Source organism: Streptomyces malaysiensis subsp. samsunensis, assembly GCF_024519315.1.
In the GTDB taxonomy this organism is placed as follows: domain Bacteria; phylum Actinomycetota; class Actinomycetes; order Streptomycetales; family Streptomycetaceae; genus Streptomyces; species Streptomyces malaysiensis.
Window position 1 is genome coordinate 1 of sequence record NZ_JANIIC010000042.1, and the last position, 99853, is coordinate 99853.

At 72.9% G+C, this 99853-nt stretch carries 49 protein-coding genes; 30 read left to right on the forward strand and 19 right to left on the reverse strand.

The window, feature by feature from the left end:
* The 8 genes from NQU54_RS50230 to NQU54_RS30555 all read left to right on the forward strand — a co-directional run.
* On the forward strand, positions 1–2098 hold a 2098-nt coding region (locus NQU54_RS50230), incomplete at its 5' end, for an SDR family NAD(P)-dependent oxidoreductase (protein ID WP_257633859.1).
* A gap of 2 nt (positions 2099–2100) precedes the next feature.
* Positions 2101–6726 carry a beta-ketoacyl synthase N-terminal-like domain-containing protein gene (locus NQU54_RS30525; protein WP_372506089.1) on the forward strand — a complete coding sequence of 1542 codons (4626 nt, stop codon included), beginning with the start codon at positions 2101–2103 and terminating at the stop codon, positions 6724–6726.
* Positions 6723–7061, forward strand: coding sequence for an acyl carrier protein (locus tag NQU54_RS30530; RefSeq protein ID WP_257633861.1), 339 nt, complete (start codon positions 6723–6725; stop codon positions 7059–7061). Before NQU54_RS30525 ends, NQU54_RS30530 begins: the two co-directional genes overlap by 4 nt.
* A gap of 3 nt (positions 7062–7064) precedes the next feature.
* Positions 7065–7997: an alpha/beta fold hydrolase gene (locus NQU54_RS30535; protein ID WP_257633862.1), complete on the forward strand. Its 933-nt coding sequence runs from the start codon at positions 7065–7067 to the stop codon at positions 7995–7997.
* Positions 7994–9334 (forward strand): glycosyltransferase, encoded by a 1341-nt coding sequence (locus NQU54_RS30540; RefSeq protein WP_257633863.1) that lies wholly within the window; start codon positions 7994–7996, stop codon positions 9332–9334. The genes NQU54_RS30535 and NQU54_RS30540 overlap by 4 nt, the downstream gene beginning before the upstream one ends.
* Positions 9331–10452 carry a class I SAM-dependent methyltransferase gene (locus NQU54_RS30545; RefSeq protein ID WP_257633864.1) on the forward strand — a complete coding sequence of 374 codons (1122 nt, stop codon included), beginning with the start codon at positions 9331–9333 and terminating at the stop codon, positions 10450–10452. Before NQU54_RS30540 ends, NQU54_RS30545 begins: the two co-directional genes overlap by 4 nt.
* A gap of 41 nt (positions 10453–10493) precedes the next feature.
* Complete coding sequence (locus NQU54_RS30550; RefSeq protein ID WP_069873900.1) at positions 10494–11510, forward strand: permease; 1017 nt, start codon at positions 10494–10496, stop codon at positions 11508–11510.
* Complete coding sequence (locus NQU54_RS30555; RefSeq protein ID WP_069873903.1) at positions 11507–12280, forward strand: TIGR03943 family putative permease subunit; 774 nt, start codon at positions 11507–11509, stop codon at positions 12278–12280. The genes NQU54_RS30550 and NQU54_RS30555 overlap by 4 nt, the downstream gene beginning before the upstream one ends.
* 65 nt (positions 12281–12345) lie before the next feature.
* Here the strand turns inward: NQU54_RS30555 and NQU54_RS30560 are convergent, their stop codons facing one another.
* From NQU54_RS30560 to NQU54_RS30575, 4 genes are all read right to left on the reverse strand, one after another.
* On the reverse strand, positions 12346–13140 hold the full coding sequence (locus tag NQU54_RS30560) for an SDR family NAD(P)-dependent oxidoreductase (protein ID WP_257633865.1): 795 nt from the start codon (positions 13138–13140) through the stop codon (positions 12346–12348).
* Positions 13141–13255: 115 nt separating this feature from the next.
* Positions 13256–15760: a beta-glucosidase gene (locus tag NQU54_RS30565; RefSeq protein WP_257633866.1), complete on the reverse strand. Its 2505-nt coding sequence runs from the start codon at positions 15758–15760 to the stop codon at positions 13256–13258.
* A gap of 339 nt (positions 15761–16099) precedes the next feature.
* Entirely contained in the window at positions 16100–17236 is a 1137-nt protein-coding gene (locus NQU54_RS30570; RefSeq protein ID WP_257633867.1) for an amidase domain-containing protein, read from the reverse strand.
* A gap of 130 nt (positions 17237–17366) precedes the next feature.
* Positions 17367–18590, reverse strand: a complete 1224-nt coding sequence (locus tag NQU54_RS30575; RefSeq protein ID WP_257633868.1) for a cytochrome P450 — start codon at positions 18588–18590, stop codon at positions 17367–17369.
* A gap of 172 nt (positions 18591–18762) precedes the next feature.
* Here NQU54_RS30575 and NQU54_RS30580 point away from each other — a divergent pair, with 172 nt between their 5' ends.
* From NQU54_RS30580 to NQU54_RS30610, 7 genes are all read left to right on the forward strand, one after another.
* Positions 18763–19371 (forward strand): TetR/AcrR family transcriptional regulator, encoded by a 609-nt coding sequence (locus NQU54_RS30580; protein WP_257633869.1) that lies wholly within the window; start codon positions 18763–18765, stop codon positions 19369–19371.
* 298 nt (positions 19372–19669) lie between these two features.
* Positions 19670–21280: a helix-turn-helix domain-containing protein gene (locus tag NQU54_RS30585; RefSeq protein ID WP_257633870.1), complete on the forward strand. Its 1611-nt coding sequence runs from the start codon at positions 19670–19672 to the stop codon at positions 21278–21280.
* Between the two features lie 396 nt (positions 21281–21676).
* Positions 21677–22696: a glutathione S-transferase family protein gene (locus NQU54_RS30590; protein ID WP_257633871.1), complete on the forward strand. Its 1020-nt coding sequence runs from the start codon at positions 21677–21679 to the stop codon at positions 22694–22696.
* Positions 22697–23159: 463 nt separating this feature from the next.
* Positions 23160–23378 carry a hypothetical protein gene (locus tag NQU54_RS30595; RefSeq protein WP_069873919.1) on the forward strand — a complete coding sequence of 73 codons (219 nt, stop codon included), beginning with the start codon at positions 23160–23162 and terminating at the stop codon, positions 23376–23378.
* 104 nt (positions 23379–23482) lie between these two features.
* Positions 23483–24289: an HlyD family efflux transporter periplasmic adaptor subunit gene (locus NQU54_RS30600; RefSeq protein ID WP_257633872.1), complete on the forward strand. Its 807-nt coding sequence runs from the start codon at positions 23483–23485 to the stop codon at positions 24287–24289.
* Between the two features lie 149 nt (positions 24290–24438).
* A complete protein-coding gene (locus NQU54_RS30605; protein WP_257633873.1) occupies positions 24439–26568 on the forward strand; it encodes an NHLP family bacteriocin export ABC transporter peptidase/permease/ATPase subunit in 2130 nt (709 codons plus the stop codon).
* A gap of 1 nt (position 26569) precedes the next feature.
* Positions 26570–29434: an NHLP bacteriocin export ABC transporter permease/ATPase subunit gene (locus NQU54_RS30610; RefSeq protein WP_257633874.1), complete on the forward strand. Its 2865-nt coding sequence runs from the start codon at positions 26570–26572 to the stop codon at positions 29432–29434.
* Positions 29435–29452: 18 nt separating this feature from the next.
* On the opposite strand, the gene NQU54_RS30615 is transcribed toward NQU54_RS30610, so the two are convergent.
* A complete protein-coding gene (locus NQU54_RS30615) occupies positions 29453–31018 on the reverse strand; it encodes an MDR family MFS transporter (protein ID WP_257633875.1) in 1566 nt (521 codons plus the stop codon).
* 334 nt (positions 31019–31352) lie between these two features.
* On the opposite strand from NQU54_RS30615, the gene NQU54_RS30620 reads away from it, so the two are divergent.
* Both NQU54_RS30620 and NQU54_RS30625 read left to right on the forward strand, forming a co-directional pair.
* A complete protein-coding gene (locus NQU54_RS30620; RefSeq protein WP_372506087.1) occupies positions 31353–33044 on the forward strand; it encodes a phospholipid carrier-dependent glycosyltransferase in 1692 nt (563 codons plus the stop codon).
* Between the two features lie 347 nt (positions 33045–33391).
* Positions 33392–33973, forward strand: a complete 582-nt coding sequence (locus NQU54_RS30625; protein ID WP_257633876.1) for a CAP domain-containing protein — start codon at positions 33392–33394, stop codon at positions 33971–33973.
* Between the two features lies 1 nt (position 33974).
* Here the strand turns inward: NQU54_RS30625 and NQU54_RS30630 are convergent, their stop codons facing one another.
* Positions 33975–34658: a TetR/AcrR family transcriptional regulator gene (locus NQU54_RS30630; RefSeq protein WP_257633877.1), complete on the reverse strand. Its 684-nt coding sequence runs from the start codon at positions 34656–34658 to the stop codon at positions 33975–33977.
* 91 nt (positions 34659–34749) lie between these two features.
* Here NQU54_RS30630 and NQU54_RS30635 point away from each other — a divergent pair, with 91 nt between their 5' ends.
* Together NQU54_RS30635 and NQU54_RS30640 are read left to right on the forward strand one after the other, a co-directional pair.
* Positions 34750–35709: an NAD(P)-dependent alcohol dehydrogenase gene (locus NQU54_RS30635; protein ID WP_257633878.1), complete on the forward strand. Its 960-nt coding sequence runs from the start codon at positions 34750–34752 to the stop codon at positions 35707–35709.
* A 136-nt stretch (positions 35710–35845) separates the two neighbouring features.
* Positions 35846–38179 carry a HelD family protein gene (locus tag NQU54_RS30640; protein WP_257633879.1) on the forward strand — a complete coding sequence of 778 codons (2334 nt, stop codon included), beginning with the start codon at positions 35846–35848 and terminating at the stop codon, positions 38177–38179.
* Here NQU54_RS30640 and NQU54_RS30645 read toward each other — a convergent pair.
* The 3 genes from NQU54_RS30645 to NQU54_RS30655 form a co-directional block, all read right to left on the reverse strand.
* Positions 38110–38448 carry a 3-keto-alpha-glucoside-1,2-lyase-like domain-containing protein gene (locus NQU54_RS30645; RefSeq protein ID WP_257633880.1) on the reverse strand — a complete coding sequence of 113 codons (339 nt, stop codon included), beginning with the start codon at positions 38446–38448 and terminating at the stop codon, positions 38110–38112. The genes NQU54_RS30640 and NQU54_RS30645 overlap by 70 nt on opposite strands.
* A gap of 357 nt (positions 38449–38805) precedes the next feature.
* On the reverse strand, positions 38806–40026 hold the full coding sequence (gene wecB, locus NQU54_RS30650; RefSeq protein WP_257633881.1) for a non-hydrolyzing UDP-N-acetylglucosamine 2-epimerase: 1221 nt from the start codon (positions 40024–40026) through the stop codon (positions 38806–38808).
* Between the two features lie 121 nt (positions 40027–40147).
* A complete protein-coding gene (locus NQU54_RS30655) occupies positions 40148–40462 on the reverse strand; it encodes a hypothetical protein (protein WP_257633882.1) in 315 nt (104 codons plus the stop codon).
* Between the two features lie 140 nt (positions 40463–40602).
* Between NQU54_RS30655 and NQU54_RS30660 the strand changes: the two genes are divergently transcribed.
* From NQU54_RS30660 to NQU54_RS30685, 6 genes are all read left to right on the forward strand, one after another.
* Positions 40603–42060: a DUF2334 domain-containing protein gene (locus NQU54_RS30660; RefSeq protein ID WP_257633883.1), complete on the forward strand. Its 1458-nt coding sequence runs from the start codon at positions 40603–40605 to the stop codon at positions 42058–42060.
* Positions 42061–42171: 111 nt separating this feature from the next.
* On the forward strand, positions 42172–43194 hold the full coding sequence (locus NQU54_RS30665) for a glycoside hydrolase family 113 (protein WP_257633884.1): 1023 nt from the start codon (positions 42172–42174) through the stop codon (positions 43192–43194).
* A 172-nt stretch (positions 43195–43366) separates the two neighbouring features.
* Positions 43367–43801, forward strand: coding sequence for an SRPBCC family protein (locus NQU54_RS30670; protein WP_069873951.1), 435 nt, complete (start codon positions 43367–43369; stop codon positions 43799–43801).
* 229 nt (positions 43802–44030) lie between these two features.
* Complete coding sequence (locus NQU54_RS30675; protein ID WP_257633885.1) at positions 44031–45998, forward strand: glycoside hydrolase family 84 protein; 1968 nt, start codon at positions 44031–44033, stop codon at positions 45996–45998.
* A 134-nt stretch (positions 45999–46132) separates the two neighbouring features.
* Complete coding sequence (locus NQU54_RS30680; RefSeq protein ID WP_257633886.1) at positions 46133–47452, forward strand: NAD(P)/FAD-dependent oxidoreductase; 1320 nt, start codon at positions 46133–46135, stop codon at positions 47450–47452.
* A 134-nt stretch (positions 47453–47586) separates the two neighbouring features.
* Positions 47587–50271, forward strand: coding sequence for an SMI1/KNR4 family protein (locus NQU54_RS30685; RefSeq protein WP_257633887.1), 2685 nt, complete (start codon positions 47587–47589; stop codon positions 50269–50271).
* Positions 50272–50343: 72 nt separating this feature from the next.
* Here NQU54_RS30685 and NQU54_RS30690 read toward each other — a convergent pair whose 3' ends face one another.
* Positions 50344–50925: a TetR/AcrR family transcriptional regulator gene (locus NQU54_RS30690; RefSeq protein WP_441005758.1), complete on the reverse strand. Its 582-nt coding sequence runs from the start codon at positions 50923–50925 to the stop codon at positions 50344–50346.
* 144 nt (positions 50926–51069) lie between these two features.
* Here NQU54_RS30690 and NQU54_RS30695 point away from each other — a divergent pair, with 144 nt between their 5' ends.
* The gene (locus NQU54_RS30695; protein ID WP_257633889.1) at positions 51070–52260 is read left to right on the forward strand and encodes a cytochrome P450; all 1191 of its coding nucleotides are present in this window, start codon (positions 51070–51072) and stop codon (positions 52258–52260) included.
* A gap of 5 nt (positions 52261–52265) precedes the next feature.
* The gene (locus NQU54_RS30700; RefSeq protein WP_069872123.1) at positions 52266–52481 is read left to right on the forward strand and encodes a ferredoxin; all 216 of its coding nucleotides are present in this window, start codon (positions 52266–52268) and stop codon (positions 52479–52481) included.
* Positions 52482–52503: 22 nt separating this feature from the next.
* On the opposite strand, the gene NQU54_RS30705 is transcribed toward NQU54_RS30700, so the two are convergent.
* From NQU54_RS30705 to NQU54_RS30740, 8 genes are all read right to left on the reverse strand, one after another.
* Positions 52504–53367 carry an SAM-dependent methyltransferase gene (locus NQU54_RS30705; RefSeq protein ID WP_069872125.1) on the reverse strand — a complete coding sequence of 288 codons (864 nt, stop codon included), beginning with the start codon at positions 53365–53367 and terminating at the stop codon, positions 52504–52506.
* Positions 53368–53518: 151 nt separating this feature from the next.
* A complete protein-coding gene (locus NQU54_RS30710) occupies positions 53519–53722 on the reverse strand; it encodes an MbtH family protein (RefSeq protein ID WP_137976358.1) in 204 nt (67 codons plus the stop codon).
* Between the two features lie 79 nt (positions 53723–53801).
* The gene (locus tag NQU54_RS30715; protein ID WP_257633890.1) at positions 53802–55058 is read right to left on the reverse strand and encodes an MFS transporter; all 1257 of its coding nucleotides are present in this window, start codon (positions 55056–55058) and stop codon (positions 53802–53804) included.
* Positions 55055–75091 carry a non-ribosomal peptide synthase/polyketide synthase gene (locus NQU54_RS30720; protein ID WP_257633891.1) on the reverse strand — a complete coding sequence of 6679 codons (20037 nt, stop codon included), beginning with the start codon at positions 75089–75091 and terminating at the stop codon, positions 55055–55057. Before NQU54_RS30720 ends, NQU54_RS30715 begins: the two co-directional genes overlap by 4 nt.
* Positions 75092–75102: 11 nt before the next feature.
* Positions 75103–93768 (reverse strand): non-ribosomal peptide synthetase, encoded by an 18666-nt coding sequence (locus NQU54_RS30725; RefSeq protein WP_257633892.1) that lies wholly within the window; start codon positions 93766–93768, stop codon positions 75103–75105.
* A 142-nt stretch (positions 93769–93910) separates the two neighbouring features.
* The gene (locus tag NQU54_RS30730; RefSeq protein WP_257633893.1) at positions 93911–95272 is read right to left on the reverse strand and encodes a serine hydrolase domain-containing protein; all 1362 of its coding nucleotides are present in this window, start codon (positions 95270–95272) and stop codon (positions 93911–93913) included.
* Between the two features lie 44 nt (positions 95273–95316).
* Complete coding sequence (locus NQU54_RS30735; RefSeq protein WP_257633894.1) at positions 95317–96516, reverse strand: copper amine oxidase; 1200 nt, start codon at positions 96514–96516, stop codon at positions 95317–95319.
* Between the two features lie 14 nt (positions 96517–96530).
* Positions 96531–97376 (reverse strand): hypothetical protein, encoded by an 846-nt coding sequence (locus NQU54_RS30740; RefSeq protein ID WP_257633895.1) that lies wholly within the window; start codon positions 97374–97376, stop codon positions 96531–96533.
* Positions 97377–97666: 290 nt separating this feature from the next.
* On the opposite strand from NQU54_RS30740, the gene NQU54_RS30745 reads away from it, so the two are divergent.
* Both NQU54_RS30745 and NQU54_RS30750 read left to right on the forward strand, forming a co-directional pair.
* Positions 97667–98080, forward strand: a complete 414-nt coding sequence (locus NQU54_RS30745; RefSeq protein ID WP_257633896.1) for a helix-hairpin-helix domain-containing protein — start codon at positions 97667–97669, stop codon at positions 98078–98080.
* The gene (locus NQU54_RS30750) at positions 98077–98391 is read left to right on the forward strand and encodes a hypothetical protein (protein ID WP_069872138.1); all 315 of its coding nucleotides are present in this window, start codon (positions 98077–98079) and stop codon (positions 98389–98391) included. Before NQU54_RS30745 ends, NQU54_RS30750 begins: the two co-directional genes overlap by 4 nt.
* Before the next feature lie 16 nt (positions 98392–98407).
* On the opposite strand, the gene NQU54_RS30755 is transcribed toward NQU54_RS30750, so the two are convergent.
* Positions 98408–99145, reverse strand: a complete 738-nt coding sequence (locus tag NQU54_RS30755) for an SDR family oxidoreductase (protein ID WP_069872141.1) — start codon at positions 99143–99145, stop codon at positions 98408–98410.
* 130 nt (positions 99146–99275) lie between these two features.
* Between NQU54_RS30755 and NQU54_RS30760 the strand changes: the two genes are divergently transcribed.
* On the forward strand, positions 99276–99853 hold a 578-nt coding region (locus NQU54_RS30760; RefSeq protein WP_102933531.1), incomplete at its 3' end, for a TetR/AcrR family transcriptional regulator.

Consider the following 99853-nt stretch of genomic DNA (forward strand, 5'->3'; position numbering starts at 1 on the left):
AGATCCAACCACGGCCCCCAAAAGCGGAGCCGAGACCGGGGGGGGGTGGGCGCGACGCGTGGGGGGGGGGGGGGGGACCACCGCCACTCTGGGCGATGAAGAGCTGGAGGAGTTGGCCAGGGCCCGTACGACCGCCGCCGTCACCGACTGGCTCACCGCTCGTCTCGCACCCGCCACCGCGACCATCGCACCGCCGCCCGATGAACCGGAGCCGGTGACCCAGCCCAAGGCCGAGCCGGTGGCCGCGGCCGAGCCGGTGGCCGTGGCCGGTGTGGCGCCCAAGCGGCTGCGGCTGATGCCCGTGCCCCTCGTGCCCGTGCCCCTCGGCGCACCGGACGTGGGCGGATCCGCGCCACCCGATCTGACCGGTCGGCGCTTCGCCCTGCTCGGCGGGGACGGTGACGGGGTGGCCGCGGCGGTGGCTACCCGCCTGGGCGAGCGCGGTGCCGAGACCGTCGTCCTCGCCGCCGACCATCAGCTCGCGGAGGACGACGGCCGGGTGGACGGTGTGCTGCTGCTCGACCCGCTGGCCGCCTCCGGCGCGCCGGTGCTGCCGGAGGCGTTCACCCCACTCCAGTCGGCACTGCGGCGCGCCCCGCATTGGCTGCTGGCGATCCGCCGCACCGACCCGCTCGACGCGCGCACGGCCGGACTGCGCGGGGTCTTCCGCACGGTGGCCAGGGAGTATCCGGACACGATCACCAGGCTGGTGGAGTTCCCCGCCGATGCGGTCGACTCCGCCGACGCAGCCGGGTCCGTCCCTGTGGCCGGGCCCACCGACGTGGCCGGGTCGGCTGACGCAGCCGGGTCCATCGACGTGGTCAGTCCCACCAACGCAGCCGGGCCCGTTACCGTGGCCGGGCCCAGCGACGTGGTAGGGCCCACCGGCGTCGCTGAGTCCCTCGATGCTGCCGGACCCGTCCCCGTGGCCGGGCCCGCCGACTCGGTCGCGTCCATCGCCGTGGCCGGGCCGGCCGACGTGCCCGGGTTCGCTGACGTGGCCGTGTCCACCGCCGCAGCCGTGTCCGGCGACACGCCCAAGCCCACCACCGTGGCCGTGTCCATCGACGCCATTGCCGACGGCCTGCTCGACGAACTGCTTGCCCCGGACCGTACGCTGCCCGTCGTGCTGCGCACCGTCGAAGGGCGGCGGCACAGCCTGGATCTCGTGGAGACCCCGCTGGGTACGCTGGCCGGTTCGGGTGCGGGGCCCGCCGGGGACGGCGCGGCGGAGGCCACCGCGCTCGGTCTGGACCGTGACGCGGTGGTGGTCCTGGTCGGCGGGGCGCGGGGCATCACCGCGCGGTTCGCCGCCACCCTCGCCTCCGCCGCCCGCTGCCGGATCGAGCTGCTCGGCCGTACGCCGGAGCCCGTCGGTCCCGAGGACCCGGCCATCGCCGGGGCCCGCGACGAGACGGCCCTGCGCGCGGCGCTCGCGGCCCGGGGCGGGCTGGGGCCCGCCGAGATCCAGCGGGAGGCCGCCCGGATTCTGGCGCGGCGCGAAGTGACCGCCACCGTGGAGGAGTTGAACGCGCTCGGCGCCCGGGTCCGCTATCGCTCGGTGGACTTCCGCGACGCCGAAGCGGTGCTCCAGGCGGTGAAGCAGATCCACGCCGACCACGGACGGCTGGACGGTGTGGTCTACGGGGCCGGGGTGATCGAGGACCGGCTGATCACGGAGAAGTCCGCCGAGTCCTTCCAGCGTGTGTACGGCACCAAGGTGGAGGGGGCCCGGACACTGTTGGACGCGCTCGCGGAGCTGCCCGAACCCCCGGCGTTCGCCGTGTTGTTCGGCAGCATCGCCGCCGTCCTGGGCAACCGTGGCCAGGTGGACTACGCGGCGGCCAACGACGCGCTGGAGACCCTCGGCGCACGCTGGCGGGACCGCACCGGCCGCCGGGCGCTGACCGTGCACTGGGGCCCCTGGGCACCGGCCGGAGTCCACGGCGGGATGGTCACACCGGAGCTCGGCCGTGAGTACGCCCGGCGCGGCATCTCGCTCATCGACCCCGAGGAGGGCACGCTGGCGCTGCTGCGCGAGCTGGCCTGGGGCGAGGGGTCCACGGGGTCCGTCGTCTACACCGCCTCCGGCTGGTGAGCGTGACGGAGGGGCATTCGCAGCCGCCGGTGGCCATCGTCGGGATGTCCGTGCTGCTGCCCGGCTCGCCGGACCTGGACACGTACTGGCGCAACCTGGTCGGCGGCGTGGACGCGATCAGCGACGTACCGGCCGAGCGCTGGGACGCCGGTTTCTACGCCCCGGACGGCGGTGGCGACACACCGGCCGCGCCCGACCGGGTGTACTGCCGACGGGGCGGATTCGTCGACGAGTTCGCCCGGGTCGAGGCCGCCCGGTTCGGCATCATGCCGAACTCGGTGTCCGGCACCGAACCCGACCAGCTGATCGCCCTGGGTGTCGCGGCGGCGGCCATCACCGACGCGGGCGGTGAGGACCGGCTGTCCGACCGGCAGCGGGTGGGCGTGGTGCTGGGCCGGGGCGGCTATCTCACCCCCGGGCTGGTCCGGCTGGACCAGCGGGTGCGCACCGCCCATCAGCTCGTACGGACCCTCGGCGAGCTGCTGCCCGACCTCGACCCCGGCCAACTCGACCTCGTACGCGCCGCGTTCACCGAGCGGCTCGGCCCGGACCGGCCCGAGGCGGCCATCGGTCTGGTGCCCAACCTCGCCGCCTCGCGCATCGCCAACCGGCTCGATCTGCGCGGCCCCGCGTACACCGTGGACGCCGCCTGCGCCTCCTCGCTCGTGGCCGTGGACCAGGCGGTGGGGGAGCTGGCCTCGGGCCGGTGCGATGTGATGCTCGCGGGCGGAGTGCACCACTGCCACGACATCACCCTGTGGAGCGTCTTCTCCCAGCTGCGCGCGCTGTCGCCGAGCCAGCGGATCCGGCCCTTCCACCGTGCGGCCGACGGTCTGCTGATCGGCGAGGGCACCGGTGTGGTCGTCCTCAAACGGCTCGCCGACGCCCTCCGCGACGGCGACCGCGTCTACGCCGTGATCCGTGGCACCGGAGTGGCCTCCGACGGCCGCGCCACCGGTTTGGTCAACCCGGACCCGGGCGGCCAGACCCGGGCCGTACGGCAGGCGTGGCGGGCCGCGGGGCTCGATCCGCGCGAGCCGGGCGCCATCGGGCTGCTGGAGGCGCACGGCACCGCGACGCCCGCCGGGGACACGGCCGAACTGGCCACGCTGGCCGAGGTGTTCGGCCCTCGCGACACACCGGCTGAGACGGCCGTCATCGGCTCGGTGAAGTCGATGATCGGCCACACCATGCCCGCCGCCGGTGTCGCGGGGCTGGTGAAGGCCGCCCTCGCGGTCCACCACGGCAAGCTGCTGCCCACCCTGCACTGCGACGACCCCCATCCGGCGCTGGCGGCCACCCGCTTCTCGGTGTTCGGCGCGGCCGAGCCCTGGGAGGCGCCCGTACGGCGCGCCGCCGTCAACGCCTTCGGATTCGGCGGGATCAACGCCCATGTGGTGCTGGAACAGGCGCCGCCGGTGCCGGTGGCGCGGCGTGCCACGGCCGTCGTCATCGAACCGGAGCGGGTGCTGGCGCTGGCGGCGGACACCCCGGAGCGGCTGGCCGAACTGCTGGCGGCGGACGACGCGACCGTACGCACGACGGTGACGGGACGGACCGCCCGTACCCGCCTGGGCATCGTCGAACCCACCGCGAAACGGCTGGCGCTCGCCCGGCGCATGGTGGCCAAGGGCCGCCCATGGCGGGGGCGCAACGACATCTGGTTCACCCCCGAGCCGCTGCTCGGCGCGGGATCACGGTACCCCGGCAAGCTCGCCTTCGTCTTCCCCGGCCTCGAAGCCGAGTTCGCCCCGCGTGTGGACGGTGTCGCCGGGTACTTCGGGCTCTCCCGCCCCGCCGGGCACAGCGTCGGAGAGACTGCGCGCGTGGGCGACATCGGCCGCCACGGCGTCGGTGTCTTCGGCGTCGGGCGGCTGCTGGACGCGGCGCTGCGGCGGATGGGCGTCGTACCGGACGCGGTGGCCGGGCACAGCGTGGGGGAGTGGACCGCACTGGCCGTGGGCGGTCTCTACGCGGGCGAGGAGGTCGACGCCTTCCTCGACTCCTTCGACCCCGACGCGCTACGGGTGCCCGGACTGGCCTTCGCCGTCCTCGGTGCCGGTGCGCCACGGGTGCTCGCGGAAATCGAGGACCGGGCGGACGGCCGGATCGTGCTCTCGCACGACAACGCGCCCAGCCAGTCGATGGTGTGCGGACCGCGCGAGGAGGTCGAGGAGTTCGTCCGGGCCATGCGCGCCGAGGGCGTGATCGCGCAGCTCCTGCCCTTCCAATCCGGTTTCCACACCCCGATGCTGGCGCCCTACCTCGACCCCATACGAGCCGTGACGGAACGCTTCGAGCTGCGCCTGCCGCCCAGGATCTCCGTCTGGTCCGGGACGACCGCCGCACCGTACCCGGCGACCGAGGCGGACGTGCGCGAGCTGTTCATCCGGCATCTGCTGGAGCCGGTGCGCTTCCGGCTGCTGACCGAGGCCATGTACGAGGCGGGCTTCCGCGGATTCGTCCAGGTGGGCACGGGCCAGCTGGGGTCGCTCATCGGCGACACCCTGCACGGTCGCGACCATCTGGTGGTGGCCGCCAACTCCCCCCACCGGGACGGTGTGTCGCAGCTCCGCCGCGTGGCCACGGCGCTGTGGACGGAGGGGGCGGAGGTGGATCCGGCGCTGCGAAGCGAGGCTGAAGCCTCGCGGGCGAAACCGGTGCTTCCTCCGGTGCGGCTGGACCTGAACGGTTCGCTGGTCTCGCTCGGCGAGCCACGTCTGAGCGAGTTGCGCGATGAGCTATCGCGGGCGGTGTCCCGGGGAGCGGGGCCGCACCGTGGTAGCCGGCCGCCGTCGCCGGGTGCCGGTCGGGTGGTGCCCACCCGTTCCGCCCCGCGGAACGATTGCCCACCACTGTTGTGGGAAGCCGAACTCAACGCTCTGCTCGACGAGACCGCCGCCACCGCGACCGCGGTCATCGCGGCGAGCCGGACACCGACCCCGCGCACCTACGAGCTGTGTGTCTCCACCGAGACCATGCCCTACCTCCATGACCACTGCTTTTTCCCCCAACGCCCCGGCTGGCCCGATGAGTCGGACCGCTGGCCCGTGGTCCCGGCCACCACGATCGTCCACCACCTCATGGACGCCGCCGAACACACAGCGGCGGACCAAGGGGTGGACGGCGCCGTGGCCGTCGCCGTCCATGGCGCCCGCTTCGATCAGTGGGTGACGGCCGCGCCCCCCAGCACCGTCCCGGTCACCGTCACCCCCGCCACGTCCGGCCACTACACCGCCACCTTCGGCCGCGGCGCCCGCGCCACCGTGGAGGTCGCCCCCCACCACCCCGCGACCCGCCCCGCCCCCTGGCCCACCGACCCCGCCACCGAGCGCACACCCGACCACAGCGCACAACACCTCTACGACGAGCGCTGGATGTTCCACGGCCCGGCCTTCCAGGGGCTCACCGCGCTCACCGCGATCGGCGAGTCGCATCTGCGCGGCACGATCACCACACCCCCCGCGCCCGGCGCCCTGCTGGACAACGTGGGACAGCTCCTCGGCTACTGGATCATGGCGACCCGCACCGAACGGACCGTGGTCTTCCCGGTCGGCATGCGTCTGATGCGCTTCTTCGGCCCGCATCCGGCCCCCGGCACACCGGTGGAGTGCCTGATCAGAATCACCTCGCTGACCGATACCACGCTCGAAGCGGACGCACAGCTGCTGATCGGTGGCCAGGTGTGGGCGGAGCTGTCCGGCTGGCAGGACCGCCGGTTCGACAACCATCCCGAAACCCGCCCCGTGGAGCGCTTCCCACAGCGCAACACGCTGTCCCTGCCCCAGCCGGGCGGCTGGGTACTGCTCCATGAGCGCTGGCCCGACCTGGCCTCCCGCGATCTGATCATGCGTAACCACCTGAGCAGCGACGAGCGCACCGCCTATGAACACCAGGCGCCACGCGGCCGCAGACAGTGGCTGCTGGGCCGGATCGCGGCCAAGGACGCGGTACGGCGCCGGCTCTGGGACCACGGCGAAGGCCCGGTCTTCCCCGCCGAGATCGGAATCCGTGAGGATGCCCAGGGGCGCCCGTATGCCATCGGCGTCCACGGCCGGACCCTGCCCGAACTGGCGCTTTCGCTGGCACACCGGGCCGAGGCCGGGGTTGCCCTGGTGGTGCCGCGCCGCACGAACGGGGCCCCGGGCCCCGGTATCGCCATCGAGGAGGTGGCCGACAGCGATGACCACGCCCTCGCCCTTGGCCGGGCGGAGCGGGAACTCCTCACGGCCGTGACGGCCCGGAGCGGTGCGTCACGCGCCCGCTGGGCCACCGCCTTCCGGGCTACGAAGGAGGCCGTGGCCACGGCGGAGGGCACCGGCCTCCGCGACGGGCCACGGGACCCCCGCGACGGGCCACGGGACCTCGGCGACCGGCCACGGGACCTTCGCGACCGACCACGGGATCTGACCATCGTCGAGGTACGGCCCGGAGCGGACGGCCCCGACACGACACCGGTCCGGCTCGTCGTCGAGGTGGCGGCCACCGTCCCCGGGCAGCGACCGCGCCGCTACGAAGTCCACACCCGCACCATCGCCAACCCGCCCGGACTGCCGGACAGGGACTACGCCGTGGCCTGGACGACCGGCCCGGACCACCAGGAACAGGACCAGGAGAGCGATCAGTGACCAGCGTCAATCAGACCGCCCCGTCACCCGCCGCCGAGGCACCGGCCGACGCACCAGCCGTGCTCGCGGAGATATCCGGGATGCTCCGGACCATGCTCGACGAATACGGCCTCGACGATATCGAGATCACCATGGAGACCCGATTCACCGAGGATCTGGAGCTGGAGAGCATCGACCTGGTCACACTGGCCGGAAGCCTGGAGGCCCGGTACGGCAGACAGGTCAACTTCGCCGAGTTCGTGGCCGACTTGGAGCTAGAAGAGATCATCGACCTCACCGTGGGGCAGCTCGTCGAGTACGTCGTCCGGTGCGTCAGGGCCGCCGGGGAGCGCTGACCCATGGCGATGATCGACACCGCCCGCGAAACACACGACGGCACGGGCAGCGGTACGGGCGACGACACGGACCAGGCCACCGACCACGACGGTCCGGATACCGGAGCGGACGGCGTCCGGCTGCATGTCCAGCGGCTGTCCCCGCCCGATGGCCGCCCGCCCACCGCCACCGCCGTACTCATCCATGGTCTGCTCACCGACTCCCTCGCCAGCTGGTACTTCACGGTGGCCCCCGACCTCGCCGCCGCCGGTCTTGAGGTGGTGATGTACGACCAGCGGGGACACGGCCGCAGCGAGCGCCCCGGCTCCGGCTACCGGCTGGACACCTTCGTCACCGATCTGGAGCGGCTGCTCGACCGGCTGGACATCACCGGGCCGGTCCATCTGGTGGGCAACTGCTTCGGCGGAACGGTGGCGTTCGCCTACGCCATGCGCCATCCGGAGCGGGTGGCCGGTATCGCGGTGATCGAGGCGAAGCCCGCCACCGAGAGCTGGCTGACCGAGATCAGCGGGATCCTCCGGCGCGTCGCCACCGAACTGGTCGTCCATGAGGCCGAGTCGCTGGCCTGGGTCAGCGCCCACCGGGGCGCCCACACCGCACGGCTGGCCAAGTCGGCAGCCCGCCTGGTCCGTACCACCACCATCGCCGAGGACGTACCCGCGAGCGGGGTGGTGAGCGAGGAGCAGGTCCGCGCGGTGCGCTGCCCGGTGCTGGCCGTCTACGGCGCCGATTCCGAACTCGCCGGGCAGGAGCGGTGGTTGGAGTCGGTGCTGCCCGGCACCCGGACCGTCGTCCTGCCGGGACAGGGACACTCGGTCCTCGCCGAGGCGCCCACGCGCATCCGCGAACTGCTGCTGTCCTGGATCCACGAGGACGAAACGGCCACTGGCGCCCCGGCGGTGGGCGCGGCGGCGCTGGAGGCCGATGCCCTATGAGCGAACCGAGCAGAACCTCGGAAGTCCCACCCCGCCGCTTTCTCTTCGTCGTGCCCCCGCTCGTCGGCCATGTCAATCCCACCCTGGGCGTCGCGGCCGAACTCACCGCGCGGGGCCACCAGGTGGCCTGGGCCGGAATGCCCGAGGTCGTCCAGCGGCTGACCGGGCAGGGGGCGACGGTCTACCGCTGCGCCGGGCCGGTGCTGGGCGAGGGCGGGGCGGACCGGCCACCGGACGTACGCGGACCGGCGGCGCTGAAGTTCCTGTGGGAGCGGTTCCTGGTGCCGCTCGCCGAGGCCATGGCCCCGGGCGTGGCCAAGGCCATCGGGGAGTTCCGCCCCGATGTGGTGATCGCCGACCAGCAGACCGTGGCGGGCGGACTGGTGGCGGAACGGCTCGGGGTGTGCTGGGCCACGTCCGCCACCACCTCGGCGGAGTTCACGGGAGCGCTGGACGGCATGCCCAAGATCGACGCCTGGCTGGACGGGCTCATGGCCGAGGTGCGGGGCCGGATCGGGGATCCGGAGGGCACGGCCGACCCCCGGTTCTCACCGGATCTGGTCCTGGCCTTCACCACCGAGGAGCTGGCCGGACGACCGGCCCGGGCGGGCGACCGTATCCACTACGTGGGCCCGTCGATCGCCGAGCGGCCGGCCACGGCGGACTTCCCCTGGGCGTGGCTGGACCCGGCGCGCCCCGCCGTCCTGGTCACGCTCGGCACCGCGAACACCGATGCGGGGGCGCGTTTCCTCACCGAGTGCCTGGAGGCCGTACGGGCGCGGGCCGGGCGGTTCCAGACGGTCATCGTCGATCCCGACGGTGTACTCGCCCGGGCCACCCCGGACGTCCGGAACACCCCTGCCGCCCCCGAGGTCCGGAACGCCCCCGCCGCCCCGGACGACAAGGACGTCCTGGTGTGCCGTTACGTCCCCCAACTCACCCTTCTGAAGCGCGTGAACGCGGTGGTGTGCCACGCGGGCCACAACACGGTCTGCGAAACCCTGTGGCACGGCGTTCCGCTCGTCGTGGCCCCCATCCGGGACGACCAGCCCGTGGTGGCCGCCCAGGTGGTGGACGCGGGCGCGGGTATCCGGGTGCGCTTCGGGAGGGTACGCGCGGCGGCGCTCGGCGAGACGCTCGACGCCGTACTGGACGAACCGCGGTACCGCGCCGCCGCCGAGCGCGTGAGCGCGTCCTTCCGCACGGCGGGCGGCGCCACCGCGGCCGCCGCCCACCTGGAACGGCTGGCCACCGCGAGCGCCGTCACCCGCGTGGAGCGGCCGGCCACCGGAACCGCCGCCACCCACACCACCGCGAACCCGGGAGGGGAACGATGAGCCGCGAGAGTGCCATACCCCGCACACCGGAGAAGCCGTCCCGCGCCGAGACCGTCGCCGCCCTGCGCCCCCGCTACCAGGCCGATCTGATGCGGGGCACCGAGCGGTTCTTCGAACCGCGCCGCACGGACTGCCCGTGGTGCGGCTCGACGTGGCTGGCGCGGCGGCTGCTCACCAAGGACCGGTACCAGAACAAACCCGGCCGCTTCCGGCTCGACACATGCCGGGACTGCCGCCATGTCTTCCAGAACCCCAGGCTGAACGGCGACGGCCTGGAGTTCTACTACCGCGACTTCTACGACGGGATGGGGGAGATCGAACTCGGCAATGTCTTCGCCGGACGGGACAAGGTGTACCGGCGGCGGGCGATGTTCCAGGAGCCCTCGGCCGAGCCCCCGAAGACCTGGCTCGACGTCGGCACGGGACACGGCCACTTCCCCGAAGTGGCCCGTACCGTCTTCCCGGACACCCGCTTCGACGGACTGGACTTCACCGCCGGGGTCGAACTGGCCGAGCGGACGGGGCGTATCGACCGTGCCATCCGCGGCAGTTTCCCCGAGCTCGCCGAGGAGCGCCTGGCCGGGAGCTACGACGTGGTGAGCATGTTCCACTACCTGGAGCACAGCACGGACCCCCGGGCCGAACTCCGCGCCGCCCGCCGCGCCCTGCGGCCCGGTGGCCATCTGCTGATCGAGGTGCCCGACCCGGAGTGCTGGTTCGGCCGGCTCTTCGGCCGGTTCTGGCTCCCCTGGCTCCAGCCCCAGCATCTGCACTTCGTTACGGTGGCCAACCTCCGCGAGGAGCTGACCGCGCTGGGCTTCACGGTGACCGTCGAAGAGCACCGCGAGCCGTCGGACACGGTCGACCTGCTCGGTGCCGTTTGGCTGGCGCTCAACGCGATCGCCCCGCCCGACGACTCCCCCTCCCTGGCCAAGCCGCCCGGCCGGCTCCGATGGCTGCTGCGCTGCGCGATCCTGCTGGCGGGCGTGCCGGCCCTTGTGGTCGCGACCACCCTTGACCGGCTGCTGCTCAAGCCGCTGGCGGGGCTCGGGAAGATGTCCAACGCCTATCGGGTGGTGGCCCGGTGCGATGCCTCCGCCCACTCCGGCCCCCGCTAAGGTGACCCCCGGGCCCCGCCTCGGGGCCCGGGGGAGGGGAGATGCACGGCGATGTCGAGGCCGAGGAGGCCGGAGGGCTGCGCACGGCCGTGCGCGTCAGCACTCTGGCCCTGGTCGCGGGCCTGCCGGTGGTGGTGCTCGGCGGTGTGGCCATCGTTCTGAGGCCGGATATCACCGCGGCGCTGGACGGCCGTGCGGTGGCGGCCTGGCGGACGGTGTTCACCGCGATCGTCATCCAGGGTGTGCCGTTTCTGCTGCTGGGCACGGTGGTGTCGGCCACCATCAGCGCGTTCGTACCGGCGTGGGTTTTCACCCGGGTACTTCCGCGCAATCCGGCGCTCGCCGTACCCGTGGCCGGTGCCGCCGGGGCGGTGCTGCCGGGGTGCGAATGCGCGTCGGTGCCGGTGGCCGGGAGTCTGATGCGGCGCGGGGTGCCCCCGGCGGCGGCGCTGGCCTTTCTGCTGTCGGCCCCGGCCATCAACCCGATTGTGCTGGTCGCGACCTATGTGGCCTTCCCCGGTAACCCGTGGATGGTCGCCGCCCGGCTGATCGCCTCGCTGCTGACCTCCGTCGCCATGGGCTGGCTGTGGATCCGGGCGGGCCGCGAGGAGTGGCTGCGGCTGCCGAAGGGACCGGCCGGGCACACTCCCGGCGCCAGTCGCGCGGAGGAGTTCCGGGTCTCGCTCCAGCATGACTTTCTGCACGCCGGGGGCTTCCTCGTGGTCGGCGCGGCGGCCGCGGCCACCTTCAATGTGGCGGTGCCGCACTCCGTGCTGCGGCTCTTCTCCGACTCCCTGTGGCTCTCGCTGCCCATGCTGGGGCTGCTCGCGGTGGTCCTCGCGGTCTGCTCGGAGGCCGACGCGTTCGTGGCCGCCTCGCTCAGCGGATTCTCGCCCACCGCCCGGCTCGCCTTCATGGTGGTCGGCCCGATGGTGGACCTCAAGCTCATCGCCCTCCAGTCCGGCACCTTCGGACGCGCCTTCGCGGTGCGCTTCTCGTCGGCCACCTGGGTCGTGGCGATGCTGTGCAGCACTCTGGTGGGGTGGTGGCTGCTGTGAAGCGCAATGTCCAGGTGCTGCTGCTGCTCTTCCTCGGGGTCGGTCTGCTGCATATCTCCCTGCTGACCGATCTGTATCTGCGCTATGTGCGCGAGGGCCTGCGGCCCGCGCTCATCGCCTCGGGGGTGCTGCTGATCGCGCTCGGCGCGGTCAGCGCCGCCCGCGACGGCTTCCCGTTCAACCGCCCCCGCACGGACGGCGCCCAGGACCATGACGACGGCCACGGCCACAGCCACGCGGGCGGCCCCAAGGTCGCCTGGCTGCTGTACGTACCAGCCCTGACCATCCTGTTCCTGGCGCCGCCCGCCCTCGGCTCGTACACCGCATCGCGGGACGAGGCGAAGGCGCCCAAGGCCCCCTCCTCGTCGTCGTCCGGCGACAGCCTCTTCCCGGCCCTGCCGGACACCGGCGTGGTGCCGATGTCGCTGAACGACTTCAGCTCCCGTGCGGTCTGGGACACCGACCGCACCCTGAAGGGCCGTACCGTCCGGCTCACCGGCTTCGTCACCCCAGGGCGCGATGGCACCTGGTACGTCAGCCGCCTCGTCATCAGCTGCTGCGCCGCCGACGCCCAGGTGCGCAAGGTGCGGGTGCACGGGGCCTCGGCGCCGCCCGCCGACGCCTGGGTGACCGTCACCGGCACCTGGCATCCCACCGGAAAGGTGGGAACGGACGACGCGAGCCCCGCACTGGACGTCACCGCCGTACGGCGCGTCCCCGCGCCCAAGGACCCGTACCACGACATGGTGACCGGGCCGGGCGGCGGTTGAGCCCTATGGGGAGGACGGCCACCATGCCGCGCTGAACAGCCCGGACCGCCCGACGGCGCCGGGGGTCAGGGGAGGATCGAGTCGACGTAACCGCCGTCCACGCGCACGGCCCCGCCCGTGGTGGCCGTGGCGAAAGGGGAGCTGAGGTAGACCGCCATATTGGCGATCTCCTCGGGCTCGATCAGCCGCTGGACCAGCGACTGCGGCCGGTACTTGGCCATGAACTCCCGCTGCGCCTCGTCCCAGGGCAGCTCCGGGTCCACCAGTTCGTACACGAAGTCCTCGACCCCGCCGGTGTGGGTCGGCCCGGCGATCAGCGAGTTGACCGTGACCCCGGTGCCGGCGGCCTCCTTGGCGAAGCCGCGGGTGACGGCGAGCAGCGCGGTCTTCGACATCCCGTAGTGGATCATCTCGGCGGGGATGACGACCGCGGAGTCACTGGCCACATTCATGATCCGGCCCCATGAGCGGTCCTTCATCCCGGGCAGGAAGCTCCGGATCATCCGGACGGAGGCCAGGACGTTCACCTCGAAATAGCGCCGCCACTCATCGTCGCTGATCTCCAGCGGCGGAGTGACCCCGAAGATGCCGAGGTTGTTGACCAGGATATCGGTGTCCGGTACCGCGTCGGTGACCTGGCGGGCGCCGTCATCTGTGGTGATGTCACCGGGGGCGGGGGCGAACGAGCCGCCCTCCGTGTCCTCCTCCAGCTTCTCGATGGCGGCCTCGACGGACTCCTGCCGGCGCCCGTTGACCGCGACACGGGCGCCCGCCCGCGCCAGACCGGCGGCGATGGCGAATCCGATGCCCTGCGTGGAGCCGGTGACCAGGGCGGTCCTACCGGAAAGATCGATCTGCACGGCGCTCCTTCGTCGATGCCTTAATGCTTGCGTGCGCCATTAGTTGCACACGCGCCATACTAGCGTAGTCGGATGCGAAGGCGGCCGTGGGCCACGGGACTTCGGCTGCGGCGGCCTAGCCCCCATGGCGGACCTCGACCCGGCCCCGCAGCCATGGATCGCGGGAGGAGGAGCCCACCTCCACGGTCCGGGGCCCGGTGCCGAGTACCCATTGATGGCGTTCGGTGTCCCAGGAGGACAGCGTGCGGGCGGCCATGCGCACCGTCACCGTCCGTGCCTCACCGGGTCGCAGATGAACCCGCCGGTACCCCGCCAGGGCCCGCTCGGCCTGGGTCAGCGGCAGATCGGGGGAAGGCCCCACATACACCTGCACCACCTCGGCCCCGGCCCGGCGCCCGGTGTTGCGCACGGTGAACGCCGCCTCCAGGCCGTTTCCGTGTCTTCGCAGCCGCAGCCCCGCATAGGCGAAGGTGGTGTACGACAGGCCGTGGCCGAAGGGGAAGAGCGGCCGTACGCCCTCCGCGTCATACCAGCGGTAGCCGACGTGGATGCCCTCGGAGTACTCCTCGCGGCCGTCCACCCCGGGGTAGCGGCGGGGGTCTCCGGCCATCGGATGGCGGTCGTCGGAGACGGGGAAGGTCTGGGTGAGCCGGCCGCTGGGGTTGGCGTCACCGAAGAGCAGGGCGGTGGTGGCGGCGGCGCCCTCCTGGCCGGGGTAGTACATCTGGAGGACGGCGCCGGTGCGTTCCAGCCAGGGCATCGCGGTGCACGAGGAGGTGTTGAGGACGACGGTGGTGTGCGGGTTGGCCTCGGTGACGGCGGTGATCAGCGCGTTCTGATGGCCGGGGAGGGCGATGGTGGTCCGGTCCCTGCCCTCGGTGGCGTCCTCGTAGGCGAAGAGCACCACGCGGTGCGCGGCGCGGGCGGCGCGCACCGCCTCGGCGACATCGGCGGCACGGGTGGCGGAGGTGGTACGGCGCAGCCGGAAGGCCAGCCCCTCGCTGCCGCCCTTGGCGGTGACCTTCAGCCGGTGTTTTCCGGCCGTCAACGCGACGGCCGTCCGGCGCACGGCGAGCCCGTCCGGAGTGGCGCTGACGAAGCCACCGGTGAAGTACTCGCCCAAGCCGGCCCGGAACGGGAACAGCTCCTCGTCGTCCAGCAGAACCTTCGGGCGGCCGGTGGGCGGACCGCTGAAGTGCAGCACGAACGTCCACTCGTCGGATTCGTCGACGGTGAGGGTGCCGTCGTACGTCCAGCTCTTCCCCGCCGCCACCTTCCGCTCCTCCAGCCCGGTGGCCGGGGAGAGCGCGGTGGCGGGGATCGTCTTGCCGAACACGTCCTCGCCCACGGCGTGGTCCACCCGGGCCCCTTCTCCGGCGCGTTCGCGGATCGTCTCCAGCGGGCTCGCGGCATGGTCGGGGACCACATGGGCGCTGCCGCCGCCACTGACGAAGGGAATGGCACCGGTGGGCCCGACGACGGCGATCGACCGGGCGGCCGGCCCGGTCAGCGGAAGTGTGCCGCGCTCATTGCGCAGCAGGACACCGCCCGCCGTCGCGACCTTCAGCGCGGTGCGCGCCCCGGCTCCGGGGTCCCGGCCGGGCCGGGGCGGGGCATCGCCGTCCAGCAGGCCGAAGCGGTCCATGACGGTCAGCACGCGGCCGACGGCGCGGTCCACCTGGGCCTCCGGTACGGCCCCGTCGGCCACCGCCTTCCGCAGGGCCTCGCCGAAGTACTCGCCGTCCGGCATCTCCATGTCGAGCCCGGCGCCCAGGGCCGCCGCGGTGCTGTGGGCGGCGTGCCAGTCGGTCATCACCCACCCGTCGAAGCCCCAGTCCGCGCGCAGCACCCCGGTCAGCAGTGGCCCGCTCTCACAGGCGAACGCCCCGTTGACCTTGTTGTAGGCGCCCATGACGGCCCCCGCGCCCGCCCGTACGGCCGACTCGAAGCCGGGCAGCTCCATCTCCCGCAGCGTCCGCTCGTCGACCACGACATCGATCGACTCCCTCTCATGCTCCTGGTTGTTCAGGGCGAAGTGTTTGACGGTGGCGATCAGGCCCTCGGCCTGGATGCCGCGGATCTCCTCGGCCACCAGCTGGGAGGTGAGCAGGGGGTCCTCGCCGAAGGTCTCGAAGTCGCGTCCGGCGTACGGGGTGCGGATGAGGTTCACCATGGGGGAGAGCAGCACGTCCTGGCCCAGCGCGCGGCCCTCGCGCCCGATGGTGCGCCCGTACTCCCGCGCCAGGGCCGGATCGAAGGCGGAGGCCAGCAGGACCGGCGCGGGCAGCGCGGTGGCGTGCCGGGCCACCCGTACACCGGCGGGCCCGTCCGCGAGCCGCAGCGGCGGAATGCCGAGCCGGGGGACACCGGGGGTGTAGCCCGCCTGCCCGAGGCTCAGGGGATCCTTCGCGCCGTGCAGCAGCGAAACCTTCTCCTCGAGCGTCATCCGTCCGATGAGGGTGTCCACCCGGGCGGCGGGACCGGGGGTGGGACCCGACGCGGGACGGGGACCCGCGGCGGGATCCGGCTCGGCCGCGGCCGTCGGCCATCCGCCCCCACCGGCGGCGGCCATCGCTCCCAGGAAGGACAGGGCGGAACGGCGTGACAGGGCGCCCGGCATGGCGTCACTCCATCTCTCGCGGCTCGAAGACGTGTGTGTATGCAGGCGTGCTGACATGGCATCGGGGTCCGTGGAGGTGAACACCGTGCGTGAACACCGTGCGGACATCACATCACGGGGTCGGCCGCTCGCCGGTGTGCGCCGGGTTTCGGGATCGGGGTGTCGCCGGTCGGCGCACGGCGAGCCGCGCGGCCACGCGGAGGTCCTTCTCGCGTGGCCGGGGCGGGTGCGGAGCCGATCGGAGAGCGGCGGGGCACCCTGGCCGGGGGCGGAACACGGTGGACCCCGCCCGGGAGCGGCGGGGTCCACGGTCGGGGAGCCGGCCGCGCGCCGGACGTCTCAGGTGCGGTAGGCGTAGTAGGCCGAGTTCGGGTACGAGGCGATGATGCCGGCCACGGACTTCCGGTAGGTGTTCACCGAGTGGTAGGTCAGATACGGGACCCCGCTCGAGCTCCGGTAGGTGACGAGCATGGTGTGGTCCTTGGACCCGTCCTCGTCGAAGTCCATCTGCATGACGTCACCGACGCCCATGTAGTAGACGTTCGCCAGGTTGGTGGCCCGCTTGGCATCCAGCGTGAACCAGGACCACTCGTTGGCGCCCACCCAGGAGGTCGACTGGTACGAGGTGTCGTACCACCAGCTGCGGTAGTCCTCGGAGTCGCCGGACTTGTTGGCCCAGCCGCCCGCCTTCAGGGCCTGGCTGACGAAGTTGGTGCAGTCCCCACCGGCCTCGTTGAACTTCCGGTAGGCGGGGTTGTAGTTCTGCCAGTACTTCTCCGCGTACGAGGCCATCGCCGTGTAGTCGTAGCTGCCCGCGGGCTTCGTCTGGGGCCGGGACGGCACCGAGATGGCCGCGGGCGTCGCCTCGGGCAGGGCCGTCGTCCCGGCCGCCACCCGCGCCGTGCTGGGCTCGTTGACCGCCAGCGGGCCGTCGTCGGTCGAGGTGAGGCCGGTCAGCTGCCACTTCCCGTCCGCCGTGGCGGCGAAGCTCAGCCGGTGGTGCGCCTGGAAGCCGGTCGTCGCGGGCTCGTCGCCGCGTATCTTCTTGTACGCCAGCGTCGTGGTCTCGGTGGCCTGGACCGTGGCGCGCCCGGCCTCGACCCGTACCCGGTCCACCGCCACCCGGGTGTCGGCGGAGGTGTACGCCTCGCCCAGGGCCGCGAGCCGCGCCTTGCGGGTGCGCAGCGTGGACAGCGCGGTGTCCTCGGTCCGGGTCTGCCCGGCCGACAGACGGACGTTCTTCTCGGCGAGCGGGGCCGCGCTCCGCACCGACCGCTCGGTGTCCAGCAGCGCCGCCGTGCGCTGGGTCAGCACCGCGTCGGCGAGGCGGCCGAAGGACTGCGCGGTCGCGGCGTCCACGGTGCCGGCCGCCGCCGGGTTCTCCGCCGCGCTCGCGGCGGAGGCGGGCAGCACCACGGCGGACAGGGCCGCCGTCAGCACGGCCCCCACGGCGGATCTGAAGCTCGTTGACTTCACGTGTATTTTCCCTCCACACTCCCGGACCGGACGGGCCGGGGTCACCGAATCGTCACATGAACTCCCCGTGTGTGGAGCTCATGTGACGATTTCGGCCGCGCGGAGGCCGGGCCTCGCCCCCGGGGGGGCGTCACCAGGTGACGGGCAGCTCGTGTGCTCCGTAGATGACCATGTCGCTGCGCATCCGGACCTCCTCCGGGGGCACGGCGAGCCGCAGCCCCGGGAACCGGCGGATCAGCCCGCGGTAGCCCGACACCAGCTCGATCCTGGCCAGATGCTGCCCGAGACACTGATGGATGCCGTAGCCGAAGGCCAGATGGCTGCTGCGGGGACGGCCGACGTCGAGCGTGTCCGGGTCGTCCACCAGCGCCGGGTCCCGGTTCGCCGCCGGGACCGAGACGGCCACCGACTGGCCCGCCGTGACGGTGACACCGCCGACGACCACGTCCTCCAGCGCGATGCGGACCGGGAAGGCGTTGACGATGCTGAGGTAGCGCAGCAGCTCCTCGACGGCCTGCGGAAGGAGCGACTCGTCGGCCCGCAGCCGCTCCAGCTGCTCGGGCTGGCGCAGCAGGGCGAAGGTGCCGAGGCTGAGCATGTTGGTGGTGGTCTCATGACCGGCGATCAGCAGCAGCCCCGCGATGCCACCGATCTCCTCGTCGTCGAGCTCCTCGACGGCGGTCAGCAGGGAGATCAGATCGTCCTGCGGATCCTTGCGCTTGGCCTCGACCAGGGTGCGCAGAAAGGTGTCGAGCTCGATCTTCCCGGCGACGAATTCCTCGTCGGTGCGGTCCTGGCGGAGCAGCCGCGCGGCGACGGACTGGAAGAGCTCCCGCTCCTCGTACGGCACCCCCAGCATCTCGCAGATCACCAGTGAGGGGATGGGCATGGCGAAGTGGCGCACCAGATCGGCCGGTTTGCCCGCCGCCTCCAGCGCCTCCAGCTGGGCGGCCACGATGTCCTCGATGCGGGTCTCCAGCTCACGCATCCGACGCACCGTGAAGTACCGCGTGAGCTGGCCCCGGTAGTGCCCGTGCTGCGGCGCGTCCATGGCCAGGAACGACCCCGCCCCGCTGCTCCGGTCCCTGCGGACCGACTCGGGGACCGGCCGCATCGCGTCGTCGCCACGCCAGCGCTCGGCGCTGAACCGGGGGTCCCGCAGCACCTCCCGCGCCTCGTGATACCCGGTCACCAGCCAGCCGACGCTGCCGCCGGCGAACCTCAGCGGGCTCACCGGCGGCCCCGTCAGCAGCGCCTGTGCCGGGTTGATGTAGTCGTCCCGCTCCTTCGGATACATCGGAAGGTCATGGAGATCCCGGAGGTCGTCATGGGTTGTGGGCGGCGGAGCGTTCACGATGGCTCTCCTTCGTGGTCCTCGAGTTCCCGGGGCGAACGGCCGGGAGCCGTCAGGCACAGCTTTCGATAGGGAACGCTACCGATAGGGTTCCCTACTGAACAGGGGGACGGATCGGCTACCGTACGGATCTGGCCAGGTTTCCGAACAACTGGGGGAGAGGGGCACACGGATGCCGCCGCAGCGGTCAAAGACCGTGGAAGCGCTGATCGTCGGGGCGGAGCGGGCGTTCGCCGAACGCGGCTTCCACGGGGCCTCGATCGGATACATCTGCCAGTGCGCGGGCAGGACCACCGGGGCCTTCTACTCCAACTACGACAGCAAGCTGAAGCTCTTCCTCGATGTCTTCCGGCGGCACAGCGACCGCACCGCCGACTACATCGGGGAGCGGATCGCCGAGATGGACACCGGACGGGACCTGGCTCCCCAGCTCGCCCGGACCTTCGCCGAGATCTTCAACGGTGAGCACCTGGACGCCCGGTGGGTCTTCATCCACCTGGAATTCCGGCTGATGGCGCTGCGGGACTGCGATGCCGCCTCCGCGCTGGTGGAACACGAGAAGTGGTTCAGCCGCCGCATCGGCACCATGCTGGACGCGCTGTTCGACCGGGCGGGCCACCAGCCCGCGCTGCGCGGCACCGAAATGGCCGCGCTGCTCGGCGCGATGACCCGGGGCATCAAGCTGGACCGGGGCATCTACGCGGTGGGCGGGGTCGACGATCCGCTCTCGACCGACCAGGTGGCGATGGCGCTGGAGGGCCTGTTCCGGTCGGTGGCCTGAATGCGCGGCCGCTGAGGGGGCTCTTCCAGTTGATCGCCAGGGCGTCGTCGCCCTTTTCCCCGTTGCTTCCCCGTTACAAGTGGCAGGTCAACCTCACAGGCCCCGCCACGACCTCCACAAAGGCACCTGGCCTGCGCGGACACCCCCCGATCCGGGCGGACCCGCCCCGCGGGACCGGCGTGATCCATGCGCCCCTCGCCGAGGCCCCGTGAACCGGTCAATAAAGTACGTCGGTGCGCGGACCGCCGATCGGTCCGCGCGGCATGGCGCACCGCGGGGGGTGAGGAGGAGCACTGCTGTGGAGGCACGGGCGCACACCGGGCGGCTGGACGAGTTGTTGCACGAGGTGCGGCGACAGATGAGCCGGGGGGTCGGGGCGGATCCGCGGGCGGTGCTGGACTGGCTGGGCCGGCAGATCGACGCCGATGTCGCGCTGGTCGGGAGCGAGGGCGCGGTCGAGGCCGCCACCGCGCGCTTCCCGCGGCGGATCCTGCCCACGCTCGAACCGACGCTGACGCGGCTGGCCGGTGGGCAGATGGCCGCGGCGGCCACCGAGAGCGGCGCCCTTCAGGTGCGTCTGGAGGCGCTCGGCTCGCGCGCGCCGCGCCCCGTCCTGGTGGTGGCCGGGACCTCGGCGCCCACCCGCGAGGCGGCCTCGCTGGTCTCGCACGCCGGGAGTCTCATCGCGCTCCTGGACCGGGCGCAGGACGCGGACACCACCTTCCGCGGCTATCAGTACAAGGCGCGGCAGCTGCGGTTCGCCGTCTTCAGCGCCCTGCTGGCGGGAGATCTCACCCTGGCCCGCCGGATGACCACCGGCGCCGTTCCCGCGCTGCTGGACGCCGAACGGCTGCGTGTCTATCTGCTGCACTGCCCGACGGAGGACCGTGACCGGCTGACGCAGATCTACCAGGACGGCTCGGGCTATCACGGCACGGGCCTGATGGTGCACTGCCCGGCCTTCAAGGAGCACCTCATCTGTCTTGTCGCCGAGGAGGCCGAGGGCGAGCCCGGCGCCTGGCCCCACGACCCCGCCGGCCCGGATGGTCCCGCCGACATCGCCGACCCTGATGACCCCTCCGGCCCCGCCGGCCCCTCCGGCCCGGACGACTTCGACGACGGTCCCGGGGCGACCCACGGCCAGGGCGCGGTGCTGCGCCGCCTGGTGCGGGAGAACTCGCACTACGCGCTGGGCATCAGCAGCCCGTATCCGCTCGGCGCGACGGCCGAGGCGTACGGGCAGGCGCTGCACGCCCTGGCCGCGGCGCGCCATACCTCCGAGCGGGTGGCCGCCTACCTCGGCCGGACACCGCTGGTGCCGCTGCTGCCCCGTACGGAGGCGGACACCTGGGCCCGCGCCCTGCTGCGGCCGCTGGGATCCACCCCGAGAGCCACCCTCGACATCACCCGGCTCGCCGTCACCTTCCCCCGGTCCGCGGTGGCCCGGCTGCTGGACATCAGCCGCAACACCGTCTCCCACCACCTCAACCGGGTGGAGACCACCCTCGGTCTCGACCTGGGCGACGTACGCACCCGGGCAGCCCTCGACCTGGCCTTCGGCCTGGCCGGAGGGCCGCTGGACGGTGGCTTCGGCGCCGAGCGCGGGCGGCCGGTGCCCACCCTGGACGAGCTGCTCCGCACCGAGCCCGCCCACGCCTGGGCGCGGGAGTTCCTCCGCCCGCTCCAGGACACCCGTGGCCGTGATCTGCACACCACTCTGCGCGCCTGGATCGACGCGAACACCGACGCCCAGCGGACCGCCCGCCACCTCGGTCTCAGCCGGAACACCGTCAGGGCCCACCTGCGGGCCGCCGAACACCTGCTCAGCCGCGATCTGCTCACCACCGGCTCGGGGATCCACGACCTGGTGCACGCACTGCACATCACCGGGCTCCACCCGACGGGCTGACTGCGCACCGTGCACATGTCGCGGGCACGCGATGCGCACCGTGCACCGTTGCCCGCCCCGGTGATCCGCTTTAGCGTCACTTCTGCCGCACAGCGCGGGAAACGAAGCCCCGCCTCCGCGAGACGCCGGCCTGTATCACCACGTGGGGAGTGATGCAGTCCGGCGCCGTAAGGTGCTCACAGCTCCGAGGGCTTCGTTCCCGCGGTGGGCGCGGACCGTCGCCGGCGCGCCGCCGTATCGCCACCACTCTGTCCGATCCGTGAGGAATACCCCTTCCCGAGATGTGGAACCGGGTAGGTGTCCTCCGTGGCACGGGAGCCTCGAAGCCTCGGAGGCCGACCCGTGACCCGGACCGTCCATGACGGTTCCCGCTTCGGAAGGTGGTAGGTGGTCCCGTTGAACACCGCTGACCAGGAGACACCCCGCGAGCGCGAGGAGTTCCGCCGATCCGCGCCGCACTTCGCCGACCGGATCACCGCCGACGGCCGGGACGGCTGGCCGGTGGAGGCCGGGCGCTATCGGCTGGTGGTCAGCCGGGCCTGCCCCTGGGCGAGCCGCGCGCTGGTCTCACGGCGGCTGCTCGGCCTGGAGTCCGCCCTCCCGGTGGCCATCACCGACCCCATCCAGGACGAGCGCAGCTGGCGCTTCACCCTGGACCCGGGGGGCCGGGACCCGGTGCTGGGCATCGCGTTCCTCAGCGAGGCGTACGACGCCCGTGAGACGGGATATCCGGGCGGGGTGAGCGTGCCCGCGGTCGTGGACGTCCCCAGTGGCGCGCTGGTCACCAACGACTACCACCGGATCACCCTGGACCTCGCCACCGAGTGGACCGCCCTCCATCGCGAGGGCGCCCCGGATCTCTACCCCGAGGAGCTTCGCGACGAGATCGACGAAGTGGCGGAGGGGGTCTACCGCGATGTGAACAACGGTGTGTACCGGGCGGGCTTCGCCGAGCACCAGGGCACCTACGAGGAGGCGTACCGACGTCTCTTCGCCCGCCTCGACGAGCTGTCCGAGCGGCTGTCCACGCGGCGCTATCTGGTCGGCGACACCATCACCGAGGCCGATATCCGGCTGTTCACCACGCTGGTCCGCTTCGACGCCGTCTATCACGGCCACTTCAAGTGCAATCGCAACAAGCTCAGTGAGAATCGGGTGCTATGGGGCTATGTCCGTGACCTTTTCCAGACACCGGGCTTTGGGGACACGGTCGATTTCGACCACATCAAGCGCCATTACTACCAGGTGCACACCAATATCAATCCCCGGCGCATCGTCCCGCTCGGCCCCGACCTCTCCGGGTGGCTGACACCGCATCACCGTGAGGAGCTGGGCGGGCGCCCGTTCGGCGACGGCACCGCGCCCGGACCGGCGCCGGACAGCGAGGTGGTGCCGGAGCAGGGCCGGGCGCTCTGAAGTCGCACATGTCGTCTTTCCTGCGGCGTTCGTCCTCGCATGCGGGGTTGTTCGCCCGGTCTTCAAGCGATCGGCACACCTGTTACACAGATGCCATGTGCTCCCCCCGGCTCATGCGCCACCTCGGCCCCGGCCATGGCGACATGGCTGGAAATGACGCGCGTCACCTCGCTCCAGGGGTGCGATGCCAGCGGAGTTCGGTGACCTTTCTGTGATGGAACGGCGCCGATGAGGTGCACGGGTGTGTTCGTGGTGTGATCGGAAAGTGGCGGAATGCCCGGCTCCGGGGCTTGGCTGATTCGCAGCGTGGCGAGCCCCGTGGTTACATCCCTTTCCACGCTCAGGTATCCACGGATCCGGGTCCTCCCGGAACCTCGTGGCCATGCCGTGGGAGCCGATTCCCCTTCGGCCCCCGTGCGCTGTTGCAAGCTCAACGAGACAGTCACCCAAGGGAGACGCAACAATGAACAACGCGCCCAAGGTCGCGACCCAGGAGATCTCCGACGCCGAACTGGACAACGTGGCCGGCGGGATCGGCAACCCCGTGGGCGACGTCCTCGGCACCGTCGACACCATCACCGGCCCGGTGACCGGCGCCGTCGGCACCGTGACCGGCACGGTTGACGGTCTCACCGGCCTGAACACCACCGGCATCGTCGGTGGGGTTGTCGGCAGCCTCTGAGGCTGACACACCGCCTTCCCTGTGCCCCGGGCCTGCCTGGTCCGGGGCACTCGGCGGTCCACGGCCCCGTCCGAACGCCCCCTCGCGGTTGAGGAAAGACTCTCGTGCAGTTCCGCCAGCAGGCCCTCTCCAAGCTCCAGTCGGCAGAGGACATCGACCTGCCGGTGCGCTACGCCCGCCCCCAGGGATGGCTGGCACTCGCGGTCACGATGGCGGTCATGGCCGGGTCCGCCGTATGGGCCGTCACGGGCACCGTGTCCAACACCCTCGAGGCCACCGGGATCCTCACCCACGGACAGGGCAGCTATGTGCTCCAGAGCCCGATCGCGGGCCAGGTGACCTCCGTCCTCGCGCAGGAGGGCAGCACCCTCCCGGCGGGCGCGCCGCTGCTGAAGGTCCGCACCGCCAGTGGCACCACGGTCGTGCGCACCATCGCCGCGGGCCGGCTGACCACCCTCTCCGCCTCGATCGGCGCCGTGCTGAACACCGGCGCCGACGTGGCCTCCGTGGAGCGGGTCCGCCACTTTGACGACCCGCTGGTGGCGACCCTGTTCGTAGCCGCGGACCGGGCGGCCTCGGTACGGGTCGGCGCGTCGGTCGACCTCAGTGTGCAGTCCGCGCCGACACAGACCTACGGTGTGCTCCGCGGTGAGGTGCGGGCCGTGGGCCGGACCGCCCAGTCGAGGCAGCAGATCGGCTCCTACCTCGGCAGTGAGCAACTCGGCGAGGAGTTCTCCAAACACGGCCCGCCGGTCGCCGTCCAGGTGCGCCTCGACCGCAGCTCCGCCACCCGCTCGGGCTACCGCTGGTCGTCCCCCGACGGCCCGCCGTTCGCCCTCGGCTCCATGACCCTGACCAGCGGCACCGTCCACCTGGCCGCCCACCACCCCATCGATTGGCTGCTCCCGTGACCGCGACGAACGAGAGCGGACCGCCCCGGCCGGCACCCGCCGGAAGCAGCGGGGCGCGCCGCCCCCAGCCGGCCCGTGGACGGCGGCGCGCGCCACGCGGCGGAACCGGGCCGAGGAAACCACGGCGCCGTACCGTACGCACCCCCACCGTGCTCCAGATGGAGGCCCTGGAGTGCGGTGCGGCGTCGCTGGCCATGGTGCTCGGCCACTACGGCCGCCATGTGCCGCTGGAGGAGCTGCGGATCGCCTGCGGGGTCTCCCGGGACGGCTCGCGCGCCAGTAATCTGCTCAAGGCCGCCCGGAGCTACGGTCTGCGGGCCAAGGGCATGCAGATGGAGCCCGAGGCCCTCGCGGAGGTCCAGGCCCCGGCGATCCTGTTCTGGGAGTTCAACCACTACGTCGTCTTCGACGGCATGGGGCGGCGGTTCGGCAAGCGCGGCGTCCACATCAACGACCCCGACAAGGGACGCCGCTTCATCCCCGTCGAGGAGTTCGACACCAGCTTCACCGGTGTGGTCCTGGTCCTCGAACCCGAGGACTCCTTCCGCCGGGGCGGGCGCCGCCCCGGGGTGCTGGGCGCCCTGCCCCCGCGCATGCGCGGCACCACGGGCACCCTGCTGGCCTCGCTGCTGGCCAGCCTGCTGCTGGTGGCGGTGGGGGCCGCGGTCCCGGCGCTCAGCCGCACCTTCATCGACACCTTCCTGATCGGCGGTCAGGACTCGACGCTGGAGCCGCTGTTCGCGTCCATGGGCGTGGCGGTGGTCCTCACCGCCGTGCTGACCGGTGTGCAGCAGGCCAATCTGCTGCGCGGGCGCATCATCTCCTCCACCCTCAGCAGCGCGCGGTTCCTGCGGCATCTGCTGCGGCTGCCGGTCACCTTCTTCGCCCAGCGCAGCCCGGCCGACCTGGTCCAGCGGTTGCGCTCCAACGACACCGTCGCCGAGACCCTCGCCCGCGATCTGGCCGCCGCGGCCGTCGACGGGATCGTCGTGGTCCTCTACGCCGTGCTGCTGTGGACCTACGACCCCCAACTCACCCTCATCGGCGTCGGGTTGGCGATGCTCAACGTGGTGGCCATACGGGTGGTGGTGCGGCTGCGGGCCACCAGGACCCAGAAGCTGCGCGCCGACACCGCCCGGCTGACCACCACCTCGTACACCGGACTCCAGCTCATCGAGACCGTGAAGGCCACCGGCGGCGAGACGGGCTACTTCCGCCGCTGGGCCGGTCAGCACGCCATCACCCTGGAGGAGCAGCAGCGCCTCGGCGTGCCGAGCTCGGTACTGGCCGTGGTGGCCCCCACCCTCGCCACGCTCAACAGCGCCCTCATCCTCTGGATCGGCGGACTGCGGGCCGTGGAGGGCCATATCTCGATCGGTCTGCTGGTGGCCTTCCAGGCGCTGGTGACCCGCTTCACCGCGCCCATCACCCGGCTCAACTCGGTGGCCGGGCGCATCCAGGACTTCTCCGCCGACGTGGCCCGGCTCAAGGACGTGGAGAACTTCCCGGTGGACTCCCTCTACACCCGCGACGAGCCGCGCGAGGACACCCGCCGGCTGACCGGGCAGGTGACACTGGAGAACATCACCTTCGGCTACAGCCCGCTGGACGAACCGCTGCTGCGCGACTTCTCGCTGTCCGTCGGCCCCGGCCGGCAGGTGGCGCTCGTCGGTGCCTCCGGCAGCGGCAAGTCCACCGTCTCCCGGCTCGTCTCCGGCCTCTACACCCCCTGGGAAGGGGTCATCCGCATCGACGGACAGCGTCTGGAGGACATTCCCCGCGGTGCGCTGGCCGCCTCGGTCTCCTTCGTCGACCAGGAGGTCTTCCTGTTCGAGGGCACGGTGCGGGACAACGTGGCGCTGTGGGACCCGTCGATCCCGGACGACGCGGTGCTGGAGGCCCTGCGGGACGCCGCGCTCTACGACGATGTGATCGCACGGCGCCCGGAGGGGATCCACTGCCGGGTGGAGCAGGACGGCCGCAACTTCTCCGGCGGCCAGCGGCAGCGGCTGGAGATCGCCCGCGCCCTGGTGCGCCGCCCCAGTGTGCTGGTGCTGGACGAGGTCACCAGCGCCCTGGACGCGCGGACCGAGCAGATCGTCATGGACAACCTGCGCCGCCGCGGCTGTGCGTGTGTGGTGATCGCCCACCGGCTCAGCACCGTACGGGACAGCGACGAGATCCTCGTCCTGAACCGCGGCACGGTCGTCGAACGCGGACGGCACGAGGACCTCGCCGCCGCCGGAGGCCCGTACGCCGAGCTGATGAAGGAGCACTGACATGGCGTCCGTTCACCCGGCCCCGGCGGTGGCCGCGGACGGCGGCGACGCGGTGGTCCAGGCGCTGGGCGCGCTCGGCACGCCCGTCGACTGCGCCGGGCTGCGCAGCCTCCCGCTGGAGGGCCCGCAGGTGCTCTGGCTCGTCGTCGGCGGCGCCCTGGACCTGTTCGCGGTGGACGCCGCCGAGGAGGGGCAGTGGCACTTCCTCGGTCGGCTCGAGACCGGCGCGGCGCTCCCGGGCCCGGTCGAGGGCCCGCGCCACACCCTGCTGGGCCGGCCCTCCCAGGACTGCCTGGTGCGCCGCATCCCCCTGCGCGAGCTGTACCGTCCGGAGGCGTACGACGCGTACGGCGCGGCCCGGACCGGCGATCCGTACGGCACCTACGGGGACGGCGGGTTCCAGGACACCCCGCCCACTCCGCTGGAGCACGCCGTGGCGCTCGGGGTGAGCCGCAGCCTCGGCGTCCTCTTCCAGGCCCCGCTGGACGGCGGCGCCGCGCCCGAGGCGGCCGACGAGGACCTGCTCTGGCTTCCGGTGCCGTCCGGCAGTGTGCGCTACGGCGCCGAGTACAGCGCCCAGGCCGCCGGTGACCTGCTGATCGACGGTGCGCTGTGGCAGCGGATGGTCAATCAGCAGTACCGCCTCGGCACCGCCGTGGACCGCTGGATCGAGACCATGGAGCGGGCCCACGCGGACCGTACGGCGGCCGGTATCCGGGCCGGTGAGGCCGTGCGCACCCGCGCCGACCAGGCGCTGATCGCCTCCATCGGAGGGCCGCGGCGCGAGCGGGTGTCGGAGGAGGCCACCGACGACGCCGTCCACGCGGTGTGCCGCCGGGTGGCGGAGGCCGCCGGGATCACCCTGCCCGAGCCGTCCAGGAGCCGCGCCACCGACGAACGTGTCGACCCGGTCGAGCGCATCGCCGCCCATGCCCGGATCCGCACCCGCGCCGTCCGGCTGGAGGGCAGTTGGTGGCGGGACGACGCCGGACCGCTGGTGGGCTACCGCGCCAAGTCCGGGGCCCCGGTGGCGCTGCTGTGGCGGCGCGGCCGGTACGAGGCGGTCAACCCCGCCTCGGGCCTGCGGATCCGCGTCGACAAGGGCACCGCGCAGGAGTTCGAGCCGCGGGCCGTGATGTTCTACCGTCCGCTGCCCGACCGGCCGATGACCATGTGGCGGCTGATGCGCTTCAGCGTGCGCGGCGCCACCGGGGACTTCCGCAACCTTGTGATCAGCGGGCTGGTGACGGTGGCGCTCGGCGCGCTGGTGCCGCTCGCCACCGGCCAGGTGCTGGGCGGATTCGTACCCCGCGCCGAGAAGGGCCCCATCGTCCAGATCGCCCTGGCCCTGATCGTCTCCAGCGTCGTCGCGGCCGCCTTCATGCTGATGCAGAACCTGACCCTGCTGCGGCTGGAGGGGCGGCTGGAGTCCACCCTCCAGCCCGCGGTGTGGGACCGGCTGCTGCGGCTGCCCACCACCTTCTTCGCCGAGCGCTCCACCGGAGAGCTGGCCAGTGCGGCAATGGGCATCAGCACCATGCGCCGGGTGCTGTCCGGGATCGCGCCGACGGTCCTCCAGGCCGGCACCGTGGGCGCGATGAACCTCGCTCTGCTGCTGTACTACAGCGCCTCCCTGGCGCTTGTGGTGATCGCGATCCTGTTGGTGGTCTCCGGGGTCTTCCTCGGGATGGGGCTGTGGCAGGTGCGCTGGCAGCGGCGGCTGGTGGAGAGCGAGAACAAGCTCAACAACCAGGCGTTCCAGACCCTGCGCGGACTGCCCAAACTGCGGGTCGCCGCGGCCGAGAACTTCGCCTACGCGGCATGGGCCCGCGGCTTCGCCCACTCCCGCGATCTGCATCAGCGCACCGGGCGCATCAAGAACCTCACCCAGGTGCTGGACTCCGTCTACCTTCCGCTGGTCTCCCTCACCGTGTTCATGCTGCTGGCCGGGCCGGCGCGGGGGAGCATGTCGGCGGGCGCCTTCCTGACGTTCAACACCTCCGTGACCATGCTGCTCACCTCGCTGACCCAGCTCGCCAACTCCCTGGTCTCCGTGGTGGCGGTCCTGCCCATGTTCGAGCAGGTCAAGCCGATCCTGGACGAGCCGCCCGAGGTCCGCGGCGGCAGCGCCCAGCCGGGAGTGCTCTCCGGTGACCTCCGGGCCAGAAACCTCACCTTCCGCTACGGCGACGACGGGCCGCTGGTGCTCGACGATGTCTCGCTGGAGATCCGGCCGGGCGAATTCGTGGCCGTCGTCGGCCCGAGCGGCTGCGGCAAGTCGACCCTGCTGCGGTTGCTCATCGGCTTCGAACGGCCGGTGTCCGGCAGTGTGCTCTACGACGGCCAGGACCTCGCCGCCCTCGACCAGGCGGCGGTGCGCCGCCAGTGCGGGGTGGTCCTCCAGAACGCCCAGCCCCTGGGCGGTACGATCCTCGACTGCATCCGCGGCGCCGAGCCGTACACCCCAGAGGAGGCCATGGAGGCCGCCGAACTGGCGGGTCTGGCCGAGGACATCCGCCATATGCCCATGGGACTCCAGACCATGATCTCCGGCAGCGGCGCCATCTCCGGTGGCCAGCGGCAGCGGCTGATGATCGCCCAGGCCCTGATCCGCCGTCCGCGCATCCTCTTCTTCGACGAGGCCACCAGCGCCCTGGACAACGAGACCCAGCGCATCGTCATCGACAGCACCCGCCGTCTCAACGCCAGCCGGCTGGTGATCGCGCACCGGCTGTCCACCGTCATGGACGCCGACCGCGTGCTGGTCATGGAGGGCGGCCGGCTCGTGGAGCAGGGCGCCCCGGCCGAGCTGATGGCCATCCCGGGCGGAAAGCTGCACGAGCTGGTGCGGCGCCAGACGCTCTAGCACGGCGGGCCATCGGCGCTACGGGGCGGCCGTGCCGGCGGCCTCCTCGGCCTTGTGCGGCTGGACCGCCGGGCCGGGCCTGCCTCGCAGCGGTACCTCCTGGACGCACAGGGCGGCGATGAAGGCCACGACACAGACGACGCCCGCGGTCAGGAAGATCCGCTGGGTGCCGGTGGCGACGGCGTGCAGGTAGCCGTCCCTGGCGGCCTGCGGCAGCCGGGCCAGCGCCGCCGGGTCGGGCCGGGCCTCGCCCCTCTCCGCCCCGGCGGGTGCGTGGCCCTGGACCGCGCCGGTGAACAGCGAACCGAAGACCGCCACACCCAGGGAGCCGCCGATGGTGCGGAACAGGGTGACCGACGCGGACGCGGCCCCCATGTCCCGCATCTCCACACTGTTCTGCGCGATGGTGGTGACCATCTGCATCTGGCAGCCCGTGCCCGTGCCCACCAGGGCCATGAAGCACCCGGTGGCCGTGCGGGAGGTCGTGGCGTCCATGGTGGCCAGCAGGAACAGACCGACGGCCATGCACACGGTGCCGACGATGGGAAAGATCTTGTACCGGCCGGTGGCGGACATGACCTTGCCGCCGACCTGGGACATGATCACCACGGGGATCATCAGGGGGAGCAGCAGCAGACCGGAACGGGAGGCGGAGACGCCCTGGACGGTCTGCTGGTACAGCGGCAGATACAGCGAGCAGCCGAACATCACCACCCCGCCCACCAGGATCAGCGAGGATGCCAGGGAGAAGTTGCGGTGCCCGGTGAAGATGCGCAGCGGCACGAGCGGTTCGGCCGCCCGCCGCTGCCGGGCCACGAAGGCGGGCAGGCCCACCGCGGCCAGCGCGAACAGCCCCAGGATCTGCCACGAGGTCCATGAGTAGCTGGAACCGGCCCAGGTGGCGGCCAGGGTGAGGGCGCAGATGGTCGCCGTCATCACGGTGATGCCCGGCCAGTCGATACGGGCCCTGGCCCGGGTGGCGGGCAGCCGTAGCACCAGCTGACACCAGACCAGGGTGAGGACACCGAGCGGCAGATTGATGAAGAAGGCCCAGCGCCAGCCGAAATGGCCCGTGATGAAGCCGCCGAGCAGCGGGCCGCCGATGGTGCCGATGGCCATGATGGAGGCGGTCATGCCCTGGTAGCGGCCCCGCTCCCGGGGTGGTGCCAGCGAGGCGATCAGGGCGAAGGCACCGGCGCCGATGCCACCCGCGCCCAGACCCTGGAGGGCCCGGAAGAGGATCAGCTGCGTCATCGAATGGGCCGCGCCGGACAGCGCCGAGCCGAGCACGAAGACGACGACGGCGATCAGGTACATGTGCTTGCGGCCGTACAGATCGCCGAACTTGCCCCAGACGGGGGTGGAGGCGGCGGTGGCCAGGGTGTAGGCGGTCACCACCCAGGAGATGTGCTCCAGGCCGCCGAGGTCGCCCACGATCGTCGGCATCGCGGTGCCCACGATTGTGGCATCGAGCATCGACAGCAGCATCGCGAGCAGCACACCGAGCAGGGCCGGACGGACGCTTTTCGGGACGGTCTCCGGCGCGGTGGGACCGCCGGACGGCGGTGCGTCGGATACGGACAAGTCTGATCACTTCCTTCTCAAGGCGCTCGGCGCGGGGTCGCGCGGGAGTGGGCCCCGAAAGCGTCGGGATCCCGAAAGGGCAGGGGCGGGGGTCCTGAAAGAGGTGGGCTCCGCAACAGAAGAGCACATCGAATGGAGAAGTCCCCGCTTTTCGATCAGGACTCCGACCGGGAAGCCGCCCCGCCTCGGCGCTCCTCGAACACGGCCGGCCCACTCCCGGCCGGCGCGGCCGGCCTGCGATGCCCACGGCGACATCCGGGCCGGTTTGCGGACTTGGCTCAAGTTTCGGGCGGATATCGGGCGCGGCGGCACGCGGGCGTTAGCGTCTGTCGCTATGCGGTGGGCCGGTGTGATCGACAGGGTGACCAGGGCCGTCGGCGGGCCGAAGGGCCGGTCGGCGGCGGAGCCGGTGCGGCATCGGCGGTGGCTGGTGGCGGCCGCCGTCGTGGCGCTCCTCCTCCAGATGGCGGTCGCGATGGTCACCACCGCGGTGGAGCAGACCCCGACCATCGACGAGCCCGTGTATGTGGGCACGGCGGTGGACTCCCTGCACCACCACCGGGTGCGGTACAACCCCGAGCATCCACCGCTGGGCAAGCTCATCATCGCGACGGGGGTGGCGTTCGCGCATCCGCGCCTCGACGCCCGCTTCACCGGTGACCAGACGGCGCTCGGGCGGCAGGTGCTCTACGCATCGGGCAACGACCCCTGGCGGCTGATGCTGAGCGCACGGCTGCCGATGATCGCGCTGACGCTGCTGTTCGGGCTGGTGGTGTTTGCGTTCGCCCGCGATCTGACCGGCCCCGTGGGCGGGGCGGTGGCCCTCGCCCTGTACGCCTTCTCGCCGGACGTCATCGCGCACGGTTCCCTCGCCACGCTCGACGTACCGGCGGCCGGTTTCCTGCTGACATCGGTCTGGCTGCTGTGGCGGGCGCGGCGGCGGCCGCGGCCGCACCTTCCGCTCGCCGGGGCAGCCCTCGGCGCGGCCCTGGCCACGAAGATGAGCATGCTGGCGGCGGTTCCGGTGCTGCTGCTCCTGGCCGTGCTCTCGGTCTGGTACGCCCGCCGTGCGCACCACCGCTCACCGCGCGGCCGTCTGCGGTCGCTCGGGATCGGGGTGGCGGCGGCGGTGGGCGTGGCGCTGATCGCGGTGGCCGTGGTGTGGGCCGTCTATGTGCTGGTCGACCCCCGGCCGCGCTGGACGTCCACCGGTCATGTGCCCGCCGTGCACGGGTTGCGCGGGCTCGCCGTCGACCGGCTGCCGCTTCCGGAGGCGTACCGCGACGGGATGCGCGTCCAGTTCGGCTTCGAGTACGACACCTGGCGTGGCTTTCTGCTGGGCCGCCGCTACCTCGGGTCGCTGTGGTACTACCTGCCCGTCGCGCTGCTGGTGAAGACGCCCCTGGGCATGCTCGCGCTGTGGTTCGCCGGGGCGGTCACGATGCTGGCGGTTCCCCGGCTGCGGCACGCCGCGCCGTATGTGCTCGTCCCCGCGGCGGTGCTGCTGCTCGCCGCCCTGGACGGGGCCCGCAACCTCGGGGTGCGGTACGCCATCTTCCTGCCGATGTTCCTGGCGGTGGCGGCGGCCGCGCCGATGGCCGTACGGCGGCGATGGGCGTACGGTGCCACGCTGGCGCTGGTCCTGTTCGTGGCGGTCAGCTCGCTGCGGACGTATCCGTACTACCTGCCGTACTCCAACGAGGCGTTCGGCGGCCCCTCCCGGACCCATCTGCGGCTGCATGACTCGAACGTCGACTGGGGGCAGGACCTGGGGCGGCTGGCCGACCGCCTCCGGGAGCGATACCGGGGCGAGCGGATCTGGCTCGTCTACAAGGGCAGCGGTGTGCCGTCCGCCTATGGCATCCGCGCGTCCGACCCGCGCCGGATCCCGCCGGAGGAGGTGCGCGGGCTGCTCGTGGTCTCGGACTCCTCGGTCGCCCAGGCCACCGGCCGGCTGGCGGCGCTGATCGACGGCAGTGAGCCGATCGACGAGGTCGGCCACTCGATCACCATCTACCGCCGCTGATCGCCCAGGCGATGTCATGACATCTCTCACACCGGACGCCCGAGTAAAGGGGGCGTAGAGGGCATATCGACTAGGCGACATAGTGCGTCTTGTCCGCCCTGTCGGGAATGGTTGATTCCGCTTGGTCGTGTTCGCTCGTGTCCGGGCCCGGCCTCCGCTCGCCTGGCCACCGCGTCTTCTGATGAGACATCGGGCCGTGCGGGCCCTCCCCGGCGGCGGCTCAGCATGTCTCGCCACTGAGCGCAAGCGCCGCCCTCACTACGAACCCCTGTAGTACGAACACGTGTGTTGCCCGTGGGGTGGACGGCTTCAAGAATGACGGACCTCAACCGAGTGTGAGGTCCCGAATGAGCAAGCACCGCAGCAGCACGACACACCGCCGCAAGATAGCCATCGCCGCGCTCGCCGTGGCCGCCGTGGGCGTTCCCTCCGCCGCGATGGCATCACAGTCCGGCGCACCCGCGCGTTCCCACTTCGCCCACGCGCGCTCCCACTCCGCCACCCCCGCGGGTTCCCCGTCCGCCACCCCCGCGGGTTCCCCCTCCGCGGCCGCCACCGACCAGCAGGAAGTGGTGGACCTCGTCAACAGCGAGCGCGGCAAGGCCGGTTGTGAGCCGCTGACCGTGAACGAGAAGCTGACCAAGGCCGCCCAGGACCACAGCGAGGACATGGCGGCCCACGGCGATATGTCGCACACCGGCTCCGACGGCTCCTCCCCGGGTGACCGGATCGAGCGCGCGGGCTACTCCTGGCGGGCCTACGGCGAGAACGTGGCCTACGGCTATGACTCGCCCAAGAGCGTCATGGAAGGCTGGATGAACAGCTCCGGCCACAAGGCCAACATCCTGAACTGCGACTTCAAGGAGATCGGCGTCGGCCTGGCGCAGCCCGGCAACTACTGGACGCAGGACTTCGCCACCGCCCGATAGCTCATACCTCGGCTGTCCGGGGCAACCGGCCCAGCCCCAGCGGGGCGGGTGGTGGGAGGGGGCGGGCCGGTTCGGCCCGCCCCGCCTCGAAGGACCGCAGGAGGTGGGCGACCAGCCGCCGGGACGCGGCCGGTGCGGTCGTGGCGTCGCCGATGACACCTCTGTTGGCCATGAAGACCAGGCTCAGGTCGGACACGTCGAAGTCCTCGCGCAGCCGCCCCGCGGCCTTGGCGCGCCGGACCACCTCGGCGAAGCCCCCTTCGATGCGCGGCAGCTCCCGCTCGAAGCCGGCCGAGCCGGAGAACGATGACAGCAAGGCGTCGTTGAACTCCCGGTCCTGCGTCTGCGAAGCACACACCGTCTCGATGATCCGGCGAAAGGCCCGCCACGCGTCGTCGTCGGCCAGGGCGTCGTCGACGATCGCCGCACAGGCGGTGAACTCGTCCGAGAACACCTCCGCGACCAGCGCCTCCCGGGTGGGGAAGCGCCGGTAGAGCGTGGCCACCCCGACCCCGGCATGACGGGCGATGGTGGCCATCGGCACATCGAGCCCACGCGAGACGAACAGCGCCCGTGCCGCGTCGAGGACGCGACGGCGGTTGGACGCCGCGTCGGACCGCAACCCCGGACTCCCGGTGTCCCGAACACCGGTGGCGGGCGCTATATGAGAGACGTGAGCAGGCATGTTTCTCACCTTACGCCGACCGGGCGGTTTCCCTCTTTGCGCGCATTAGCGTGGGCGGCCACCCCGATGTGCGAAAGGGAAGATGAGGGCGATGAGCGAGATGCGCGCGGCGCGGTACGACCGGTACGGACCTCCCGAGGTGCTGTACGAGGGCACCCTGCCGAAGCCGGTGGCCGGTCCGGGCGAGGTGCTGGTCCGAGTGCACGCCACGAGTGTGAACGGCGGCGAGCTCTCGGGCCGGGCGGGCAAGCTGAAGCTGGTGACCGGGAGGAGGTTCCCGAAGAGCATCGGTATCGACATCGCCGGGGAGATCGCCGAGGTGGGCTCCTCCGTGCGCCATCTCGCGGTGGGCGACCGGGTGTGGGGTGCGATGCCGCGCCTGACGTTCGGGGCGGCCGCCGAGTACGTGGCCGTCCGGCCGCGTCAGCTCTCCTGCGCCCCCGAGGGCATCGATCTCGTCCAGGCCGCGGCCCTGCCCGGGGTCGGCACCACGGCCATCACGGCGCTGCGCGACAAGATCGGTCTGATGAGTGGCGAGCGGCTGCTGGTGCGTGGCGCGGCCGGCGGTGTCGGCAGCGTCGCCGTCCAGCTCGGACACGCGCTCGGCGCCCATGTCACCGCGCTCGCCGGAGCGAAGACGCTCGACCTCGTCCGGGAGCTCGGCGCCGATGAGGCACACGACTACCGGACCACCGGCCCGGCCGCCCTCGGGCCGTTCGACGCCGTGCTGGACACGGTGGGCACCGAGCTCGGCGCCTATCGCGAGCTGCTGGCGCCCGGCGGGCGCATGGTGGCCATCGCCTTCGACACCGACCGCCCGCTGCCTTCGCTGGGCTCCATGCTCCTGTCCGCCGTGCACGGCTCACGGCGGGTGCGGTTCTTCACGGGAAACCCCCTGCACCAGCTCTTCGCGGACCTCGCCGAGTATGTGGAGAACGGGGCGATCCGGCCGGTCATCGACACCGTCCATCCGCTCTCCGATATCGGTCGGGCCCATCGCGCCATGGAAGCCGGCGGTGGTCGCGGCAAACATGTCATTCAGGTGATATGAGACCATAAACAGAGAAATGCCCCGGCTGCCTTGACGGCCGGGGCGTTTCTCGGCGTATATTGGGGATTTCCATGTGCCAATACATTTACGGCATAAGGAAACCTGATGAAGTCATGGTATCCCGGCGGGAGTCGAATTGTCAAATGAGGAATGGGGCCGTGAGCAAGAATTCCTTGACCTGCTCAACGGTCGCCTCGCCGAACTCAGGGCACAGGCCGAGGAGGCGGTGACCGAGGCGCTGACTCTGGAGGGCACCACCTTCCAGGCGCGGCTGGAGCGCGATGTGCTGGTGGCCGAGCGGTCCGGGCTGCTCGCCGCGTTCGAGGCGGGGGAGCGGGGGCTCTGTTTCGGCCGGCTGATCTTCCGCGACGGCCGCGACCACCACATCGGCCGGATCGGCATCCGGCGCGATGACGAGGACCGCACCCCGCTGGTCGTCGACTGGCGGGCCGATGTGGCGCGCCCGTTCTATCTCGCCACCGGGCACACCCCCATGGGGCTGCGCCGCAGGCGCCACATCACCACCGAAGGCCCCAAGGTCACCGGGTTGCACGACGAGATCCTGGACCTCTCGGACACCATACGGACCGGGCACGAGGGGTCCGACGCGGACGCCGTGCTGCTGGCCGCGCTCGACGCCGCGCGCACCGGCCGGATGCATGACATCGTGCAGACCATCCAGGCCGAGCAGGACCAGATCATCCGCGCCCCGCACCGCGGCGTCCACGTCGTCGAGGGCGGCCCCGGCACCGGGAAGACCGTCGTCGCGCTGCACCGTGCCGCGTATCTGCTCTATGCGCACCGGGAGTCGCTGGCCCGCCGCGCGGTGCTGATCGTCGGGCCCAACCCGGCGTTCCTCGGCTACATCGGCGAGGTGCTGCCCTCGCTCGGTGAGACCGGTGTGCTCCTGGCCACGGTCGGCGAGCTCTTCCCCGGTGTGACGGCCGCCGGCACCGACACCCCCGAGGCCGCCGAGGTCAAGGGCCGCGCCGAGATGGCGGATGTCCTGGCCCGCTGCGTACGGGACCGGCAGACGCTGCCCGACCCCGCCATCGTGATCCCCCACGACGACGGCGAACTGGTGCTGGACAAGGACATCGCCTCCGAGGCGGGCCACAAGGCCAGGGAGACCGGTCTGCCGCACAACCTCGCCCGCCCCCACTTCGCGTTCCGCGTCATCGACGCCCTCACCGGCCAGCTCGTCGACCGGATCGGCGCGGACCCCTACGGCGGGCCCAACCTCCTCGGCGCGGACGACATCGCCCAGCTCGGCAAGGCGATCGCGGTCAACCCCGAGGTGCACGCCGCCATCCAGGAGCTGTGGCCCGCCCTCACCCCGCAGCGGCTCGTGGCCGACTTCCTCGACGACCCCCGCCGCCTCTCCGACGCCGACGCCGCCGCGATCCGGCGCACCGACGGCGAGTGGACCCCCGCCGACGTCCCGCTGCTGGACGAGGCCGCCGAACTCCTCGGCCACGACGACTCGGCGGCCCGCGCCGCCGAGGAGGCCGAGCGCCAGGAGCGCATCGACTACGCACAGGGCGTGCTCGACCTCTCCTACGGCTCCCGCACCCTGGAGTTCGAGGACCGCGAGGACGAGGAGTCGGAGGTGCTGGCCGCCCACGACCTCATCGACGCCGAACGGCTGGCGGACCGCGCCGAGGAGCGCGACCACCGCAGCGCCGCCGAACGCGCCGCCGCCGACCGCACCTGGGCCTTCGGCCACATCATCGTGGACGAGGCCCAGGAGCTGCCCGCGATGGCGTGGCGGCTGCTGATGCGGCGCAGCCCGACCCGTTCGATGACACTGGTCGGCGACCCCGCGCAGACCGCGGAACCGGGCGGCTGCGGCTCCTGGTCCTCGATCCTGGAGCCGTATGTGGGCGACCGCTGGGAGCACACCCGGCTCGGCGTCAACTACCGCACCCCGACCGAGATCATGGAGGTCGCGGCGCGGGTGGCGCGCACCGTCGACCCCGCCTTCCAGCCGCCGCGCTCGGTGCGCGCCACGGGCGTGCGTCCCTGGGCGGAGCACACCGGCGATCTGCCCGGTGCGGTGGCCGCGGCGGTGGCGCGGGAGACCCGCACCGAGGGCCGGCTCGCGGTGATCGCCCCGAAGGACCGCCATGACGCGCTGTCAGCGGCCCTCCCACAAGCGTCCACCGGCCGGTCCCCGGACCTGACCAGCGCGGTGGTGCTGCTCGACCCCCGGCAGGCCAAGGGGCTGGAGTTCGACACGGTGATCGTGGCCGAGCCCGCGGAGTTCGGCACCAGCGACCTTTATGTGGCGCTCACCCGGGCCACCCAGCGGCTGGGCGTGCTGCACACCGGGCCGCTCCCGGAGGGCCTGCGCGACCTGACCGGGTCGGCCGATCTGTTCGAGCCGACCGAGCCGGCCGATCACGAGGGGTCCGACGGCTCCGCGGGGACGGTGATGTCCCGGAACTCCGCCCGCGCGTCCTCGGTGTAGGCGCCCACGCTCCCCACCGTGTACGGGCGCTCCCGGTCGGTGAAGCCCACCACATGACGGTCGTCCACCGACACCGTCATCCGCGGGCCGCGCTGCCGGACCCGTACGTCCGACCAGTCACCGACCGGGAAGGGGCGGGTGCCGGTGGCCAGGAACCGCTGCCCGCCCCGATACGCCGGGTCCCGTTTGCCCAGCTCCCAGCCGTTGGGCTTGAGCGCCACATAGTAGAAGTGCTCGGGGTCGGTGTACGCCCACACCAGCCACGCCACTTCCCAGGGAATTGGGCTCGGGTGTGCGCAGCTGCTCCGCCGTGCGCATCCGGGCCCGGAAGTCCACGCTCCCGTAGCGTGCGGTGGAGACCACCAGACAGGCGTGGGTGAGGTCCTCACGGCGGGCCGTTCGCGGAGTGAGCGTCAGCTCGTCCGCCCCTCCGGCGTTTCCGCCGTAGCCGTGGAACACCGACCGCCATGGGCCGTGCACCGAACCGTCCCGCCAGGTCTCGACGATCGAAGGCGGCCGCTTCCGGTCCCATGTGCCGGACAGTGCGAGCGCCCCGACCACCACGAGGACGACGGCCAGCACAAGCCCCCCGGAACGCCACCCTGTGCGCCCTCGTAACGACGACGTCATGCCACCGGATCATACGAGCCGGACGCGTCGCGCCGTGCGGTGTTCACCGCCTCCTCGTATCCGAAGTCCTCGGTGAGCCGCGCCACGATGCGGTCGGCGGCCCGGCCGTCGCCGAACGGGTTCCCCGCCCCGGCCATCCGCGCGTACTCCTCCGGATCGTCCAGCAACCGCCCGGCGGCGGTGAGGATCGCGTCCGGGTCCGTGCCCACCAGCCGGGCCGCCCCCGCCTCCACCGCCTCGGGGCGCTCGGTGGTGGTCCGCAGCACCAGCGCGGGCTTGCCCAGACTCGGGGCCTCCTCCTGTATCCCGCCGGAGTCGGTGAGCACCAGATCGCAGTCGGCGAGGGTGGCGGCGAAGTCCAGGTAGTCCAGCGGATCCACCACCCGCACCCCCGGATGGTCGTCCAGCTCCGGCAGCAGGGCCTCCCGCACCGCGGGGCTGCGGTGCAGCGGCAGCACGAGCTCCACATCGCCGCGGTCGGCCAGTCGGCGCAGCGCCGCGCCCATCGCGCGCATCCTCTCCCCCTGGTTCTCCCGGCGGTGCAGGGTCAGCAGCACCTTGCGGTGCGTGGTGCGGAAGGCGCTGCGCCCGGCGCCCTCCTCCAGCACCCATAACTGGTTGTCGATGACCGTATTGCCGGTGGTGATCACCTGCTGGGGCGGTACGCCCTCGGCCCGGAGCTGGGCGGCGGAGCGGTCGGTGGGGGCGAAGTGCCAGCGGGCCACCCGGCCGATCATCCGCCGGTTGAGCTCCTCGGGAAAGGGGTTGTCCAGGACACCGGTGCGCAGCCCCGCCTCGACATGGGCCACCGGCGTGCGTTCGTAGAACGCGGCCAGCGCACCGCACAGCGCCGTGGTGGTGTCGCCCTGGACCACCACCAGATCCGGCCGTTCGGCGCGGATCACCGTGCCCAGACCGTCCACCAGCCGCGCGGTCAGCTCCGACAGCCGCTGCCGGTCCCGCATCACGGCCAGGTCGGTCTTCACCCCGACCCCCAGCAGACCGAGCATCTGCTGAAGCATCTCGAGGTGCTGACCGGTGGTCACCACCACCGGCTGGAACCGCGCGGAGGCGGCCATCGCCCTGACCACCGGGGCCAGTTTGATCGCCTCCGGGCGGGTTCCGAGCACCAGCAGGGTGCGCACGGTGCGCGGCGGACGCGGCGCGGGGGCGGCGTCCATGGGCGACAGGGACACGGGTCTGCCGATGAGGGACATGGGTCTCCTTGACGAGAGGAGCGAAGAGGAAAGGAGCAACCGCACAAGCGGGATGGCACAGGGCGTGCGAGAGAAACCGGCGGTGCGTGAGGTGCGCAGGCGGTGCTGAGGTGCGAAAGGTTCAGCTACGGGCGGTCTTGAGCCAGGTGCGCTTTCCGGTGACGGCGCGCCACAGCCCCCACCAGCCGGCGGCGAACCAGATGTAGCCGTAGATCACGAAGATGTGGCCGAGCAGTACCGCGTGGAGCGCGCCGAGCGAGGATTCGCGCCGGCGGTAGACGAAGCCGTAGATCCAGGCCGCGGTGAAGGAGAGCAGATACGGGCCCAGGAACCACATGGTGGAGACCAGCGGCCGTCCGGCCGGCCGCCCAGCGGTCCGCCGACCGGGAACGCCGCGCCGGGACGGCCGGAAGGCATACCGGCGAAAAGCGGACATCGACCCACATCCGGCAGGCGCTCCGGGCCGCCGGACCGCGGGCGAACCGCGCACCGCGGGCCCTCGAGCCCGGCCAGGCCAAGACGCTCGTCCTGTACGACACGGCGGGCCCGTACGGGCACCTCGGTGAGCTGTACGCGATGGGCGTGGCCAACCTCGGCGGCCACTTCGGCACCGTGACCACCAAGCCGGTCCAGGAGTACACCCCCGGCCTGATGGAGAGCTACGACGCCACCGTGTACATCGGCTCCACCTACTACGGCGACGAGATCCCCGACGCCATACCGGAGGACTTCTACCTGGACACCCTGCTCTCCGAGCGGCCGGTGACCTGGGTCGGCGAGAACATCTGGAACATGGCGAACTCCGTCAGCCTCCAGGAGTTCGCGTACCGGTACGGATGGGACCCGACCTCGTCGTTCTACGACGTGGACGGCAGCGTCGGCCAGATCACCAAGGTGAACTACAAGGGCCAGGAGCTCACCCGGAAGATCCCGGCGGGCCAGGACCCCGGTGTTCTGCACCCCCACATCACACCCGGTGGGGACAACGCCACGGTGACCGAGCTGGCCCAGGCGGTCGACACCGCCGGTGGCGCGGAGAAGAACTCCCCGTGGGCGATCCGCTCCGGCAACCTGACCTACGTCGGTGAGATCCCCTTCACCTATGTCTCCGAGTCCGACCGGGTCATCGCCTTCCAGGACCTGCTCTTCGACGCGCTGGCCCCGGACACCGCCGAGCAGCACCGGGCCATGGTGCGCCTGGAGGACATCACCCCGCTCTCCGACACCACCAGCCTGCGGGCGATCGCGGACTACCTGAAGTCGAAGAACATCGCCTACGGCATCAATGTCATCCCGGTCTACAGCGACCCCAAGGGCGTACAGAACAACGGTGTGCCGCGCACCGTACGCCTCTCCCAGCGCCCGGCGCTGGTGAACACGCTCAAGTACATGCTCAGCAACGGCGCGGTGCTGATGGACCACGGCTACACCCATCAGTACGGCAACGTCGACAACCCGTACAACGGGCTCACCGCCGATGACTTCGAGTTCTTCCGGGCCCATGTGGACGCCACCGACACGGTGGTCTACGACGGTCCGGCGGCCGAGGACTCCGCCGAGTGGGCACAGGAGCGGGTCACCGCCGCACTGGCCGAGTTCGCGCGGGTGAGCCTGCCCACGCCGAAGCTGTGGACGACTCCGCACTACGCGGCCTCGGCCACCGACTACAAGGTGTTCGCGCAGAACTTCGCGGCCCGCATGGAGCGTCCGCTGTACTTCTCCGGCACCCTCTCCGGCACCCCGACCGACTCCAGCCGCTACCTGGGGCAGTTCTTCCCGTACCCGGTCACCGATGTCTACGGCACCAAGGTGCTCCCGGAGAACCTGGGCAGCTACGAGCCCGAGGCCCACAACAACAACCCGCCCCGGCTGGCGGCCGACCTGATCAACAACGCCAAGGCCAACCTGGCGGTACGGGACGGCTTCGCCAGCTTCTACTACCACCCCTACCAGCCGGTCGAGCCGCTGAAGGAGACCGTCGAGGGCATCCTGGCGCTCGGCTACACCTTCGTCAGCCCCGAGAGCCTGATCTGAGCCCGGCCTGATCCACCGTCACACCGTCCGTGTGCCGTTCCCGGTCCGCCCCGCGCGGGCCGGGAACGGCCGCGTAGTACCGGGTCCCTGCCCGAGGAAGGCCCTGCCCCGATGAGAGCGCTGAGGCGGGCGACCGCGGCGGTCACCGCCGCCGTCGCCGTCCTGACCGGATGCTCGTCCGATACGGACGACGACCGGCCCACCCCCCATGGCCAGGTGCGGGGCATCACCCTGCCCGCCTGGAACACCGATGACTACGACCGCCCCGAGGCCCGTCGCTATCTGCGCCAGATCGCCGGCACCGGCGCCCGGTGGGTGGTCTTCACCCCCACCTGGTACCAGAACGGGACCCGGCGCTCCACGCCGCACACCACCGAGGAGACCGCGAGCGACCGCAGTGTGCGGCGGATCGTCGGCCTGGCCCACGGCGCCGGGCTGAAGGTGATGCTCAAACCGCATGTGGACCTGGTGGACGGCGGCGACCGGGCCGGTATCCGGCCCGCCGACCCGGACGCCTGGTTCACCGCGTACCGGCGCTTCATCACCCACTACGCCCGGCTGGCCGGCGAACTGGACGTGGAGCAGTTCGCCGTCGGCACCGAACTGGCCGGCACCTCCACCGACCGGCGCCGCTGGACCCATGTGATCGACGCGGTGTGCGACACCTACGACGGCACGCTGACCTACGCCGCCAACTACGACGAGTACGCCCGTATCCGCTTCTGGGGCTCCCTCGATCTGATCGGCATCGACGCCTACTGGCCGCTGGCCGACTCCGCCACCGCCGACCCCGCCCGGCTGGCGAAGGGCTGGAAGCCGATCGTCGCCGAACTCGCCGCGTTCTCGGCCCGGTTGGACAAGAAGATCCTGTTCACCGAGGCCGGATACGTCAGCCAGCGGGGCACCGCCGCCGAGCCGTACTCCTGGACCGTCAGCGAGCGCGCGGCGGCGGATGAGCAGTCCGCCGCGTATGACGCGCTGCTGACCGCCCTCGACGGCCGGTCGTGGTGGGCCGGGGTGTGCTGGTGGATGTGGGACGACTGGCCGGACAGCGGCGAGACCGCGCCCCGGCTGGCCTACACCCCCCATGGCAAACCCGCCGAGCAGGTGCTGCGCCGCTGGTGGCGGGCGTGACCCGGGAGGTGTGGGCCGACCGCCGCCGGTCCTGAGGAGCGGTTCTCGCCGGAGCCGCTCCTGCCAGGGGCGGCTGTCGTGCGGGACACCCGCGACAGCCCGCAGATGGCCTCGACCCCTCCGACCGCTTCGGCAACCGCGATTCCGGCCGCCGACCGCCTACGATCCCGCTGTGGCCCACTTCCGCATCCAGCGGCGCTCCCCGCTGCCCGCCGGCGAGACCTGGCGACGGCTCACCGACTGGCGGCGCCACGGCGCCCATGTACCACTGAGCGGCGTCACCGTGCGTCCGGAGGGGCCGACCCGGGTGGGCACGGTGGTCGTGGTGCGCACCGGTGTGGGCCCCGCCGGATTCGACGACCCCATGGAGGTCGTGCGCTGGGATCCACCCGCCGGTGACGCTCCCGGTGGGTGCAGGCTGGAGAAGCGTGGCCCGGTGGTCCTGGGGTGGGCCGAGATCGAGGTGCGCCCCCGGGGCGGCGGGTCCGAGGTGGAGTGGCGCGAGGAGGTGCGGCTACGGGGGCTGCCCCGGCTGTTCGACCCGCCCACGGCCTGGTCCGGCCGACTGCTTTTCGGCCGTGTGGTCGACGCGCTGCTCAAACAGTGACGGGCGCCCGTCTCGAACGTATGAGTCGCTCTTCAAGTGGACTGCCCCGTAAGGCGTTTGACGGCCATCGCCCGGCACGATCATCCGCGCTCGCGGCTGGGTAGGGATACGCCGGGGCCCATATCGCCCACGGCCCCCAGCACCCAGCACCCCGTACGGCGCACCGCACCCGTCCCGGCATCACCGCACCGTCCCCGAAGGCCGCCGAATGCCACGGAGGAGATGGCCCATGCGCAGTCGCTCCAGCACCCTGGCCCGCGTCACGGTGTTGTTCACCCTGCTCGCCCTGCTGCTGCCCACCGGCGCGGCCGCCACCGCGGCCACCGCCCCCGGGCCACTGCCGGTCGTCACCCCGCGCCCGCAGGAGATGTCCCGCATCGGAGCGGATGTCCATGTCCCCGACCGGGTCCGCCTCGTCATCGCGGACGGTGTGGACCGCCCGACGCGTGATCTGATCACCTCGGTGCTCCGCCGCGCGGGGGCCTCGCGCATTCAGGACGGCGCTGGGCCGAAGCTGACCGTGACCGTCGGCCGGATCGCCGATCCACGGGTCGTGCGGGCGCTGCGGGCCGCCGGGGGCCGGGTGCCGGGCGGCCCGCTTCCGGCCGAGGGCTATGCGCTCACCGCGGGAGGTACCTCGGTGGCGCTCGCGGGCGCGGACTCGGACGGCGTATACTACGCGGCGCAGACGCTGCGTCAGCTGGTTTCCGGCCACCGGGCGATCGCGTCCGTCTCGGTGGCCGACCATCCGCTGATGCCGCTGCGCGGGGTGATCGAGGGCTTCTACGGAAGCCCCTGGACCCACGCCGAGCGGATGGACCAGCTGGCGTTCTACGGGGACGTCAAGATGAACACCTACATCTACGCGCCGAAGGACGACCCCTACCACCGGGAGAAGTGGCGCGAACCGTACCCGGCCGCCGAACTCGCGGAGCTCGGCGAGCTCGTCCGGCAGGCCACCGACCACCATGTGCGGTTCACCTTCGCCGTCTCCCCGGGGAACTCCATCTGCTACAGCGACCCCGCCGACATCGCCGCGCTGGAGGCCAAGCTGGACGCGGTCTACGACTTCGGGGTGCGCAGCTTCTCCATGCCGCTGGACGACATCAGCTACACCCGCTGGAACTGCGAGTCCGACCGCGCCACTTACGGAGACCCCTCGTCGAAGGCCGCCGCCGAGGCGCAGTCCGACCTGCTCAACACGGTGCAGAAGGCGTACCTGGACGAACGGGCGGACACCAGGCCGCTCCAGATGGTGCCGACCGAGTACGGGGACGTCACCGACACTCCGTACAAGCGTGTTCTGCGCGAGCGGCTGGACGCGCGGGTCGAGGTGATGTGGACCGGAACGGATGTGGTGCCGCCGCGCATCACCGTCGCCGACGCGGAGCGGGCCGCGGGAGTGTGGGGGCGGAAGGTCTTCGTCTGGGACAACTACCCGGTCAACGACTACGGCCAGGCCGAGGGAAGATTGTTGCTCGCTCCGTACGACGCCCGTGAGCCCGGACTGCACCGGCAGCTCTCGGGTCTGGTCCTCAACCCGATGAACCAGGCCGCCGCCAGCAAGGTGGCCCTCTTCGGCGGAGCGGACTTCGCCTGGAACGACACGGGCTACGACGCCACCCGCACCTGGGAGGCCGCCGCCCGCCACCTCGCCGGGAGCGCCCCTGGCACGCGGCCGGGGCGTTCGGACGACACCGTTCGCTCGCTGCTGGCCTTCTTCGACACCCAGCATCTCGCGCCCACCTTCGGCGCCGAACCCTGGCAGCCGCAGGCCCCCGAACTCGCCGCCCGGCTCGACCGGTTCCGTACCGCCTGGGAGGCGGGGCACGAGCGGACGGCCCTGCGCGATCTGCGCCCGTACGCCAGGCTGCTGGCCGAGGCCCCCGAGCGCATCAGGGCCGGGGTGGCCGACCGGGGATTCGTGGCGGACAGCGCGCCCTGGCTCGAGGCGCTGTCGCTGTGGGGGCGCGCCTTCGAGCGCACCCTGGACGCGCTGGGCGCCCGTCTCGACGGCCACGACGCCGATGCGGCCCGGTGGTTCGCCGGGGCGGCGGCCGACGCGAGGCGGGCCGGGGAGATCCGCACCATCCCGGGCGAGACCCGACCCGAGGGGCCGGTGCGCATCGCCGACGGGGTGCTCGACACATTCATCGCCGAGTCGGCCGAGTCGGCGGAACCGGCGGAGACCGGCTGAACTGCCCTGACCCCGCCCGGGTTGTCGAAGCGCTCGCGCGTCCCCCCAAGGGGGTGGTGACTCTAGGGTGATCATGCACTACGCTCCGTAGTATGGGGGTTTTGGGGGAACAAACGGGGCGAGGGACCGCGGTAGTGATCGGCGGAGGTCTCGCCGGGATGCTGGCCGCATGGGCGCTGCGTGGATATGCCGAGCGCATTGTCGTCGTCGAGCGCGACCGCTATCCCGAGCGGCCCGCGTTCCGCTCGGGCGTTCCGCAGGGGCGCCACGCGCATCTGCTGCTCGAGGCCGGACACCGGGCGCTGGAGGAGCTGATGCCCGGTGCGCGCGAGGAGTTGCGGGCCGCCGGTGCGGTGCGCGTTCCGATGTCGGGTGTGCGCTGGCTGAGCGCGGCCGGATGGCTCGCGAAGTACGAGAGCGAGATCGCGTTCCTCTCGTGCACCAGACCGCTGCTCGACCACACCGTGCTGCGCCGGGTGCGCGGTGAGCCCACGGTGCGCTGGCTGGAGAACACGGACGTCGTCGGACTCCTCGGCACACCGGCCGAGGTGACGGGCGTCCAGGTCCGGGCGCGTGGCGACGCCCGCGCCCAGGTGCGCGAGGTGCGCGCGGAGATGGTGGTGGACGCCTCCGGGCGCACCTCCTGGCTCCCCTCTTGGCTGGCCCAGCTGGGCTGCCCGCCCGCCCCCGAGGAGCGCGTCGACGCGGGCGTGTCGTACGTGAGCCGGCTGTACCACCGCGCGGCCGGGCCGGATCCCGGCTTCGACGCGCTCTATCTCCAGACCAGGGCCCCCGACGTGCCCAGGCTCGGTGTGGTGCTGCCCGTGGAGGACGGCCGGTGGATCGCCAGCCTCGGCAGTATGCGCGGTGCGCAGGCCGAGCCCGGTACGGCCGGTTTCGACCGGCAGCTGCGGCTGCTGCGCGACCCGAGCCTGCGCGAGCTGCTGGTCCGGGCCGAGCCCGCCGGTGCGGTCCGCGGCTTCTGGCCCGGCCCGGGTGTGCGGCGTCACTACGAGCGCCGGGCGCCGGGCGGCCTGGTGGTCATCGGAGACGCCGTGTGCACCTTCAACCCGGTCTACGGCCAGGGCATCACCGTGGCCGCGCTCGGCGCCCGCGCCCTGCGGGCCGCCGCCGAGCGCCACGGCTCCATCGGCCACCGTATGGCGGACACCGCCCGTAAGGGCATCGCGGCCGCCACCAACACCGCCTGGATGCTGTCCTCCAGTGAGGATGTGCGCTTCCCCGCCACCACCGGCGGCCCCGCCGGACTGCCGGTCCGCGCCCAGCACCGCTATCTGGACCGGGTCATCCGGCGGGCCACCGTCGACCCGGCGGTCTGCAACGCCCTGCACGAGGTGATGTCCCTGGTCGCAGCCCCTACCGCGCTGATGCGCCCCGCCGTCCTGAGGTCCGTTCTACGCGGGGGAGGGAGCGGCCGACCCGCATCCCCCTAGTGATCGTCGCGGCATACGGACGGTGCTGGTGGACCGCCCTAGCATCGGCAGCATCCGGGTGTTGAGGCCACACCGGACCCATGCCCCGACCCATGTCAACGGACCACCAGACGGCGCCCCATCAGGAGCACAGCGTGCGAGCGACTTTCGCGGATTTCGCCATCGATCCGCCTCGATTCGGCAATGCCACGGCCCGGTACGCAAAGTGCCATCCCGACCGTGACCGGCTCGCGATCGGCGCGGGCGCGAGTGTCGAACTCGACTTCGCTCTGGACCGCGACGAGCTGCCGGAGCAGCTGACGCTGACCCTGATCGCACGGGTCTCACCACTGGGGGAATCCCTGGGATGCGCGCCGATCGACATCACCGTCAACGGGCATGCGGTGATCGAGCAGTTCACCGTGCCCGGTGGCGCCCGGCCCCGGGAGGTGGCGTTCGCGGTCCCCGGTGAGGCGCTGGTGGCGGGCGCGAACACGCTGTACGTCCGTGGCTGCGACGAGGCGCGCGGCCTGCTCTGGCTGTACCGGATCACCGTCGAGCCCTCGCGCATCTGCGCCCGTATGCACCTCATGGCGGAGGAGCAGCGCGACGAGGCCGCGGTGTGGGCCTATCGCACCGAGTGGCGCGCCCCGGGCTCGGCCGCCTGGCGGCCCGCCCCGCGGCTGCTGGTCCATCTCGACCGGGGCGAGGGCTCGCTCCCGGTCCGGCTCGCCTGGCGCGGGCAGGACGGCGCGGAGGCGTCGATCGGCTTCCAGCCGGCGATGACCGAGTTCTACGGACACCGGCGGGCCGCCGACGGCGCGCTCACCGAGTACCGGGGGGCGCTGGAAGGGCGTTCATCGCTCCGGGACAGCGCGTTGGAGGAGGTGATGCACCGCTTCCGCACGGTGGAGGGCGGCGGGGCCGGGGGCCGCCACCTCGGCCAGGAGCTGCGTCTGCTGATCGAGGACGGGGGACCGCCCGTCGAGCGGGTCATCTGGGGCGACCCGTCGGGGCACTCGGGCACGGTGTCGCTGCTCGCCGCCGAGCCAGGCCCGGAGGCCGAGGTGACCGACCTGGTCACCAGGGTCCGGGCGCACAGCGAGTTCACCGAGGCGGGCGAGGTGGCGGAGAACCTGCTGCACGACTCATGGCACAAGTGGCTCGGCCATGGCGACAGCGCCTGGCTGGAGTTCACCCTGCGGCGCCCGGCCGCCGTCGGTCACTACGTCCTGACCTCGGCGAACGACGTCCCGGGCCGCGATCCCAGGGACTGGACCTTCAAGGGTTCCGACGACGGGGAGCACTGGGTGGACCTCGACTTCCGCATCGAGGAGAGCTTCGCGCACCGCCATCAGCCCAGGGGATTCACCTTCCCCGCCCGTACGCCCTATCGCCACTACCGCCTGGAGATCACCCGGAACGCGGGGGAGGACCAGATCCAGCTCTCCCAGGTCCGGCTCTTCACCTCCGCGCCCCAGCCGAAGGGCTTCATCGGCCACTACCAGCGGGCGGGCGAGGCGCCCACCGGATACCGCGGCACATCGGTGACGGCCGCCCCGGAGCCGGAGTCCGCGGCGGCATTGCCGCGGGCCATCGAGCAGTGGCGGTCGTATCTCGCGGAGTACAGCGCGACCATCCTGCGGGTGGCCGACGAGGAGGAGCTGAGCGAGGTCGGCGACGAGCAGCGGGCCGCCGGCTGGCTCGGGTTCGAGGGCGCGGACGAGGAGAGCGTCCTCGCCCTGGAGGAGCGGCTCGGCACCCGGCTCCCGCCCAGCTATCGAGCCTTCCTGGGTGCCTCCGACGGCTGGCTGAACATCAGCCCGTTCATGTGGCGGATGCGGACGGCCAAGGCGGTCGGCTGGCTGCGCGAGGCCGACTACGAGACCTGGCGTGTCATCCGGGGCGGCGAGGGCGACGACTGGGACGACACCGCGTTCATGGACCGGGCGCTGCTGATCTCCGAGGAGGGGGACGCCCAGCACTGGCTGCTGGACCCTGCCGATGTGTCCGAGGACGGGGAGTGGGCCGCCTACATCTGGGCGAGCTGGTATCCGGCCCTGGGGGACCGGCACGCCTCGTTCGCCGAGCTGGTCGCCGAGGAGCGCACCGGCTTCGAGGACCAGGCGGCCCCCGAGGTCCGTACGGCGCGTCCCGAGAGCGCCGAGGAGCTGGTGGCCGAGGGCAGGGCGCAGGCCCTGCGGGGCGAGGTGCGCAAGGCGATGGCCACCTTCGAGCAGGCCACGGTCAAGGGGTCGGGCGCGGGCGCGTATCTGGGGATCATCCTGGGGGCGTTCCTCGACATCAGCGCCGCCCACCACTGGATACGCACCGGCATCCTCGGCAACGCGCACGTCATGGAGGCGATCGGCATGGAACAGTTACGGGCCGAGGCCGCCCCGCTCTATCTGCGCTGTGCGGCCGAGGAGTGGACCGGCGCCCCCGGCGGCTATCTCCCGGCCCTCGGTGACATCCTGCCGCGGCTCCCGGAGGGCGTCGACGGTGTCGTGGGCGCGGGCGGTGTGGCCGCCGGTGGCGCCGCCACCGAGGGCGACGACACCGCCGCCTGGATGGCCAGGGCCGCCGCCTTCGTCCCGCCGGCCCTGCCCGAATCCCGCACCTTCCAGCAGGCCCTGGACCTGGCCAGGGCACTGGCCGACCGCGGTGCCACCGATCAGTCGTGGGCCGTGATCGAGGCCGCCCTGCCCCACTGGCACGGCGACTCCCCGCACCGCATCGCCCCGGTCGTCCTTCTCACCGATCCGGCCTTCCGCGAGGTGATCACCCCGGCCCGGGCGCGTCGCGTCGTCACCACGCCCCGCGGGGAGTTCCGCGAGTAGCGCCCGGCCCCCGCGTGGCCCGGCCCGCTACGGCCCGCACTGCCATGAACCGCCCTTCTACGGCCTGCCGTCCTACGGCTTGCCGTCCGCTGCCGGAAGACCGTCCAGGAGGGTGCCGAGCGCGGCGGTGACCAGCGCGCACACCTCGTCCGGATCGGCGTCGGCCAGCGGCTCCTTGCCCACCAGCACTCGCATCATCCCTATGCCGAGCAACCAGGACAGCGCCAGATCCGCCCGCAGCTCGTGGTTGTCCGCGCTGGACAGGGAGGCCAGCACCCGCGCGTAGTCGTCGCTGATGGCGCGCACCGCCGTACCGATCTCGTCACCGCTGTCCACCGAGCGCAGCAGGGTGGCCAGCGCACGGCCGCCCGGCTCCTTACCGCCCGGTCCCAGCAGCCCGCGCAGGGCGGCCTCCAGCAGCTCATGGGGTGGGGTGGTGCGCAGCTGCTCCTCCCCGTTGCGCGCGATCACCTCGCCGAACAGCGCGCTTTTCGAGCCGAAATAGCGGAAGAGAAGCGCCTGGTTGGCCCCCGCGCGATCGGCGATGTCCCGCACCGTCGCCCGTTCGTAGCCCCGCTCGGCGAAGAGCGCCGCCGCGGCCTCCAGCAACCGCCGGCGTGTGTCCCGCGCGTCCCGGTGCTGCCTCTCGGACACGGTCGTCCCCATCACGACACCCCTCTCGTCTGCTTCCGGCGAATCCCCGTCGGCCCGTCAGATCAACGGCGCAAAGGGGCCGTTGACCGTATCAGCCGATGCCTCCTACGTTTGTAAGCACGTGCTTACGCAAGGGAGGTCACGATGACCACAGCGGAGACGACACCCATCGCCTACCCCTTCAACTCCTCCGAGGGGCTGGCGCTCAGCGAGGCGTACGAAGAGGCCAGGAACCGCACCGGATTACTCCGGGTGCGCATGCCCTACGGCGAGCCCGCCTGGCTGGCCACGCGGTACGCCGACGCCCGGCTGGTGCTCGGGGACCGGCGCTTCAGCCGTGCGGAGGTGCTTCACCACGACGAGCCACGGCAGTCCGAGGGCCGGCGCGACGGCGGCATCCTCACCATGGACCCGCCCGACCACACCCGGCTGCGCACGCTCGTCGCCAAGGCGTTCACCGTCCACCAGGTGGAGAAACTCCGGCCGTGGGTACGGCAGTTGACCCATGACCTGCTGGATGGCCTGGAGGCCGCGGGACCGCCCGCCGATCTCGTGGACCGCTTTGCCCTGCCCATTCCGGTCGGCGTCATCTGCGCCATGCTGGGCGTCCCGGAGGAGGACCGGCCCCGGTTCCGCGTCTGGAGCGACGCCGCGCTGTCCACCAGCTCGCTGAGCGCGGAGGAGCACACCCGCAACACCGAGGAGCTGCGCGCCTATATGGCCGGGCTGATCGAGGACCATCGCAGCAGCCCGCAGGACGACATCATGAGCTCGCTGATCGAGGCGAGGGACGCGGGCGACCGGCTGTCCGAGCTGGAACTCGTGGATCTGTGCGTGGGCATCCTGGTGGCCGGGCACGAGACCACGGCCACCCAGATCCCCAACTTCGTGTTCACGCTGCTGGAGCACCCGGACGAACTGCGGCGGCTGCGCGAGGACCCCGACCTGCTGCACGGCGCCGTCGAGGAGCTGCTGCGCTTCGTCCCGCTGGGCATGGCGGCCTCCATGCCCCGTTACGCCACCGAGGACATCGAGGTGGGCGGCACCCTGGTGCGCGCCGGGGAGCCCGTGCTCGTGGCCGTCGGCTCGGCCAACCGCGACGCGCTGCGCTTCGACGAACCGGGCACCCTGAACGTCGCCCGCCCCGCCACCCAGCACCTCGGGTTCGGCCACGGTGTGCACCACTGCCTGGGCGCGCCGCTGGCCCGTCTGGAGCTCCAGGAGGCGCTCGGCGCGCTGATCACCCGCTTCCCGAACCTGCGGCTGGCCGGGGACGTGGAGTGGAAGGGCCGGATGCTGGTTCGCGGGCCCCGCGTCATGCCGGTCGGGTGGTGAGCCGGATGACCTGGAAGGCCGAGGTCGACGGTGGCCGGTGCATGGCGTCCGGCATGTGCGCCGGGATCGCCCCCGATCTGTTCGTCCTGGACGAGGAGCACGCCCGGCCGCTGGGCGAGGAGGTCCCGGAGGAGGAGCGGGTGCTGGACGCGGCGGACTCCTGTCCCGCGCTGGCGATCACCATCCGCGACGGCACCACGACCGTCGGACCGCGTCCCTGAACCCCGCTCCGGAAACCCCGTGTCAGGGCTTGTGGGCCACGCCCGCCCAGAACGACACCTCGGCGTCGGTCACATCGCCGGTCTCCACATGGGAGTCCCTTTCGGCCAGGTCGGTCCGCCAGCGGTGCGGCACCTCAAGGCCCGGTTCGACCAGCTCCAGATCGGTGAAGAAGCGCTCCACCTCGTCCTTGGTGCGGATTTTCCCCTGGATGCCGCCGCTGTGGTAGACCTGCACGGTCTTCTGGGTGGCCTCGGGGTCGAAGTCCGGGGTGATATGGCTCAGCACCAGATAGGAGCCGGGGGCGAGCGCGTCGACCAGCCGCCGGACGAGGTCGTACGGGCCCCAGTCGTCGGGGACGAAGTGCAGCAGCGAGACCAGGCTCAGCGCGACCGGCTGGGACAGGTCCAGCACCTCGGTGAGGTCGGGCGAGGCGAGGATCGTCTCGGGCTCGGTGATGTCCCCGTGCACATAGGCGGTGCGGCCCTCGGGGCGGCTCTTGAGCAGGGCCTGGGCGTGGGCGAGGACGATGGGGTCGTTGTCCACGTAGACGATCCGGGACTCCGGGGCGATCCCCTGGGCCACCTCGTGCAGATTCGGCCGGGTGGGAATGCCGGTGCCGATGTCGAGGAACTGGCGGATGCCCCGTTCGGCGGCGAGGAACCGGATCGCGCGGTGCATCCAGGCCCGGTTGGTCCGGGCGGCGATCATGACACCCGGCCACAGGGTGAGGACCTTGGCGGCGGCCTCACGGTCGGCGACGTAGTTGTCCTTGCCGCCCAGGAAGTAGTCGTACATCCGGGCGCTGTGCGGTCGCCCCTGGTTGAGGGGGGTGTTGGGGGGCTCCGGCCCGCTTCCGGTCTGGGATGCTACCCCTTGCGCGGTCACGTGGTGTTCTCCTCCGTATCCGGGCGCGATCCCTCGCGCCGCGGCCGACTGGTTCCATGGATGGTAACCGCGTGATCGTACGAGGAAGTTGAGGGGCCCGGAAGCGGCCGGCGCCCCCACGCGCCGGCCGCACCCGCTGCCACGGCTCCGGTCAGGAGGCCACGTTGTCCATGCGTTCGCGCAGGCTGCGCGGGCGCATATCGGTCCACACCTCGTCGACGTACGCGGAGCACTCGTCCTTGGTGCCCTCCTTGCCGACGGGGTGCCAGCCCTCGGGCACCTCGAGGTCGGCCGGCCACAGCGAGTACTGGTCCTCGTCGTTGCGCAGCACCTGGTAGCGGGCGTTGTCGTCCATGGTCGGTCTCTCCTGTCGAGGATCGGGCGTAGTGGTGATATCGGTGATGGTCGGTGAAGTGGATGGATATGGATGACGGTCAGTCGGCCGTGGCGGGCCGCCCGGTCTCGTGGCGCCGGGACAGCGTGCGCAGGGTCGGGCTGAGAGTGGCCAGGACGGCCGCGGCGGCCATCCCCGCCGAGCAGAGCAGGAGCGCCCGGTCGCCCGGCAGGGCCTGGGCGAGCGACCCGCCCAGCGCGGGACCGGCCGCGCTCGCGGCACCGCAGGCCAGAACGAGGGTGCTGGTGAGCCTGCCGCGCAACTCGTCCGGGGTGCGCAGCAGTTGCTCGGTCATGATCGCTGTGTTCGCCGTCGGCGGGAACAGCGCGATCAGGGCGAACAGCACCCCGATGAGATAGCCGCTGTCCATCAGCACGGTGACCGGGGCCAGCACGGCCAGGGCCCAGAACACCGCGATGATGCCGCCGTACGGGCCCAGCCGCCGGTGCAGTACGGGCGCCACCAGCGCGCCGAGCACCCCGCCCACCCCGAGCATGGCCGCCATTACACCGACCTCGCCGGAGGGCACCCCCCGGGACTCGGCGAGCACGATGACGACGAGGTAGTAGGCGCTGAAGAACAGGTTGAGCACCACCGCGCACACCACCGTGACCCGGATCCGGCGCTCCCGCCACACCCACCGCAGCCCGGCCAGCGCCTCACGGCCCAGCGGGCCCGCACCGCCCGTGGGCCGCTCGCGCCGGGGCAGCCTGACGAAGAGCAGCACGACGAAGGAGAGCGTGTGTGTCACGGCGTCCACCAGGAAGGGGACGAACCGCCCCACGGCGAACAGGAATCCGCCGGTCGCGGTGCCCGCCAGCTGCCCCATCGAGGCACGTGCGGTGTTCATCGCCACCGCCGTGGGCAGATGCTCGTCCGCCACCAGGGCCGGCAGCGACGCGCTCTCCGCCGGTTCGAAGAGCGCCGCGCTCGCCCCGAACACCGCCGCCACGGCCACCATGTGCCAGACGGTGGCCGCACCGGCCCACACGGCCGCCACCAGGCTGATGGCGGAGACCGCCTGGGCCGCCTCACAGCCCAGCATGATGGCCTTGCGGTCATAGCGGTCCACCAGGACACCCGCCGGGAGCCCGGCCACCATCTGCGCGGCGGCGATGGTGCCCATGACCAGACCGGAGGCGGCGCCCGAGCCGGTGAGCGCGAGGACCAGCAGCGGAAACGCGATCAGCGCCGAGTGGAAGCCGAACTCCGAGAGCGCCTGACCGCCCCACAGCAGCCGGTAGTCCCGGTTGCGCGACAGGGGAACCGGCGGGGGCACCGGCGGGGCCGCGGTCATACGGCGCCCCGGCAGTCCGCGGCGATCCGGCGCAGCGCCTCCGCGAAGTCCCCGGCCACCGACTCCACGGTCCGCCTCTCGTGCACATCGGGGCGGTAGCGCCAGGTGAAACCGAGCCGGCCGTCCTGCACCGCGCCCACCACCTCCAGCAGATGGGAACCGGCCTCGCGCGGATCGTGGTCCTGGCCGAACGACCCGCGCTCGGCGTGGACCAGACCGCCCTGGGACCGCGCCGACCGGGCGTCCCACTGGCCCAGGTAGTTGAACACGATCTGCGGCCCGGCGCCGTCGCGGGACAGCCGCTCGCGCAGCGCGGGCGGCCCGAACGTGCGCAGCGCCCCGAAGCCGAAGCCATTGCCGGGTACGGTCCGCAGCCGCCGCCTGACCGACTTGACCAGCCCGCGCCAGTCGGCGGGTCCCCCCTCGGGGATGTCCGGCAACTCGAAGGAGACCGGGTACATCGTGGTGAACCAGCCCACCGTACGGGAGAGATCGACACCGTCCAGGATGTCCTCGCGCCCATGGCCCTCCAGCTCCACGGAGACCCGCTCCCGGCCGGTCCAGCGGGACAGCGCCAGCGCGAGGGCGGCGAGCAGCACATCGTTGATGCGGGTGCGATAGGCGGTGGGCGCCGAGCGCAGCAGCGCCTCGGTGTCCCGTTCGTCGAGCGTGACCGGCACCGTACGGATCTCGGCCCCGGGCGCGGCCACCTGGTGGTCGACCGGCAGTGGCCGGGCGTCGAGGGCCCCGCACCAGTGGTCGGCCTCATGGTCCAGGGCGCCCTCGGCGACATGCTCCGCGAGCCGCCTCGCCCAGTCGCGGAAGGCGGTGGTCTTGGGGCCGAGGTCCACCGGTTCGCCCCGTACGCCCTGCTGATAGGCGATGTCCAGGTCGTCCAGCAGGATCCGCCAGGACACCCCGTCGATGACCAGATGGTGCGCGGTCAGGAAGAGGAACGGCCGCCGGGCCTCGCCGAAGCGGAACAGCGCGGCCCGCAGCAGCGGCCCCCGGCCGAGCCCGAAGTCCGCGTGGAGCGCGTCGGCCGCCTTCTCCATCGCGGCGTCCGCTTCCCTGGCCGGCAGACCGGACAGATCGTGGCGGTCCAGGACGGCGATGTCGGCCTCCGGCGCCGGGACGTGGCTCCGCCACTGGCCGCCCTCCTCGGTGAACCGGGTGCGCAGCGCGTCATGGTGGACCAGGAGCGCGGCCAGCGCCCCCTCCAGCGCCTTCTCGTCCGGCTCCTGGTGCAGCTCCAGCAGCGTGGACTGGTTGAAGTGGTGCGGATTGACGGTGTGGGTGGCGAAGAACCAGTCCTGGATCGGGGTGAGCGGAAGCGACCCGGTCACCGGCTCCGCACGGCCCTCGTCCCGCTCGGCCGTGGCCACGGTGGCGAGCGCGGCCACCGACTGATGGGTGAACAGATCCTTGGTGGTCAGCCGCAGCCCGGCCTGGCGGGCCCGGGAGACCACCTGGATGCTGAGGATGGAATCCCCGCCGAGCTCGAAGAAGTTGTCCGCCACCCCCACCCGTTCCAGACCGAGCACATCGGCCCAGATGTCCGCGATCCGGCGTTCCATCGGGGTGCGCGGGGCGACATGGTCCGCACCGGAGGCGGCGGGTGCCACATCCGGATCGGGCAGGGCCCGGCGGTCGACCTTGCCGTTGGCCGAGAGCGGAAGGGCGTCCAGGGTGGCGAAGGCCGACGGCACCATATGGGACGGAAGGGTCCGCCCCAGGGCGTCGCGCAGCGAGGCGGCGGTCGGCGAGGCGCCCGGCGCCGGGACGACATAGCCCACCAGCCGCTTCCCACCGGAGGGCTGCTCGGGGGTCGGGGCGGTCTCCCGTACGGCGACCACCGCCTCCCGCACCTCCGGGCTGCGCCGCAGCGCGCTCTCCACCTCGCCCGGTTCGATCCGGAAGCCCCGCACCTTGACCTGGTCATCGGCCCGGCCCAGGAACCTCAGCGCACCCTCGCCGGTCCACCGCACCACATCGCCGGTGCGGTACATCCGGCCGCCCGCCGGGCCGAACGGATCGGCCACGAACCGTGCGGCGGTCAGCCCCGGACGGCCCAGATAGCCCCGCGCCAGGCCCGCGCCCGCCACATACAGCTCCCCGGCCACGCCCACCGGCACCGGGCGCAGCGCCTCGTCCAGCACATAGACCCGGGTGTTCGGGATCGGCCGGCCGATCGGCGGGGCCCCCGACCCCGCCGTCAGCGGTTCGGACCAGGTGCTCACCACCGTGGCCTCCGTCGGGCCGTACGAGTTGACCATCCGCCGGCCCGGCGCCCAGCGGTCCACCAGTCCGGCGGAGCAGGCGTCGCCGCCGACGATCAGGGTCCGCAGATCCGGCAGCCCCGCCCGCCACGCCGCCTCCGGCACGGTGGCCAGCGCGGCCGGGGGGATCAGCGCATGGGTGATCCGCTGCCCGTCGAGCACCTCGGCCAGCCGCTCGCCCAGCAACGGCCCCTCGTCACCGATCACCAGCGCCGCGCCACGGGGCAGCGAGACGCACAGCTCCAGAACGGAGGCGTCGAAGCTGGGGGAGGAGAACTGGAGCACCCGGTCCCCGGCCCGCACGCCGTAGTGTTCGACCGCGGCCGCCGAGAAACCGGCCAGCCCCGCATGGGTGACCACGACCGCCTTGGGCACACCGGTGGAACCGGAGGTGTAGATGACATACGCCGGATGGTCCGGTGTCAGCCCACGGCCGGGCGGTGGCCCGGCCGGGCCGTCCTCGGCCCAGACCGAGACCGCGTCGTCGAGCACCACCGAGGGCGCGGCGTCCCGCAGCATGAACGCCACCCGCTCCTTCGGATAGCCGGGGTCCACCGGCAGGAACGCGCCACCCGCCTTCACCACGGCCAGCTGCGCCACCAGCATCTCCACCGAACGCGGCAGCACCAGCGCCACCAGGCGCTCCGGTCCCACGCCCAGGCCGATCAGCCGGTGCGCCAGCCGGTTCGCGGCCACCTCCAGTTCGGCGAAGGTGAGATCGCCCTTTCCGTACCGCACGGCCGTGGCGTCCGGGGAGACGGCCACCTGCCGCTCGAACAGCTCGCGCAGCGTGGCGCGCTCCACCTCCCGCCCGGTGTCGTTCCACTCGACCAGGGTGCGCCGCAGCTCGGCCGGGGTGGTCAGCGGCAGCGCGCCCACCGCCCGCTCCGGATCCTCGGCGATCCCGGCGAGCAGCGCCCGCAGGGCCGTGCCCATCCGCTGCACGGTCGGGGCGTCGAACAGATCGGTGCTGTAGCCGATCAGCCCGCGCAGCACACCTCCCTCTGCCTCGGCGAACTCGAAGGTGAGGTCGAAGGCGGCCGTCCCCGTATCGAGCTCCACGTCCGCCAGCTCCAGACCGGGCAGCTCGAGCGTCCGGCCCGGCGCGTTCTGGAGCACCACCATCGCCTGGAACAGCGGTGTCCGGCTGGTGTCCCGGGGCGGCCGCACCTCGTCCACCACCCGCTCGAACGGCACCGCCTGATGGGCGAAGGCGTCCAGGACGGTGCCGCGCACCTCGGCCAGGAAGTCGCCGAAACGGGCGCGCGGATCGACCGTGGAGCGCAGCACCAGGGTGTTGACGAAGAACCCGATCAGCCGCTGCACCTCGGCGCGCTCCCGCCCCGAGGTGACGGTGCCGACCGCGATGTCCCGTCCGCCCGAAAGCCGGGCGAGCAGGATCTGGGACGCCGCCACCAGCGTCATGAACAGCGTGGTTCCCCGCGCCCGCCCGAACTCCTCGAGGCGCAGGCTCACCTCGGCGGGCACGGTGAACTCCACGGTGGCGCCGTACTTCGTCCGCACCTCGGGGCGGGGTCGGTCGGTGGGCACCTCCAGCGGCGGGACTTCGGCCAACTGGCGTGTCCAGTAGGCCAGTTCCTCCTCCGCGCGGGGTGCGGTGAGTTCGGCCCGCTGCCAGGCGGCGAAGTCCGCGTAGTGCACCGGGAGCGGGGGCAGCGCCGCGGGCTCACCGCTCAGCGCCGCCCGGTACAGATCCCCTAGATCGCCGGTGAGCACACCGGTGGACCAGCCGTCCGTGATGATGTGATGCAGCGTCAGGCTCAGTATGTGCTCCTGGGCGCCGAGCCGGATCAGACCGGTCCGCAGCAGCGGGCCACGTCGCAGGTCGAACGGGCGCGCCCGTTCGTACTCCAGCAGCTCCGCCAGCTCCATCTCCCGCTCGTCGGTGGGCAGATGGGACAGGTCGTACGGGTCGAGCCGGATCTCCCACGGGTCGTGGACGATCTGCACCCCGCGGCCGTCCACCGCGTCGAAGGTGGTCCGCAGCGACTCATGGCGGGCCACCAGCGCGGTCAGCGCCGCGCCGAGCGCGTCCACATCGAGGGCTCCCCGCATCCGCAGCGCCAGCGGGGTGATGTACTCGGCGCTGTCCGGTGCGAAGGAGTCCAGGAACCACAGACGTTGCTGCGGATACGACAGCGGCAGCTCGCCGTCCCGGGGCACCGGTGTGATCGGGGCCGGCCGGTCCCCGGCGCGGCCGTCCTTGCCGTCGAGCGCCTCGGCCAGGGCGGCGAGGGTCGGATGGGTGAACACCAGACGGGGCGAGGGCTCCACTTCGAGCACCTCGCGCAGCCGTGAGGTGAGCCGGAGGGAGAGGATCGAGTCGCCGCCGAGCTCGAAGAAGCTGTCCCCGGCGCCGACGCGTTCCACCTCCAGCACCTCGGCCCAGACCGCCGCCACGGCCTGTTCGAGCCCCTCGCGCGGTGCGCGGTAGGGCGTGCGGCGGATCTCCGGGCCCGGGGCGGGCAGCGCCGCCCGGTCCAGCTTCCCGGTGGGGCCGAGCGGCAGCGCGTCCAGCGGGACGACGGCCGACGGCACCATGTAGTCCGGGAGCCGCTCCGCCGCGTACGCCCGCAGCCGGGCGCCGTCCACCGCGGCGTCGCCACCGGCCACCACATAGGCCACCAGCCGCTTCCCGCCCGGCCCGTACTCCCGGGCCACCACCGCGACATCCGCCACCTCCGGATGGCCGGCCAGCACCCCCTCCACCTCGCCCGGTTCGATCCGGAAGCCACGGATTTTGATCTGGTCATCGGCGCGGCCGGCGAACTCCACCGTGCCGTCCGGCCGTCGGCGCGCCAGATCGCCGGTGCGGTACATCCGCTCCCCGGCGGGTCCGTACGGATCGGGGAGGAACGCCGCGGCGGTCGGACCGGGACGGCCGAGGTAGCCACGGGCCACCCCCTCCCCCGCGATGAAGAGCTCCCCGACCACACCCGACGGCACGATCCGCAGCGCGGAGTCCAGGACGTGGACCCGCATGTTGTCCAGCGGCCGGCCGATCGGCACCACCTCGGGCACCTCATCCGCGCGGGACATCGGGAAGGACGTGGCGAAGGTGGTGGTCTCGGTCGGTCCGTAGCCGTCCACCACGGTCAGCCCGGGGCAGTGTTCCAGCACCCGGCGCACCGAGGCCGCGGGCACCACATCGCCGCCGGTCCACACCTCGCGCAGCCCCGTGAAGCAGTCCGGCGCGTCCTGAGCCAGCAGCCGGAACAGCCCGGCGGTCAGCCAGAGCCCCGTGACCTCCTGCCCGGCCACCAGCCGGCGCACCGCGGCGGCGTCCAGCTCGCCCGGTGTCACCACCACCCGGCCACCGCCCAGCAGTGGCACCCACATCTCATAGGTGGCGGCGTCGAACGCCACCGGCGAGTGCATCGGCACCCGTTCGTGCCCGCCACCGGCGAAGGCGCGGTCGAGGGCGAGCGCCGCCACATCGCGATGGCGCACCCCCACGGCCTTCGGCACACCGGTCGAGCCGGAGGTGAACATCACATACGCCAGCTGGTCCCGGTGCACCGGCACCGCGGGCGCCACCGGCTCGTATTCGCGCGCGGCGGCCACCTCATCCGGTGTCAGCACGACCGTGGCGCCCGCCTGGTCCAGCAGCGTCCGCCGCCGGTCGCGCGGGGCGCGGGTGTCCACCGGTACGTACACCCCACCGGCCCTGACCACCGCGAGCTGGGCCACGACCAGCTCCACCGACCGGTCCATGAGCAGCGCCACCCGGTCCTCCGGCCGGAGGCCGGAGCGCAGCAGATGGCCCGCCAACCGCCCTGCCCAGTCGTCGAGTTGGGCGTAGCCGAGCGAGGTGGCGCCGTCGGTGACGGCGACGGCGTCCGGGGTGCTTCGGACCCGCTCGGCGAACAGCTCGGCCAGCGAGCCCTCCGGAAGCGGCCGGGCGGTGGCGTTCCACTCCCGTACGGCCCTTCGGCGCTCGGCCTCCGTCAGCAGCGGCAGCTCGTCCAGGGATTGCCCGGCGCCGTCCGCGATCCCGGTCAGCAGCGTCTCCAGATGGGCCGCCGCCCGCTCCACCGTGGCCGCGTCGAACAGCGCCGGATCGTAGGCGATGTCGAAGCCCAGCCGGTCGCCGAGATAGGCGCGCAGACACAGCGGGAAACTCGTGGCGTCCTCGGCCCGCACCTCCAGGACACGGATCCCGGCACCGGCCGCCGACGCCTCGTCGAAGGGGTAGTTCTCGAACACCACCATGCTGTCGAAGAGCGCCTCACCGGCCGGGAGCGCGCTCAGGGCCTGGATCCGGGGGAGGGCGACGAAGTCGAAGCGGCGGGACTCGCTCTGCTGCTCCTGAAGCTCCCGCAGCCACTCCACGACCTCACGGCCGCCCTCGGCCACGGCCCGGGTGGGGACCGTGTTGATGAACATGCCGACCATCGTCTCCACGCCCGGCAGCCCCTCCGGACGGCCCGAGACGGTGGTGCCGAACACCACATCGCGCGCACCGGAGTACCGCGACAGCAGCAGCGCCCACGCCCCCTGCACCACCGTGTTGACCGTCAGCCCGCCGCCGCGCGCCGTCTCACGCAGCCGGGCGGACACCTCCTCGGCCAGCTCCAGCCGGGTCAGCGCGGTCGAGGTGGTGCGGTGCGCCTCCCGGGGCGGCCGGTCGTACGGCAGCGGTGTGCGGATGCCGAACCCCGCCAGCACCTGGCGCCAGTGGCGCTCGGCCCGCTCCTGGTCCCGTTCGCGCAGCCAGCGCAGGAAGTCCCGGAACGGGCGGCGAGCGGGCGGCTGGGGGGTGCGCCCGGCGACGAGGGCCGCGTAGGTCTCGCACACCTCGGCGAAGATCTGCCCGGTGCTCCAGCCGTCGAGCATCAGATGGTGCGCGGTCCACACCAACATGACCTCGTCATCGGGCAGCCCGGCCACCGCGATCCGGCTCAGCGGGGCCGAGGTGAGCTCCATCCCGGCGGCGCGGTCCTCGGCCAGCAGCCGCCGCAGCGCCTCCTCCCGCCCGGACGGCGTCAGCCCCCGCCAGTCCATGCGCGCGGTGGGCAACTCGGCCCGGCGGTGGACGACCTGGACGGGCTCGGCGAGCCCCTCCCAGCGGACGGAGCTTCGTAGGACCGGCGTACGGTCCACCACCCGCCGCCAGGCGGCCGTGAAGGTGTCCGGGTCGGCGATCCCGCCGATGCGGACCGCGATCTGGTCGAAGTAGGCGCCACCGGTGGCAGCGCTGTCCACGAGGCCGTGGAAGAGCATCCCGGCCTGGAGCCCGGTCAGCGGATAGATGTCCTCCACCGTGCCGCCGTCACCGGCGATCAGATCCACCTGGCGCTGGTCGAGCCGGGCGAGCGGGTAGTCGGAGGGGGTGCGGCCCCCCGCGCCGGGCTCCGCGCAGTGCGCGACGATCTCCTCCAGCGCGGCCAGACAGCCGTCCGCGAGCCGGCGCACGGTCGCCTCGTCGTACATCCCGGCCGGATAGCTCCAGCCCAGCTCCAGACGGCCGTCCTGGACCGCGCCGGTGACCTCCAGCAGATACGGCCGGGTCTCCCCGGGCGGGGCGTCCTGGCCGGTCACGGGGAGGGCGGCGCGGTACAGGCCCGGGGCCGCCGCGCTGTCGTCGTCCGCGGCCACATCCCACTGGCCGTGGTAGTTGAAGACGATCTGGGGCGAAGGACCGCCCGGCAGCTCCCCGGCCGGGGAGCCGTCGGGGGCCAGATGGCGCAGCGCACCATGGCCGAGCCCGTGGTGCGGGACGGCGCGCAGCTGCTCCTTGACCGACCGCAGGGTCTCGCGCCACTCCGCCCCGGCGTCGACGGCCAGCGCGAGCGGGTACTCGGCGGTGAACCAGCCGACGGTACGGGAGAGATCCAGGTCCGCGAAGAGATCCTCGCGGCCGTGCCCCTCCACCCCGATCAGCACCGTGTCCCCACCGGTCCAGCGCGCCAGGCTCCGGCCGAGCGCGGCGAGCAGCACCTCGTCGATCCGCGTCCGGTAGACACCGGGGACCTGGCGCAGCAGCGCCCCGGTCTCGGCGCGCCCGAGGACCGTGGTCACCGTGGCCGCCGTCCCATGGGTGTTGGGGCCCTCACGGTCGACGGGGAGGGTGGCGGGCGCCGAGCGTGCCACGCCCGTCCAGTAGGCCAGCTCGCCGTCGAGCCCACCGGAGCGCACATGCTCCGCCAGCCGGGCGGCCCACCGGGTGAAGGCGCTGCTCGCCGGGGGCAGGGTGGCCGCGCCACCGGCGGCGGCGCGGCGGTAGGCGGTCTCCAGATCGCCGAGCAGTACGCGCCAGGAGACGCCGTCCACCACCAGATGGTGGGCGGTGAGCAGCAACTCGGGCGGCCGCCCGGGGCCGAAGGCGAACAGCAGCACCCGCAGCACGGCCCCCTCGGCGATGTCCAGGCCCGTCTGGGCCGCGACCGTGGCCTCCCGTACGGCCTCCGCGCGTGCCGCGTCGTCCAGACCGGACAGGTCGTGCCGCTCCAGCACACCGCCGGGGGCGGCGGGGAGGACCTCCTGCCGCCACCGGCCGTCGACGGTCAGGAAGCGGGTGCGCAGCGCCGCGTGCTGCGCCACCAGGGCGTCCACCGCCTGCCCCAGGGCGGCCTCGTCGAGGTCGCCGGTGAGTTCCAGCCGGTGGCTCATGGTGAAGTGGTGCCGGTCGCCGGGCCGCCGCCCGTCCAGGTACCAGTGCTGGATGGGGGTCAGCGGCGCCGGTCCGGCCACCGCCCCGGCCGGTTCGGCGAGCGGCTGCCGCCGGGTGGCCTCCACGCTCGACCCGAGTTCCGCGACGGTCTGGTGGCGGAAGACGTCCTTGGAGGTGAGCGTCAGCCCGGCCTGCCGGGCGCGGGAGACGATCTGGATGCTGAGGATGGAATCCCCGCCCAGGGCGAAGAAGTTGTCCGCCACGCCCACCTCGGGGACGCCCAGCACCTCGGCCCAGATGCCCGCGAGCACCGTCTCGGCGGGGGTCCTGGGCGCCACATACGGCGAGCCCTGCTCCGGCCGGTCCGGGGGAGCGGGCAGCGCGCGCCGGTCGACCTTGCCGCTGTCGGTGCGGGGCATCCGGTCCAGCGGCACAAAGGCGGCCGGGACCATGTAGTCGGGGAGGGTGCGCTTGAGCTGGGCGCGCAGCTCCACCGGATCGGGGGAGCCGGCGGTCACCAGATAGGACACCAGCCGCCGGCGGCCGGTGTCCTCGCGGGCCACGACCACCGCCTCCTGGACCGCCGGATGGTCCAGCAGCGCGGCCTCGATCTCGCCGGGCTCGATCCGGAAGCCACGGATCTTGAGCTGTTCGTCGGCACGGCCGAGGAACTCCAGCGCTCCGTCCGCCGTCCAGCGCGCCCGGTCGCCGGTGCGGTACATCCGGCTGCCGGGAGGGCCGTACGGATCGGCGACGAAATGCCGTGCGGTGAGCCCGGGGCGGCGCAGATAGCCGCGCGCCACCTGGGCCCCGGCCAGATGGAGTTCACCGGGGACGCCGGGCGGCACCGGCCGCAGCGCGCCGTCCAGGACGTACGCCCGCAGATTGCGGCCGGGCCGTCCGATGAGCGGACGGCCGCCGAGACCGGCCAGATCGCCGTAGACCGCGTCCACCGCGCATTCGGTGGGCCCGTAGAAGTTGTACGCCGCCACGTCCGGCACCGCGCTCAGCTCCCGCCACAGCGTCGCCCCGAGGGCCTCGCCGCCCACCATGACGATCCGGGGGCGATGGCGGTCCCCGGCGAACAGCCCGGCCGCCATCAGCTCATGGAGGTAGGACGGGGTGACATCGAGGAAGTCCAGGCCACGGTCCGCGACCAGTGCCACCAGGGCGGCCGGGTCGAGCCGTACCGTGTCGTCGACCAGATGCACCTCCTGGCCCGAGGCCAGGAACACCGCGCCCTCCCAGGAGGTGTCGAAGGAGAACGCGGCGGTCAGCGCCGAGCGCAGCGGACGGCCCGCCTCGGCCTGGTGCGGTGCGATGAGCCCGGCCCGGTGGTCGAGGCAGAGGTTGACCAGCTGGCGGTGCTCGACCGCGACGCCCTTGGGGCGGCCGGTGGACCCCGAGGTGTAGGTGATGTACGCGGTGTGGCCGGGCAGCAGCGGGGTCGGCCGGTCCGCGTCGGTGGGATCGGTGTCCGGAAGCGTGTCGAGGGGCGCGTCCCGCAGCACATCGGGGGTGAGGACGGCCTCGGGCGCCGCGTCCTGAAGCAGGAACCGCGCGCGTTCGGCGGGCAGCCCCGGGTCCACGTACAGGTGTGCGCCACCTGCCTTGACCACCGCGAGCTGGGCCACCATCAGATCGGCGGTGCGCGGAAGCCTGACCGCCACCACCTTCTCCGGGCCCACGCCGAGGGTGATCAGATGGTGGGCCAGCCGGTTGGCGGCCGCGTTCAGCCCCGCGAAGTCATAGGTGGCGTCGGAGGCCACCAGCGCGGTCGCGCCCGGGGTGCGGGCGGCCTGCTCCTCGAAGAGCCGGGGGTAGGTGGTGTCCGCCACCGGGAGAGCGGTGTCGTTCCACTCCTCCAGCACCGTCCGCCGCTCCTCGGCGGTCAGCAGCGGCAGTTCGGCCACCCGGAGCCCGGGGTCCTCCGCCACCGCCTCCAGCAGCAGTCGCAGCTGACGGGCCATCCGCTCCACGGTGGCCGCGTCGAACAGATCGGTGTTGTACTCCACGAAGCAGGTCAGGGCGCCGAGGTGGGTCACGAAGTCGAAGCCCAGGTCGAAACCGGCGGTCCGGCCCGGGACGCGTACGGCCTCCACGGCGAGACCGGGCAGTCGCGGCACCTCGGCGCCCAGGTTGTGCAGCGCCACCATCACCTGGAAGAGCGGGGTGCGGCTGGTGTCCCGCTCCGGCTGGAGCGCGTCCACGATCCGCTCGAACGGCACGTCCTGGTGGGCGAAGGCGTCCAGTACGGTGCCCCGCACCCGGACGAGCAGCGCCTCGAACGACGCGTCGGCGTCCACCCGGGTGCGCAGCACCAGCGTGTTCACGAACATCCCGACCAGATGCTCCAGTTCGGGGCGCTCCCGTCCCGAGGTCACGGTGCCCACCGCGATGTCCTCCTGCCCCGACCAGCGGGCGAGCAGCACCTGACAGGTGGCGAGGAGCGTCATGAAGAGGGTGGCGTCGCCGCGCCGCCCGGCCGCGCGCAGCCGCTCCACCAGACCGGCGGGCAGGGTGAACTCCAGCAGCGCCCCGCATCTGGTCTGCACGGCCGGCCGCGGACGGTCGGTCGGCAGCTCCAGCGGCGCCAGATCCGCGAGCCGCGCCCGCCAGTACTCCAGCCGCGGCTCCACCCGGGCCGCGCCGCCCAGCGGATCGCGCTGCCACGCCGCGTAGTCGGCGTAACCCAGCGGCAGCGGGGCGAGCGCGGGCGGTCGTGCCACGGCCGCCGCGCCGTACAGCTCGCTCAGATCGGCGCCGATGACGGCCGTGGACCAGCCGTCCGTGACGATGTGATGCATCGTCAGGGTGAGCACATGCTCCTCGTCGTCCAGCCGGATCAGGGACGCCCGCAGCAGCGGCCCGGTGCGCAGATCGAAGGGCGTGGCACCCTCCCGCTCCAGCAGCCGCTCCAGCTCCCGCTCGCGCTCGGCCATCGGACCGGCCGTCAGGTCGTGCACCGGAAGCGCCACCGGGTACGGCTCGTGCACCCGCTGCACCCCGTGGCCCGCGACCTCGGCGAAGGTGGTGCGCAAAGGCTCGTGCCGGGCCACCAGGCCGTCCAGGGCGGTGCGCAGGGCGGCGGTGTCCAGACGGCCGCGCAGCCGCAGCGCGAACGGCGTCACATACTCCGTACCGCCGTCGTCGAAGGAGTCCAGGAACCACAGGCGCGCCTGTGCGAACGACAGCGGCAGCTCCCCGTCCCGAGGCACGACCGGGATGGTGTCCACCGCCCCGCCCCGCCCGTCGCCGACGGCCCCGCCGTCCTCCGGCGCGGACAGCGCGGCGGCGAGCTCGGCCACGGTGGTGTGGGTGAACAGCGCGCGCGGCGTGACCTCCGCGCCGAAGGCCGTCCGCAGCCGGGAAGCCACCCGGATGGCCAGGATCGAATCGCCGCCCAGGGCGAAGAAGTCGTCCATCGCCCCGGCCCGATCGACCTGGAGGACCTCGGCCCACACCCGCGCCACCGTACGCTCGGCCTCGGTGCGCGGGGCGATCCGCTCGGCGCTCGCCGCGAGTCCGCTCGCGCCGGGCGCGGGCAGCGCGCCCCGGTCCAGCTTGCCGTTGGCGGTCAGCGGCAGCGCGTCCAGCGGTACGAACGCCGCCGGGATCATCTGCGCGGGCAGCGACCGCTGGAGGAACTCCCGCAGCTCACCGGCCTCGGGTGGCACATCCGCACCGGCGGCCACCACATAGGCCACCAGCCGCCGCACCCCCGGCTGATCCTCCCGTACGGTCACCACCGCGTCGCCGACCTCCGGATGGGCGGTGAGGGCGGCCTCGACCTCCCCGGGCTCGATCCGGAAACCGCGGATCTTCACCTGGTCGTCGGCGCGGCCCAGATACTCCAGCTCCCCGTCCGCACTCCACCGGGCCCGGTCGCCGGTGCGGTACATCCGGCTCCCGGCGGGCCCGTGCGGATCGGCCATGAAACGGGACGCGGTCAGCCCCGGGCGGCGCAGATAGCCCCGGGCGAGCCCCGCCCCCGCCACATACAGCTCGCCCACCGCCCCCGGCGGCACCGGCTCCAGCCCCGCGTCCAGCACATACACCCGCAGATCCGGGATGCCGGTGCCGATGCCGCTCGCCGCGTCCGCCGGAGCGGACGCGGCGGCGCGGTCCAGCGGGGCGTAGGTGACATGCACGGTGGTCTCGGTGATCCCGTACATATTGACCAGCACCGGCGCGGTGTCCGGATGCCGCGCGTACCAGCCCGCCAGCCGCCGCGCGTCGAGCGCCTCACCGCCGAACACCACCCGGCGCAGGGCGAGCCGGGCCCCGGGGCGCTCCTCGTCGGCGCGCATCAGCCCCTGGAAGGCGGACGGCGTCTGGCTGAGCACCGTCACCCCCTCGTCCGCCAGCAGCCGCAGGAACTCCTCGGGGGAGCGGGAGACGGCGTACGGGACCACCACGAGGCGGCCGCCGTGCAGCAGCGCCCCCCAGATCTCCCAGACGGAGAAGTCGAAGGCGTAGCTGTGGAACAGCGTCCACACATCGTTCGCGTCGAACGAGAACCACGCATGGGTTTCGGAGAACAGCCGGACCACATTGGAGTGCGGGATCACCACTCCCTTGGGCACGCCCGTGGACCCGGAGGTGTAGATGGCGTAGGCGGGGCTGTCCGGCAGCGGCCCCGAACCGGCCGGAACGGCGGCGGGCCGCCGCTCCAGATCGGCGATCAGGGCGGGGTCGTCCAGGCACAGCCGGGCCACGGCGGGGGCAGCGCCTTCTTCCGTCTCCTCGCCGAGCCGTGCCGCGAGGGCGGTGGTGGTCAGCAGGACGGCCGGTTCGGCGTCGGCGAGCATCCGGGCGATCCGGCCGGACGGCAGGTCCGGGTCGAGGGGCAGATAGGCCGCGCCCGACTTCAGCACCGCCACGATCGCCACGAGCATGTCCGGTGTACGGGGCAGCGCCAGCGCCACATACCGCTCCCGCCCGGCGCCCTCGGCGATGAGCCGATGCGCCAACCGGCTTGCCCGCGCGTCGAGTTCGGCGTACGACAGCGATACCCCGGTGCAGGAGACGGCGATGGCCCCGGGGGTGCGGGCCGCCTGCTCCTCGAACAGGTCCACCAGCGTCCGCTCCGGCGCCCCGCCGCCGCCCCACTCCACCAGGGTCCGTCGGCGCTCCTCGGCGGTGGTCCACGGCAGCGCCCGCAGCGGACGGCCGGGGTCGGCGGCGATCGCGGTGAGCAGCAGGCACAGCCGGTCGGCGACCGCCGCCGCGGTCCGCGCGTCGAACTGCCCCGGGTCATAGCCGAGGTCGAAGCCCAGCCGGTCGGAGAGATGCGCCCGCAGACTCAAACCGAAGTTGGTCGCGTCGATGGAGCGGACCTCGATGATCCGCAGGCCCGCCTCGCGCGCCGAGGTGTCGTCAAAGGGGTAGTTCTCGAATGCCACGATGGAATCGAAGAGCGGGGTCCCGGTCGGTACGTCGCTCCAGCCCGCCACCCGCGCCAGCGAGACGGATTCATGGCGCCGCGAGGCGGACTGCGCCATCTGGAGGTCCCGCAGCCAGTCCCCGGTGTCGCGGGCGGCGTCCACCCGCACCCGGGTCGGCAGGGTGTTGATGAACATCCCCACCATCGACTCGACCCCGGCCAGCTCCGCCGGGCGGCCCGAGACGGTGGTGCCGAAGACCACGTCCTCCTCACCGCTGTACCGGGACAGCAACAGCGCCCACGCGCCCTGCACGATCGTGTTGACGGTCAGGCCGCCCCTCCGGGCCGTACGGCGCAGTTCCTCCGACACCTCGGGGGTGAGCGACACCGCCACGGTCGCCGAGGACCGGGCCCGGTGGGACTCCACGGCCTTGCGGTCGCGGGGGAGCGGGGTCGGCGCGGTGAGGCCCGCGAGCAGTTCCCGCCAGTGGCTCTCGGTCTCCCGTCCGTCCTGCCCCTCCAGCCACGTCAGATAGTCGCGGAACGGCCGGCGGGCGGGGAGCGCCGGGGCGCTGCCCCGGGCGGCCGCGGTGTACCGCTCGCACACCTCGGTGAACACCTGCGCCAGGCTCCAGCCGTCCAGCACCAGATGGTGCGAGGTCCAGATCAGCGCCACACGGGCGTCGGTCAGCCGGGCGACGGCGAGCCGCATCAGCGGCGGTGCGGCCAGATCGATGCCCAGGGCCAGATCCTCGGCCCGGAACCGCTCCAGCTCGGCCTCGTGCCGCTCCTCGGACAGCCCGCGCCAGTCCAGATGGGTCACGGGCACCCGGGCCCGGTGGCGCACGATCTGCAACGGCCGCTCGACGCCCTCCCAGACCACGCCGCCACGGAGCACCGGCGTGCGGTCCACCGTCTCCTGCCAGGCACGGGCGAACGCCTCCGGGTCGCGCACCCCGTCCAGAACCAGCGTGGCCTGGTCGAGGTAGACGTCCTCCGCGCCGCCGACCAGCCGGTGGAAGAGCATGCCCTCCTGAAGCGGCGTCAGCGGATAGACGTCCTCGATCTCCCGCCCGTCGCCCACCAACCGGTCGACGGCGTCCTGGTCCAGTCGGGCCAGGGGAAAGTCGGAGGGGGTACGGCCGCCCGCGCCCGGTCCATCGCAGTGCGCCACGATCTCCCGCAGCGCGGTGAGCATGCCGTCCGCGAGCCCCCGCACCGTGGCCACGTCATGGACCCGGTCGGAGAACAGCCAGGTCAGCTCCAGCTCACCGGCCGCCACCACGGCGGACACATCGAGCGGATACACCGAGGGCTCATCTGCGGCCAGATCCCGGCCCAGGGTCTCCCCGGTGAGTGTGAACGCGCCGTCGTCCCCGGCCGAGTCCCACTGGCCGTGGTAGTTGAAGCAGATGCCCGGCAGCGGCGCGCCGGTGAGCGCCCGCGCGGGCGAGTCCGGGGCGCTCAGATACGCCAGCGCCTCATAGCTCAACCCCCGGTGCGGCAGCGCGCGCAGCTGCTCCTTCACCGACTTCAGCACCGCGCCCCAGCCGTCCCCGGGCAGCGTCAGCGCCACCGGATACTGCGTGGTGAACCAGCCCACGGTCCGGGACAGATCGACGGCCGGGTCCAGCTCCTCCCGGCCATGGCCCTCCATGGCCACCAGCACCCGGTCCTCGCCGGTCCACCCGGAGAGCACCCGCCCCAGCGCGCTCATCAGCACATCGTTGATCTGCGTCCGGTACACCCCGGGCACCCGGCGCAGCAGCCCGTCGGTGGCCTCGCGGTCGAGCCGTACCCGCACGGTGCGGGTGGACCCGGACGTGGCCGTGCCCGGACGGTCCACCGGAAGGTCCGCGCCGCCCGCCCGCCGTACGCCGTCCCAGTACGCCAGATCGCCGTCCAGCAGGCCCTCCCGCACCCGCTCGCCCAGCCGGTGGGCCCAGGTGGTGAAGGGCGTGGAGGCGGGCTCCAGGCGCACCGGCTCCCCGGCGGCGGCCTGCCGGTAGGCGCTTTCCAGATCGCCCAGCAGAATGCGCCACGAGACGCTGTCCACGGCCAGATGGTGGACGGTGAGGAACAGCCGCGGCCGGGCCCCCGCCCCGCGCCGTAGCAGGGCGCCCCGCAGCAACGCCCCTGTGGTCAGGTCGAGTTCGGCGCGGGCGGCCTCCGCGGCCGCTTCCTCCTCGCCGGCGGCCTCGGACGGATCGTGGCGGCGCAGCAGCGGCCCGTCCGCCGCGCGGTCCGCGAGCTGCCGCCACTCGCCGTCGTCGCCCCGGACGAACCGGGTGCGCAGGGCGGGGTGGTGCGCGACCACGGCGTTCAGCGCGGTCTCCAGCGCGCCCTCGTCCAGGTCGTGCGGCAGCTCGAGCACCATCGACATGGTGAAGTGGCGCAGCGCGCCATGGGTGGCGAAGAACCAGTGCTGGATCGGGGTGAGCGGCGCCGGGCCCGCCGCGTCCGCCGGTCCCTGGTGGGTGACGCCCGGCGCGTCGCGCGGCGTCACGGCGGCGGCCAGCTCGGCGATGGTCTGGTGCAGGAAGACGTCCCGCGAGGTGAGCGCGAGCCCGGCCCGGCGGGCCCGGGAGACGATCTGGATGCTGAGGATCGAATCGCCGCCCAGCTCGAAGAAGTTGTCGTCCACCCCCACCGCTCGGGCGCCCAGCACCTCGGCCCAGATCCGTGCGAGCTCCCGCTCCGTCCCGGTGCGCGGAACCGTGGCCTCCCGCTCCGGGCGGTCCGCGTCGAACCGCGGGGCGGGCAGCGCCCGGCGGTCCAGTTTGCCGCTGGTGTTGAGCGGCATGGCGTCCAGGGCGACGAAGGCGGCGGGAACCATATGACCGGGCAGGGTGCGCCCGAGGGCCGCGCGCAGCTCATCGGAGGCGGGCGGCTGACCGCCCGGGGCGGGCACGTGGTACGCGGCCAGCCGTGCGTGGCCGCGGTGATCGGTCACCGCGACGACGGCCGCCTCGGCGACGCCGGGCAGATCGAGCAACGCCGCCTCGATCTCCCCCGGTTCGATCCGGTGGCCCCGGATCTTCACCTGGTCGTCGGCGCGCCCGAGGCAGTCCAGCTCCCCGCCGGCGGTCCAGCGGGCCACGTCCCCGGTGCGGTACATCCGGCTCCCCGCGGGCCCGTACGGATCGGCCACGAAGCGGGACGCGGTCAGCCCCGGACGGCCCCGGTAGCCCCGGGCCACCTGCTCACCCGCCAGATACAGCTCACCCGCCACGCCCACCGGCACCGGCCGGAGCCGCGAGTCCAGCACATGGGCGCGCAGATTGCCCAGCGGCCGTCCCACCACCGCACGCCCCGCGCCGCCGATCCGGGCGGCGAGCGCGTCGATGGTGCACTCGGTCGGACCGTAGAAGTTGTACGCCGTCGTGCCGGGCGTGTCCGCCAGCCGCCGCCACAGCGAAGGACCGAGGGCCTCACCGCCCAGCATCAGCACCCGCGGGCGGTGGTCGGGGTGGTCCAGCAGCCCGGCCGGGAGGAGCTGTCGCAGATACGAGGGGGTGAGGTCGAGGAAGTCGACGCGGCGCTCGGCGATATGCGCCACCAGCGCGGCCGGATCGAGCCGGGTGGTCTCGTCGATGAGGTGCAGCTCATGGCCGTCGGCCAGCAGCAGCAACCCCTCCAGCGAGGTGTCGAAGGAGAACGACGCGGTCAGCGCCGCGCGCAGCGGCCCGCCGCCCGCCTCGGCCACGAAGCCCCGGCGGTGGCCGACCAGCAGGTTGACCATCGACCGGTGCGCCACGGCCACCCCCTTGGGGCGGCCGGTGGAGCCGGAGGTGTAGAGGACGTAGGCGGCGCTGTCGGGGCGCAGCGCGGCGGTGCGGTCCGCGTCCGTGGGATCGTCCGCCGGCAGGGTGGCGGGGACGGCGCGCAGCGCGGCCTCGTCGAGCACCAGCGCCGGTTCGGCGTCGGCCAGGAGGAACGCGAGGCGCTCGGCGGGGAGTTCGGGGTCGAGCGGCAGGTAGATCCCGCCCGCCTTGAGCACTCCCAGGATCGCCACGATCATGTCGGAGGTCCGGGGCAGCCTCACCCCGACCACGCGCTCCGGTCCCACTCCCCGGGCGATCAGATGGCGCGCCAGCCGGTTGGCGGCCGCGTTCAGCCCCGCGAAGTCGTACGTGGCGTCGGAGGCCACCAGCGCCGTGGCGTCCGGGGTACGGGCCACCGCCGCCTCGAACATCGCGGGGAACGTGGCCGGTTCGACCGCGAGTTCGGGACCGCGCCCGAGAGCCGTCATCCGCCGCCGTTCGCCCTCCGTGAGCAGGGGCAGCTCGCGCAGTGGCCGGTCCGGTTCGGCGGCCACTCCGTCCAGCAGCACCAGCAGATGGCCCGCCATCCGCTTCGCGGTCGCCGCGTCGAACAGCGCGGTGCTGTACTCCAGCAGACCCCGCAGCTCGGTACCGTCCGTCCCGTCCTCGACGAATTCGACGCTGAGGTCGAAGGTGGCCGACCGCCGGGGCACATCCACGCTCGTCGCGGTCAGCCCGGACAGCCGGGGCGCGTTCCGCGGGGCGCTGTGCAGCAGCACCATCACATCGAACAGCGGATTGCGGCCCGCCTCCCGGCGCGCCCCCACGGCCTCCACCAGCCGCTGATACGGCGTCTCGTCATGGGCGAAGGCGTCCAGCACCGTGGCCCCCGCGTCGGCCAGCAACTCGCGGTAGGAGCGGGCCGTGTCCACAGAGGAGCGGAGCACCACCGTGTTGACGAAGAAGCCGACGGCGCGCTCCAGTTCGGTGCGGCCACGGCCGGAGGTGACGGTGCCGATGGCGATGTCGTCCTGCCCCGACCAGCGGGCGAACAGCCCCTGACAGGCGGCGACCAGCGCCGTGAACAGCGTGGTCCGCTCCCTGGCGGCAAGCGCGCGCAGCCGGGTCGCGGTGGCGCGGTCCACCGTGAACTCGTGGACCGCGCCCGCCGAGGTGGGCGCCGGGGGCCGGGGCCGGTCGGTGGGCAGCTCCAGGGGGACGACGCCCTCCAACCGCTCCTTCCAGTGGTCGAGCTGCCGGTCCGACGCGGCCTCCGAGAGCCGCTCCCGCTGCCACACGGCGAAGTCCGGGTACTGCACCGGCACCGGAGGCAGCGGGACCGCGCCGTACAGCGCGCACAGCTCGTCCTGGAGCACCCCCATCGACCAGCCGTCGGTGACGATGTGATGGGCCGTCAGCAGCAGCACGTGCTCGTCCTCGGCCAGCCGGATCAGCAGCGCCCGCAGCACCGGACCGGTCCGCAGATCGAACGGCCGGGCGTACTCGGCCAGCAGCAACCCGTCCAGCGCATCCGGACCCCGGCCCGCGCCGGAGAGGTCCGCTCCGGAGGAGTCCGGGCCGGTGAGGTCCGCGCCGGAGAGGTCGGCCACCGGCAGCGGCACGGGCGCGGCCGGGCGCACCACCTGCGTGGGCCGGCCGTCGAGGTCCTCGAACGTGGTCCGCAGCGCCTCATGGCGCTCCACCAGGGCGTCCAGCGCCCAGGAGAGCGCCGCCACGTCCAGCGCGCCGGTCAGCCGCAGCGCCAGCGCACTGTTGTACCCCGCCTCGTCCGGCTGGAGGGTGTGCAGGAACCACAGCCGCGCCTGGGCGAAGGACAGCGGCAGCGGCAGCGCGCGGTCCGCGCGCGGGATGGCGTCGGCGCGCCCCGCCTTGCCCGCGAGGCGGCGGCGCAGGGCCGCCCGCAGCTCCTCGGGCAGCGCGGCGGCGCGGTCCTTCCTCGAAGACGTCATGTCGTCCTTCCTCACCGGTCGTCGTGGTCGCTGCCGCCGAGAGCGGCGTCTTCGAGTTCGCGCAGGATGTGCTCCTCGACCAGGTCGGCGAGGGCGGAGACGGTGCGCGCGGTCAGAATGTCCCGCGGGGTCAGATCGACGGCGAACGCCTCCTTGACCCGGGAGGCGATCAGCAGGCTGCGGACCGAGTCACCGCCCAGGGCGAAGAACTCGTCCTCCGCGCCCACCGGCGACACATCCAGCACCTCCGACCAGATCTCCGCGATGACCTCCTCGGTGGGGGTGCGCGGGGCGATATGGCCGGCCGACGCGGCGGTGGTGGCGGGGCCGGGCGCGGGCAGCGCCGCGCGGTCGGTCTTGCCGTTCTCCGTGAGCGGCAGCCGCTCCAGCACGGCGAACGCCGACGGGACCATCGGGCCCGGAAGCGTACGGCCCAGATGGGTGCGCAGCTCCGTGTCGGCCGGGGCGTCGGCCCCGGGCACGAGGACCAGATGCGCCACCAGCCGGCGTACCCCGGGCTCGTCCTCCCGTACTGTCACCACGGCCTCCGCGACGGCGGGGTGGCCGCACAGGGCGGTCTCCACCTCACCGGCCTCGATGCGATGGCCGTGCAGCTTGAGCTGGTGGTCGCCGCGCCCCAGATGGTGGAGGCGGCCCTGGGCGTCGTAGCGGGCGAGGTCGCCGGTGCGGTACATCCGGGAGCCGGGCGGCCCGAACGGATCGGCGACGAAACGGGACGCGGTCAGCCCGGCGCGGCCCAGATAGCCGCGGGCGAGCGACGGACCGCTGACCCACAGCTCGCCGGGCACGCCCACCGGCACCGGGCGCAGCCGCGCGTCGAGCAGATGGACCCGGGTGTTGGGGATGGGCCGCCCGATCGGCGGCGGGGCCCCGTCGTGGCCGAGCGGTTCGGACCAGGTGGCCACCACGGTGGTCTCGGTCGGCCCGTACGCGTTGATCATGCGGTGGTACGGCGCCCAGCGGGCGGTCAGCTCCGCGCCGCAGGCGTCCCCTCCGACGATCAGTGTCCGCAGCTCGGGCAGTTCCCGCTCGGTGCCCGCGGGCAGTGTCGCGAGCGCGGCGGGCGGGATGAGGGTGTGTGTGATCCGCTGCCGCCGCAGGACGTCCGCGAGATGGCCGCCCAGCAGCGGACCGGGCTCGGGCACCACCAGGGTGGCCCCGGACGGCAGCGCCATGCACAGCTCCAGGACGGAGGCGTCGAAACCGGGCGAGGAGAACCGCAGGACGCGGTCGCCCGGCCGCACCCGGAAGTGCTCGGCCTCGGCGGCGGCGAACCCCGCGATCCCGCGGTGGGTGACGACCACGCCCTTGGGCGTTCCGGTGGACCCGGAGGTGTAGATCACATAGGCGGGGTCGTCCGGGTGGACGGCGGCGAGGCGGTCCGCGTCCGTGGGGCGGTGCGCCGGACCGTCCGTGATGTGGACCTCGGCGGTCCGCTCGATCACGAGGTGCGGGGCGGAGTCCTTGAGCATCAGCTCGATGCGCTCGGCCGGGTAGCCGGGGTCGATGGGCAGATAGGCGCCCCCGGCCTTGGCCACCGCGAGCCGCGCGACGACGGACTCCACCGACCGGGGCAGCACCAGCGCGACGATCCGCCCGGGGCCCACGCCCTGGCCGATGAGGCGGTGGGCGAGGCGGTTGGCCCGGCCGTCCAGCTCCGCGTAGGTCAGCCGGAGGCCGGGGGAGTCCACCGCGGTCGCGTCGGGGGCGCGGTCCGCCGCCGCCTCGACGAGTTCGGCCCAGGTCGCCTGCTCCACCCGCCGGGCGGTGTCGTTCCACGCCACCAGGAGCCGGTGGCGCTCGGCGGCAGGGAGGACGTCGATCCGGTCCAGCGGCAGATCGTCGTCGGCCGAGGCCAGCGTGCCGAGGAGATGGGTGAGCCGGTCGGCCAGCGCCTCGGCGGTGGAGTCCTCGAACAGCCGCGGATCGTAGCCGAGTTCCACGGACAGTTCGGATCCGGGCGAGACCACCACGGTGAGCGCGTAGTTGGTGGACTCCAGGGCGCGCAGATCGCGCACCCGCAGCCCGTGCTCGGCCGCGGCGGCGCTGTTGATGGGGTAGTTCTCGAACACCACCAGGCTGTCGAAGAGGTCCACCCCGGCGGGCAGTCGGCTCCAGCCCTGGAGCTGGGACAGCGGCACATGGCCGAAGCCGCGCGCGTCCGCCTGCTCGGCCTGGAGCTCCCGCAGCCAGGCGGCGGTACCGGCGGCGCCCTCCACCGCACACCGCACCGGGAGGGTGTTGATGAAGATGCCGGTGATGTCGTCCGCGCCGGGCAGCTCCGTCGGCCGCCCGGAGACCGTCGTCCCGAAGCAGACGTCCGGCTCGCCGCTCAAGCGGGATACGAGCAAGGCCCAAGCTCCCTGCACGATCGCATTCATGGTGAGCCGGTGCCGCCGGGCGAAGTCCTGGAGTGCGGCGGTGTCCCGCTCACCGAGCCGGTGCGAGAGCCAGCGCGAGGACCGGGTGGCGAGCTCCGGTGTCCGCCTGTGGTCGCAGGGGAGGGGAGTGGGAGCGGTGAATCCCTCCAGAGCCTGCCTCCAGTGGGCCTCGGCCCGGGTGCGGTCCTGGCGGCCGAGCCAGGCCACATAGTCGGCGAACGGTCTGCGGACCGTCAGCCTCGGCCGTTCACCGGCGGCCAGGGCGGCATGGGCGGCGAAGACATCGCCGAGCACCTGGAAGACGCTCCAACCGTCCAGCAGCACATGGTGGAAGGTCCACAGGACCCGCACCTCACCGGGTGACAGTCGGGCCAGGGTGATGCGGAGCAGCGGGGCCGCGGTGAGATCGATCCCGCGGGCGCGGTCCCGGTCCAGCAGCCGTTCCAGCGCTGCCGTGCGCTCATCCTCCGTGAGGCCGGTCCAGTCGAGCTCCTCGACCGGTACGGCCGCGGTGCGGCGCACGACCATCAGTGGCTCGGCCACACCGTGCACCACCACCTCGCCGCGCAGCACCGGTGTGCGGTCCACGACATGCTGCCAGGCGGCGGCCAGAATCCCGGGATCGCCGACCCCGTCCAGGACGAACGTCGCCTGTTCCACATAGAGCCCTTGGTCGCGCTGGGCCAGTGCGTGGAAGACCAGCCCGGACTGGGTCGGGGTCAGCGGATGGATATCGGCCACGTCCCGGCCGTCGCCCACCAGCCGGTCGACGGTCTCCTGATCCAGGGTGGCCAGCGGGAAGTCCGAGGGCGTCCGCCCGCCCGCGTCGGGGCGGACACACAGCCGGACGATCGCCCGCAGCTCCTCGGCCATCTCCTCGGCGAGTCGGCGCACCGTGGCGTGCCGGTGCAGCGACCGGGAGTAGGACCAGCTGAGCTCGAGCCGCCGGTCCGTCACCCGGCCGATCACATCGAGGAGATGCGGCCGGGGCGCCTCCGGGCTCATATCGCCCTCCAGCCCACCGGCCAGGGCGTGCAGCAGACCGCCCGCCGGGGGCTCCCAGTCCTGCTGCCCGAGGTAGTTGAAGCTGATCTCCGGGGCCGCGGGGAGACCGGAGGCGGCCGCGCCGGACAGATGGCGCAGCGCGCCGTAGCCCAGGCCGTTCCCGGGGACCGCCCGCAGCCGCTCCTTGACGGCCTTCAGCGTCCGCTCCAGCCCCCAATCCGCGGGTGCCTCCAGCGCCACGGGAAACATGCTGGTGAACCAGCCGACCGTACGGGACAGATCGATGCCCTCGAAGATCTCCTCCCGGCCGTGCCCCTCCAGGGCCACTGCGACCCGGTCCTCGCCGGTCCAGCGGGCCAGCACCCGTCCCAGGGCGCACAGCAGCACATCGTTGACCCGGGTCCGGTACGCGCCCGGCACCTCCTGGAGCAGCAGCCGGGTGTCCTCGGCGCCCAGCCGGACGGTCACCTCCTCCGCCGTGGCGGCGGTGTTGGGGCCTTCGCCGTCCGTGGGGAGGCCGGTGCGGCCGTCGAAGGCGGCCCAGTGGCCGCGTTCCGCGTCGAAGCCCCCGGCGGCGGTGTGGTCGCTCAGGCGCAGCGCCCAGGTGCGGAACGATGTGGTCCTGGCGCCGGGCGCCGCCGTCCGGCCCGCGACGAGCTGCCGGTAGGCGGTGTCCAGGTCCTCCAGCACGATGCGCCAGGAGACGGCGTCGACCACCAGATGGTGGGCGGTCAGCAGCAGTGCGGGCCGTTCCCCCGCGCCCCGGGTGAAGAGCGCCGCGCGCAGCAGCGGCCCCCGGGCCAGGTCGAACCCGGCCCGGATCCGCCCCGCCGTCTCCCGTACCACCGTGTCCCGCCGCTCGGGCGCCACGGCGGACAGGTCGTGGACGTCCAGCACCGGTCGGTCCTCCGGTGGGGCGTTGTGCTGGCGCACGGCGCCGTCCCCGGTCCGCTCGAACCGCAGCCGCAGGGCGTCATGGTGGGTCAGCACCGTGGCCAGGGCACCCCGCAGCGCGCCGTGGTCCACCGACGCGGTCAGCTCGGCCGAGACCGACTGGGTGAAGTGTCCCGCCGTGTCGCCCGGTTGCTCGAAGAGCCAGCGCTGGATCGGGGTGAGCGGCACCTCGCCGACGACCGGCCCCCGCTCGGCCGCGGTCGCCGTGGCCGTGGCCTCCCGCGCGGCCGCCGCAAGGTCGGCCACGGTCTGGTGGACGAAGAGATGGCGCGGGGTCAGCTCGATACCGGCCCGCCGGGCGGCGGAGACGATCTGGATGCTGAGGATGGAGTCGCCGCCGAGGGTGAAGTAGTTGTCCTCCACGCCGATCCGCTCCACCCCCAGGACCTCCGCCCAGATGGCGGCCAGGGCCTTCTCGGTCTCGGTGCGCGGCTCCACATGGCCGGTGGCGCGGGCCGTCCAGACGGGTGCGGGCAGCGCACGCCGGTCCAGCTTGCCGCTCGACCCCAGCGGCAGCCGGTCCAGGACGACCACGGCCGAGGGGACCATATGGTCCGGCAGGCTCGTGGCGAGGAAGCCGCGGATCGCGGCGGTGTCCACCGGCGGAGAGCCGGGGACCTGGACCACATAGCCGGCCAGGCGCTTGTGACCACCGGTGTCGACGACGGCCGCGGCCGCCTCGGCGACACCGGGGTGGCGCGCCAGCGCGGCCTCCACCTCGCCCAGTTCGATACGGAAACCACGCACCTTGACCTGGTCGTCGGTTCTGCCGAGGTACTCCAGCCGCCCCCGCTCGTCCCAGCGGACCAGATCGCCGGTGCGGTACATCCGGCCGCCCGCGGGGCCGAACGGATCGGCCGTGAACCGCAGCGCGGTCAGCCCCGGTTGGCCGAAGTACCCCCGGGCGAGGCCAGGCCCCGCCAGATACAGCTCTCCCGGCACACCGACCGGCACCGGCCGCAGCCGCGCGTCCAGCGCATAGGCGCGGGTGGCGGCGACCGGGGAGCCGATGGGCGGGGTGCGGTCCGGATCGGCGGGGTCGCAGGTCCAGGCGGTGGCGTAGACGGTCGCCTCGGTGGGCCCGTAGATGTTCGCCACCCGGCAGCCGGGGATGGCCGCGCGGACCTCCTGGACGGTGCGGGCGGCGAGCCCCTCGCCCGCCAGCACCACGGTGCCGGCCGCCACCGAGACCGAGCCCTTGCCGAGCACCTGCCCGAGCGCCGAGGGCACGGCGCTGATCAGGCTCGCCGTCCAGGGCCGTGTCCGCTCGGCCAGGGTGAGCAGATCGCGGACGATCTCGACGGCGCCCCCGGCCAGCAGCGGGCACAGGATCTCGAAGACCGACACATCGAAGTTGAGGGAGGTCGAGGCCACCACATGGGAGAGCCCCTCGGCGCCGAACTCCTCCCGCGCCCACGCGGCCAGCGCGGCCACGCTCGCATGGGTGACCACGACGCCCTTGGGCGTCCCGGTCGACCCCGAGGTGTGGATGGCGTACGCCGGATGGCCGGGGTCCAGCGGGTGGCGCCGCTCGGCGTCGCCGATGTCATGGGCCGGCAGCCGCGCCAGCCGTCCGCGGAACTCCGCGCCGTCCAGCAGGATCCGGCCACCGCCCGCCCCGGCGGGGATCCGGTCCGCCACCTCGCCGGTGGTCACCACCGTGTCCGGGGCGATGTCGCCGAGCATGAAGGCGATCCGCTCCGCCGGGTAGGCCGGGTCGACCGGGAGATAGGCGGCCCCGCTCTTGAGCACCGCCAGCACGGCCACCACCAGCTCCGGTGTGCGCGGCAGCGCGAGGGCCACGAAGCGCTCCGGTCCGGCGCCCGAGGCGATCAGCAGCCGGGCGAACCGGTTGGCGCGCTCGTTCAGCTCCCGGTAGGTCAGCCGCCCGCCGTCGCCCATCACCGCCACCGCGTCCGGGGTACGGGCCGCCCGCGCCTCGAAGAGCGCGGGCAGCACCGCGTGCGGCGCGGCGCGCACCGGGCCGCTGAACCGGTCGAGGATCCCGCGCGTCCCGGCCTCGCCGATCAGCGGCAGTTCGTCCAGCCGGCGCTCCGGATCGGCCGCCATCTCCACCAGCAGATTCCGCAGACAGCCGCCCAGCCGCTCGATCGTCGGGGCGTCGAAGGCCGCGGGGTCGTAGTCCAGTGAGATCGACAGCCGCTCCTCGGGCGCCACCACGACGCTGAGCGCGTAGTTGGTGGGCTCCACATCCCGCTCCTGCCGGATGCCGAGGCCGTGGGCCGCGATGGCCTCGCCGTCGAACGGGTAGTTCTCGAAGACCACGATGGAGTCGAAGAGGCTCACCCCGCCGGGCACCTCGCTCCAGCCGCCCAGCTGCGCCAGGGACACGAACTCGAAGAGGCGCGCCTCCGACTGCGCCGATTGCAGCTCCCGCAGCCAGTCCAGCAGCCCGCGCCCGCCCGTCACCCGGACCCGGGTGGGGACGGTGTTGATGAACACCCCGACCATGGACTCGACACCCGGCAGCGCGGCCGGCCGCCCCGAGACGGTGGTGCCGAAGCACAGGTCGTCGGCCCCGCTGTACCGGGACAGCAGCAGCGCCCAGGCGCCCTGCACCACCGTGTTCATGGTCAGCCCGCCGCGCTGCGCGACCGTACGGAGCCGGGCGGACTCCTCGGTGCTCAGCGTGACCCGGTGCGAGCCCGAGGAGGCGGTGCGGTGCGCCTCCGACGCGGGCCGGTCCCGCGGCAGTTCGGTGGGCGAGGTGAACCCCGCCAGCGCCGTACGCCAGTAGCGCTCGGCCTCCGCCGTGTCCTGCTCGCCGAGCCAGCCCAGGTACTCGCGGAACGGGCGGCGGGCGGGCACCACGGGCGCGCGTCCCCCGGTGAGCGCCGCGTACCGCTCGCAGACCTCGTCGAAGACCTGCGCCGCGCTCCAGCCGTCGAGCAGCACATGGTGGAAGGTCCAGACGATCCGCACCTCGTCGGCGGACAGCCGGATCAGCGCCAGCCGCATCAGCGGCGCCGTGGTCAGGTCGATCCCCTCGGCCCGGTCCTCGGCGAGCATGCGGTCCAGTTCGGCCTCGCGCCACTCCTCGGGCCGCCGCGTCCAGTCGTGGTGGACGATCCGGGGCGTCGCCGCGCGTGTCACGACCTGGAGCGGCTCCGGGGTGTCCGCCCACACCAGATGGGTGCGCAGGATCGGATTGGCCGCCACCGTCCGCCGCCACGCGGTGGCCAGCGCCCGCGGGTCGGCCGCCCCGGTCAGCGTCAGCTGCACCTGGTTGACATAGGCGTCCGAGGCCGGATCCACCAGCCCGTGGAACAGCATCCCGGCCTGCGTCGGGGTCAGCGGATAGATGTCCTCCACCGCCCGTCCGTCGGCGGCGATCCGGTCCACCGCGGCCTGGTCGAGACGGGCCAGCGGGAAGTCCGACGGGGTGCGGCCGCCCGCCGCGGGGTCGGCGCAGTGGCCGATGATCTCCTCCAGCGCGCGGAGCATCCCCCGCGCCAGCCCGGCCACCGTCTCCTCGGTGTGCGTCCCGGAGCCGTAGTACCAGGTGATCTCCAGGCACCGCCGCTCCACCCGGCCCACGACGTCCAGCAGATGGGCCCGGACCGTGTCGGGCGCGGCGTCACCGCCGAGACCGTCCCGTACGGCGCGGACGAGACCGGCGTCCTCATCCGCGGCCGTCCAGTCGAACTGCCCGAGGTAGTTGAAGCTGATGCCGGGCTCCGGCGCGCCCCGGAGCCCCGAGGCGGGGGCGAGATGGCGCAGCGCGCCATAGCCGATCCCGTGGGCCGGCACCGCCCGCAGCTGCTCCTTGACGGACTTGAGCGTCCCGCCCCAGCCGCCGTCCGGAACGTCCAGGGCGACCGGATACAGGCTGGTGAACCAGCCGACGGTGCGGGACAGGTCCACCCCGTCCAGCAGATGTTCCTCCCGGCCGTGGCCCTCCAGGTCCACGGCGATCCGGCGCCGCCCGGTCCACTCGCCGAGCACCCGGCCGAGCGCCGCGAGCAGCACATCGTCCACGCGGGTGCGATAGACCTCGGGGACCTGCCGCAGCAGCGCGTCGGTCCGCTCCCGGTCCAGCCGGACGGTGACCGAGGCCATCGCCGCCACCGTGTTGTCCCCCGCGCCGTCCACGGGCAGTCCCGCGGCGCATTCGGCGCTCACCGCCCGCCAGTGGGGGAGTTCGGCGTCGAAACCGCCGGCGGCGGTGTGCTCGGCCAGCTTCCGGGACCAGTCCCGTACGGAGGTGGTGCGCGGCCCGAGGTCGGCCCGCCCGCCGGTGCGCAGCCGCTGGTACGCGGTGTTCAGATCCTCCAGCAGCACCCGCCAGGAGACGCCGTCCACCACCAGGTGGTGGACGGTCAGGAAGAGCGTCGGCCGCCGCCCGTCCCCGTGGTGGAACAGCCGCGCCGCCAGCAGCGGGCCGCGCCCCAGGTCGAACCCGGTCTGTGCCTCCGCCATCGCCGCGTCCTCGGCGGCCCGCCGCTCCGGCTCGCCGAGCCCCGACAGATCGTGCTCCCGCAGCAGCGGCGGGCCCGTCAGGTCCGGCGGCGGGCAGTACTGCCGCGGGGCTCCGCCATCCCCGGGCTCGAACCGCGTCCGCAGTGCGTCATGGTGGACCAGCAGCGCGTCGAGCGCCGCACGGAGCGCGCGCGGGTCCGGGTCCCGCTGGAGTTCCACGACCACGGACTGGTTGAAGTGGCCGGGCCGGGCGGTCCGCATACCGAAGAACCAGTGCTGGATCGGGGTGAGCGGCACCTCGCCGGTCACCGGCCCGGTGTCGGCGGCGGGCGCCGCGGTCGGGGTGGTGACGGTGGCGAGCGAGGCGATCGTGGGATACCGGAAGAGCTCCCGGGGGGTGAGGGCCAGCCCCGCCTGCCGGGCGCGGGAGGCCACCTGGATGCTGAGGATCGAATCCCCGCCCAGATGGAAGAAGTTGTCCTCGGCGCCGATCCGCTCCCGGCCGAGCAGCGTGGCCCAGATCTCCGCCAGGGCCCGCTCGGTGTCGGTACGGGGTGCCACATACCCCGCCGTTCCGGCCGCCGCCGGTCCGGGCGCGGGCAGCCGGCGGCGGTCCACCTTGCCGTTGCCGGTGAGCGGCAGCGCGTCCAGGACGACGAAGGCCGAGGGCACCATGTAGTCGGGCAGCAGGCCGCCCAGGAAGGACCGCAGCTCCCCGGCGTCGGGCACCTCGCCCCCGGCGACCGGCACCGCATAGCCGGTCAGCAGCGTGCGGTCGCCCGCGCGGGCGAGCGCGACGACCGCCTCCGCCACGGCCTCGTGGCGGGCCAGCGCGGCCTCGATCTCGCCCGGCTCGATACGGAAGCCCCGGACCTTCAGCTGGTCGTCGGCGCGGCCCACGAAGCGCAGTTCACCGTCGTCGGTCCAGGCCACGATGTCCCCGGTGCGGTACATCCGGGAGCCGGGCGGCCCGAACGGATCGGCGAGGTACCGCTCGGCGGTGGCGCCGGGGCGGCCGTGGTAGCCACGGGCCACCCCCGCGCCCGCGATGAACAACTCCCCGGGCACGCCCGGGGGTTGCGGCTGAAGGGCGCCGCCGAGGACGTAGGCGCGGGTGTTGTCGAGTGGCCGCCCGATGGGCAGCGAACGCGGCAGCTCCTCCCCGGCGCGGAAGGGGCGCCGGGTGGCGAAGGTCGTGGTCTCGGTGGGGCCGTAGCCGTCCACCACCGTCAGATCCGGGCAGGCCGCCAGCACCCGGCGCACCGCCCCCGCGGGCACCGCCTCGCCGCCGGTCCACACCTCCCGGGCGCCGCTCAGAGAGTCCGGCGCCTCCTGTGCGAGCAGCCGGAACAGCCCGGCGGTCAGCCACAGGCAGTTCACCCCGTGCTCGCCGATCGCCCGGCGCACGGTGTCCGCGTCCACGTCCCCGGCGGGCGCCAGTACGGCCCGGCCGCCGCGCAGCAGCGGCACCCACAGCTCATAGGTCGAGGCGTCGAACGCCTGGGGCGAGTGCACCAGCACCCGGTCGTGGTCCGCGAAGGCGCGGTCCGCGACGAGGGCGGTCACATCGCGGTGGCGCACCGCGACCCCCTTGGGCCGTCCGGTGGAGCCCGAAGTGAACATCAGGTACAGGGCGTTGTCGGGGGAGAGCGCCACGTTCGGCGGCTCCGCCGGGCCGTCGTCGTCACCGTAGGAGCCGGGCGCCACCAGCAGCGTCCGCCGGTCGCCCGAGATGTCCGCCGCCGTGCGCTCCCAGGCGCGGTCGGTCAGCAGCAGCTCCGCCCCCGCCTCGGCCAGCACGCTCCGCAGCCGGTCCTCGGGGGCGCGGGTGTCCAGCGGTACGTACACCCCGCCCGCCTCGACCACCGCCAGCAGCGCCACCACCAGCTCCACCGACCTGTCCATCAGGACGGCCACCGGGCGCTCCGGGCCGGCGCCGTGTCCGATGAGCAGGTGGGCCAGCCGGTTGGCGCGGGCGTCCAGCTCCCGGTAGCTCACCGGGCCCGTCTCGCCGTCCAGGGCCGTCGCGTCCGGCGCGCACCGCACCCGCTCGGCGAACAGCCCGGCCACCGTGGCCTCGGGCAGCGGGACCGCGGTGTCGTTCCACTCCCGGAGCACCTGGTGGCGCCGTGCGGAGGTGAGCATGGGAAGGTGTGCGGGCGCCCGGTCCGGTGCGTCGGCCATGGCGGTCAGCAGCACCGTCAGATACTCGGCCATCCGCCGCGCGGTGGCCTCGTCGAACAGCGCCGGGTCGTAGCCGAGCCGCAGCGTCAGCTCCTCGCCGGGGTAGACCACCAGCGACAGCGGGTAGTTGGTGGTCTCGACGCCGTCCAGGTCCCGCAGGGCGAGGCCGTGCGTGGCGGCGAGGTCCCCGCCGATCGGATAGTTCTCGAAGACCACGATGGAGTCGAAGAGGTTCACCCGCTCGGGCAGACCCGTCCAGGACCGCAGCCGGGTGAGTGGTACGAAGTCGAACCGCCGGTCCTCGGTCTGCCCCGACTGCACCGCGCTCAGCCAGGTCAGCAGGGTGGCGCCGGAAGGCACCGCGAGGCGGGTCGGCACGGTGGTGATGAACAGCCCGTTCATCGTCTCCACGCCCGGCAGCTCCGGCGGCCGACCGGACACCGTGGTGCCGAAGACGACGTCCTCGCGGCCGGACTGCCGGGCCAGCAGCAGCGCCCACGCCCCCTGCACCACGGTGTTCAGGGTGAGCCCCTCGTCCCGGGCCAGATCCTGAAGCCGGCGGGTGGTGGTGGCGGGCAGGGCGACGCGCACGTCCTCGGTGGACTCGGCGTGATGGGTCTCGGTGGGCTCCCGGTCGTACGGCAGCGGGGTGGGCTCGGTGAGATCGCCGAGCCGGGCCCGCCAGTGCTCCTCGGCCAGGGCCCCGTCGCGCTCCCGCAGCCAGGCCACGTAGTCGCCGAACGGGCGGCGGCCGGGCAGACCGGTGGCCATGGCCGCGCCGGAGGCCCCCTCACATGCCCGCGCATGGCAGTGGAAGACATCGGAGAGCACCTGGAACAGGCTCCAGCCGTCCAGGATCAGATGGTGGAAGGTCCACACCACCTGGACCTCGGTCGCCGACAGCCGGGCCAGCGCCAGCCGGGTCAGCGGGGCGGTGGCCAGGTCGAGACCGCGCTCGCGGTCCTCGGCGAGGAACCTCCGCAGCTCCTCCCGGCGCTCGTCCGGCCCGGACAGATGGCGCCAGTCGAGCAGGGCGACCGGGATCCGGGCCCCGCGCTCCACCACCTGGACCGGCTCGGGCACCCCCTCCCACACCGCGCGGGCGCGCAACACCTGTGTACGGTCGGCGACCTGCTGCCAGGCCGCGGCCAGCGCCGCCGGTTCCGGCACCCCGTCGAGGACGAAGGAGAGCTGCTGGAAGTAGGCCCGCCGGTCGTCCTGGGCCAGGGTGTGGAACAGCATGCCCGCCTGGGTGGGGGTGAGCGGGTAGATGTCCTCCACCGTGGCGCCGTTCCCGGCCAGCCGGTCCACGGCGGCCTGGTCGAGGGCGGCGAGCGGGAAGTCCGACGGGGTGCGGCCGCCCGCACCGGGCGCGCTGCCGTGCCGGGCGATCTCGCACAGGGCCTCGCGGAACTCCCCGGCGAGCCGGGCGACCGTCTCCTCCCGGTGCAGCCGCGCGGAGTAGAACCAGGTGAACTCCAGGCCGTCCCCCCGGGCCCGGCCCACCACCTCCAGCGGATGCGGGCGCGGCGAGCCTGGGTCGGCATCCAGGGCCAGCTCGCTGTGGAGACCGCGGAAGAGCCCGTCGCCACCGCCCGGCGGCTCGAACCAACCGAGGTAGTTGAAGCTGATCCCGGCCGTGGGGCCGTCGGGAAGGCCCTCGCCACCGAGCAGATCGCGTCGCACCCCGTAGCCCAGACCTCGCCGCGGTACGGCCCGCATCTGCTCCTTGACCGACTTGAGGACGTCGCCCCAGCCGCCGTCCGGAAGGTCGAGCGCCACCGGGAAGCGGGTGGTGAACCAGCCGACCGTACGGGACAGATCCAGGTCCGCGAAGAGCTCCTCGCGGCCGTGGCCCTCCACGTCCACCGGGACCCGGGCGCGCCCGGTCCAGCGGTGCAGCACCCGGGTCAGCGCGCTCAGCAGCACGTCGTTGACCTGCGTCCGGTAGACCTCGGGGAGGGTCTGGAGGAGGGTGGCGGTCTCCTCCGGGCCGAGCCGGACGGTGACCGACCGGGCCGAGGCATAGGTGTTCACCCCGTTCGCCCCGGCCGCCCCGTTCGCTTCGTCAACCCCGCCCAGGTCGGTCGGCAGCGAGGGGTCGCAGGCCGCGGCGAGGCCGGTCCAGTACGCCTCCTCGTCCGCGAACCCGCCGCTCCCGGCGTGGTCGTTCAGCCGCAGTGCCCAGCGGCGCAGCGGGGAGGACTTCGGGGGAAGCCCGGCTCCCTCGTCCCGGGCCGCCCGCCGGTAGCCGCTGTCGAGGTCCTCCAGGATGACGCGCCAGGACACCCCGTCCACGACCGTGTGATGGACGGTGAGGCGGAGGACCGGGCGCGGCCCGGCCCCCCGGTCGAGCACCGCGCGCATCAGCGGCCCCTCGGCCAGGTCGAAGCGGCCCAGGTGGTCGGCGCCGGTGGTCTCCAGCGGTACGCGGAGGGCCGCCGCGTCCTCGATCCGCTGGTACCAGCCGCCGTCCCGCCGGTGGAAGCGGGAGCGCAGGGCGTCATGGTGCTCCACCAGCGCGTCCAGGGCGTACCGCAGGGCGTCCTCGTCCACCTCCTCGGGCAGCGTCAGGGAGATGGTCTGGTTGAAGTGACCGGCCCGCTCGGGGTCGGTGGTGAACAGCCAGTGCTGAATGGGGGTCAGCGGCAGCTCCCCGGTGGCCGTGCCGTCCCCGTCGGAGCCGGGCGGCCCGGCCGGGGCCGTGGCGGTGTCCAGACGCAGGGCCAGCGCGGCGATCGTCTGGTGGCGGTAGACATCGCGCGAGGTGACGGCGAGCCCGGCCTGCCGCGTCTGGGAGACCAGCTGGATGCTGAGGATTGAATCGCCGCCGAGGGAGAAGAAGTTGTCCTCCACCCCCACCCGCTCCACCCGCAGGATCCGGGCCCAGACCTGCGCCAGGGTCCGCTCGGTGGCGGTCCGGGGCGCCACATAGCCCGGTGCCGCGGCTTCGGCCCAGTCCGGTTCGGGGAGCCGGCCGCGGTCCAGCTTGCCGTTGGGGTTGAGGGGCATCCGCTCCAGGACGGCGACCGAGGCGGGCACCATGTAGTCGGGCAGCGAACGCCGCAGGAACCGCCGCAGCCCCGCCGGGTCCGGCGCGGCGTCCGTGGCGGCCACCACATAGGCGATCAGCCGCCGGTGACCGTCCGCCTCCCGGGCGACGGCCGCCGCCTCGGCGATGTCGGGGTGGCGCAGCAGCGCCGTCTCCACCTCGCCCAGTTCGATCCGGAAGCCGCGGATCTTCACCTGGTGGTCGGCCCGGCCGAGGAATTCCAGCTCCCCGTCGGCGTTCCAGCGGACCAGGTCACCGGTGCGGTACATCCGGCTGCCGGGCGATCCGAAGGGGTCCGCGAGGAAGCGGCGGGCGGTCGGCCCTGGCCGCCTCAGATAGCCCCGGGCCAGGCCCTGCCCGCCCAGATACAGCTCACCGGTCACCCCGGGCGGCACCAGCCGGAGCGTCGGGTCCAGGACATACGCGCGGGTGCCCGCGACCGGGCGGCCGATCGGCGGGGCCTGTGCGGGCACTTGGCCGTCGCAGAACCAGGCGGTGGCGTACACCGTGGCCTCGGTCGGCCCGTACAGATTGGCGATGCGGCAGGAGGGCATGGCCTCCTGGATGTCCCGTAGGGTCTGGGCGGGCAGCGCCTCGCCCGCCAGTACGACCGTCCGGGCCCGGTCCGCCGGGGGGTTCTCGCCCAGGAGCCGGGAGAACACCGAGGGCACTCCGCTGAGCAGCCCCCGCGCACCCGGCCGCCCCTCGGCATCGGTGAGGGCGAGCAGATCCCGCACCACCTCCACACGGCCGCCGGCCAGCAGCGGGCAGAGGATCTCGAAGACGGACACATCGAAGTTGAGCGAGGTCGAGGCGACCACATCGGTCAGCCGCTCCCGTCCCAGCTCCGCCGCGGCCCATGCCGCGAGCCGGGCCACACCGCGGTGGGTGGCCACCACGCCCTTGGGCCGGCCGGTCGATCCGGAGGTGTGGATGACATAGGCGGGATGGGCCGGGGCCAGGGGGTGGATCCGCTCGGCGTCGGTGATGTCGCCGTCCGCGAGCTCGGCCAACTCGGCGCGGACGCCCGGGTCGTCCAGCACCAGCGGTTGGGCGTCCGAGGGCAGGCAGCCGGCCGCCCCGGCGGTGGTGACGATGGTCGACGTCGCGGCGTCGTCCAGCATGAACGCGATGCGCTCGGCCGGATAGCCGGGGTCCACCGGCAGATATCCGGCGCCCGCCTTGAGCACCGCCAGCAGCACGACGACGAGTTCGGCGGAGCGGGGCAGGGCGAGCGCCACCAGCCGTTCGGGACCGGCGCCCCTGGCGATGAGCAGCCGCGCCAGCCGGTTGGCGCGCCGGTTCACCTCGTCGTACGAGAGGCTGGTGTCGCCGTGGGTCACGGCGGTGTCCGCCGGCCGCCGCGCCACCTGGGCGGCGAAGAGCTCGGGCAGGGTGGTCTCGATCGCGGGTTGATCCGGCCCGTTCCAGGCGTCGAGCATCGCATGCCACTCGGCGTCGGCCAGCATCCGCAGCTCGATCAGGGTGGCGCCCGGATCGGCCACCATGGCGGTCAGCAGCCGGTGCAGATGCCCGGCCATCCGCTCGATCGTGGTCGCGTCGAACAGATCGGAGTTGAACTCCACGGTCAGCCCCAGCGAGCCGTCGTCGCGGGGCAGGAACTCCAGCACCAGATCGAACCGTGCGGCGGGGCGCGGCAGGGAGTGCTCGGTGATCCGCACACCGCCCGCCTCCTGGGCGGGCACCATGGCGCTCTGCTGCACGACCAGCGCCTGCACCAGCGGATGACGGCTGGGATCGCGGCGCGGGGCCAGCTCCTCGACGACCCGCTCGAACGGCAGCCGGTCATGGCCGAAGGCGTCGAGCACCGTCTCGCGCATGGTGTCCAGGAACCGCTCGACCGTGGCGTCCCCGTCGACATCGGCGCGCAGCACCAGGGTGTTGACGAAGAATCCCGCGACCGACTCCAGCTCCTCGCGGTGGCGTCCGGCGGTGACGGTGCCGAAGGCGATGTCCCGCTGGCCGGAGTAGCGGGAGAACAGCACCGCGGCGGCGGCCGCGAGCAGGGTGAACAGCGTGGTGTCCCGCTCTCTGCCGAGCCGGGTCAGCCCCGCCACCAGCTCGGCGGGCAGCTCCCGGCGACGCACCGCCCCCGCCGTGGTGCGCACCGGCGGGCGTGGGCGGTCGGTGGGCAGCTCCAGCGTCCGCATTCCGGCGAGCCGGCCCCGCCAGTACTCCAGATCGGCGTCGTCACGGGCGGTGGCGGAACGGCCGCGCTCCCACACGGCGAAGTCCGGGTACTGGAGCGCCGGTTCGGGCAGCGCGGCATCCGTCCCGGACACCTCGGCGGCGTAGAGCGCGGCCAGTTCGCGCACCAGCAGTCCGACCGACCAGCCGTCGGTGACGATGTGATGCTGCGCGAGCAGCAGGATGTGCTCCTCGTCGGCGAGCCGGATCAGCAGCGCCCTGGTGAGCGGCCCCCGCCTCAGGTCGTAGGGGCGGCTCAGCTCGCCGGTCAGCGTGCGTTCGAGCTCCTCGGCGCGCCGCCGCGCCGGATGCCCGCCGAGGTCGGCCCGGTCCAGCGGTACGGTCCCGTGCGCGGCCACCCGCTGCACCCCGTGCCCGTCCACGGTGGCGAAGGTGGTGCGCAGCGCGTCATGGCGGGTGGCGAGCCGGTCCAGCGCCCGGCGCAGCGCGGCCGCGTCGAGCGGGCCGTCGAGCCGCAGCCCGGCCCCGGTGTTGTACTCGGTGCCGCCGGAGGTCAGATCGTCCAGGAACCACAGCCGCCGCTGGGCGGAGGACAGCGGCAGCGGACGGTCGCGCGGCGCGGGCGGAATCGCAGCCTCGGGCGCCTCGGGCGTATCGGCGGCCCCGGCGGGCAGCCGTCCGGCCAGCCGAGCCACCGTCCTGGCGTCCAGCAGATCGCGCAGCGAGAGCTCCACGCCCAGTTCGGCCCGGACCCGGGTCAGCAGCCGCACCCCGAGGATGGAGTCGCCGCCCAGGCCCAGGAAGTCGTCCGCCACGCCCACGGTGTCCACCGGCAGCACCTCGGACCAGATGCGAGCCAGGGCCTTCTCGGTGGGAGTGCGCGGGGCGATGTGGCGGGAGTCGCCGTCCGGAGCGGAGCGCGGGGCGGGCAGCGCCTGCCGGTCGATCTTGCGGTGCGGGGTGAGCGGGAACGCGTCCAGCACCACATAGGCGGACGGCACCATATGCGCCGGCAGCACCCGGGCCGCCGCGGCGCGCACCTCCGCGGCCTTCGGCGGGGTGCCGCCGCCGGGCGGCACCACATAGGCGACCAGCCGCTTCCGACCGGGTTCGTCCTCCCGTACGGTGATCACGGCCGCGCCCACCCGGGGGTGGCGCGCCAACGCGGCCTCCACCTCGCCCAGTTCGATCCGGAAGCCGCGGATCTTCACCTGGTGGTCGGCCCGGCCGAGGAATTCCAGCTCCCCGTCGGCGTTCCAGCGGGCCAGGTCACCGGTGCGATACATCCGGGAGCCGGGCGGGCCGAAGGGGCAGGCGGTGAAGCGCTCGGCGGTCAGCCCCGGCCGGTCGAGATAGCCCCGGGCCAGGCCCGCGCCGCTGATGCAGAGCTCTCCGGTGGCGCCGACCGGCACCTGCCGCGCCGCCTCGTCCACCACGAACACCCGGGTGTTGGGGAGCGGACGGCCGATCGGCGGGGCGCCGGAGCCCGCCACCAGGGCGTCGGTCCAGGTGGCCACGACCGTGGCCTCCGTCGGGCCGTAGGAGTTGACCAGCCGCCGCCCGGGTGCCCACAGGTCCACCAGATCGGCGGGGCAGGCTTCCGCGCCCACGATCAGGGTGCGGAATTCGGGCAGCCCGTCGTGAAGCTCCTCCGGGGGCACGGTCGCGAGCGCCGCCGGGGGGATCAGGGCATGGGTCACCCGCCTCTCCCGCAGGACCGAGGCCAGTTCGGCACCGAGCAGGGGCCCCTCCGGGGGCACCACCAGCGCCGCCCCGGCGAGCAGGGAGGAGCACAGCTCCAGGACGGAGGCGTCGAAGCCGGGCGAGGAGAACTGGAGCACCCGGTCGCCCGGCCGGACCCGGTAGTGGGCCGTCGCCGCGGCCGAGAAGTTGCCCAGACCGGCATGCGGCACCAGCACGCCCTTGGGCACACCCGTGGAGCCGGAGGTGTAGATGACATACGCGGGGTGCTCGGGGAACAGCGGGCGGAGCAGGTCCACTTGGCCGGGGGCGTGATCGGGGCCCGCCCCGGCCCCCACCTCCCGGATCCACACCGGGTCGTCGAGCACGGCCACCGGCCGGGCGTCGGCCAGCATCATGGCCCTGCGCTCCTCGGGGTGCGCGGGGTCGATCGGGAGGTACGCACCACCGGCCTTCGCCACCGCCAGCTCGGCCACCACCAGCTCCGCCGAGCGGGGCAGGACCAGGGCCACCACCCGCTCCGGCCCCACACCGCGCCCGATGAGGTGGTGGGCCAGCCGGTTCGCCCAGCGCTCGACCTCCCCGAAGGACCACTCGCGCTCCTCCGCCACCAGGGCCGGCGCCTCGGGGGTGCGCTTCGCCCGGACGGCGAACAGCTCGCCGAGCGGTGCGCGGGAGACGGCGCGGTCCGTGGCGTTCCACGCCGCCGGAGGAAGGTCCGGGACGTCCCGGGGTGCGGACACCGAAGAGGTCTCGTAGTGGTCCGTCATGGTGGGGTGTGGCCCTTCGGAGCGGTTGCACGGGCAGATGGCAGATGGGGGACGGCTCGGACCGGTCGGCGCCGAGCCGGGGCGCCCGCGCCCGGCCGGGGGAGCTGTGGGGAGACGGCCGTGCGCGTGGGCGGTGGGGGCCTCAGACCAGGGCGCTCTTACGGGCCATCCGGCCCGAGAGCTGGATCCGGTCGACGGCGCCGGTCCGCGGATCGCGGACGAACCGTCCGCCGGGGATCCGGCGTCCGGAGGAGGGGTCCACCAGATCGCAGGTGAGGTCCTCATGGCAGACCAGCGGCGCGGAGGGGTCACCGTCCACGGACAGGGCGAGACCACCGCCGTCGCCCATGGTCACCTGGTACTCGATATCGCCGTTGAGATAGATCCCGGTGCACTGGGAGGTCGCGGCCATGGGGGTCGCCGGACCCCGCGGGGCGGGGGCGGCGGGCATCGGGACACCGGTGATCTCGCCCAGGACATCGGTCAGTTCGTTCCACAGCTCGGTGCCGCTTCCCGCGTTGGCGGTGAAGCCGACCACCGTCCCCGTGACGGGGTCGGCGCGCAGGGAGCAGGAGGTGCCCTGGGCGTTTCCGTCGTGCCCGAACCACACCGTGTCGCCGCGGTGGAAGAGCGCCCAGCCCAGGCCCCAGCCGTCGGCCAGCACACCGGGGTCGCCGCCGGGCACGGGGCGGCGCATCTCCTCCGCGAGCTCGCGGAGCGGCAACCCCGCCGGGCCGTCGCCGAGATGGGCCCGGCCCAGCGCCACCAGATCGAGGGCACTGGCCCTCAGCGCACCGGCCGCGGCCTCGGCGGGGGCGAGGTTCTGCCGCACCGGCCTCGTCCTGCCGGTGGCCTTGTTGGCCGAGTGGCCGCGCGCGGTGGGCCGGTGCGGGGCGGCGGCCGTGCCGATGAAGGACGGCACGGTGCCCAGCGGATCGAGCAGAACGGACCGCATGGCCTCCTGCCAGCTCATCCCGGTGACCGTCTCGATCAGCCGGCCCGCCGCGACATAGCCCGCGTTGGAGTAGGAGAAGTCCGTTCCCGGAGGCATCACCAGGGTGCGGTCGGTGCAGTGGTCCAGCAGATAGCGTGCGGCGGTCACCGAGGCCACCTGGTCCGAGTCGGGCCCGGACGGCAGCCCCGCGGTGTGGCTGAGCACCTGGCGCACCGTGCACGGCGGACCGGCCCGCCGCAGCTCGGGCACATGGTCGCCGAGCCGGTCGTCGAGCTCCACATCGCCGTCGGCGACCAGGAGCATCACCACGGTCGCGGTGTACGCCTTGGTGACGGAGCCGATGGGCACGGCGGCGTCGGCGGTGAACGGCTCGCCGGTGCCCACGTCCAGGACGCCGGTCTCCACGGCGAACGTCATACCGCCGCTGTGCACGGCGAGTTGGGCTCCGGGCACCCGATGGTGGCGGGCCAGTGCGGTCAGGCGGTCCTCGAGGACGCGGCGTAACTTCGACCGCTCCTCGGCGGACGGCGCCGGGGTCGGACGGAACACGGTGCACTCCTTGCCGGGGAATGGGACGGGCGACGGGGGCCGGGTCATGGCAGCCGGCTCGTGGCCGTGACATCCCGGGGCACGATCGTGAAGCCCTGCCAGTGGGTCGGCATGGGGTCCTGGTCCTCGTCCCTGGGCACATGGTGGAAGTCGACACTGACCCAGGCGACCGGGTCGGTGAGCCGCTCGCCGCCGGTGTACTTGTCGACCGAGGTGGCGCAGTCCGGGGCGGTGTTGCCGTAGGCCAGCCGCTCGCACTCCCGGTACTGCGTGAAGTACATGTCGTGGTGGGTGAACTCCTCGGTCTCGTGCGGGCCCCGGTACTGATCGCTGTGGTGGTTGTCGATCTCCCAGGACTTGACGTGGCCGTCGGTGTTCTCGGCGGTGGGGTTCACCACCCGCCAGAAGCGGGTGGGCGCGAGGTCCGCCGCGGTCTCATGGGAGAGCACGGTGCGCTTGGTGGTGCGCGCGGCCGTACCGCTGCCCGGGTAGTCGTACTGCTCCACGGTGTTCTTCGACTCTCCGTCGACGTCGAAGTCCAGCCGCCAGAAGATGTTGTGCGAGTGGTTCTCGCTGAACCGGGTGGAGCCCACCCCGGTCGGCCAGCCGCTGCCCGCGTCGGAGAACTGGAACGGCGAGAGGCTTCCGGTGGCGCCCGACCGGGGGGTGATGGAACCGTCGTCCGAGAAGCGCCATTCGGTGATGTAGTCGTACCAGCCGATCTCGGAGACCGAGAAGACGACCAGGTCGGTGCCGTGCAGAACGCCCTTCTCCACCGCGCTCTTGTAGGCGAACGGCCGCGGCTGCTCCTCGACGCACAGCACGGGGGTGTCGCGGAAGTCGCGCAGCCGCCCGTCGGGGCAGTCCTCGGCGCTGAGCCGGGTGAGCGTGCCCTGCTCCAGATCGCCGAAGCCGATCGCGGAGACATCGTGGAACCGCGGCTGACCGCTGTCGTAGGGCACATGCACCTCGGCCAGCGAGGCGCTCTTCAGCACACGGGTGGGGGCGGAGCGGTTCGGGGTGTAGATCACATCGCTCAGCACCGCACCGGTGTTGCGGTCGATGTCCCAGCACATCTGCCACCGGGCACCGTTCTTCAGCGTTGTGTCGATGCGATCGGCGGCGGGGCAGGACGGGGCCGCCGAGGCCCTCGCGGGCGCGGCGGACGCCGGGCCCGGCACCCACAGGGCCAGCGATCCCACCACGGCGATCAGCACCCGGGCACACCGGAACAGACTGGACACGGACAAGGCTCCCCTCACAGGCCGATGACGGCGGCGTGCCTGGCCGACAGATCGATGACGATCCGGCTGGTGTCGATCCACTTTCCGCCCGGAATGCGTACGAACAGCTGCACACACCGGTGCTCACCGCACCGGGACACCTGCCGGGCGCCGTCCACCCCCTTGGCGCGGGAGCCGAGGAACGACATGCCCTGGAGGAGCAGTTGGGACGGCGAGGTCAGCCGCTTCCCGGTCTGCGAGGCGTAGGAGTCGCGCATCCCCGGGCCGAGCCGGCGGTCGGCGAGGACGATCTTCACCGCCTCGCGGGCCTCGGCGAGGGTGGGGGGCGGCTGGACACCGCGCTGACGTGCGGAGTCGAGGACCTTGCCGGCGCGCAGGTCTACCAGCCGGGTGATGAGGGTGTCCGAGGCGTAGTCGTAGAGCTGGACCTCGGCCCGGCCGTCCGGGGCGGAGGAGACCGACTTGGCCCGGGGCGGACGGCGGGTGTCCAGCGGCTCGGCGCCGGAGCCGCCCGCCGCGTTCCGCTCCCCGCTTCCGGTGTCCTGCTTCGCGTCCTGACCGCCCCGCGCGGACGTGGTTCCGGGCCGGGTGGCGGCGTCGACGGCGATACGGGACGCCGCGCGCGACTCATCGGGGGTCAGCCGGCCCGAATGCGACGCGATGGCCGCCGCGGGTTGCGAGGGGTCGGGAGCGGGCGATCCGGCCGTCCGGAGGGCGGCGATCGCGCCGCCCGCCAGCACCGCCGTCAGACCCAGCGCCGCGGATACGCGCCATCGCCGGTGACGGCGCCCCCTGGTTTCGGCCGCACCCTTGTGAGTGGCGTTGTCTCTCATCACCCAGCCGTTTCCGTTGTCGGTCATATGAGCCGGTGGGGCTCGCGGTGACAGCACTCGGCCGGATCCCGGATTCTCGCTGATGCGTTCCCGTCCGCACCGACGGGATTCGGGCCGCTGACGACGGCTGGCGCGGACTCCCCTCCCCGGACTCTTCGCTGTCCACTGATGGCTCACGCTTTCACCACTCCGGGCGGCGTAACAGTCGCATTTGTCATCAAGCGGCTGTGAGAAACGCATGTCTGGATCGACGGTCGAGCGGCCGCAAAGCGATGGCGGGGAAGGCTGGTTGAGAGCCTCTCTGCCATCATGCTCACATGAGCCATTCGATCACCATTCGATGTGACATCTGTGGCGCCACCCATTCCTCCTCCGCCGCTGACAGCGTCGGTGCGCTTCGCGACGTCATCGTTCAAATGAGCTGGTCCAGGGCGCGATGGAATGGCCGGGTGATCGATATGTGTGGCGTGTGCGGTGCCCGGGAAATGGCGCCGAACGCACCCGGACGGCGCTGCGGTTCCTGCGAAGGGGGCGAGCTTTTCGATGTCCTCGGACACGACAGAATCGGACATCGTTTGGCCAATGCATTGCTCAGGGCCGGTATCGATAATCCCGAACTGCTCTCCAATTTCTCCGCGCGTCAACTTCGCGATCTGGACGGCATCGGCGCCGTGAGCGCCCATCACGCACTCAATCGTCTGCACTCCACACCGAACGAAAGGCGATCGTGAACGAATCTTCCACGGGAACATCCGTACGGCCCGCTCTGTTCAACGGCCGGCGGCACCGGGTGTTGTGGGTGGTGGGCGTGGTGTTTTCCGCCGGGCTGCTGGCGCCGCTGTTATTCCTCGGCGCCGCCCGAAAGGGGATCGTGCCGCGCACCGTACCCGCCGGGTACGCGGTGGTCATCTATCCGATCGCGCTCGGGCGGCAGTGGCTGCCGGACCCGGGCGACTGGATCTCATGGACACTCGCGGCCGCGGTTCTCACCGCGGCCGTCCACGCCGTGCTGCTGGACACCGGGCGCCCGCCCGGCGGTTGACCTCCGGGCGCGGAGCTCAGCTCTGCGCGGTGGGGCGGACCACGATCTCGCCGACGTCGACACCGGCCGGCTGCTCGATGGCGAACGCGATGGCGCGGGCGATGGCGTCCGGGGATATCGCGATCTTGTCCATGCCGCTCTGGATCGCGCTCCTCGCGTCCGGGTCGGTAATGGAATCCGCGAGCCCCGTCCGGGTGTATCCCGGCGAGACCGTGGTCACCCGCAGTGACTCGCCCGCCTCCTGGCGCAGCCCTTCGGAGATGGCGCGCACGGCGTTCTTGGTGCCGGCGTAGACCGACATCGTGGGGACGATGGTCAGCCCGGCGGTGGAGAGGGTGTGCACGAAATGCCCGAAGCCCTGCTCGCGGAAGACGGGCAGGGCCTCGGCGATGCCGTACAGCACGCCCTTGATGTTGACGTCGACCATCTCCTCCCAGTCCTCGACGCGCAGATCGTCGAGGGGGGAGATCGGGCTGATCCCGGCGTTGCTGACCAGGACGTCGAGCTTTCCGTATCGCTCGCGTGCCGTCGCGACCAGACGGGACAGATCCGCGCGCCGCTTCACATCCGTGGCGACGGGGACGGCCTCGCCGCCCGCCCCGGCGATCCGGGCCGCAAGCGCCTCGATGCGGTCCGACCGCCGCGCGCCGAGGACGACCGTGGCGCCGCGCTCGGCGAGCAGCAGCGCGGTCGCCTCGCCGATACCGCTGCTCGCGCCCGTAATGGCGACGACCTTGCCTTCGATACCCGACATGATGGGTGGTCCTTCCAGGGAAAAGGGGAGGCGGCGATGGCCTACTGTGGAAAGTGGAGGCGCCGCCACTTCGTCCCACAGTAAGTGGAGGTGCCTCCACTTAGCAACCGGGGAATGAGGAGAGCCGCCGATGGTCAGGGATCCAGGGCGCCCGCTGCGGGCCGACGCACAGCGCAACCGGGAGAAGATCCTCTCCGCCGCGGTGCGGATCTTCGCCGAGGAAGGGCTGAACGCCCACCTCGAGCGCATCGCCAAGGAGGCGGGTGTGGGCACCGGCACCCTCTACCGGAACTTTCCGACCCGCGAGCTGTTGATAGAGGCCGCCTACCGCAATGAGCTGGCCCGGCTCTGCGATGCCGCCCCCGAACTGCTGGCGGCCCTGCCCCCGCGCGAGGCCATGCGCGTGTGGCTGGGCCGCTTCATGGACTACGCCAACGCCAAGCTGGGCATGGCCGACGCGCTGCGGGGCGTGGTCGCGTCGGGCGTCAACCCGTACGCCCAGAGCCACGAGATGATCCAGGACGCCCTCTCGCTGCTGATGGACGCCGCCGTCACGGCCGGTGTGATCCGGTCGGACATCAGCGCGACCGATATGTTCGCCGCACTCACCGGCATCGCCCTCGCCTCGGGGAAGCCCGAACAGCGGGAGCAGGCCGACCGTCTCCTGGACCTCACCCTGGACGGACTGAGCGCCGGAAGCGGTCGGTA

Excerpts from the sequence above, each read along its gene's own strand:
- NQU54_RS30535 (WP_257633862.1), top strand. The coding sequence starts at position 7,065 with ATGGCGATGATCGACACCGCCCGCGAAACACACGACGGCACGGGCAGC.
- NQU54_RS30540 (WP_257633863.1), top strand. The coding sequence starts at position 7,994 with ATGAGCGAACCGAGCAGAACCTCGGAAGTCCCACCCCGCCGCTTTCTC.
- NQU54_RS30545 (WP_257633864.1), top strand. The coding sequence starts at position 9,331 with ATGAGCCGCGAGAGTGCCATACCCCGCACACCGGAGAAGCCGTCCCGC.
- NQU54_RS30550 (WP_069873900.1), top strand. The coding sequence starts at position 10,494 with ATGCACGGCGATGTCGAGGCCGAGGAGGCCGGAGGGCTGCGCACGGCC.
- NQU54_RS30565 (WP_257633866.1), bottom strand. The coding sequence starts at position 15,760 with ATGCCGGGCGCCCTGTCACGCCGTTCCGCCCTGTCCTTCCTGGGAGCG.
- NQU54_RS30580 (WP_257633869.1), top strand. The coding sequence starts at position 18,763 with ATGCCGCCGCAGCGGTCAAAGACCGTGGAAGCGCTGATCGTCGGGGCG.
- NQU54_RS30595 (WP_069873919.1), top strand. The coding sequence starts at position 23,160 with ATGAACAACGCGCCCAAGGTCGCGACCCAGGAGATCTCCGACGCCGAA.
- NQU54_RS30610 (WP_257633874.1), top strand. The coding sequence starts at position 26,570 with ATGGCGTCCGTTCACCCGGCCCCGGCGGTGGCCGCGGACGGCGGCGAC.
- NQU54_RS30620 (WP_372506087.1), top strand. The coding sequence starts at position 31,353 with ATGCGGTGGGCCGGTGTGATCGACAGGGTGACCAGGGCCGTCGGCGGG.
- NQU54_RS30625 (WP_257633876.1), top strand. The coding sequence starts at position 33,392 with ATGAGCAAGCACCGCAGCAGCACGACACACCGCCGCAAGATAGCCATC.
- NQU54_RS30630 (WP_257633877.1), bottom strand. The coding sequence starts at position 34,658 with ATGCCTGCTCACGTCTCTCATATAGCGCCCGCCACCGGTGTTCGGGAC.
- NQU54_RS30635 (WP_257633878.1), top strand. The coding sequence starts at position 34,750 with ATGAGCGAGATGCGCGCGGCGCGGTACGACCGGTACGGACCTCCCGAG.
- wecB (WP_257633881.1), bottom strand. The coding sequence starts at position 40,026 with ATGTCCCTCATCGGCAGACCCGTGTCCCTGTCGCCCATGGACGCCGCC.
- NQU54_RS30655 (WP_257633882.1), bottom strand. The coding sequence starts at position 40,462 with ATGTCCGCTTTTCGCCGGTATGCCTTCCGGCCGTCCCGGCGCGGCGTT.
- NQU54_RS30660 (WP_257633883.1), top strand. The coding sequence starts at position 40,603 with ATGGGCGTGGCCAACCTCGGCGGCCACTTCGGCACCGTGACCACCAAG.
- NQU54_RS30665 (WP_257633884.1), top strand. The coding sequence starts at position 42,172 with ATGAGAGCGCTGAGGCGGGCGACCGCGGCGGTCACCGCCGCCGTCGCC.
- NQU54_RS30675 (WP_257633885.1), top strand. The coding sequence starts at position 44,031 with ATGCGCAGTCGCTCCAGCACCCTGGCCCGCGTCACGGTGTTGTTCACC.
- NQU54_RS30695 (WP_257633889.1), top strand. The coding sequence starts at position 51,070 with ATGACCACAGCGGAGACGACACCCATCGCCTACCCCTTCAACTCCTCC.
- NQU54_RS30700 (WP_069872123.1), top strand. The coding sequence starts at position 52,266 with ATGACCTGGAAGGCCGAGGTCGACGGTGGCCGGTGCATGGCGTCCGGC.
- NQU54_RS30710 (WP_137976358.1), bottom strand. The coding sequence starts at position 53,722 with ATGGACGACAACGCCCGCTACCAGGTGCTGCGCAACGACGAGGACCAG.
- NQU54_RS30715 (WP_257633890.1), bottom strand. The coding sequence starts at position 55,058 with ATGACCGCGGCCCCGCCGGTGCCCCCGCCGGTTCCCCTGTCGCGCAAC.
- NQU54_RS30720 (WP_257633891.1), bottom strand. The coding sequence starts at position 75,091 with ATGACGTCTTCGAGGAAGGACCGCGCCGCCGCGCTGCCCGAGGAGCTG.
- NQU54_RS30725 (WP_257633892.1), bottom strand. The coding sequence starts at position 93,768 with ATGACGGACCACTACGAGACCTCTTCGGTGTCCGCACCCCGGGACGTC.
- NQU54_RS30740 (WP_257633895.1), bottom strand. The coding sequence starts at position 97,376 with ATGACCGACAACGGAAACGGCTGGGTGATGAGAGACAACGCCACTCAC.
- NQU54_RS30745 (WP_257633896.1), top strand. The coding sequence starts at position 97,667 with ATGAGCCATTCGATCACCATTCGATGTGACATCTGTGGCGCCACCCAT.
- NQU54_RS30755 (WP_069872141.1), bottom strand. The coding sequence starts at position 99,145 with ATGTCGGGTATCGAAGGCAAGGTCGTCGCCATTACGGGCGCGAGCAGC.